The sequence below is a fragment of the Rhodoglobus galactosidasius genome, assembly GCF_054957775.1.
Map to the genome: position 1 here is coordinate 55,340 of NZ_JBQIAV010000006.1, position 111,163 is coordinate 166,502.

Sequence of the window (111,163 nt, forward strand, 5' to 3'; positions counted from 1 at the left end):
GCTGGAGCTTGATCGTTTCTCCGTTAATTGCTGTGACGAAATCGAGCGTGGTGTTTGCCGCCAGATCGCGACCCTTCGCAGGGCCACCACGGAATCCAGCAGGTCCGCCGGCAGGGCCACCGAACATGCCACCGAGGAGGTCCTCGAAGCTTGCACTCGACTGGCCGCCACCGTATCGCTGGCCGCCACCGCCACCGCCACCACCGGCGCCGAACATGCCGCCGAAGACATCCTCGAAGCCGCCGGATTGGCCGCCCGCTTGAAAGCGAGCGCCCGAACCCATGGCGCGAACCTGATCGTATTCCCTGCGCTGTTCAGGATCAGAAAGCACAGAATGTGCTTCGCTGATTTCTTTGAAGCGGGACTCTGCTTTCGGATCTCCCGGATTGGAGTCCGGATGAAACTGTCGCGCGAGTTTGCGATAGGTCTTCTTCAGGTCGGCCTCTGAGACATCTTTCGACACCCCGAGCACCTTATAGAAGTTCTTATCGAACCAATCTTGGCTAGCCACTACACGCCACCCCCGACTTACTCAGTAGGGCCGGAGACAGCAACCTTCGCGGCACGAACTACGCGCTCACCAAGAATGTAGCCAGGCTCGATCACATCAGCGATCGTGTTTTCGGTTGCCTCCGAGTCGCTCAAGTGAACAACAGCTTCGTGAAAGGCGGGATCGAACAGTTCGCCCTTCTCACCAATTCTGCGCAAACCGAAGCGCTCGAAGCTGGAGTTGATCTTCTGTGCGACCAACGCCAAGGGACTGCCGTCGATGATGTCGCCATGCTTGTCTGCACGATCGAGGTCGTCAAGTGCAGGCAGCATTGACCGAATAACGTCGGCGATAACAGCCTCACGGTTGGCAACCCGATCACGCTCAACGCGAGTGCGGAAGTTCACCAGCTCGGCCTGAGCACGCAACATTTGGTCACGCATGTCCGACACGAGGTCACGGCTTGCGTCGTCGAGCAGTCGCTGATCTTCTGCACTCAGCTCGTTTTCACCCGTCTCGCCATCACGTGCTTCGGCGTCGGCATCCGCTACGGGCTCGTCGGACTGTTCGTCGGGCTGCTCGTCATCAATGGACGCCTCGACAGTCTCGTCAGCAGCATCCGCACTCTCTGCGGGCTGCCCCTCTTTGGGCTCGTCGTGGTCTTTGTTCTTTTTCTTGTTTTTGTCAGACATCTACTTCTTGTCCGTGTCAGTTTCGTCGTCGTCGTCGTCAACCACTTCAGCGTCTACGATGTCCTCGTCAGAGTTCTCGTCGGCGGGAGCTTCGGCACCTTCTGCAGGCTCCGGGTTTTCTTCCTGGTGCTTGTAGATTGCTTCACCGAGCTTCTGCTGGCTCTCGGTCAGCGTGTCGAAGGCGGTCTTTACGGCCTCTTCGTCATCGCTAGCCAGTGCCGTGTTGAGTGCGTCAACGTCGGCCTGAACCTCAGTCTTGACGTCTTCTGGCAGCTTCTCAGCGTTGTCGGTGATGAGCTTTCCTGTGGAGTAGGCAAGCTGCTCGGCGTTGTTGCGAACCTCTGCAGCTTCGCGACGTGCCTTGTCTTCTGAAGCGTGCTCTTCACCTTCGCGAACCATGCGCTCGATGTCTTCCTTCGACAGGCTTGAACCACCCGTGATGGTCATCGACTGCTCCTTGCCAGTGCCCTTGTCCTTGGCAGACACGTGCACGATGCCGTTGGCGTCGATGTCGAAGGTGACTTCAACCTGCGGGATTCCGCGAGGTGCCGGCGCGATGCCGGTGAGCTCGAAGATTCCGAGGTTCTTGTTGTCGCGCGTGAACTCACGCTCACCCTGGAAGACCTGGATCGATACGGAGGGCTGGTTGTCATCCGCGGTGGTGAAGGTTTCGCTTCGCTTGGTGGGGATGGCGGTGTTGCGGTCGATGAGCTTGGTCATCATTCCGCCCTTGGTCTCGATTCCGAGGCTCAAAGGGGTGACGTCAATGAGCAGAACGTCCTTGCGCTCGCCCTTGAGTACACCAGCCTGAAGCGCGGCACCGACGGCAACAACCTCATCCGGGTTCACACCCTTGTTTGGCTCCTTGCCACCGGTGAGCTTCTTGACGAGTTCAACAACAGCAGGCATACGAGTGGATCCACCAACGAGCACTACGTGCGCTACGTCGGCAAGCTTGACGCCTGCCTCTTTGATGACGTCGTTGAATGGCTTTGATACCCGTGCGAGCAGGTCGGCGGTGAGTTCTTCGAACTTGGCGCGTGAGAGCGTCTCGTCGAGGTTGGCTGGGCCATTCTCGGTGAGCGAAAGGTATGGAAGCTGGATGCTCGCGGATGTCTGCGAGGAGAGTTCTTTCTTGGCCTGCTCGGCAGCTTCCTTGAGGCGCTGCTTTGCGATCTTGTCGCCAGAAACGTCAACACCGGTGGAGTCTTTGAAGCGCTGGATCAGGTAGTCGACGACGCGGGCATCCCAGTCGTCACCACCGAGGCGGTTGTCACCCGAGGTGGACTTGACCTGGATGGTGGAGAAGTCGTCGTCTTTGCCCACTTCGAGCAGCGAGACGTCGAAGGTTCCGCCACCGAGGTCGAACACGAGAATGAGTTCGTCTTCTTTACCCTTGTCGAGGCCGTAGGCGAGTGCGGCAGCGGTGGGCTCGTTGATGATGCGCAGAACGTTGAGGCCCGCGATCTCACCGGCTTCCTTCGTTGCCTGACGCTCAGCGTCGTTGAAGTATGCGGGAACGGTGATTACTGCGTCGGTGACGTCTTCACCCAGGTACTGTTCGGCGTCGCGCTTGAGCTTGGCAAGCGTGCGGGCCGAGATTTCCTGCGGGGTGTACTTCTTGTCGTCGATCTCCACCTTCCAGTCGGTGCCGATGTGGCGCTTGACGGATGCGATGGTGCGGTCAACGTTGGTGACGGCTTGGCGCTTTGCGGTTTCACCAACGAGGACTTCGCCATCCTTGGTGAATGCGACGACGGATGGCGTAGTGCGCATTCCTTCGGCGTTTGCGATGACGGTGGGTTCTCCACCTTCGAGTACGGCCACTACTGAGTTGGTGGTTCCGAGGTCAATTCCTACTGCTCGAGCCATGTGCTCTTACTCCTTTAAGCGTTTGGGTATGCGAACTTGAGTCGCTTGGTATCAAGTTTCTACTTCCGTGGGGCAAGAGTCAAGCTGCGTAGCTGAAAGTTGAGTGTGTATGGCTCAAGTGTCAATGTTCAGGGTGGCATCTGTGGCCGAACTGGAGCGTTCAATTATTACGAAAACGTGCAACCCGCGCCGCTTTACGATTTCGTAATACAATGATAGCTTTACGAAAACGTAGTAATTTGTGTCAACCTCGAAATGCAGCAAGGGGAAGTCGATGCGTTACACCACACGGGTCACCGGGCCGGAATCGCTTGGTCAACTAATCCAGCAAGCCCGTGTGGCTTCTGGGCAGACTCAGGCTGAGCTCGCGAGTGAATTGGGCGTATCGCAACGAGCGATTACTGAAATCGAAACCGGGAAATCTACTAAACAAATGCGACGGGTGTTTCAGCTGCTCAAGACGGTAGGGGTAACTCTCAATGGCGAGTGGGGGGTGAACGATGGTTGAGCTCGCTGTAGAGCTTTACGGCCAGCGGGTCGGCGTCATCTCGGGAGATAACTACCGCTCGTTCGACATCACTTTCGACCCTTCAGCTATCGCGACGTTCGGCGCAAATAGTCGCACGCTCTCAATGGCAGTCCCTCGGCGTTCCCACCATTGAGAAGTACGAAAAATATGGTGTTGTGACCCTGGACCGCATCAGCCGTTTATTGGCAGAGACCGACGAACGAAATCCCCGGCTCACGCTCGCGAAGATGCTCACGCTGAGTGTTGCTGTAGGCAACCTGGATATGCACGCCAAGAACATATCGCTACTGCACCCAGCGGACGGCACGGTAACTGTTGCGCCCATGTACGACGTGGTGCCGCAGACACAGTACGACACTGACGGCGAATTCGCGTTCCGCGTCAACGGCAAACTCGACCACGCATCCATCACCAGGGCCGACATCATCGATGAGGTGACGAAGTGGGGGACCGGGCGCGCCGAAACGGTCGTCAATGAAACTTTAGAGGTCGTGCGGGAGTTGGCGGCGACAGAGACCCCACACCCCTCAGCAGAGCCCTTTCTGCACGAGCGTATTCAGCGATTCAGCCAGAACCTGCTCGACAATCGCATGGTGGGCGCATAGGGGCCTCTCTACGCACCCCACATATCCCCGCTAAAGCGGACACGCCCCAATGTGGCCGGTATGCCTATTGTTGTACCAATTGTTTGCCGCGCACCACTAACCTGTTCGCATGACGGACAAGACTCCCGACAACGACGTCCCTGACTCTCCCGCTATCCCCAAGAGCCAGGTTCGCGCCTGGGCGTTATGGGATTGGGGTTCGGCCGCGTTCAACGCCGTCGTCACCACATTCGTCTTCAGCACCTACCTCGCGAGCGGGCTGTTCATTGATCCCGAGATTCTCGCTGCTGCCGGAGACGACGAAAGAAATCCGGCGCTCGTTCTCGCGAAAGCGAACAATACGACCGTGATTTCTGGCGCGCTCACCATCGCCGGTGTGCTTGTGGCACTCTTGGCGCCGATCCTCGGCCAACGGTCGGATGGGTCTGGTCGTCGCAAGCTGTGGCTTGCGATTAACACGGGTCTCGTTGTGCTTGCGATGGCTGCGATGTTCTTCGTGGCTCCTGTGCCTTCTTACATCTACCTTGGCGCCGCACTTTTGGCTGCCGGCAACATCTTCTTCGAGTTCGCGAGCGTCAACTACAACGCGATGCTTGTGCAGGTTTCAACACCAAAAACTGTGGGTCGCGTGTCGGGCTTCGGGTGGGGCATGGGCTATATCGGCGGCATTGTGCTGCTGATCATCCTGCTCGTCCTGTTCATTCAGAACTTTGGCAGCGAAACCGGCAACGGACTTCTGAATGTGCCGTTCGGCAGTGACGGCGGCGCACTCGACGTTCGTTTCGCGGTTCTTGCTTCAGCAGCGTGGTTCGCGATCTTCGCAATTCCCGTGCTGATTGCCGTTCCGGAGATTCCTGCCGGCGCCCGCGAAAACCAGGTCAGCTTTTTCGCTAGCTACGCAAAATTGTTTGGCACGATCAAAGCTTTGGCGCAGAAGAGCCCTCAGGTGCTCATGTTCCTTCTGGCCAGTGCCGTCTTTCGTGACGGCCTCGCCGCGGTATTCACCTTTGGCGCCATCATCGCGGCGCAGGTGTTTGGCTTTAGCCCAAGCGAAGTCATCTACTTCGCTGTGGCCGCGAACCTCGTCGCTGGAATCGGCACCTTTGTCGGCGGCTGGCTCGATGACAAGCTCGGCGCCAAGAATGTGATCATCGGATCGCTCGCTGGACTCGTTCTTGCCGGACTCGCAGTGCTCTTCGTCGGCGACCTCAAGACAGGGTTCTGGATCGCGGGCCTCTTCCTTACTCTCTTCGTCGGACCAGTGCAGGCGGCAAGCCGCAGCTTCCTCGCCCGCATCACTCCCGTCGGTCGCGAAGGCGAGATTTTCGGACTCTACGCGACCACTGGTCGAGCGGTCAGCTTCTTGGCACCCGGCCTCTTCACTCTCTTCGTGACTCTCACCGGAGATACCCGTTTTGGCATCATCGGCATCGTAATCGTGCTGCTTACCGGCCTCGGCCTGATGATCCCCGTCAAGGCAAAGCAGTCGATGATCGACTAGTCAGTCGGGCGAGCCCGAAAAGTGCTCGTGGAAGAGGAGTAATGTCGGTTTATGGACACGCAACAGCCCATCGGATATTGGGTGAAACTCGTTGACCGACTGATTGATGAGCTCTTCGCCACCACCCTCGAAGAACACGGAATCACTAGAAGGCAGTGGCAACTGTTGAACGTGTTGTCGAACAGTGCTGCAGGTGTCGAGCAGCTCGACATCGAAGTCGCGCCGTTTTTGACTCCCGCGAGCGCCACTGTGCCGCCCACTCAAGGTGCACACACGAGTTCGCTTGAGTCGTTGACCGAACTCGTCGAGAGCGACTGGCTCACGACGGACGGCACTCTCTACGAACTCGCCGATCGCGGACGCACGGTTGTTGAACGGCTCACTGCTGTGATCGCCAACGAACGCAAACGAGTCACCGCAGGTGTAACTTCTGAGCAGTACGACACCACCGTCACCGTGCTTGAGACTATGGCGCGCAACCTCACCGCAGAAGGCGAAGCTGGGGTTTCCCGCTAGGGCAGCTGCTCCCTTTAGTAGTGTCGCGAAGCAGTATTTCGCGTTGCGTTGCGGCGATCGTGCTCGACTAGGCCATCCCGGTGCGCAACAAGGAGGCGGATCAGCAGAGCGCCGATAGCTCCGAGCAGGAATCCTGTCGAGTTCGAGATCAGGTCTCGCACTTCGGGAAAGCGCCCGGGAAGGAAGAGCATTTGGCTGAGCTCGATTGCTCCAGACATGAGCGTTCCGGTGAACAGCAGAACCCACCAGTGTCGCTGCGAGATGAGCATCGCAGTGAAGATGCCCAGTGGAACAAACATGAGTATGTTACCGATGAACTCAATCGTGAGAAAGTCGACGCTGAGAAAAAGCCCCCGATAGTGGAGCGATGTGAGTAGACGATCGACTACGCGTGACACGAAGCCAGAGCCCGGCATCTGCGGCGTCAAGGTAATCACCGCGACGAACAGCGAGTAGCCGACAAACAGCACCATCGTTAAGCGCCGACGGAACCGCGACGCCTTGGGACCTTCGTCCATCGTGCCCCTCCGCTTCGGCCTATGACTTTGCCGCATAGATAAGTATCTCTCGCCATCAGCGGCCTAACCGCTCAATGCCAAAGACCACACTTACACCTGCAGCAACAAGGAGCGCCAATTTGACCCGACTATCCGGATCGGGCTGAACCGCCCCGAGCTAGCCGTCATCTGCGATCTAGGCTTGGCGATTGAATTCGGTTCTTCCTGCCAATTTTGACATCGCGGGCTCGCCCGTTTGGCCAACTCACGTAATCAACTATAGTCATGATGTTGGCGCCATTCACGACTACCAAATCCCCGAATCTTGCAGCCATACTCGCACGACACCAAGCGACGGAGGCCTAGTTGAGCAAAACTCGCTCGCTACTCGGGTCGGGGTCGGCGGTCGTGGCCGCCCGACTCTTCTCACTCGGCGCCGCAGCTATCCAGCTACCTTTGTTGACACGATTCTTAACTCCGACAGAATATTCCGCGCTCGCAGTTGCAATCGCCGTCGCCGCTTACTTCAGCCTACTAAGCGCCGAACCAGTGATCCTCGGCTTTGAGAGGTTCCCTGGATCATCGCTCGACCGATTCAATTACAGATACGGGCTAGTTCGCACACTCGGCTACGTCGCCATTGCAAGCGCCATTGTTGCAGCCGTAGCATACCCGCTCGGCCATATCGAAAGCGCCATTGCCTTTGTTGGATGGGGAATCGGGGTTGCGGTCAATCGACTAATCTCCCTCGCATGGTTAATGTGGGAGAAACCTTGGCAGTACGCATGGAACCTAATCGCAGGAACCGGTGTAAGAACAGCCACACTCGTCTCCCTGATAATGCTCGGTTGGAATCCGCTCATCAGTCTTGGGGCCGCGGGGGTCTTCTCCTCGATAGCCGCGCTGATTTTAAGTCCGAAATTTCGGCTTAGATCATTGCCGCGGCCTGAACGCGTACGACCTTGGCCGTTCAAGTTCGGAATGCATCTTGCGTTTGCGTCTCTCGCTGTCATGATCCTCAATAATTCAAACCTGCTCATACTCGCAGCTTTAGCGCCCGGCCCAACCGTCGGAACTTATGCCGCGATGCTGCAGGTAGCGACGTTAACTTCTGGTGCCCTGCTTGGTCTTATTCTCACGGTTGCCTATCCGCCGCTCCGACAAGCTTGGGATAACGGCAACCAAAAGCTCGTTCACGCTAGTCTCGCGACTCTGCAATCGGCATGCCTAGCTGTCGCCTTTGCAGTAATAGTCGTGTTCTATCTGGGAAACGGTTTTCTACTCAAAATCATCATCCCCACAGAGTTCGTTGACCTTGCATTACTTGCACCACTGATAATGGCAACATCTCTCGCGACGATGGGCGGAATCGCCAGTTGGCATCATCAACTCCAACTGAGAGCAGGACTAGTAGCCACAAGAACTGTGGTGGCCGCTGTGTTCGGAGTGCTTTCAACACTCGGCCTAGCAGTGTTTTTCGGCGAGCGCGGTGCCGCTCTTGGCTCAGTTGTCGGATTTGTCCTGTACCTCGTCGTCATGCAGATTGGTACGAAACTTCCATCGAGCACACTGGTAGTCGCTGTGATCTCGGCGCTTACTAGCTCTGGCACGCTCCTTTTGCCATACGCCGAAAGCCCTATCGTAGTAGTTCTAGCATTCGTAGCATTGGCGGGCACCACCTATCTAGCCGCACGAAGTCACCGCGCGTCACCCCACTAAACGACACTGTGGGAGAGCCCAAGAAAGTAGCTCTGATTCTTTCCAGCAAGATGATCCTTGATCCGACTCTGACGATATTAGGTCAGAAGCAATTGTCAGCACACGTCCATGGCTAGTGACTTTAGCGATCCATGAGATCGATGTGAAGTAGCATTGTGATGCGCCACGCGATGTACCTCCCATTTGAATCGGAGCCTTAGATTGTCGATAGCCCAACGCACTGTTCCAATGAACGATCTCTCGCGAGGAATAGAGCGCGATCGACAGGAGATTGAAAAGGCTGTTTCGGATGTTCTTGACTCCGGGTATGTAGTGATGGGGCCCCAAGTCAAGGCCTTTGAACAGGAGTTGGCTGCATATGTAGGGGTTCCTTGGGCGCTGGGGGTCGCGTCAGGCACTGATGCACTTGAGCTGGCAATCAAAGCAACGATGCCACTAGGTAAACAGACAGTTCTCACAGCGGCGAACGCAGGCGGGTACGCCTCGACGGCAGCGTTGCGCGCAGGTTTCAGGGTTCGCTATGCCGATATAGAATCGGATTCCCTTTGCGTAAGCGACCGGACGATTTTAGAGGCGTTGAGCGACGACGTCGGGGTCGTCGTTGTTACTCATCTCTATGGGAATCTAACGGACATTCGAGGACTAGTTGAGTCATGTAACGCCCGCGGGATCCGCGTAGTCGAGGATTGTGCTCAATCGCTTGGTGCCCGTGTGGGCGACCGCGCAGCTGGCACCTTCGGAGATGTCGGTGCTATCAGTTTTTACCCGACCAAGAACCTTGGCGCGCTCGGTGATGGTGGCGCGATCGTTACTGGAAATGCTGAATATGCGGCTAGTATCACTCGCCTTCGGCAATATGCCTGGGACCCAAAATATCGGGCGACGACGTCCGGAGGAATGAACTCCAGACTCGATGAGCTGCAGGCTGCAATATTGCGTATCCGCTTACCCAAGCTTGATTCATTCAATGAGCGTCGCCGTGAGATCATCCAGAGGTACGTTGAAGCCGCCTCGGACAGCCCGCTAAGAGTGCTCCCGGCAAGTGACCCTCACCACGTCGCACATTTGGCGGTTGGCTTATCCCGCGAGCGCGACGACATTAGGGACCACTTTTCCCAGCACGGCATTCAAACTGACATCCATTTTCCGTACCCGGACTACAGCCAACCTGGCTTTGAATCCGAACTCCGAAGCTTGCCACGGACGGAGGCCGCAACACGGCAAATCTTCACGCTTCCATGCTTCCCTGAGTTAACTGACGAAGAGGTCGATCAGGTATGTGAGGCTATCCGAGGAATAGCTTTGGCCCAACCATCGACTGCTATTTAGACAACCTGTATGAGTGCAGTCCACTATGGCTTAGCCACTGCACCTCTAAACCTTGAATTGGAGTGACTAGCATGGCGAGACCCTTTATTCACCCTCAGGGAATCTGCGAATCTTCGACCGTCGGCGACGGTACGACAATATGGGCGTTCGCACATGTGCTTCCCAAAGCAAGAATCGGCGAAAATGTCAATATCAACGACCATGTGTTTGTCGAAAATGACGTCACCATTGGCAACAGCGTAACCATAAAGTCCGGCGTCCAACTTTGGGATGGAATCGAACTTCACGATCGCGTTTTTGTTGGCCCAAACGTCACCTTCACTAACGACCCTTTCCCGCGCAGCAAGCAGTACCCACAGCAGTTTCCGCGAACAATTATCGAAGAGGACGCCTCTATCGGCGGCGGTGCTGTGATCCTTCCAGGCGTGACCATAGGGCGAAATGCTATGGTCGGCGCTGGTGCCGTCGTCACCCGGAATGTGCCACCATTCGCAATCGTGGTAGGGAACCCCGCTAGAGTGACCGGCTACACAGATAGTAACGGACGAAAGCTTGCCATCCCTGGCCCGGGTGACGACGGGACCACAGAATCCACTCAAGACACACCAAGCCTGACTCGCCTTTCCAAAGCAACTGATATGCGAGGAAGTCTCGTCGCTTTCGATTTCCGTGCAGATCTACCGTTCGTTCCAAAACGATTCTTCACCGTCTTCGACGTTCCAACTCGAGACGTGCGCGGCGAGCATGCACATTTCCGCTGTGAGCAGTTCTTGGTCTGCCTCAGCGGGAGCGTTCGTGCAATAACGGACGACGGCACTACCCGTATCGAACATCTGCTTGATTCCCCAGAAATGGGGCTATACATGCCAGCAATGACATGGGGGACACAATACTCATATGGCGCAGACACGGTGCTTGGCGTCTTTGCATCTCATTCTTACGATCCAACAGACTACATTCGCACTTACGAGGCGTTCCGAGAGGCGCTAAATACGGGGGTTGAGGAACGTGCGTAAGTTGACGGTTCGAAAACTCTAGATGGCATCTCGATTCTGATGTTCGTCTAGGCGGTCGAATTACACGTAGCGCTTTAGGAGCTTCTTCAACTGCCGAAATACCACTTGGGCCCCTGGAATCCGAATCACGCTAGTTAGGGCGACGACAATCGGGATCGGCGCAAAGAGCCTCAGCTTTTCGGCATAGTCACGTGCGAGATCGAACTTCCCATTCTCCATCGATCGATACACCGCGCCAAGAAGAAACCTCATCCCTCCTCTGCGGATTGCAACGCGAACACCAGGCAGATCGCCGTAGCGCAGTTTCGTGAGTTCAAGAGTCTTCAAGAAGTCATCGCTATAGGTGTCAAATCGTTTGCCAATATTGCCGGCATGCTGCCGATAGATTGCGAGTGGCTCGTTGATGCGTCCGACCTCACCCTTTGCGCTGACGTCGATAAAGTACATCCAGTCACTGGCCGTTCCGATCACTGTGTTGAAGCCCCCAATAGGTATGGAATCCGCACGAACCATAGTTGCCGGACCAGGCAACGCCGCGCCGAATTTCGCGATCATGTCGATCTGATTCCTGACAATGTCCTTTGCCCGATCCCCAACTATCCCCGTAACCAAACCATCTTCCATTACCTGACAGGGATGATAGCTCAGGACGAGTTGAGGGTTCGCGTCAAATGCTTCGACTTGCCTCCTAATTTTTTCAGGGAACAGTACGTCATCACCGCCCATGAGGGCGATATACGTTCCGCTGCACATCGCGAGGCCAGCATTGCAGTTTGCGGTGACGCCCTGATTCGTCGGGTTGAGAACAAGCCGGACGACTTCGGGATGCTCGCGTTGAATCCCCTCGAGGATCAGTGGAGTTTGGTCACTCGACCCATCATCCGAAACCACAATCTCTAAGCTGTCGAAGTTCTGTTTAAGGCAAGACTCGAGCGTTTCCCTTATCAAGTGTTCTTGGTTATAAGTAATTATCAGAATGCTTACTAGCGGTCTTGGCATCAATATCGGCTCCGTCATTAGCGACTAAGTTCAGGGGAGATCGCGTCAAGAGACTGATTTGTCGGCACTCCAAAACGATCCCTTTCTGGCACCAGTAGGTGCCCAAAAACTGCTAGAAACATTGCAAGGTAGTAGATCGATGCAGAAGCGGGCTGATATAACGTACCGTTGGCGAACACAGAATTCACCAAGAAAATCCCGTAAGCCAGCAGAATCAATTTGACTTCAGATTGTCGGGTGCTTCGGTAAAGCCGAATATTGCGAACCAGAATTATTACCAAAGAGGCAATCAGAATCCCACCTCCGAGAAAACCGAAGACGGTGACAGCCTCTACGAATTGATTGTGCGCCATTGGAGCGAGCGAATCTGAGTCAGGCACAAGTGCCGTATTGGCCATGCCAAATCCACCACCAAACACGTAAACTAGGGGGTTCCCGATATCAGCAAGCGCCGCAAAGTTAAGTGCAGGAAGTTTGGTTATCCGATCGAGTGCTCCCGTTATTATTGTTTGGTCATAGTTCAAGATCGAACCGTCGCTAATACCGAAGCTAACAAGGGTTGCATCGAGTCGGTCCCTCAACGGAGGGATAAGTCCATAGGCCGCGGCTCCAACCGCTGCAAGGCCCAAACCTGCATACAGCAGCTTGACGTACGCGTGCCTGTTCAGCACCACTAGAACGAGTACGCCAATGAGAATGTTTACAATCGCAGACTTTTGGAGCGAAATTATCGCGGAGCTGACGATCACTAAGACCAGGATCAAGCGCAGTGGTGGGCGAATTGCTTGCGAAAGGACGAGGTAGCTTCCAACGATGATCCCAAGCGCTGTAAGACTACCCAACACGGATGTGTACCGTTCCAAATCCGCGCGCTCCGACGATGCAGCAAACCAAGGAATAGGCCCGGTCAAAAGCTGGAGTGGCAGGGTGAGGCTCGCCGCAACAAAGAAGACGGCGTAGGTCGCTAGATGCTTCCGCAAAGTCAAGTAGGAGTCTGTGTAAAGGTAAAGAGCGAAGAACACCGGAACTGCGAATATGAGTCGCGACAAACCGAACAAGGCTCCCGCAGGAGAAATAATCGCTAGGGACGTGATTGTCCCGAGTAGCGCAACGCTAACCAAGGCGAGAAATGGTGTCCACCGACCTTCCTTAAAGTTACGGAAAATCTTACGGGCGAACTGAACTGTTACGTAGATTGCGGTGGGCGCATACAGCACGAGGAACAAGACCAGAGACAAGTGCCTTAGTGTGTGCAAATTGATGATCGTAAAAACAATTGCGAACTTGACCTGATTGTTCTGAGTCAAGTACTTGTTCCAGCGTGATCTCATGAAATTCATCTGCGAATTCCCGTGCGCACATGATGTGTCGCGGCAGTTGAACGAATAAAACTAACGACACGCCTAGAAGTGTCTGTAACCAGATATTCTTCCGGCACTCCTGCGGGGCCATCAGTCTCGAATTGTGCCAACGAAAGTGAAACGGAATTCAAGACGGAATCCGTATCCACGCCACACGTGATGGTCACGCCTGTATCAATTGCTTCCGGGCGCTCAATCGCATCCCGTAGCGAAACCGCAGGAAAGCCAAGGATCGCCGACTCTTCGCTGATAGTGCCACTATCTGAAAGGACGAGCTTGGCCGACTGCTGAAGCCTCACATAGTCGTTGAAGCCAAACGGCGGGTGGAATATTAGCTTGTTCTTCAACTCGTCAGGCTGCCCCTCGAGCCGCAGTCTGGTTCGTGGATGCGTCGAAACGAGCACGGGGACTCCATACTCGTCCGCGAGCAGCCCAAGCGCCATGAGCACTGACGTCAGCCGGTGCGGGTTGTCAACGTTCTCTTCACGATGCAGGCTGACGAGAAAGTAGCCCCTTACCGTGAGGTTCTGGCGGGTCAGGATGTCGCTGGAAGCGATCGCGTCGGCATTACCGTCAAGCACTTCGCGCATAGGTGAACCTGTCAAAAGGATTCGCGATGGGCGAATTCCCTCTCCCAGCAGATTTCGACGTGCGTGCTCTGTGTAGACCAAGTTGTAGTCGGAGACGTGATCTACCAGACGACGGTTCGTCTCCTCCGGAACATTTTCATCGAACGACCGGTTGCCCGCTTCCATGTGATAAACCGGGATCTTCATGCGCTTTGCCATCACAGCAGAGATGCAACTGTTGGTATCGCCCAACACCACTACAGCGTCAGGACGCTCGGCTGAGAGTACTTCCTCAACTTTGACGAGGATGGAACCGAGTACGGCGCCCAACGAGGAAGTCTCCGCGTTGAGGAAGTAGTCGGGCTTGCGCAGACCTAGGTCTTCAAAAAATACTTCGTTGAGTTCGTAGTCGTAGTTCTGGCCTGTGTGCACGAGTACGTGTTCGGTGTATTTGTCGAGTCGTTTAATTGTCGCTGCGAGACGAATAATCTCGGGACGCGTTCCAACAACAGTCAGAACTTTCAGGCGATTACTCATGGTTGGACTGCCTCTGCGATGGTGTCGGGAGCTTCAGGATCATAAATATCATTCGACCAGAACGATGTGTAGAGCTCGCTTGATCCGGTATTGGTGATTTTATGCGACCACATGGTGGGCATATCGATCGCGACCGGAGATTCGCCCGTTACAGGAAACTCGATTACTTCATCCGTGAAGAGCTTACGGAGGGAAATGGTTGCGGTTCCCGAGAGCACCGTAAACCGTTCGATCTTGCGGCGATGAAAGTGGTCACCGCGGCTAATTCCTGGCGCCGTGGTTGAGAATGACGACTGCCCGGGCCCGCCGTGTGACCTAATAATCTCGAAGAACGAGCCTCGTGCGTCTGCATGGCGGGTAAGGCGCACGGGTGCCTGCTGCGGGAAAGTGTAGGAACGGTAAGTGTTGAAGAGGTCGCGGTCAAACTTTTTTGCAACGTCAGGGATCTCGCCGGCGCCGTACGTTTCAGCGAAAGCGCTGAGGCGCGCAAGAACTCCACCGACATGTTCGTGCACTTCCAGCTCAGCTTGAGCGTCAGGAGTGACATTGCCCAGCATCAGGTCGACCGCATTCTGCGCATGAAGCAGAGTCAACTCCTTGTCATGCTCAACAGTAGGCGTCTCCCCCTTCGCCAGCAGGTGACTAAAGGTAGATGTGACCGCGTTGTAAAACGGGCGGCCGTGCTCGCCAAAAAGGTTAGGCAGGAGTACGTTTTGGAACTCAGCACCAACCTTGCGGGAGGCTTCCCTGAGGATGTCGGCGGCAGCCGCTTTTGCGTCTCCGTAGACGTTCTTATTCGTGGCCTGGGTGGAATTAGCATAGACCACAACACGGGGCGGCTGGGTGGCACGGATCAGAGAGTCGGCGATTTGACGCGCAAAACGCTCGTTGCCGCTGCGCACTTCTTCATCGGTCCCGCGATTGACGCCTGCGATGTGCACAAGTCGCGAAGCCCCTTCGAGGATGTCAGCTGCACGCCCTGACGAGAAGGCATCTCCCAGCGGGATACCCCGCGATTCGACTCCAGCTTCCAACAACGCAGCTCTAGTATGCCAACCCAGAAACCCGTTAGCTCCGGTCAGCGCAACATGTGACATAGATCAGATCGCCCTTTCGAACGACAGGCCCGCCGCGACCATCTCCTCGCGAACCTCAGGCAGCGTGAGTAGGAGCTGCTCAACTTCAGACACGTCCATCCGTTCGACCGTATGAGAGTCGTAGTCCGCGAAGTCAGACTGCGCAGGGTTGCCTTCATCTACGTAGACACTGTAGTTCAGGTCGCGATTATCAGCCTTGATACGGAAGTAATCACCCATATCTTGGGCTCGTGCGAGTTCTTCGCGACTCGCCAACGCCTCTGACAACTTTTCAGCGTGCCGCGTGCCGATGACCTCAACCTTCGCCGATGACTTGAAGAGGTTGATGGCCGCCTGAGCGAGATCACCGATCGTGCACGACTTCGCCTTGCGGATGAAGAGGTCTCCCTGCTGCGCATTGTGAAAAGCGAACTCCACGAGATCAACCGAGCTTTCTAAGGACATCATGAAGCGGGTCATGTCGGGGTTAGTGACAGTCAGGTTCTTACCCAACTTAAGCTGGCGAATGAACAGTGGGATGACCGAGCCACGGGAGTACATAACATTGCCGTAGCGCACGCACGAAACCGTTGTTTCAGCGTTCGGGTTATTGAGCCCGTAGGACTGAGCCACCTTCTCCATCATGGCCTTACTCATCCCCATTGCGTTGACCGGGTAGACAGCCTTGTCAGTGCTGAGACACACGACAGAAGTCACACCTGCGTGATCTGCCGCGCGAACAACATTTTCACTACCCAGAACATTTGTCTTAACAGCTTCCATGGGAAAGAACTCACATGAAGGAACCTGCTTCAGCGCGGCCGCATGGAATACATAGTCGACGTCGCGAACGGCTCGCTCAACACTGAGATAGTCACGAATATCGCCAACGTAGAAACGCAGCCGAAGATCCGCTAGTTCATGGCGCATGAGGTCCTGTTTCGCCTCATCCCTGCTCAGCACTCGCACTTCAGCAACGTCTCTATCGAGAAGCTGTCGTGTCACCGTGTGGCCGAATGATCCTGTCCCGCCTGTGACCAGAACCGTCTTACCCGCATAACTCGAACTCATAATTTTACCAACTGTCCTTCACGCTTTTCTGGCGAGACTCCGAATACAGAATCGCCTCAATTTGGGATACGCCGCTATCCAATGACATGGAAGCGTCGTAGAAAATTTTGGCGGCTCTCGCCATACCTGCACGCACCTCTGGATCAAGTTCTGCAGCCTCGCGAAACACCGCTGCGAGCTGACCAGGGTCGTCCGGATCACAGGCGAAACCAAGCTCATTTTCTTGCACAAGACGCTTCACATCACCGCGCACGGCCGTAATGACAGGGATTCCCTGGGAGATGCTGGCCTGCAGCTTCGACGGGATTGTTCCTTCAAAGATATCGAGGTTACTCAACGAAACAATCTGAAAATCGGACCCGCTATGGATCCGTCCCATCTCTTCGGGAGGCACTCGCCCGGCAAACGTGACGTTGGTTACGTCCAGTGACGCAGCCAGGTCGCGGAGTCGCTGATCTGCCACACCGGAACCGACAAGTGTGATGTGGAGGTTCTCAATGTCTTTCACTGCGTTCGCTGCATGAATTACATTGTCAAGGCTTTGATGATCCCCAAAGTTGCCAGCGTAAACAACCGAAACCGTTTCGGGGCGGCTTCCCACCGTTTCTTCTACGCTCGACGGCTCAACCCCGGACCAGTTGAATACTGTGTGAACACGATCCGCTGGTACACCGCGCTCAACAAGCATCTTTGCCATCGTCGGGGCGATTGCGATCGTCGCAGAAGCTGTGCGGTACAAGAATCGAAGCCACGGGTTCAGGATTCCTGCTATTACTCTCTTGGCAGCGCCGCCACCCACCATGGAAGAACCAGTCACGGATTCTGGCCACAAATCCTGCACATGCATGACATAGGGAAGGCGAAAGAATGCTCTCCACAACGATGGCCCGATGGCTGGAGTCATCTGGGTCGCGTACACGTAGACGATGTCTGCCGACCGAATCCAGGAGTGAGCAAACGCCGCGCTCCAGGCGTAGGTCAAGTAATTCGTGAATCGCGCGATGGGATTGTATGAGTGGCTGACAAACAGCGGAACTCGCCGAACCTCCACCCCGTCAATGGTCTCAACGTGATTAAGTCGCTGTCGGTAGCCTGGGAACAATTGACCATCAGGGTAGTTGGGGTAGCCAGTAATCACCCGAACCTGATGACCGCGTGAGACCAAGCGCCGAGCAAGCGTATCGGGGATACGAATAGCCTCGGGCGAGTAGTACTGAGTAACGATGGCAATCTTCACGAGTCGGTTCCTTGGGCGCTTTCTTCACTTGCGTACCAGTGAGCCGTACGGCGCATGGAATCTTGAAAAGACACGACCGGACGCCACACCCACGCCGTTGAGCAGGAGCCGGTTTCCATCTCCAGTGACCCCACCAGACGATTGATGACTGCTGACCTTCCAGTAATCGCGCCTGCGAACTTCAGCATTCCAACAGGGAATGGGAAAAGTTGGCTCTTCTTGCCAAGAGCTGAACTGATTTCTCGAAACATTTCCGGGGTTGATGGGCTAAACCCGTCACCGGCCAACACCAGAGCATTCGCCGCTTCCGGTTCAGACGCCGCTCGCTCGAGCAAGTCAACAAGGTTCCAAATAGATGTCATAGTTCGACGGTTCCGCACTCTCGCGAGGGGCAACGGCAGTTCCCGAGCGGCGAGGCCGAGCATTTTGATGAAGTTCCCCCCCACACCGGGCCCATAAACGAGAGGAGTCCGCGCAATGACTACGTCGAGGCCAGTTTCACGATGAAGGCCCGCGAGCGCTACTTCTGCTTCGAGCTTTGACAGGCCATAGGGATCGGCAGGGTCCGGCTCATCATGAGCGGTGTAAGGCGTTCCTGACGTGCCTTCGCCGTTGACCTTGATGCTGCTCAAGAAGACGAACCTCGAAACGGCTTGCTCTGCTGCAGCACGTGCCAGCGTCTCGGCACCCTGTGCGTTGACACGGCGGAATTCCTCGAGCGGATCCTCTGATGTGTCATTCATCACATGCACGCGCGCGGCGAGGTGGATGACAACATCATGCCCTACCAGCAGCCCCGACCAATCTGAGTCTGGGCCAATCGACCCAATCACTAACTCATCAGAGCCTGTAGGCGCCGAACCCGACGACCGAACGGCCGAAGTGACATTGTGTCCCTGATCCAGCAAATGAGGAACTAGGTGTCGACCGACGAACCCGGTAGCCCCAGTAACAAAAATCCTCATACCTCGTGGCCCCCTGAGACTCGATCGATGTGGCGCCCTCGCTGGGCATTCACGATTCTACCGAGCATGAGGTAGACAGCGACAACGACGAGCAGGAGGAGTGCGCTAACTGGCCACCGCTCCGGCGTCGCGGCAGCTAGGAGGCCAGCGGCGCTGCAGGCAATGCCGAACACCGTGACAATCACGGAAACCTGAAGATGAGTTAAACCAGCATCAGTAAGTCGCTGATAGACATGACTGCGGTGAGCCTCATACCAGCGCTCCCCACGAAACACTCGGCGCGCTAACGTCACTCCCGAGTCAGCGAGGTAAATAGTCAGGGGGCCAACGACGCTCAAGAGGGGTACTCCTCGCGCAATAGCCGCGGCAGCGACTATTGCAAGGCTCCCACCAAGAAGATAGCTACCGACGTCACCGAGGAACATGCCGCCGCGAATCAGGTTCCAGGGCAAAAAGCCCAGAAAAGCCACCGCGATAACAAGACCAACTGGAATCATCCAGAGCTCGCCGGTGATGGTTCCTAGGACCGCGTAAGCGGCCCCGGAAGCAGTGCCATGAAGACCTGAGATGCCGTTGATGCCGTCCATGAAATTGGCGACGTTGATGTAGCCCGCAACGGCCACGGCGAGCAATGGCACAATCCACCATGACATTCCCGTAATGCCCGCGAGGGCGCCGGCGCCCGCAGCCCCCAAGGCGAGCTGTATGCCCGCACGAATGAGAACTGGAATACCCCGCGAATCTTCCACCCAACCGAGCAGGCCAGCGCCGGCCGCGACCAAGGCGACGATCAGAATGAGCGGTGAGTCCTCCTGCGCGACGGGATCAATAAGAACAACCATCAGTCCGAGAAGAATGGCAAGAAGAGGCGCCAACCCAACACCGCGGATGACTGCGACTGTGTGGGATGATCGTGCGTTCGGGACATCGATAACACCTAAACGACTAAGCAATGGCTTGAGCAGCACCGGGACGGTAAGGCTCGCGAGCAGCGCCACTCCCGCTGCAACAACAATCACCACGTCTAGCTGCCACCATCGGTCACGGCCACAACGCTCCTGCCATCTTCAGCCTGACACCGAGCCTCCCACCCCTGCTGGTTCAGGCGTTCCGGCGTGATGATCTTCACCGAGGTATGAGAGATTTTCGGGTGAATGGGACGATTATCTGACTCGTTGTCGCCTACTAGAATCTCGTGCAACTTCTCACCGCGACGCAAGCCCGTGTAGACAATCGCGATATCTTTGCCCGACATCTCGATCATCCGCTCGGCAATATCGAGAATGCGAATCGGATCCCCCATGTCAAGGACGAGAACTTCGGCGGGTCGGCCGATTCCGCCAGCTTGAATAACCAACTGGCATGCCTCGGGAATCGTCATGAAGTACCGCGTCGCGTCGGGGTGCGTCACCGTGAGCGGGCCGCCGGCCTCAATCAGCGAAGTGAACGTGGGAAGCATCGAGCCACGGCTGCCGAGGACATTGCCAAAACGAACAGACACATAAGTCTTACCTGTTGTCTCAGCGGCCCAAGCGGTGAGCTTTTCGGCAACACGCTTGGAGTGACCCAGTACGCTCGTCGGGTTCGCTGCCTTGTCAGTCGAGACGTTCACGAAAGTATCGACACCAATGTTCATCGCCGCCTGCAAAACATTGAGCGAACCGATGACGTTGGTCTTCCACGCTTCCACAGGATACTGCTCCAGCATCGGGAGGTGCTTGAGGGCTGCCGCGTGAAAGACGACGTCGGGTCGGCGCTCGTTGAAGATCTTGGTCAGGGCATCGGTGTCACGGATGTCAGCCAACACGACATCCGTTGTATCGAGCAGGCCGTGACCGGAAATCGAGATCTGGGTACTCTGCAGGCCGGTCTCATCACGGTCGAGCATGATCAGTTCGGCCGGATGGAACTTGGTAATCTGGCGACACAGCTCAGAGCCGATCGAGCCACCGGCACCTGTCACCAAAACCTTCTTACCCTGAAGGTAACCGGCAATCGACTCGATATGGGTATCAACCGGATGACGACCGATGAGGTCTTCAATGGAGATATCGCGCAGGTCGCGCAGGCGGGAGCGCCCCTCACGCACCTCGGTGAGCGGCGGCAAGACCTTCACTCGCAAGCCGGCAGCGTCTGCAACGTCTGCAACGGACCGGAACACGGCCGCGTCGGCGTTCCCAATAGCGATAACCAGCACTGTGGCGCCTGTGCTGTTAGCGATGTCGATGAGATCTCTACGCGTGCCCAAGACCTTGACCCCATGGAGCCAGACATTGCGTTTCAACGGATCGTCGTCGATCAATCCAACGGGAACGAAAGGCGAGTTTCGGTCGGTGCGCATACGTTTCACAATGATTCCACCGAGATACCCGACGCCAAAGACCAAAGCCTTTTCGCCAGTATCAGGCGGGCTCATCGCCTGCTCAGTAAGCAGTCGCTTCACATAGCGGATGCCGCCCATCAGTACGAGGGCGACCGGAAGGGCGAGGAGTACCGTGCTGCGCGGAATATGCCAGTAGGTTCCGAAGAGGGCCACAGGTAGTCCGAGAATCACAAATGCAGCAATCATGACCCACACGAGAGCCAAAACTTCACTGAAGCTGCCATATGGATGTCGGCCACGATAGAGAGAAACCAGCCAGCCGACAACGAGCTGCACAATAGCGGCAGCGAGGACGAGCACGGCAATCGGTGCCCACTCGACTCGAGCCACGTCTAGGTCGTACCGCAAAACGACTGCGGATACTATGGCCACGGCCCACGCAAAAGCATCAAGAAGGTACTTGGCCCACACACGAGACATCGGGCCCCCCGCATACTGCACAACAGGACCCTGTGCTGACGACTCTGGTTCAGATTGTGGCACGAGAATGTACTTGCCTTTCCCTATTTTTAGCGCACATCGAGCGTGAATCGAACGAAAACGAACGCACCGTTCGCAGGTGCACAAAACCATTTCGAGCACGCAAGAACTTCAGATCGACCTCTATTGCTATGCAAGTCTGTAGAACTTCAAAAATGTGCACTTTTCAGTTTGCCACATTCAATGTGCTTAACGTCGCCGAAGACGCCGGACGAGGCAACCAGTATGTTGACGGCTAAGCGCGTAGAGGCGGCAAGGACAACTTACACACGCAGACGCAGCTCTCCATCAGTGCGAGAAACCTCAGTCTCGGACACGTTTCTTTCAGTTCGTGCGAACTCATCGCTATAGGCAACTGCCAGTAAAGGATTGACGAGTGTGACAGCGTTGCCGATTAACCTGGAAGATCTAATTGCAACATTCGCAAGCACCTACCAGCGTTGCTGGCGAACTTGCGAAATAACGCATAGTGGCGCCGCTGCCAGCCGCGCTGATCCGGAACGACCTAGGTGTTCTTCCCACTGACGTTGTGTACGCGGTCGATGGGTGACTTGCCGCCGATGCCGGTATGGGGTCTGTGGTGATTGTAGTCATGAATCCAGTCTTGATAGGTTGCCGCTCGCGCTTGCTCTGAGTCGTAGTGGTGGGCGTAGGCCCATTCGAAGGCGAGGGTGCGGTGGAAGCGTTCGATTTTTCCGTTCGTTTTGGGGCGGTAGGGGCGCGTGTACTTGTGTTTGATGTCGCCGAGGGCGGCGTTGAAGTGGCCGGATCGGTAGCAGGAACCGTTGTCGGTCAGTACCCGGGTCACGGTGAATCCGAGGGATTCGTAGTAGGCGTGGGCGCGGTGCCAGAACCCGGCGGCGGTTTCCTTTTTCTCATCGTTCAGGATCTCGGAATACACCACCCGTGAGTGGTCGTCGATGGCCGAGTGCAAACACGAGTACCCGGTCGGCACTGACTTCTTCTTGTTCTTTCTCCCGGCGTTTCCCAGGGTGCGCCAGCCGCCGCCATCGGGGATGCGGCCGAGTTTCTTCACGTCCAGATGCACCAGATCGCCCGGATTGGCGTGCTCGTAACGAAGTGCTTTGGGTTTGCGCACGGGCAGTCCGGTGTTCAGGTCCACGTGCCCGAGCAGCGGCATCCGGTACCGATTGAGGACCTTCGACACCGTCGACTGGGGCAGACGCAGGTGGTAGCCGATCCGGTGCGGACCCCACCTCCGGCTGAAGCGCAGCGCGATGATGCGTCGCTCCGTGCGCTTTGCCGTTTGCGCCGGCGAGCGGTGCGGTTTGGACGAGCGGTCGGCCAGACCCGCCATCCCATCCGCTCGGTACCGGCGGACCCATTTGGATACGGTGGCGCGGGAGACCTGCAGGCGTTCAGCGACGCGGGCCTGCACCCAGCCGTCCTCGATGACAAGTTCAACGAGTTTGAGGCGCCCTGCTGGGGTCAGTGGCGCGTTGATGTGGGTAACGTGAGAGATGAGGGCCTCCGTGGCATCGCTTGAGTGTGGTAACCCAATCGATACAGGAGGCCCTCACCTTTTTATCTCACGCCACGCACACAACCTCCGTGGGAAGAACACCTAGGGGAGGGTCGGAGGCATATAACTACCGAGCGTGTCGTCATCGAATGCCTTCTGAATCTTCGGCACTTCATCCCAGTTGACCTTCACAATCGACTGGCTACCTACCATCCCGGTTCCGAGACTGGGCATCGTGAAGAATTTCACATCGTCGACGCGAATGTTCCGCAATTCAAGACCGAGCGAAACGGCATAACTAGAATTGAGCCCATCGTCGACCACCATATACGGAGCAATCGCACTAACCAGATTGCTGATCGTCGCCGGATTGGTAAGCGTCTCCTTGCTCAGCACTTTGGCCATCACAGCCTTAATGAACAACTGTTGGTTGGCCACTCGAGTGAAGTCACCGTCAGAAAACGCGTACCGCTCGCGCACGAACGGAAGCGCCTGCTCGCCGCTCAGCGTGATCGCCCCCTTCGCATACGTGTAGCTCGGGATGCCATATGTATTGAACGCACGGGGATTGTCCACTGTTACTCCACCGAGAGCATCGGTGATGTCTTTGAAACCTTCGAAATCGACCATCGCGATGTGATCGATGCGGGAATCAATGATCCCTTCGATCGTCTGCACGGTGAGGGGAACGCCACCATAAGCCATCGCGGCATTGAGCTTCGCCTGCCCACGACCGGGGATATCGACCCAGAAATCCCTCATGAGCGACATAACCTGAATGCTCTCTCGATCAGCCGAGATATGCACGATCATCATCGTGTCAGATCGGGCGCCCTTTGCGCCGTCCAGCGTGCCCCCGGCTGAGCCTCGAGTATCCGATCCCAGCAGAAGGATGTTCTGTGGTGCGGGGCCCTCGGTCACGACAACAGGCGGGCGCAGAGACTCCTCCGGAAACGCCTCGACAATCTTCTCGACGCCATCAATCTTTTGGGACAGAATGAACGCGTACACTCCCACGCTGCCAAGCAGGAGCACCAACACCGAGCCAATAGCAATCAAGGCGATGCGCAAGCGCCGCTTTTTGGCGGGAGTCCCGCGCCGGTGGCGCACCGTAGTTTCAGTCATGGGGGATATTCAATCAGATAAAAGGTGAGTGCTCGACACGTCCGTGCGCTAGCGGATCAACGCCCACCAGATCAGCAGCATCGTCACGAAGAAACCGGTGACAAAATTGAGGGCCAAGAATTTTCTCCAGCCACGGTTAGCTGACTCTGCTGTGGCATCCGTGATGTTCCAGAATGGCGCGCACATCGCAACGTACGGCAGCACCAGAATTGCCGCCAGCGGGCCAGGCCACGCGGAGAAGAGCAAGAGCACTCCGCCGGCAAGGTAGGCGAACACCGCGAACCTGGTCGTTGCTCGAGCCCCAATGACTGTTCCGATTGATGAAATGTCGGCGGCGCGATCGGCCAGCACATCCTGCACCGCACCGAAGGCGTGCGAGGCGATTCCCCACAGGAAGAACGCGGCAAGGATCGCCCACAGTTGCGGCGTGAACGCGGCCCCAGCTAACACCAGCGCATAGATTGCTGGAGAGACGAAGTGGGTGCTGGAGGTCAGCGAATCAAGGAAGGGGCGCTCCTTAAAGCGCGGTCCCTTCACCGAATACGCAACGACAGCAAACAGGCTGACGAGCAGAACGAGCCACGACAGCGGGTTACCCACGGCCACGAGATACACGATGAACGGGAGCGTCGTTACGGTAGCGGCAATGAGCGTCGGCCGGTGCATCCGCGGGGCAAGCAACGCGCCCTCAACGCCACCCTTGCGCGGGTTGCGCAGATCAGACTCATAGTCAAAGACATCGTTGATCCCATACATCGCCAAGTTATAGGGCACGAGGAAGAAGATCGTGCCCAACACCAGTGTGAGATCGATAGCGCCAGTCGTCAGGTAGTAAGCAGCGGCAAAGGGAAAGGCGGTGTTTACCCAGCTGAGTGGACGCGACGAGAGAAACAGATCCCTAAGCATTGGTACCCTCCTGAGGTTTGCGCGAGCCCAGCAGCGTCCACAAACACGGAAGGGCAACGACAGCCGCGAGCGCGTAGGCGAAATCTTCGAGCGGGGCGACACCGACGAATGCACCGCTGATGGCATCCGCGTTGTAGCCAACAAGGCCGACCGAGATCATCACGTTGTCGAAGACAGCAGTCATGATCAGCAGGATGCCAGCCGTGATCGCGATGGCTCGCCAGCGAGGTGTGCGGCGCGTGACGATTGCTGCGACCGCGAGCGCAACCACGAGGGCAAGAAAGACGGCATTGAGCAGCCAGTACGTCATGCGGCCCCCACCTTTGTGCGGGCGAGAGCGCCGTAAACGTTCATCGTGAGATAGCAGAGCAGCGTGAGAAAGAAGACCTCTTCAAGCGGCACCTCAGGGGCGATAAGCAGGCCCGTCATGAAGTCAGTTTCTCCGCGGAAGAAGATGCCGAGACCCACCCCGAAGAAGTCCCACACGAGAAAGAACAGCACTCCGGCGATCAGCACGATTGTTGCGCGACGAGCATCCTGCCAGAAGAACAGCGTGAAGCGCCGATCGAGCACCACCATGCCGGTGAGCGAGATCAGCAGCGCAACAAGGTAGAGAACGATCACGGCTGCGCCCGCGGTTGAGACTGAGCCTGCGGGGCGAGTGGCTCGGGAAGGGGGCCGGGAGAGGTGTCGCCACGCAATCGCTTGACGAGCACTTCGGCGCTGATAAGACACATCGGCAGACCGATACCCGGGATCGTCGAGCCGCCAACGTAGTAGAGACCTTCGACCTTCTTGCTCACATTGCCGGCACGAAAGAACGCACTCTGCTTGAGGGTGTGAGCAGGGCCGAGTGCGGTGCCGCGCCAGGCATTCAGGTCGTCGGCAAAGTCGCCTGGGCCGACCGTGCGACGCACCGTCACGCGGTCTGCAAAGTCGGGGATGCCCGTCCAGTCACCGATTTGAGCGATGACCTTATCGGCGAGCACCTCGATTCGGGTATCACCGTCGCCGTCAACCTCACCGCGACCGATACTCGGGTCAGCAGGAATCGGAACCAACACGAAGACATTCTCGAAACCATCCGGGGCAACATTCGGGTCAACACCACTGGGCTTGCAAATGTAGAGCGAGGCAGGCTCCGGCACCCTCGGGCTATCGCCGAAGATTGCCTCGAAACCCTCTTGCCAATCCCTCATGAACAGGAGGGTGTGGTGCTCGAGCTCGGGAAGTTCTCCCTTGACGCCCAAATACAAGAGCAGTGCGCTGGGGCCTGGGATCTTCTTATCCCAGTACGAGGCCGGGTACGTCTGCTCCTCAGGGGCGAGCAACTGAGTTTCGGTGTGGTGCAGGTCAGCGGCCGAAACCACAATGTCGGCATCGGCGAACTGAATTGCGCCGTGGGCGTCGACGTATTCGACGCCGGTCGCAACACCATTGGCAGTCACGATGCGGGTGACCTTCGCGTTCGTACGGATCTCGACCCCGGCATCCGAGGCAATGTCGGCAATGCTCTCGATCACGCGCGTGAACCCGCCCATTGGGTAGAGCACCCCGTCGGCCAGATCGAGGTGACTCATGAGGTGATACATGCTGGGCGTGAGGTACGGCGACGAGCCGAGGAACACGGCCGGGTAGCCCAAAACCTTGCGCAGCCGATCATCCTTTACTGTGCGCGCAACCAGCCCCGAGAGCGGTTCAACGAGCAACCGGATGAAGCGGGCCGCCTTAGCGAGCACCGCCTTCGTCGCGCTCGTGCGAAGATCAGCGAACGTTGTGTACAGAAAATACTGCTTAGCCAGTTCGTACGTTTCTTCTGCCGACTTCAGGTACTTCTGCAGGCGCACACGCGAACCCGGTTCGATGCTCTCGAATAAGGCGAGGTTCTCGTCGAGGTCTGTCGAAATGTCGATTGGCGCGGTTTCGTCCTCAAAATAGACCCGGTAACCAGGATCGAGGGTTACCAGTGACAGTTGCTCTTCGGCACTCGTTCCCATGAGCTTGTAGAAGTGGTCGAACACTTCTGGCATCAAATACCACGAGGGGCCGGTGTCGAACCGGAAACCATCGTGCTCCCACGATCCGGCACGACCACCCACCGCAGGCAAACCCTCAAGGAGCGTGACCCTGTGGCCCTCCTTAGCAAGCAAAGCGGCGCTCGCCAGCCCTGCGATACCTCCACCAATTACAACAACGTCACTCATACGCGAGGACCCACCCCCATCGCGGCAGCCGCAGCCAACCGCAGTTTCACAACATCAGGAACGCGCACACGCGTACGCACCAATTCACTAGCCGGAGTCGCCCGGATGCGCTTCGACAGCTGAGCAAACAGGGCGTGCGCGAGCGCAACAGCCCTCTTGCTGCTCGCGGGAAGCTCTGAGCTGATCGCAGCATCCCGCAGATCACTGTCAAGGTCGTCGAGCAGTCGGATCTTCTCCCCTTCAGTGAAGGTCGCCACATCGATGCCCGGGAAATAGCTTCTGCCGAGCGTCTCGAAATCGTCGGCGAGATCGCGCAAAAAGTTCACCTTTTGGAACGCTGCACCGAGCGCGCGCGCGCCGTGTTCGAGCTTGGCGCGCTGCTCATCGCTGACATCATGCCCGTGGAGGAATGCGCACAGGCACATGAGCCCGACGACCTCGGCTGAGCCATAAACGTAGCGCTCGAAGCTTGACTCGTCGTGCACCTTCTGGCTGAGATCCATGCGCATCGACTCAAAGAATGGCGCCGTCAGCTCGGCACCGAACGACACCTCGCGTGCGGTGAGAGCGAAGGCGTGCACGATGAGGTTCGAGCTGAAACCGCGCTCTATGGCGTGCTCGGTTTCGCGCTCAAGTTCATTGAGCTGACGAGTAGTGGCGACCACATCGAGGCCCGCCTCCTCTGCGCCGCCATCAACAATCTCGTCAGCAATGCGCACGAGCGCGTAAATGTTCTCAACATGCTGACGAACATCCGCCCCCAACAGTCGAGAGGCTGCAGAAAATGAGGTGGAGTAACTACGGATGACAATGCTCGCCGCATCCTCAGCGACACGATCATAAAGCTTAATTCTGGTGCTCACGCGCGCCGACCTTCAGGCTGCCAGCACACATTGGTTAGGCTGTAATCACGGCGACACAGCGCGTGCGACGTTCCGGATCTATCCACCTAGGCAGACTATCGCGATCATGAGTGAAATCCCTGAGCAGGTCGTCCTCCTCTCTGACATGGGTGAGCACATTGGTGTCGCCGATAAGGCCCTCGTGCACACGACAGACACCGCACTTCATCTCGCGTTCTCCTGCCACATCTACAACGCCGATGGCCAGGTTTTGGTCACGCGGCGGGCGCTCTCGAAACTCACCTGGCCTGGTGTCTGGACCAACTCGTTTTGCGGGCATCCGGCCCCCGGCGAAGACATGGCCGACGCGATTGCTCGCCGCGCCAAGCACGAACTCGGAATCACCATCAGCGATGTGCAGCTCGTGCTGCCCGATTTTCGCTACCGCGCCGTCGACTCCTCGGGCATTGTCGAAAACGAGATCTGTCCCGTCTACCGTGCAGTGACGACGGATGCCGCAACCCCCAACCCCGACGAGGTCGCCGAATTCGAGTGGGTCGACCCACAATCGCTGCACACGGCCGTGGCGGCATCACCGTTCGCGTTCAGCCCCTGGCTGGGCTGGCAGTTGGAGCAGCTCGACGCGCACTAGCCGCCGATTGACCCTGCATCGTTTGCGCGCACGTCGGTGCGGTGAAAGTTCTGGAAGCTGCGGCTCGCCGTGGGGCCACGCTGGCCTTGGTAGCGCGAACCGTACTGGCCTGAACCATACGGCGATTCGACGGGCGAGCTGGTTTGGATGAAGCACAGCTGCCCAATCTTCATTCCGGGCCAGAGCTTGATCGGCAAAGTCGCAACATTACTGAGCTCAAGCGTGACATGACCCGAGAACCCTGGGTCAACGAAACCTGCGGTGGAGTGGGTGAGCAAACCGAGTCGCCCGAGCGAGCTTTTGCCCTCAAGGCGGGCGGCGACATCATCGGGCAAAGTCACGAGCTCGAAGGTGGAACCGAGCACGAACTCGCCGGGGTGAAGAATGAACGGCTGGTCAACATCCACCTCTAAGAGGTGAGTGAGATCAGGCTGATCTTCAGACGGGTCAATGTAGGGGTACTTATGGTTGTCGAAGAGGCGGAAGAAGCGGTCGAGCCGCACGTCAACACTCGACGGCTGCACCATGTCGAGATCGAGAGGCTCGAGGCCAATGCGGCCAGAGTTGAGTTCGGCGCGGATGTCGCGATCACTAAGAAGCATGGCCTAAGACTAGCGAGGAACCGGGGCTGGCGAGAGGCTCCACCTGCCATTGTGGGCAGTGATGCTACTCAACTGCGTGCTCTCGATCACAGGACAGCTGCTCAATGTCCTGTCCCGCTCTGACTGCGTCCGACACTGCCAATAGCCTGGAAAAGCAGAGAAGGGCGGCCACCGATGCTGTTGATGAAGATTGTGGTGACGGACAGTGCCATCGCGACCATTGCCCAGACCGGGTAGACGAGACCAGTGGTCGCTAAGGGGATGCCTACTCCGTTGAACAGGAATGCCAGACCGACGTTCTGACGTGTGCGTCGGTAGCTGGACCGGCTGATCTGCCGGGCGGTGATGACGGCGCGCAGATCGTCGCGCACGACGATCACATCAGCAGACTCCACTGCAATGTCAGTGCCGCCACCCATCGCGACGCCCACGTCCGCTTGCATCAGCGCGGGAGCATCATTGATGCCGTCTCCGACCATGACCACACGAGTGCCGTCGGCTTGGAGCTCGCGGATGATGTCCGCTTTACCTTCCGGAAGCACCCCGGCGCGAACATCTGTGATCCCGAGCCGTCCGGCGACGTGACGGGCCGCACGCTCATTGTCACCGGTGACCATCACAGGGGTGAGGCCAGCGGTGCGCATCTGGGCCAGTGCCTCAATCGCGTCGGGGCGAATCTCGTCGCCGAGTGCGATGACACCCAGTGCTTCGGTGTCGGCGCTGACAATCACGACCGTGCGACCTGCGGCCTCAAGCCGGTCAATTGCGGCGGTAAGCCTGCTCAGATCTACACCCTCGTCGGTGAGGAACCCCGGTCGGCCGATGAGTACTCGGCGACCGGTGACACGGGCGCTGACTCCAAATCCCGCTATCGACTCGAAGCCCGTCACAGGCGGCAAGGACAGGCCCCGATCCATGGCGAAATCGACGATGGCCCGAGCCAGCGGGTGTTCTGAGGAAGCTTCGGCGGCCGCAGCGATGGCAATAAATTCATCCTGGGCAATCAGTGCCTCCACTTCACGGACGGCAGGGCGGCCTTCGGTCAGGGTGCCGGTTTTATCGAGCACAATGCGGCGGGCCTGTCCGAAAGTTTGGAACGCTTCGCCGGTGCGCATGATGATGCCCAGATCTGCGGCTTCTCCGCCGGCGCGGACGATAGCCAGGGGCGCAGCGATCCCGACCGCACAGGGATAACCCATGACGAGCACGCCAAGCCCCGCGAACACGGCACGGCGCACATCCGGCTCTCCAGCGAAGATCCACGTACCGACGAGCCATCCGAGTAACGCGACGGCCGCGATGACGAGAACGGTGGGGGTGTAGACGCGGAGGATGCGATCGACCAGGTGCAGGATGCCCGGTTTGAGGGCGCGGGCGTCCTCAACGTGACGCACCACCTGTGCCAGGAAACTGTCAGCCCCGACGCGGGTTGCTTGCACGAGCAGCGTGCCGGACGTGTTGATCGATCCGCCGATGACGTCGTCGCCGACGCTGCGTTCAACAGGGACCGGTTCCCCGGTGACCAGTGACTGGTCGACGGCGGAGTACCCGTCGACAACTCGACCATCTATCGGGATCCGTTCCCCCGGTCGGACCCGCACAAGATCGCCGGAGGCGACCTGGGCGAGCGGCACATCCTGCTCGATTCCATCGCTGACGATTCGGGCGGTGTCGGGTTGCAGATCGAGGAGCTTTTTTACAGCCTGGCTGGAACGGGTTTTCACCAGCAGCGACAGCCACTCCGAGAAGATGTGGTAATTGGCCACCAGCACGGTCACGGCGAAAAACGGTGCCGTGGGGTAATCCGGGAGCAGGCCAGTGAGACCGATGGCACCGCCGATGATGCCGGCGAATGCGCCGACTTCTAGCAGCACGTGCTGATTGAGAATGCCGCGTCGTGCGGCTTGGTATGCCATACGCAGAATGTGCGGCGCGATTCCAAACACCACGACCAGCGCTAGGGCTCCGGTGACCCATCCGGTGGCGGCGTCGCCGAGCAATCCGGACTCCCGGGCTGAGTACGCGAGGGCAGACGGGGCAATTATGGCCACGGCGCCCAACGCTGCTCGGGTGCGTCCGGTCGGACGCAAGATCGCGTAGGACACCGGCATCATGAGGGCGATCACCGAGAGCGGAACCAGTATCGACCAGACCCCGGTAATGTCAAGGATCAGCGAGATTGCGGTCAGGCTCGCTGCACTGGCGAACAATAGCCGCTTGCCCTCGCGGACCAGATCGGCCTCTTCCTCCTCGAACGGGCGAAGTTTGCGCGGGTCATACAGGTCGTACCCGATATCGCGCAGCGTGCCGAGGATGTCTTCCGGAGAAATCGCGGCAGGGTCATAGTCCACCAACGCCTGTTCATGGGTAAGGCTGACCGCGACCTGATCCACACCCTCCATCCGGCCGAGCGCCTTCTCGATCGTTCCGGTACACAACGAGCAATGCAAGCCGGCGATGCGCGCGCGAATACGGGCGTGGCCCGCCAGGTTGCTCGGCTCCTCAGCCCATAACTCTTCGGTTCCCGACGTCGTTACGGTCGCCATCACGGCGTTTCTTTCGTCTCGGCGACCTCGTAGCCGGCCACGACGACACGTTCCTTTACCGCAGCTTCATCGGTGGTGGACTCGTCGAAGCGCACGCGAACTTCACCGGTGACGTAATTGGCCTTCGCCTCCCGCACCCCATCGAGGCGGCGCAGGGCGATGCCCAACCGTTGCTCGCAGCCCGTGCACGTCATGCCTTCCACCTGGAGTGCCATCTCACTCATGCGGATCACCTCACATTTCTCTCAACCAGACCGCCTCGCGACAATCCACCAATAAGCTGCACGCTATACCTTCCACTCGACTGGAAGGTCAAGGGCCCATAGTGCCGGCCTGACCGGGTACCAGCCGCGTAACTACGAGGTATGCAGGGGAAGCTTCTCGCGAACATAAGAGCAGGGCGCCTCCCCTTGCTCCTGGAATCGCAGTATTTCTTTGACCTCATCCAGCGTGATGCCCAGACGCTGCGCCGTGCGGATGAAGGTCAATCGATCGACGTAAGAGTCGCCATAGTCCCGATAACCCGAGGAAGTACGCTCCGGAGCAGGCAGCACGCCAATTGATTCGTAATACCGGACGGTCTTCGGATTGAGGTTCAGCTGCGAGGCCAGTTCTCCGATTTTCATGCCTGCATGTTACATCTGGCTGGAAGAGAAACTTCGAAAACTCAGGTACCTGCCTGACCGTGACCCCGCCGGTTGACCTACGATTAGGGCATGTCGGCGACAACTCGGTTGGTCGTGCTCGGTGCTGTGCATCGGTTTCAGCCCGTGCACGGATACTTTCTGCGCCGCGAACTCATGACGTGGCACATCGACGACTGGGCCAACATTCAGCCCGGCTCCATCTACAACGCGCTCCGTTCGCTCACGAACCACGGATACCTCGTCGAGAACGGCACTGAAGCCGCCGGCAACCGCCCAGAACGCACCACCTACCGGATGACCGACGACGGTGAGATCGAGTTGCTACGAATGCTGCGCGACACCCTCTGGAATGTCGAAGTCTTCGACACCAAACCCGTCATGGTGCTCACCACGTTCATGTACGCCCTACAGCGCGAAGAAGTGCTTGCTGGCTTGCTACACCGAGTGACCGAAATCGACGCGCGGATCGCGAGCAATAAGTACCGCATCGGTGATGTCGCAACCTCATCATCGACGACACGCTATGTGCGCGAAATCTTCGAGCTCGCCACCGCACGCCTTCGCGGCGAGCAACAGTGGGCCCGAGACGTGAGCGAGCGCATCCGTGCTGGCGACTACGTTTTTGCTGGTGAGGCTGAGCAAGCCGGTCACGAGGAGCAGTGAACGCACGGTCGCGCCCGTCAACGTCCCCAGGCAGCGGCGGCGAAGCGGGCCAGGTCTGCAACCCCGAGGGTGCCCTCCCCGAGCCCGACCGAAAGTAGTTTCTGGAATACCCTGTCATCGCGACCCGAAGCTCGGACGAACGCCTCAACCGCCGACGGTCGGTCGATCAACCGATACAGGGCGCGTAGCTGGCGGTGCTGACGGCCAAACCGTGGCCGCAGCGCGCGAGTATAGGCGTCGCCAGCACCAGTACCAGCGCGGGCAGTAACCGCGGCGCGTCCGGCCAGCGCCCCTGAGGCCAGTGCATAGAAGATGCCCTCGCCGGTCAGCGGGTTGACCAGGCTGGCCGCGTCGCCAACCAAGAGCACACGCCCGATCGCAGGCCGGGGCCTGCTCGTCGACAGAGGCAACAGGTGACCAGTCATCGCGGTCGACTCGATCGCGAAGCCCGGCAGGAGTTCGATGGCCCGATTGCGGAGCTGCACCTTGCTGGAACCCGCAGCAGCAGTCCCGTACCCCACATTGACCGTCGCATGGGCGGTCGGGAAAGCCCAGGCGTAGCCCAATCCGCCACCAGGAACCGGGTCCCAACGGATGTACAGTTCGTCGAATCCGTCTGGGACTGGGGCGTAGCCCCGCACGGCGAGGGCTAAATGTCGTCCGCGGTTGGACGGCTGGGCGGTTGCCCTGCGCACCGTCGAGTTGGCACCATCGGCGCCGATCAGTACCGGTGCCGCATATCTACCGTCGACGACAACCTGGTCGGCGTGCTGTTGAATATCGCGCACCGTATGGCGAACAACCACTGCGCCGACTGCGATGGCGGCCGTCACGAGCCGGAAGTCGAGTTCCACCCGAGGAACAACATAACCGGGTGCCGGGGCGAGGCCGACGATGTCTGCCCCGGAAGCGGCTACCAGTCGGAAGCAAGACACCCGCTCCTCCGGACGCAGAATAACGCTGAGTCCCAAGTGGGCAAGTTCAGTGACAGCGTCAGGCCCGACTCCATCGCCGCATACCTTGTCGCGTCCGAGTGGCGCCCGGTCAAGGATCAGTACCCGCGCCGTCGACCGAGCACGCAAGGCGCCCAGTGCCGCAGCGGAGCCACCGGGGCCAGCACCGACGATAATCAGGTCGAAGACTTCCGGAGCCGCCATCATCATTTCACGACTCGCCGTAGCATTGGCCGCCCCAGCCAGTCACTGCCGTTCGCCTTCTCGTCATTGTTGTGCCGTCACCCAATCCCAGTCTGAAGTTCGCGTACAGATCCATACGTCTCGGGCGAGTCACTCCCCCGCCATTGCAAGGTAGCCCGACTATTGATTGCGTGGTCGATCGCTTCCGTGATGCCCATGATCGGCGGCGTAGGCCGCAAACAAAGCGGACGTAGTCGGAGCCGTGTGTGGGAATCGCCCCTTCAAAACCCCGGCGAAATCTTCCAACGTACAGGTCAGCAAGTTTGCCGCGAGACGAATGTCGGGCCGCACTGAGGTAGCTCCGGCCCGGGCCAACTCTGCAGCATAGGGCAGCATTGCCGCGAGCGAAAAGTTCGGGTCATGGTCTCGGAAATAGTAGGTTTCCGAATATTCGCTCAGGTCGACCCGAGCCTGAATTATGTCGGTCGACACGCTTTCCAGAACCCCCGCAAGCAGAACGGAATCGGCATCCTGTTGTAGCCCGGCGAACACCTTCGCGCGACGCAACGATGACAATCGGATCGCTAGCACTCTTCGTCTCGTCAAGGCAGGATAAACCTGCAAAACCCACGAGACTGCCACTGTCAGGAGCGCAAACCCGAATAGTGCCTCGAGGGGAACGGAGGGCAAGTAGACCAGCGCCCACCCGACTATCACCAGCGTGGCCCACACGATGATGACGGTCAATAATGCTAAAGGCCCCGTCTGCCGACTTAGCCACCCCCGGCCGCCTCGAAGCCGTGACAGTCGCCACATCGAGCTCAGCACGAAACGACTCAGGCTGCTTTGCCCTTCCGGATGCACCACCGTGTGGAAGACGTGAGCGAGCGCATCCGTGCTGGCGACTACGTTTTTGCTGGTGAGGCAGGCTAGTAGTTGCGGATGGGGTTTGCTATGCGAATTTCGTCGAGAGCGCGATTGGCTACGTCGGTTGTGAGGCTGATGCTGGTGCCGTCGACGTAGATCCACAGGTCTCCGACGATGTAGTGGGTGCGCGCAATAGTGCCCGTGCCACCTTCGGTTGTGAACTCGAGCGTGGTTACTCCGCCGCTCGTGATGCCGTGGTAGCCGGCTGAGAGGAGTGCCGCTTTGAGGTTGGCGGCATCCGTGTCGTTGATGTCGCCAACAGTGAGCATGAATGCTCCGCCGGAGTTGGGCACACCCCAAGCACAGTTCTTGGCGATTGTGGCATTTGCGGCAACAGTGTCGAGCTCTGCCAGATCGAAGTGCTCGGCGGCCGCAGTGTCTCGTTCGTCGAGAATCTCGGTCGATGGCGAGAACAGGTCTTTCGCTGTTGTGAGCGGCAGCAGGTCTTCACAGCCCGGCACAATCAGCGGCTCGATGGTCGGCAGCGGGGTCGGGTCACCCTCGGTGCTGGTAGGTGTGGGGCTCGGGCTCGTGGTACCGCCGTCGGTGTTGGGCTGAGCGCAGCCCGCGAGCGCAAACATCAGCAGTGCAGCGGATGCCACGGCAGCGGTCACTCGTGCGGGCCGCCGCGCCACCATCACCGTGTTTCTTGCGCCGCTTCCGTCCATGCCAGAATCGTAGCCCCGCCCCTTGCCGCGGGGAAGACTGCTCAGTAAATTGTGAAAAATCGCCGGCGCCGAGGGGCGCGTGAAGCTCGCTTGCTCGCCGCCATCACTCAGATAGCGGGACTATTGATGGCGTTGTCAATCGCTGGGACGGTGCCCGTGGTCGGCTGCGTAGGCCGCGAACAAGCTGGACATCGTGGGAGCCGTGTGTGGGAAGCGATCCTTCAGGACTCCGGCGAAATCTTCCAGCGCACAGGTCAACAAATTTGCCGCGAGGCGGATGTCAGTCCGCGATGAGGTAACCCCGATCCGGGCTAGTTCTGCGGTATAGGGCAGCATTGCCGCGAGTGATGAATTGGGGTCAGGGTCTCGAAAATAGTAGGTTTCCGAGTATTCGCTCAGGTCGACCCCAGCCTGGATGATGTCGGTCGATACACTTTCCAGAACCCGTGAGAGCAGAACGGAATCGGTATCCTCTAGCCCGGTGAGCACGTTCGAGCGACGCAGCGATGACAGGCGGATTGCCAACACTCTGCGCCTGGTCAAAGCAGGATAGATCTGCAAGATCCAAGAGACTGCCACCGTCAGGAGCGCGAACCCGAACAGTGCCTCGAGCGGCGTGACGACGCGCAGCCAACCAGGAGCCGGGACGATGTCCCCGAAGCCGAGGGTCGATATCGCGGTCATCGAGATGTAGAGGGCATCCAGAACAGCGTTAGCGCTGCCTGCGGTGGGCCCAGAGGAATAGACAAACCCGGCGGGAATGGAGGGTAAGTAGAGCAGTGCCCAACCAACTATCCCCAACGTGCCCCACACGATGATGACGGTCAACAATGCCGCTGGTCCAGTCAGCCGACCTAACCATCCCCGCCCGCCTCGGAGCCGCGACAGCCGCCACATCGTGTTCAGGACGAAACGACTTAGGTTGCCCTGCCCTTCGGGGTGGACCAACGTGTGAAAGAGGTCGTGGAGCACAAGCAGAACAATGGCAGCTCCTGCCGCGAGTGCTAACCAGTCCATCAGTCCTCCGATCGGGCAGTACTAGCGCTGAGTCTACAATTCCCGATTCTACGACCCGCATCGCACTGCCGACGGTAAGGCTAGCGACGGCCAGGGAGCAGTCGCAGGTTGCTCTTAGCGAGCTTCACCGCCTCGCCCGCTCCTCCGTTCATGACCACCTTTGACACGCCCAGCGCGAAACCACGAACCATCTCCCCAGTGATTGCGGGCGGCAGCGAGAGCGCCAACGAATCGGTGACCAGGTCGACGAGCGCTGGTCCGTCATGCGCGAGCGCGGCTTCGAGGGCAGAACGGATGTCGGTAGGCTTCTCTACGCGTTGGCCGAAGATCCCGAGAGCGTTGGCCACCGCTGCGTAATCGACGGACGGCACATCGACCCCGAAGTCGGGGAAGCCATCAACAAGCATCTCGACCTTGACCATGCCGAGACTGGAATTGTTGAATACGATGATCTTCACCGGCAGACTGTTGGTAGCAACGGTGATCAATTCGCCCATCAGCATCGACAGCCCTCCGTCACCGCACATCGAGATCACCTGTCGATCAGGATGACTGAATTGGGCACCGATGGCCTGTGGGAGGGCATTGGCCATCGACCCGTGCAGGAAGGAGCCGATCAGCCGGCGCCGACCATTCGGGTTAATGTAGCGAGCCTGCCAGACGTTGCACATGCCGGTGTCTGCAGTGAAGATGGCGTCGTCTGCTGCGAGGTCGTCGAGCAGGGATGCGGCGAATTCCGGATGGATCGGAATCTTTGTGTCCACGTTCGTCGTATACGCGCCGACCACGCTGTTCAGTAGCCGATCGTGGCGCTTCAGGGTCTTGTCGAGGAATCGACGGTCGCTGCGTGCCGCGATCAAGGGTGTCACGGCCGCAATAGTGGATGCCACGTCACCGTGCACTGGAATGTGCACGTTAGCGCGACGGCCCAGATGTTCGGCCTTGGCGTCCACCTGGGCAATCCGTTCATCTGTGCCATCCGGCAGGAACTGCTCGTAGGGAAAGTCAGTGCCGAGGAGGATGAGGAGATCAGCGTCATGGATACCGTCGTGCGCGGCACCGTAGCCCAGCATGCCCGTCATTCCTACGTCGAAAGGATTGTCGTACTGGATCCATTCCTTGCCGCGCAGGGTATGCCCGACAGGAGCGGCCAGCAGGTCGGCAAACGCCACGACCTCATCGTGGGCGCCAGCCACCCCAGCTCCGGCGAAGATTGCTATCCGCTGTGACTCGTTGATGGCATCAGCAAGAGCTGCCACGTCAGTGTCGGCAGGTACCAGCGCGGGCTGGCCGGGGCGAGCTAGTTCTGGCGCGACCCCGGCGGCGTCGAGTTCAGCGATGTCGCCCGGAAGAGTGATCACTGCGACGCCACCGAGGCTGATCGCATGACGAAGCGCGGAATTCACTACCCGTGGAGCTTGCGCTGCGGTAGAGATCAGTTCGCGATAGTTCGAGCAACCCACAAAGAGGCGGTCGGGGTGAGTCTCCTGAAAGTATTCGCTGCCGATCTCGAAACTGGGGATATGGCTGGCTATCGCGAGCACCGGCGCACCACTGCGGTGGGCATCGTAGAGACCATTGATCAGGTGCAGGTTGCCCGGCCCACAGCTGCCGGCGCAGACCGCGATCTCGCCGGTGAGTTGCGCATCCGCACCGGCCGCAAAGGCGGCTGCCTCCTCGTTGCGCACGTGTATCCAGTCGATCCCCCCTTTGGCTGACCCGCCGGTTCGTCGCACCGCATCCACTATGGGATTCAGGCTGTCGCCGACGATGCCATAGATACGGCGCACTCCGGCCTGCATGAGTTGGCCGACGAGTTGGTCTGCAACGGTAGATGCCATGGGTTTATTCAACGCGCCTTCACAGCAAAAAGATAGCCGAGAGGCTCCGTGATGGGGGCAGTAGCAAGGCGGCGATTGCTCGCCGGCTTGGGGTGCACCGGTCGATGATCTCCCGGGAGTTGGCCCGCGGGTCATGGCAGCCGGAACGCGACCAATCGCCCGTTGGTTCTACGACCTCCGCGACACCGGCCTCCACGAGATGACCCGGACGCCTGACCCTGCTTTGCCCGTTCTGGCTTTTCGGGGCTGCTCACAGCGCAACTGAGCTAGTCCATCCACTCCGCTTGGCTATGGAACGGATTCGATCCGCGCTGGCGCGATAGGACGAGCTACCCGAGTCCCTCCGGCCGCGTCACCGACCGCGGCGTAAGCCCCAACGATCGCGTGTGCTCGGCGATCTCGCCGAGCGATGCAACCCACACCCCCGGCGAGCTCGACACCTCGCGCATCAGTTCGCCGAGCTCAAACGCCCGTCCGGGCCTGCCCGAGAGGAACGGGTGGTTGGTGAGCACCCAGCATCCATTCGCCGACTGAAGGCCGCGGAACTCCGAGTGCCACAGCTCGCGGGCCTTCGCCGGAGTCTCGATGAGGCCGCTGCCGCTGATGTCGGGCAGGAAACAGTACTGCTCCCAATCGTCGAGCGCCCACTGGATGGGGATCTCGATAATCGACTCTGGCGAGCCGGGGGCAACCTGCAGCGAATACGGTACGTCGGCATCCATCAGGCTCGAATCGTAAAGAAACCCGCGCTCAGCAAGCAGCGCAGGCGTGCGCCACGACAGGTCCCACATGGGAGCGCGATAGCCCAACGGTCTCACGCCGGCGATATCCTGCAGCGCCTCAAGCCCACGGTCGAGCGCAACAATTTCCTCTTCGAGCGTCAGGGCGGTTGGCTGCTCGTGATGGTAGCCATGGTGCGCGACCTCATGCCCTGCGGCGACAATGTCGCGAACCGTTTGCGGATACCGCTCGGCCGTGTAGCCGGGCACGAAGAAGGTCGACTTGATTTGGTGCTGATCGAGCAGGTCGAGGATGCGCGGAACCCCGACGAGCGGACCGTACGCCTGGTGGCTCATGACACTCATACGCTCCGCGTTCTGCGGCGCCCCCCACAGCACGGCCGACTCGGCATCCACATCAAAGGTGAACGCGGCAGCACAAGTGAAGCTGGCGGGCCACTCGATAGGGTCGGCCGGTGTCATCTCTTCGACTGCGCAGACATGATGGTCACCAACTCGTAGGCCGCGTTCGCCGCAGCGACCGCAGTGATACCGGCGTGATCGTAGGCCGGACTGACCTCAACGATATCGGCCGAAACGATCTTCAGCTCGGCAAGCCCGCGCAGCACCTCGAGCAACTCGCGGCTCGTCATGCCGCCTGCCTCAGGTGTGCCCGTCGCCGGCGCGAACCCCGGGTCGAGCACATCAATATCGATCGAGACATAGAGAGGAGCGTCACCGACCCGATCATGGATGCGCTCAAGGATGCCGTCGGCGCCAATGCGGTCGAAGTCACGGCAGTGGATGATCGTAAAGCCGAGTTTCTCATCGTCGACCAAGTCTTTAGGGTTGTACAGCGAGCCGCGGATGCCCACGTGCGCCGAGCGATCCTTGCGAAGCAAACCCTCTTCAGATGCCCGTCGAAAGGGCGTGCCGTGGGTATAAGGGGCATTGAAGTAGGTGTCCCAGGTGTCGAGATGCGCGTCGAAATGCACCAAGGCCACCGGCCCGTGGTGGGCATTCACCGCCCGCAAGGCGGGAAGCGCGAGGGTGTGGTCGCCGCCGAGGGTGACGACCGGCCGCCCGTTGGACATGAGTTCGCTGAGGCCCGCCTCAATTTCGACGAGTGCCGTCTCGATATCGAACGGATTGCAACTGACGTCGCCAGCATCCACCACTTGCGCCAGTTCGAACGGAAGCACGTCGAGTGCTGGGTTGTAGGGGCGAAGCAGCCGTGATGCTTCGCGTATCGCGGCAGGCCCGAATCGCGCGCCCGGCCGATACGTGACGCCGGAGTCAAAGGGAACACCGACGACCGCGACATCCCAATCGCTGACATCTTCTCTCCGGGGCAAGCGGGCGAAGGTAGCGATGCCGGCATACCGGGGGGAGATCTGGCCGTCGATGGGGCCGACAGGAGCGGGGCGTTCGGGGGAGTTCTCAGAATTCATTGTTGACCTTAGCTGTAACGGATAGTGCGTCAGGCTCGACCGCGAGTGGAGCCGCCGTTCGCCTGGAGCACCTGGCCCACCATTGCCGAAATTCGAAAGTCGCACAAGAATGCGACGGCCTCGGCGATGTCATCTACGGTGCCGATGCGGCCGAGTGGAATCTGCTGTGCGTATGCCGCTCTCATGGCATCGAGAGACACGCCCTCCGCTGTCGCGTCGACGGCGAGCTGCGGGGTATCAGTGACACCGGGGGCGATCGCGTTGATGATGATTTTTTCAGGTCCAAGCTCGCGACCGAGGGTTTTCACCAGCGAAATCGCTCCGGCTTTCGATGCGCAGTAGGCGCTCGCCTCCGGCCAGCCGGTGATGCCCCATTCGCTGGATACGACCACGATGCGCCCCTCGCCCTTGCGCCGCATACCAGGCAGTACCGACTGGATGAGGTGAAGAGTGCCGCCGAGGTTTGTGTCCACAATTTTCCACCAGTCGGCGATCTCGGTCTCGAGAAACGGTGCCATCGTCATATAGGCATGGTTGGCGACGAGGATGTCAATGTCTCCTGCAGCCTCGGCTGTGCGGCCGACAATCGCTTCGACAGCGGAGCGGTCAGACACGTCGCCCGGTACGGCGATTCCGTCGATCTCCTGAGCGAGCTCGGTCAACTGATCAGAGGGTTTCCGGTCATTGACTGCGACGAATGCCCCGAGGCGGGCGAGTTCGCGCGCGTGCGCGGCCCCCATGCCCTGGGCTGCGCCGGAGACAAGTGCAACCCGCCCGGTGAGAAAAGGCGTATTCATCAGATCACCGCTCCTGCATTGGGGTTGAGTGTCTCGCCCACGCAGAACGAACCCTGCTCAACAAGGAAGGCGGCGCACAGCGCCACCTCCTGCGCGCTGGCCAGTCGCTGGATGGGAAGCGTGTTGAGGTAATCCGGGTGGCGCCACGGCGAATCCGGGGCGAGCAGGGGCGTGTCGGTGGGACCAGGTGCAACGGCATTCACGCGAACGCCCTTCGGGGCCATCTCCACCGCGAGCGTGCGCATGAGTCCGAGCAGCGCCCCCTTCGCTGCGGAGTAGTGTGCGTCGCCGGTGCCGCCCCCGCCAACCGCGAGTTCGCTGCCGATTGCGACAAGCGAACCTGCGCCGCGCTCCACCATGCCGGGCAGCACCGCCCGCGAGAGATGCATAAAGCCGCCCAGGTGCACCGCGAGCATCCGCCGCCACTGTTCGGCAGTCACTTCAGAGATAGCGGTCATTTCGTAGTAGCCGGCAGCGGAGATGGCAGCGCCAATGGGACCCAGCTGCGCCTCTGCTGTTGCTACTGCCCGCTCCACCTGTTCAAGGTCTGTCACGTCTATCTCGAAGCTGAGCGTGCAGCCGGATGAAGGTCGAAGGTCGAAACCGGCGACCCCCCAGCCTCTTTCCTGAAGCTCCGCCGCAATCGCCGCGCCGATGCCGCTCGCGGTTCCCGTCACGATTGCGACGGGAACGGCCGAGCTGGGCTGGCTAGGGTCCGTCATCGAATCACAGGCTCGTCGAGCTCGTCGCCCGCGCGGGCTGTAGCCGGGGGTAATTCGTCGTGCATGAGGTACTCGTGGCCCCTTACATCGGGAATCGACTTGCGCACCGACCAATAGACGGCTAGCCCGGCGAGGCCAATTATGGTCGTGCCGATGATGATCGACCAGTCGAGGTATACCTCGTCGAAGACGGCACGCGGCCAAGCGATGTTGATCAGCTGCAACGTTGCCCAGACCACCGCTACCACCGCGACCACCGCTGTCCAGCGGCCCAAGCTGAAGGGGCCGGGCTTCCACTGTCTGCGCGCAAGCACCACCACGAAAGCGAGGAGCGGGAACAGGAAGGAGAGGTAGAACCCGCCCGCCGTGAAGTTCACCATGAGCATGTAAATGTTCTCGGCGAAGTTGCTGAGCAGGAACAGCAGGGTTCCGATGACAGTCGTCACCAGCAGCGGACCAACCGGCTGGCGGCGCTTCGGGCTGAGCCGACTCAGCATTTTTGCGGCGGGAAGGGCCCCGTCGCGTGCCTTCGCCCAAATCAGGCGTGAAGCGGATGTCTGAAGTGCGAGGAAGCTCGCCAAGAAGCCGATCACGAAGAGAATCTCAATCGGGATGGCGATACCTGCGCCGAGTTGGGTGGTCAGCGTGTCGTAGACGGGGTCACCGATTGAGCCGTCGGCGACCGCCGAGAGGTCCGGAATTGCGAGGATGATCGAAAGACTCGTGAACATGACGATCAACGCGATGAAGGAGATCGAAAACAGGATCGCTTTTGGCAGATTCTTTCGCGGCTCCTTTACCTCTTCTGCGATGGATCCGGCGCTTTCGAAGCCCACGAAGGAGAAGCCAATGAAGACGAGGGCGATGAGGAACGGGCCCGTGATGGCGAGGTAGTCGCCGCTGAACTCAGTTCCCGTGCCACCCTGGAACAGTACGTCGATGTCATTGACGCGGTGGAACAGGATGAGCCACAGCCCGAGACCGAGCGAACCGACAATCTCCGCGACGATGCTGGCAATCATGAACGCCTTGAGCACGGCCTGCCCCGCCAAGTTGACAGCGGTGCCCAATATCAGCACGACGAACGCGATCCAGGCGATGTCGACGCCCGAGGGGTTCTGTATTCCGAAGATGTTGGCCAGGAATCCCGCGGCGCCGAGCGCCACGGTTGCCATGGCGATAACGAGGGTCCAGATGTAGGCCCACCCGGCAAACCAGCCCAATGTTTTGCCGCCGAGGCGCGACGTCCACTGGTAGATCGAACCCTCGAGCGGCCAGCGGGAGACGAGCATCGCGAAGACCAGCGCGACCAGAAATTGCCCGGCGAAGACGATAAGGAAGCCCCACCAGAAGGAAGGGCCGGCCGTCGACAGCGCGAGCCCGAAGATGGCATAGAGGGCAACGATCGGCGAGATGAATGCGAATGCGAATGCGAATGAGGAGAAGAGTTTGAACTCGCGCCGAAGAGTGGTTGATTCTCCCACGGCTACGGCATGATCAACGGAACGACTCATTGGGGCCTCCTTTGGCTCAGTCCATTATCGAGGTGCGTTTTCGCCTCGACAACCTGTTGGCGCACATGTTGGAGGAACAGCACTTCAGGCGCCTTCGTATTGTCGGAAGCTACAATAAATCTGCTGCTTTCGGTAGTTTTCAAGGATCGTGCAAAATTTTGAGAGTGGGGTACCTCTATTACTGATCAGATTTCCGGTGACATTCCCGGTCTCGAATTGCGCCAACTCATCGCGATTTCATCGTTGGGCCTGCGTGAAGTGGTCGGAACAGCGGGGATGCTCGAACGCCGTGTGTCATGGGCGCATTCAACCGAGATGGTTGACCCTCGTCCTCATGGGCGTAGCGGTGAGTTGGTCTGTACCGTCGGTTCTTCCCTGGTCGATCCGCTGAATTGTGCACGCTTCGTGGAAGCGGTGCACGCGTCTGGATCAGCCGGTATATGCCTCGGGCTCGGAGAGGTGCACACGCATGCCCCCGCTGACCTCGCCAGCGCCTGCCGCCAGATCGGAGTGCCTCTCGTAACAATCGCGCACGGCGTGCCGTTTCTCGCAATCAACGACGTGCTCCTTGAGGAGAGAATCGGCGCGAGAACGAGCACGAACACCAGGGACGGCGCCGTAATAGCCCGGCTTCTCGAATGCCTGCGCGCCGACATGGACATTGCCGGAATGCTCGCAATTGCGTCAGAAGAGCTTGGAGGCGAGTTCAGCTATTCCTCGGCCGGTGGCAGTGCGGTGCATGCTGCTGAACCCGAAACTACTCGGGATGGTGTGGTGGAGGTACAGCTGAGTGATAACGAGTCGCTGCTCTGGATGGGAGCCGACCCGGTCGGCAACTCCGACCTTCTTGCCCAGATCGGTCGCATTGTGCAGATCGCCAAACGCGAGCGCGCGGTAAGCGCCGGAGAGCGCCGCCAGCGAGTCGGCCAGCTTTTTGCACTCGTAGCTGACGGCTTCGCCCACCGCGCCGCGCTGGCTCCTGAAATTGAGGAAGCCGGACTCATGGGATCTGACTTCACCGTCTCGGCCTGGCCTGCATCCACTGCCGATCTCCTTGCCGCGCACTTGCCACAAGCTCTGGTGGCAGCGACGCCCGACGCGGTTTTCGTGCTCGCCGCCGATGCGAGCGTCGTGCATGACACAGCCGCCAACCTGCGACTGGTCTGCGGGTACAGCAGCCCGGTCACGGCGCCCGAGATTACACGCGGCATCGCCGAGGCGCGCGCCACGCTTATGCTCGCGCAAAGCCGTGGCCGGGTGACGGGACCCGAAAGCCTCACGACGCTCACGGCACTGCTCGAACAGCAGTCGCGCGGGCGGCTAGTTCCCTTCGTCGACCAACTAATACAGCCACTGTTGAGCCCAGAGGTTCGCGGCGGATCAGACCTGCTTGACACCCTGCGGTCGTTCCTCGCCAACAACTGCTCGCTTCAGGCGACAGCGGATGCCGCGTTCCTCCACGTCAACACCGTTCGGCACAGGCTCGGCCGTGTTCGTCAAGTAGTTGGACGAGACCCGCTCGACCAATCCGACCAGATTGACTTCACCATCGCCCTGTGGGCGTACGACCGCTCGCCCGATCGTCTCGAGCGTTCCGAACCAATGCCCATCCAGCGCTCCCGAGGACAACTGCACTCGCGGCAACACTAATCGACGTCGAGCGCGACCATTGCGAGGTTCACGATTTCACCGGCATCCGTGAACACGTAGAGCAGGCTACGGCCGTAGCGGTCGAGCGGATCGCGGTCTTCGAGAGCCCAGACATCCGCTCCCCTAGGGGACGAAGTCGCGCAGCAACTCGCGCGCCTCGTCGGCGTAGCACTCGTCTGGAAATAGCAACCTGCTAAAGCCACAACGGCGACGGCAACCGTTGCAGCGAGCACGCTATTGGACACCAGGATGCTGCAGCAAGGGATACCCGAATGCTCAGCCAGACTGGCGGGCCAGCATGGCCAGGGCATCTACGTCTTGAATGATGATGCGGGCGCGGCCCTGCCGGATGATGCCGCGGCTTGCCAGATCTGACATGGCTTTGCTTGTGGATTCACGCGTCGCGCCCAGGAGTCCGGCGAGTTGGTCGTGGCTGAGTCGAATGGTCGGGTTCGCGAAACGAGGCATGCGTGCCGCCTCTGCCAGACGCAGCAGCGTGCTGCACACGCGCGACTGCAATGGTCGCAGTGCGAGGTCGGTGAGCCGCTCCTCTAGTCGAACAACCTGCTCACCGAGGTGGCGCGAGATTCGGATCGCGATGCGGGGGTCAGACAACAGATACCGCTCAACATCAGCGGTGTTCATCAGACACAGCTCAACGTTGTCGATGGCTTCCGCATAGTTGTCGTACATGCGCTGCCCGACCATCATCATTTCGCCGAACACTGCCCCAGGCTCAAGGATGGCCATCGTCAATGCTTTGCCATCCTCGGTGACCCGAAAAATGCGGATGCGACCCTTTTTGAGAATGAAAAGGGCCGTGACCGGTTGGCTTTGGCTGAACACCATCTCGCCCACAGAGTAGGAGCGCGACGGAGCCATCTGATCCATGGCAAGAATTTCATCACGCGAGAGATCAGCGAAAAGGTCAACCTCGCTCAGGCAGCTAAACGAGCCGTCATCTGTAGCCATCAGCGGTTCCGGATCCCTTCGCTGCGGCGACCACGGGCGATCACTACCCAAGGGGGAGAACGTCACCTGCTCACCGCACGAATCCATCATGACACGATCACTTGAGTGTTCCCGTAACAGCTTGGATGTGGCCGCCGCGACGACTCGTCTGCTTCACGTTATTCGCGCGCTGCGTCAACCACTCCCATGGGTGGGCCTCAATATCGGCGCCCCCCATCCTGCAAGCCAACCGGGCAAGCGGAGCAAAGAACTTCGCCGTGCCAACGGGTCGCTGCATGTCAACAATGCCCACACGGCCACCGGGAACCAGCAGCCGTTCAACCCGCTCAAGAACAACAGGGTGGTTGCCCATCACGCTGAGTGCGTACGCCGAGAACACCGCATCAATCTGCGGGGCCGTGCCGTCGACCGCGAGGTCTTCCGCCGAGAGCTGTGTGGCATCCACCTGCACAACCCGAACGTTTAACCAGCCATTGCGCACCGCCCGTTTCGCCGCGACCTGCAGCATCTGAGCACTCGCATCCACACCAATCACTTGCCCGGTTGGGCCGACCGCATTCACGAGCAGTTCGAAACTCAGGCCGGTGCCGCAGCCGAGATCAAGAACGGTGTCCCCTGCGCGCAAGCCCATGAGCTCGATGCCGGCCACTCGGCCCGCGCGGTACACAGCCCGCTCACCCGAGAGTGCATCATAAAATCGCGTACCGAAGCGGTACTTCTTCCACGCCATCCCGTGCCGCTCTCTAGCGGTATTCGGGGTTGGCGTCGAAACCGAAACGCTCGCCGGCGTTCCAGTCTTTGCGAGAGTTTCCATAGGACGGAGCAGCAGCGGACGGGGCAGCGGAGGGGGCAGGGTTCGCAGAAGTATCGGCAGCCATGCCCAAAGGCTACGCGCCAGCCACCGTTGACAACTGTGATCTGCCGTACGGTTCGCAGAGCCGAGCGCTGATAGACAGTACTTGGGCGCTTGCCCACGCCCGAAAGGAACCAGACAGCATGACCGCAGAGTGGGACCTCATCGTCATCGGATCCGGCAGTGCCGGCCTTGTGTGTAGCCGAACTGCCGCACGATTCGGCGCCCGCGTGCTGCTGGTCGAACGACACCGTCTCGGTGGGGACTGCCTCTGGACCGGATGCGTGCCATCCAAATCATTGATTGCTGCAGCACACGCGGCACACGTTGCGCGCACCGCCGAACGGTTTGGGGTTGCAACCGAGAACCTCACTGTCGACTTCACCCGTGCCATGGACCATGTACGCGAGGCCGTGGAGACCATCGCCCCGCACGATTCTGCCGAAGCGCTCGCTGAACTCGGCGTTGAGGTTCTGCACGGGGATGCCCGCTTCACCGGGCGCAACTCGCTCGAGATCGACGGAACCCCGCACACTTTCACGCAGGCCGTAATCGCGACCGGCACCGAGCCCCGGCTGCCTCAATTTGCTGGCACGGACACTGTCGACATGCTCACTAGCGACAACATTTGGGAACTCGACAAACTGCCGAAACGCCTTGTCGTGCTCGGTGGTGGTGCGATCGGCAGCGAACTCGGCCGGGCTCGACAGCGGAAGCCATCGCGTTGAGTGGCCTGCTGACCACTCGACGTAGGTGGGCATCCATCATGGTTAGGCCTTCTCCGGCACCGGCTGCCCCTTGCGGATTCGGGCTGCGACGATGGTTCCGCCGATGGTGAGCAGGCCGAGCGCACCGAGCGCGATGAAGAAGCCACCGTTGAGATCTGCTTCGTAGGCACCGACGGCGACGAAGGCCATCGTTCCCGGTGTATTGCTCGACGGCATCCCGACCAAGAAAGCGTCCGAGCCAGAACGCGAGGATGGCGTAGGCCGCCACAAAGATCACGGCCCCCAGGGTGCCCGCACTCTCGGTCAACGCATGGATCTCATCCACTGAAGGAATCTCGACCGTCAGCGCGACGATAACGATCGCAACCAGGAAGATGACGAGCGCGCCGGCTTTCCCCAGGGTTGAGGTGCGGTTCTTTTTCATTAGGCCAATGCTATGTCGGGGGTATCGGCCCCGTATGTGATGTGCCTTACTGAGCGGCAAACCCGGAAACGGTGCGGATGCTGGAGCATGGGCAAGTTCCCATGCCGATCTCATAAAATGAGGCCATGAAGTACCGCAACGAGCCGATCTACACGGCAGCGATCGGCGCCGGTCGCGCCATGTTCGGCGCCCTACGAGTGCGCCGAACCGTCATCGGGGCGCAGCACCTACCCGACGAGGGTGGGGCCGTTATAGCTATGACCCACTTTGGGTACCTAGAGTTCGCCCTTATCGAGTGGGCGACGTGGCTGCACAACCGCCGCCGAATCCGTTTCATGGCGAAGAAGAGCGTGTTCGAGAAGCGAGTGGTCGGTTCGTTCATGCACAACATGAAGCACATCCCTGTCGATATGAAGGCTGGAGCTAGCGCTTACGCTTCCGCCGTCACCGCCCTGCAGGCGGGCGAGCTGATCGGGGTATTTCCCGAAGCCGGCGTGAGCGCATCATTCACGATTCGCGACTTCAAGACCGGAGCCGTGCGCTTGGCGGCAGAAGCCGGCGTGCCACTCATTCCGCTCGCAGTGTGGGGCGGACAACGCCTCATGACCAAGAACCGCAAGATCGCGTTGCGCGAGCGCTTTGGTGTACCCATCATGATGGTCGTCGGCGAGCCGCTCACGGTAACGCCAGCGGATGACGCGGTGACAGCCACGGCACGGCTCAAGGCGACCATGAAGGACCTCCTTAAGACAGCACAACAGGCTTACCCGGTCGATGGGATTGGCCAGTGGTGGCAGCCGCGTGACCTCGGCGGCACAGCCCCCACCCCGGAGGAAGCAGCAGCAGCGGACGCCGAGCGTGAGCTGCAGCGGGCACTGGTACCGCGCAAGCGTCGCTAGAAGCGCAACACCCACGGTTCACGACACCCACGGAGTCATGGCACCATAGGCGTATGGTCTATGTCGCTGATGATGCCCGCTACGAACCGATGCCCTACCGCAGAGTAGGTCGCAGTGGTCTAAAACTGCCCGCGGTTTCGCTCGGACTGTGGCAGAACTTTGGGGACGACAAACCGCTCGAAACCCAGCGTGCCATTATTCGGCGGGCCTTCGATCTCGGAGTGACGCACTTCGACCTCGCCAACAACTACGGGCCGCCCGCCGGTTCTGCGGAGTCAAATTTCGGCCAAATCCTTCGCGAAGATTTCCTGCCATACCGTGACGAGATGATCATCTCGAGCAAGGCGGGCTACGACATGTGGCCGGGCCCTTACGGCGATCTCGGCTCCCGCAAGTATCTGCTCGCGAGCCTCGACCAGTCTCTCGACCGCCTTGGCCTCGACTACGTTGACATTTTCTACTCCCACCGCGCAGACCCCGACACCCCGCTTGAAGAGACAATGGGCGCTCTGCACACGGCGGTGACTTCGGGCCGTGCGCTCTATGCGGGAATCTCAAGCTATTCGCCCGAGCGCACACGGGATGCGGTGCGGATCATGCGCGAGCTCGGCACGCCGCTGGTCATCCACCAGCCCTCCTACTCGATGTTCAACCGCTGGGTCGAAGGCGGACTGCTCGACACCGTCGACGAGCTCGGCCTGGGCGTTATCGCCTTCTCGCCGCTCGCCCAGGGCCTACTGACCGACCGCTACCTCGGCGAGATCCCCGGGGACTCACGCGCAGCCAAAGGCGGCTCACTTCAGTCGGGAATGATCAATGATGAGACCCTCACACGAGTGAGGGCGCTCAACGATATTGCCTCGGGTCGCGGACAGTCACTCGCGCAGCTCGCGATCTCGTGGGCGCTTCGCGACACCCGTGTCACCTCCGCGCTCATCGGCGCTTCGAGTGTCGCGCAGCTTGAGCAGAATCTCGCCGCAGTGCAGAACCTCGACTTTGAGCCTGCCGAGCTGGCCGCGATTGACGAACACGCCAAGGACGCAGGTATCAACCTCTGGGCGGGTTCGAGCGCTATTTCCTAGCCTGCAGGGTGGATCTGCGGCGGATGCTCGGCACACTGTTTTAGGGGCGGCGGCGCTTCCGCTTGTTCTTAGAGCTCGACTTCTTGCGGCGCTTCACCGTTTCATCGAAACGCATCGGGTCGCCGTTGCCGCCGCCGGATGTTTGTAGAAACAGCTGGGCGAGATTCGCAACCTCTCCACCGACTCGATACAAAAACAGCGTGATCTTCGACATGAGTTCAACTCTAGTTCACGGCTGTGCCGTAATCATGACCACCTCCGCCACCGCAACCTGCAGCCTGCGTTGTGGCAAGGTATGGGTATGAAGATGAACAAAAACCAAATCACAGCAGTTATTATCGGCGCACTCGTTGCAGTGATTGCCGGCGGTGGAGTTGCCATAGCAGTGGCTACCGGCACGATTTAGGTATGTGCGCGGTCCTGGCGCAGGGACTGCCACACTCTGCGGAACTGTGCCCTACGTCACAGACAGATGGACTCACGTCGGCCTAGTCTTGGCGCACCAAGCGCGACCTGCACCATGACAGGGAGGCAGACCATGAAGAAGCGAACTACCGTAATTGTGATCGCTGCGGTCGTCGTTGCCGCCGTGGTCGCGGCGATCTCCCTGAGTGCGCTGACCTCCTCTGCGCCGGCACCTGGAACCTCCCCAGCAGCATCCGGTCCCGCGTCGGGTGCGGTGGAGATTCCCAACTTCCTGCAGCAGAGCTTCCCCAGCACCGACTGGTCGCAGGCCGACCCGGCAATCAGCCAGGCCCTCAGCGGCGGACCACCCAAAGACGGCATCCCCGCGATCGATGAACCCCAGTTCGAACCAGTATCTAGCTTCGAGCACCCAGATGAGGTGCAGGCGATTCTGGTTCAGGGAGAAACCGAAACCAAGGCATACCCGTACAACATTCTCGTTTGGCATGAGATCGTCAACGACACCATTGATGGTTTACCCATTTCGGTGACCTTCTGCCCGCTGTGTGGCAGCGCCGCCGTTTTTGACAGCGTGCTACCTGGCGGAGCAACCACCACATTCGGGGTCAGCGGTGGACTGCTAGAGAGCAACATGATCATGTTCGATCGCAACACCGAAACCCTGTGGCAGCAGAGCACCGGAAAGGCGCTCGCTGGCGAGCACTACCCGCAGCAGCTTGAGCTGCACAGCTTCCAACTTCTCAGCGTCGGCGAGATCAAAGACCGGTATCCGGATGCCGCAATCCTGAGCGAAGACACCGGATACTCCCGCGGCTACGACAACAACCCCTACGCCGGCTACGACGACAGCGACGGCTTCTACTTCACGCCAAGCCGAATTGACGACCGGTATCCGTCGAAAATGATCTTCGTCGCGTTCAGCGTCGGCGATACCCATGTGGCGGCCCCCTGGCTTCAACTGGAAGACGGCCGCAGCTACGAAGCAACCGTCAACGGCCAGGGCGTCACCCTAGAAAAGACTGACGGCGAGCTGCAGATAACCGGGACCGATGCCGTCGAGATCCCGTTCTACTTTGAAATGTGGTTCAGCTGGGCTGTGCAGAACGAAGACGGCCAGGTCTTCGACCCGACCCGGTAGTCACGCGTCGGCACACTCTGGAGTGGCGCGGTTTAGGCCCCGCCCAACTCTGTGGAGATGTCCCGCGCAACACTCTGCAGTAGCGACAGGTGCGACTTCAGAGCATTCAGGTCGGCGACCATCCGGATAGCGGTAATCGATACCGCCCCGACAACACCCGCCGCACTGCGAATGGGCACAGCAATACAGTTCACGAAATCTTCGAACTCGCCATCATCGACGGCCCAGCCTCGGGCACTGACGTTCGCTAGCTCAGCATCGAGGCTCTCTCTCGAGGTCAACGTTTTGTCGGTGAATTTCTCCCACACGATACCGGTGAGCACCGCATCCCGATCGCTGGCCGGCAGTTCAGCGAGGATCGCTTTGCCCACCCCACTGCAATAGGGGCGAACGGCGCTGCCGATGCGAGAGTACATGCGCAGCCCACTCGTGTCTTCCACTTTGTCGACGTAGACGATGCTGTGATCGACCAGCGCCGCAAGATGGATGGTGTTACCCACGGTGCGATGAAGCTTCACGAGGCGGTCATGCGCGATCTCTTTCAGATCGAAACTCTCGGCAGCAAGGTGCGACAGTGCCATCAGGTGCAAGCCGAGAACGTAATGCCCGTTCTTGCGCTTGCGCAGATACCCGACCTCTTCAAGGGACTGCACCTCGCGAAACATCGTGGAACGGTGAACGGCAAACTCTTCGGCAAGCTCACTCACACTCGCAGGGCGACGAGCGATCGAATCGACGATGCGCGCTGCGCGACGAACACTCTGTGACATCTGGGCTCCTCTGTGCTGCTGGGCTCCTCTGTGCTGCTGTGCAACCGCGCTCGCTGCTCGCTCGCGGGATATGTGCACTATGTGGAACAGTGTTGCACAGAATGGTCATTTGGTCGATAGTGGAGGAGTGCGAAACAACAAACAGCCCGAGATTATCGCGATTGGGGAGACGATGGTGCTCATCACGCCCACCGTCGCCGAGCCCCTCGAAACGACCGAACTGTTCCGCCTCGAAACGGGCGGCGCCGAATCGAACGTCGCAGTCCATCTGTCCTCCCTTGGCCATCACGCAGCCTGGGCGAGCTACCTCGGCGCGGACGCTTTCGGGCGTCGCGTCGAACGCCAGCTGCGTGAGCGCGGAGTCGACACAAGCCTCGTGCAATTCAGCACGGATGCCCCCACGGGCTTCTATTTCAAAGACCCCGGAACCGGAGTGATCTACCATCGCGCGGGTTCTGCCGCCTCGACCATGACCCGGAATGACCTCATCGACGTGCCGATCGAACAGGCCGCAGTTACCCACATCTCTGGGATCACTCCCGCTCTTTCCGCAACCTGTAGCGATCTCATCGAGGCGGTCTTCGAGCGCGCACAACATAGCTACACCACGCTGAGCTTTGACGTAAACTACCGCGCCAGCCTCTGGCCGATCGATAAAGCCGCGTCGACGCTGCTCGCTCTAGCGCAGCGCGCGAATATCGTTCTCGTTGGCCTTGATGAAGCCGAAACTCTCTGGGGCACGCAGACGCCTGACGACGTGAGGGCACTCCTCAACGAGCCGCAGTTCTTGGTCATCAAAGACGGCGATGTCGGCGCCACCGAGTTCAGTATCGAAGGGCAGGTCTTCGTGCCGGCCCACTCCGTTGATGTTGTTGAAGCCGTCGGCGCCGGAGATGCTTTCGCCGCCGGCTACCTCAGCGGCCACCTCACCGGCCTCACGCCAAAGCAACGCCTCAGCCTCGGCCACGATCGCGCCGCTCTCGTCTTGCAGTCCACAACGGACCTCCCCACCCCACTCACTGAACACCGCCCCCTGCGAAAGGTGCACACCCCCATGACTCACATCTCTAACGAATCGCTCGACCAACTGTTCGACGGGCAGCCGCTCATGGCTATCCTCCGCGGCTTCGGTGTGGAACGCAGTGTGGCGCTTGCTCGCACCGCGTGGGAGCTCGGAATCGACTGCGTCGAAGTGCCGATCCAGTCTGAGCGAGACATCGAAGCGCTTCGTGCTGTCGTCGCCGCGGGTAAAGAACTCGGCAAGTCCGTCGGAGCCGGAACAGTCGTCTCGCTCGAAACCGTGCGCCAAGCCGCCGACGCGGGCGCCGCCTTCACCGTGAGCCCTGGATTCGACCTTGAGGTTGTGCGCGCCTCCTACGAAGCCGGCATGCCGCCGCTCCCCGGCGTCGCAACGGCATCCGAAGTGCAGGCCGCCGCAAGCGCCGGGCTGACCTGGGTGAAGGCATTCCCCGCATCGATTTTGGGTACCGGCTGGTTCGGCGCAATGGCTGGACCGTTCCCGGGCATCCGTTTCGTTGCAACCGGAGGAATGGATGCCTCGAACGCCGCCGAGTACCTTAAGGCCGGCGCCAAGGTTGTTGCGGTCGGTTCGGCACTAGCCGATGAGACCCAGTTGCCGCGCCTCGCTGAGGTCATTGCGGCGCGAGGCTAGCGCCCCTCAACCGCCACAGGCTGCAGGGTCGCACTCTTGGGTTCGCGGTTGTCGCCCGAGGAACGACCGGTGAGTCGACGGCCGATCCAAGGGAGCACGTATTCACGCCAGTAGGCCGCGGTGCGGGGGCGGGCGTCATCCGCTGGCCCCTGATCGGCAGCGAAATCGGGAACCGGGATCTCGAGCGCCGACAAGACATTGCTCGCAACCCGGGCGTGGCCGCGCGTGTTGAGGTGCAGCTTGTCGACCGACCAGTAGCGCAGGGTTGCGAGTTCCTCATCAGCCCAGTTGTTGACGAACGTCACGTTATCTTTGGGTAGCCGCGACAGCACTTCTTGCGCCAACCGCTCCCCCCGGGTCGCCATTACCGCACCGAACGGCAAATGCTTGCTCGGGTTGCCACCACTCAACAAGAGAACGTGGATGCCGTTGGCGGTAGCCGTGTCCACTGCGGCCAGCAATTGGTCAGCAATCGATTCCAGCGACACTGTGGGGCGCATGATGTCGTTTCCGCCACCATTGATGCTCATCAGCTGGGGCCGGAGGGCAACAGTTGCCTGCAACTGCTCTCCCACAATGGGCGCGAGCAGCCGTCCGCGGATCGCAAGGTTCGCGTAGGAGACGGGCGTGGGCGAAGCGAGCGCAAGGCCCAACGCGACCTGGTCTGCCCAGCCGCGCACGCGGCCATCCGGCAGTTCATCTCCGACACCCTCAGTGAAACTGTCACCGATAGCGACATAACTGGCGAACTGGTGAGTCATGCAGTTTCTACTTTCCGAACGGCGAATCGGGGCGGCGCCAAATGACGACAAGGGCGGTGGCGATCGGACCAAAAATGAGGCCCAAAATAAACCACGTCAAGCGGCCGCGACGCTTCATCTCTGCCAGCCCTGCGGTCACAATCGCGAGCGAAAACCATCCCCAGACGGCCACGAGAAAAACTTGGGTGTCAATCATTGCCCCAGCCTACGCCCGAGAGGCGACCCCGCAGCGAAGCGTGCGGAACCATTCCGACCGCGAGCTAGAGCCCCTTCACAACCTCAACAACGTCAGCGGGTTCGGCGCGCAACTTATAGTCCGCATTGACGAATGCGAAAGCAATCGTGCCGTCTTGCTTGACCACATACGTTGCGGGCAGCGGCAGTTGCCATCCGACGGTTCCGTTCGACTTCACGAGATCGTAGCCCGACTTCTCGTAGAACTTCCTGGTGCGGTCATCCACCGGATGAAGAAGACCAAAACCGTTGATCGCGGCCAGCTCGCCATCAGAAAGCACGGGGAATTCGAGGTTGTGCTTCTCCTCGGTCGATAGTGACTCGTCGGGGGTTTGCGGCGAGATCGCAATCAGCGTCGCTCCGGCGGCACGGAAATCGGGCAGCTTCTCTTGAAGCGCCTTAAGTTCGAGGTTGCAGTACGGGCACCACGCTCCGCGGTAGAAGGCGATCACGACGGGGCCAGCCTTCAGCAGCTCAGACAGACGCACCTGGTTGCCCGCAGCATCGGCCAACTCAAAATCGGGGGCGGTGTCGCCCACCTTCAAGGCATTGTTGATGATGCCGGCCGCTTCTACTACGCGCACCGAGTTGTTGAGAGTATCGCTATCTTCGGCAGACTTGGTCGCTGCTGACGAATCGGCGCGGTCCTTGAGTTGCTGGGTGAGAGTCATATCGCTCCTTGTGTTGAGGTGGCACAAGCGTTGTCCCTGAGCTCAACCCGGGAGTGAATCACCCTATTCCTCAGCGCTGTCCATTACTGAGCCGCCCCCACCCAGTAGCTGCCCTCAGGGAAGGAAAACTCGGTGAGCGATGACTCGTGCATCTGAGCCGAGTATCCGGGCGCCATCGGAACCCGGTAAGCACCATTTTCAACAATGCACGGGTCAACGAAGTGTTCGTGCAAGTGGTCTACAAACTCGGCGACGCGGTTCTCGAGGGTGCCCGAAACAGCAACATAGTCGAAGATCGATAGGTGCTGCACGAGCTCGCACAGTCCAACACCACCAGCGTGGAACATCTGCTTGAACAGCACACGGTTCATGCTGTGCTCGTCGGCACCAATCACTTCGCGGGCGATACCGCAGCGGCGGATACCATCCTCGAGGTTTGCGCCGACCTTCAGTTTGATGTGGCGGTAGCCGGCATCCACACTGTCAAAGAACGGCGCGAGACCGTGCCAAACCCGCGTGTATCCACCCGCAAGCACAGAGATGGGCCAGTCACCGCCATGCATCAGGCGCGACGGTCCAAACACGTCGAGGGCCCGCTCGAGCACCGTCAGCCCCTCATCACTGTTCGGGCGCAACAGCCGCTCCAGGTCAGGCTGAGTGTGGATGATGCGAGCGCGGGCGCCATAACGGCGCAGCTACGAAGGCGGCGAGGTGGATTCGCGAATGATGAGTTCGGGTGCTCGGTCGCGAATCAGTCGGTCTTCAGCACTGCCCGAGTTGATGTTCTCCCACAGGTTTGCCATTGCGGCACGGCCAAGTTCATAGAGCGGCATCCGTAAGTGCGGCGCGGAAGCCGGCGAGACGTGCCTTTCCCGACTCCGAGGAGGGCACCCCACCGAGGTACCCGATCCGAGTGTGACCGAGACCGATGATGTGTTCGGTTGCTATCCGCATAGCTTTCTCATCTTCCAGCCGCACTGATCCACCAGAACCTGGGTTGATTGCGTTGATCGACACCACCGGGAGTCCGCTTTCGGTGACGGTGCGCAGGTCATCGCCGCTCAAGTGATCGCCGAACTGCACAATCACGCCGTCGACGCGACCCTCGCCCATAAGACGGGGAATCGATTCTTCACCATCAGGGAGCCGTTCGGTGCTGGCGATCAGCACCATGTATCCACGGCTCGCAGCCTCTTCTTCGACTCCTCGCATCAGCTCAGCGAAGATCGCGCTGGTAACGCCTGGAACCACGAGACCGACGGCGTGCGTACGCGACGACTTAAGCGCACGCGCGGTGAAGTTGGGTCGATAGTTAAGCTCGCGTGCTGCATCGTGAATGCGCTGCCTGGTCGCATCACTCACCCGCACCCCGGGCTTGTCGCCAAGAACTCGGGAAACTGCCGAAATGGAGACGCCAGCGCGCGTTGGCAGTGGTAAGTCGATTGATCAGATTGAGCTAAGTCAGCACCTTCACTCGCTGACTCTGTAGCTCGGCTCGCCTACTTGCGAATAACCGCCTCGGGCCGCAGGTCGAGTCGACGCAGCAACTGCGCGTTCGCCGCAACGACGACGGTTGAGGCTGACATGAGCAGCGCACCGACCGAGATGGGCAACACGAAACCGATGGGGGCGAGAACACCCGCGGCTAGCGGCACCGAGATGAGGTTGTAGCCGGCAGCCCACCACAGGTTTTGGCGCATCTTGCCGTAGCTGCGGCGCGAGAGTTCGAAGACCGCGAGCACTGAGCGGGGGTCGTCGCTCGCGAGTACGACACCGGCGGAAGCAATCGCAACGTCAGTTCCGGCGCCGATCGCGATTCCAACATCCGCCTGGGCAAGGGCCGGTGCGTCATTCACGCCGTCACCGACCATCGCAACGGTGCCGCCCGCCTTCTGCAGTTCGGCGACCTTGCTTGCTTTGTCTTCGGGATGCACGCCCGAGAACACCCGGTCGATGCCAAGCTCCGCGGCCACCGACTGAGCGACAGCGTCGGCGTCACCCGTGATCATCACGACGGTGACACCCTGATCGTGCAGTGCATCGACAGCCTGGCGGGAGTCTTCGCGCACTTCATCCGCCAGCCCGATCGCACCAATCACGTACCCGTCAGAGAGCACATGCAGAATGATCGCGCCCTCATCCGCCCACGTCGTGGTCACCTCGACCGCGCTCTGGTCGTGCTGGCGAAGCATGCTCGGCCCGCCAACGCTGATCGTGGCGCCGTCGACAGAAGCTTCGACACCCACTCCGCTCGACGAGCTGAAATCTGTGGCGGCCGCCCGGTCGAGCTCGCGATCCTTCGCCGCTATCACGATGGCCTTGGCCAGCGGATGTTCGCTGTCGTACTCTGCGGCGGCTGCGAGCCGAATCACCTCGTCTTCGCTCGCATCCCCGACGGCCACAACATGCGTGACGGCTGGCTCGCCCTTGGTGAGGGTGCCGGTCTTGTCGAACAGCACGGTGTCGACCTTGCGCATGGTTTCGAGGGCGAGACGATCCTTCACGAGCACACCGGCGCGGGCCGCACGCTCTGTGGAGATCGAGACGACAAGCGGAATCGCAAGACCCAAAGCGTGAGGGCAGGCGATCACGAGCACGGTGATGGTGCGCACGATCGCGTCATCAGGGTTGCCAGCGAGCGTCCACACGATTGCGGTGATCGCTGCCGCGCCGAGAGCGAACCAGAACAGCCACCCGGCGGCGGTATCCGCGATTCGCTGGGCGGGTGACGAAGAGTTTTGGGCAGCTTCGACGAGCCTGGTGATGCCCGCGAGCGCCGTGTCATCACCAATCGCGGTCACCTTCATGCGGATCGCGCTGTCAGTGGCGACGGTTCCCGCAACCACACGGTCACCCTCGGTGCGGGCAACCGGCTGGGACTCGCCCGTGATCATCGACTCGTCAAGCTCGGCCCTGCCATCAGTGATCTCGCCATCGGCGGGCACTCGACCGCCGGGGCGCACAATCACGACATCGCCAACAACGAGGTCGGAGGGGTGCACGGTGACAAAACTGTCACCCTCAACTTTTTCGGCCTCATCCGGAAGCAGCGCCGCAAGCGAGTCGAGGGCGCTAGAGGTTTGAGCCAGCGAGCGCATCTCGACCCAGTGGCCGAGCAGCATAACGACGAGGAGCAGAGCGAGTTCCCACCAAAAGTCGAGCTCATGAGCAATGAGACCGAGAGTGGATGCCCACGATGCGAAGAACGCGACCGTGATGGCCAGGGAGATCAGCAGCATCATTCCTGGTTTGCGAGCTTTCAATTCCGCGAGGCCACCCGTGAGGAAAGGCTTGCCACCCCAGAAGAACATGACGGTGCCGAGTACTGGCGAGATCCACTGCACGAAGGCGACGTCGGGCAGTGTGTAGCCGATGATCTGGGAGAACATCATGCTGAAACCGGCGACCGGCAGTGCGACTACGAGCATGATCCAGAACAGGCGACGGAACTGGGCCACGTGATCGCCGTGGCCAGCATGCTTCGTGTGACCTTGGTGTTCATTCGAGTTGTGCGGCTTGACCATGGGTGTGTGGGAGTCGTGTGCCCGTACGTCGTGCTCAGTCATCTCGTCCATAGCTGCCACGATATACGCTCGGCAAGTCTCTCAAGCACAATTTTCTAACTCCCAGATAGCGTAGAGTCGTGACCACTTTCAGCGCAGGAATCGTGTCCGCAGTACTCGCCCACATGAATAGCGACCACAACGATGACAATCTGCTTATCGTGCGTGCGTTCGCGGAGTCCGCCGCGATCTCGGCGGCCATGGTAACTCTCGATGACGAGGAGGGCACGTGGCAGTATTCCGACGTCAACGGCATTGAGCATCATGTGAGCGTGCCGTGGAGCACCACAATTTGCGAGCGAGCCGATATCCGTCATGAAATCGTGCGGCTCTACGACCAGGCATGCGAGAAGTTGGGCGTCGACGCCCGACCGCACAGCTAGCATCGCAGGCGGGAATCCACATTCGCACCAATCGAAATCGTCGAGGGGTACGAATATAGAGTCAACCGCGCGAACACAAGGTTTGCGCAGAGGAGGCACTGTAATGACTAAATCACCTAACCGCCTGCTGGGAACAGTTTTCGGCGCGGTCTACATTCTCGTCGGACTGCTCGGCTTCACCGTCACCAATGGCGTCGGTTTCTTCGCCACCGAGGGTGGCCTGCTGCTCGGCTTGTTCGAAGTGAACATCTTCCACAACGTGGCTCACATCCTGATCGGTGCCGCACTGCTATTGGCCGGCCTCTCCAATGTGAAGGCAGCTCGAACTGTCAACTCCACAATCGGGTTCGCCTACCTTGCGCTGGGTTTCGCAGGGCTTCTGCTCGTAGGTTCAGCCCTCAACATCCTGGCCTTGAACGCTGCTGACAACGTGCTGCACTTTGCGAGTGCCGTCGTATTGCTTGCTGTTGGCCTCGGTGCCGACAAGCGTGCCTCTAACGCCACCGCCTAGCTCGCACACGTAGCCCCAAGTTCGCACACCGAGAGGAGAACCGTCATGTCCGCAACTACACGAACCTGGATCGCTTTTGCTGCAGTAGGCACCGGCCTGATCCACGTTGCACTCGTGATCGGTTCCCCTCTCGCGCTGGGCATCCCGCTAGCTATCCTTGGCGTCGTCGAGTTCGGATGGGGCCTTCTGGCCTTTACCCGCGACGAACTGCCATTTGCCCGCGCCGCGATGGTAGTTGCGCTAGCGCCGCTTGTTGCTTGGGGGCTGCTGGTTGCCGCGGCATCCGCTCTTCAGTTCTCTGCACTTGCCGCTGCATTGGATGTCGTGCCCTGGGGCATTGCCGCCATCTTCCAACTTTTTGTGGCTGGCACGCTAGCGCGGCACTCCCGTCGCGTCCGTAACGGTAAGGGCACCGCTGCATCCGCACCCGGTGCTGGACGCTACCTCACCGCCCTCATGCTGGGTGCTCTCGCGGTTTCTGCCCTCACCACCCCTGCTCTCGCCGCCACCGAGGCAGGCATTTACGCCCAGCCGCATGGCGAGCACGACAGCTCGATTACTCCGCAGCGGGACTCTCCCGCCGGCGAGGGTGCCGAAGACCTGGTCAACATCCCGAACCATAACGGCCACTAGGAGCGTGGGTCAGTAGCCGCATGGTCGGACTTGGGGCCCGTTGTGTAGTAGCTAGCGCGGCAGAGTTCCAACGCTTGCAGGAACACGTTCCCCAACGCCGACAGGTGCCGTTTCCGAAACCGTGCGATGGAACGAAAATCGGGTGCTTGCTACGCGGCCGACTGCCGAAAAACAACCAGATCCACGCACACCCGCTCCAACTCGCGCGACGAGCGCACCCCCACACAATATCCATAGAGAAGAACGCGGATCATCAGACGCGGGTCATACAGCGGATGACTTTTCGTCTTTGCATACGACGAATAGAACTTCATCAAGTCGAGTTGAGTTTCGACGATGTCCGCGATGAAACGCGACAGGTGATTCTGCAGAAGCCAGTCATTCAACGACGGCGGCACCAGCGTCACTACGGCCGGTTCAAACGCGCGGTACCATCGGGCGCCAGCACGTCTACTGGGCCAGACGTCGTCAAAGGCCACCCATCAGAAGTAATGCACCTGTTACAAAAGAAATGCATTCTTTCTAGGTGATGCACACTTTTATTGGTAGCGTCAGAGCTGTTAGTCCCACCAAGGGACCAATCACAGTGTGACCTTGATCAATGACGATGAGGACCAGAAATAATGCAACGAAATTCTCGTAAATCACGCCTTCTGGGCGCCACTGCACTCGCCCTCGGGGCGGTGCTCGTTCTGGGTGCCTGCTCTGCGGCCCGTGAACCCACAGCCGGGGGTGCGGACGACACGGTCTACACGATCGGCTTCTCGCACGTGACCACGGCCAATACCCCTAAGGGCTTGGCTGCCGAAAAGTTCAAGGAACTTATCGAGGACTCGTCCGACGGCCGAATCGAGGTGGAAATCTACGCCAACTCATCACTGTACGGTGACAAGGACGAGCTTCAGGCTCTGCAGTCGAACAGCATCCAAATGATCGCACCATCGAGCTCGAAATTTACCACCATCGCGCCACAGCTGCAGGTCCTTGATCTTCCTTTCCTGTTCGCGAATAGTGACGACATCGCCAAAGTCGTAACGCGTGATTCACCAGTCGGCAAAGCCATCTTCGAAAACGAAGACCTCCGCGCTGCCAAGATTATGCCGCTCGGTCTCTGGGACAATGGTTTCAAGCAGCTCAGTGCCAATGTTCCCCTCCGCTCCGCCGCTGATATGACCGGGCTCAGCTTTCGCATTCAGCCTGCCGATGTTCTCGCAAGCCAGTTCGAAGCGTGGAACGCGGTCCCATCGATTCTTGCCTTCTCGGAGGTCTATAGCGCACTTGAGCAAGGCGTCATCGACGGGCAGGAGAACACCTGGTCGAACATTGAGACGCAGAGCATGAACACGGTGCAGAAATACATCACCGAGTCCAACCACGGCTACATCGGCTACGTCCCAGCCATCAACAGTGACTTCTTCGCATCGTTGCCTGCTGACCTGCAGCAGCTTGTTCTCGACGCGGTCGACGAGGCCAGCCTGTACAACCGCGACATTGCCACCAAGGTCAACGAAGAAGCGAAGCAGCGCGTCATCGCGGAGGGTTCAACGGAGATTATCCAGCTCACCGATGCAGAGCGCGGAGCCCTCAGGTCCGCTGTCGTACCCAGCGTGTGGGAAAAATACTCCGACGTTATCGGTGCTGATCTCGTCGCCGAGCTGATCGCCAACAGCAACTAGCGTTCCCTATTTCACCCCAGCGGGTTTGGTGTGACTAGCGCCGCCCCTTCGACGTAAGGACTCCACCATTTCTCGGTTCAGCCACGCTTTGACGCGGGTGGAAAACTTTCTAGTTTGCACCAGCCTGGCGGTGGCAACACTCGTTGCCATCGCCCAGGTGCTCCTGCGGAGCATCTTCAACATCCACATCTGGTGGGGTGAGGAGACCATCGTCTACCTCGTCATCTTCTCCACATTCCTCGGTGCGGTCATCACGCTTCGCCACAACGAACACATCGCGGTCAAGGTCTTCGAGCCGTTCCTCGGTCGGGTCGGTCGGCGCCGGATGGATATCCTGGGCATCCTGGTGACGATCGTCTACCTAGCAGTTGTCGGTTATTTTGCCTGGCTTCTACTGTTCGAGCCGTTCTCCACGGCCACAGTCACCCCGACGCTCAAGCTTCCGCTCTGGGTGGTTGAGCTCGCCGTTCCACTGGGATTCACTCTGATGCTGTTGCGTGCGATCGAAATATTGATACGACTGATCCGAGGTCTGCCGGCATCCGTGGACGGCGACAAGACTGAATTTCAACGCGCTGAGGAAGAACTCGGCATCGACGACAGCGAGGCCACATCATGATCGAGGGACTCTTGGCTCTGTTGATCGTTCTGTTCGCCCTGCTCCTCACCTCAGCCCCCATCGCGGTCGCCATGGGATTCACGTCATTCATTTACTTCTACTTCTTCACCGCCATCCCTCTCACTCAGGTTCCGGAACGACTGTTCAACTCCCTGAATTCGTTCCCGCTAATGGCCATCCCCTTCTTTGTCCTCGCGGCGAACCTCATGAGCAGAGGTGGCATCAGCAAGCGGCTCATCTCCGCCTCGAATGCTCTCGTCGGTCATTTCCGCGGGGGCTTGGCCATGACGGCCGTCCTGGCCTGCATGTTCTTTGCGGCCATCTCGGGCTCGAGCCCGGCAACGGTGGTCGCTGTCGGAACACTGATCATCCCGGCCATGATCAAGAACGGCTACGGCAAGAACTTCTCCACCGGCCTCGTCACCACCTCCGGGTCGCTCGGAATCCTGATTCCTCCATCGATTCCGCTCATCATCTACGGCATCACCACTGAGCAGTCGATCGGCGACCTGTTCGTCGCAGGCATCGGGCCCGGAATCATGGCAGGCCTGATGCTTCTCATCCTGGCCGTCGTGATCTCACGCCGAAAGAACTACGGCGCGGGCGACAACGCCATACGCATGAGCAAAGGGGAACGGTTCCGAGCTCTGCGGGACGCGTCCCTCAGCCTGGCCCTACCCATCTTCGTGCTCGGCGGAATCTACACCGGCTTGTTCACGCCCACGGAGGCTGCCGCGATGGCCGTCTTCTATGCCCTCATCGTGTCGATCTTCATCTACAAGGAGATTAAGTTCAAGGACCTCACGTCCATCTTGATGGCTTCGGCTCGAACATCATCCATGGTGCTGTTCATCGTCGCTGCCGGAATCCTCTTCTCCTTCGTGCTCACAGCCGAACGCATTCCCGGTCAGGTGAGTGAAGCGCTCCTCGCGTCGGACCTTACGCCGGTCATGTTCCTCATCCTCGTGAACGTGCTGCTGCTCGTGGTCGGCATGTTCATGGAGACCTCAAGTGCCATCCTCATCCTCGCACCGGTGCTGTTGCCCGTGGCCATGGAGTTGGGTGTGGACCCGATCCACTTCGGCATCATCATGGTGCTCAACCTGGAGATCGGAATGATGACACCGCCTCTGGGCCTCAACCTATTTGTGGCCAGCGGCCTCACTGGGATGAGCATTTTGAGGGTGGCCAAGGCGGCACTTCCCAGTGTTGGCGTTCTGCTCGTAGCCCTGATCATTGTCACCTTCGTGCCGCAGATCTCCACGTTCATGCTGTAGCCACAACCTGACAGGAACCATTCATGCCCGCACCCCAACAAATCTTCTACGTCGCCGTCATTGCTGGCGACGGTATCGGGCTCGAGGTCACCCCCGCAGCCCAGCGGGTCGTCGACGCTCTCGGACACAAACATGGATTCACCATGAACTGGAAGGAGCTGCCATGGGGCAGCGACTACTTTCACGAACACCAACGCATGATGCCGGTCGACGGACTCGATATCTTGTCGAAAACGGATGCGATTCTGCTCGGCGCCGTGGGTAGCCCTGAACTCTCCGACGTGGAGACCCTGTGGGGCCTGCTCATCCCGATCCGGCGCGAGTTCCAGCAGTACATCAACCTGCGGCCAATGAAAACCATCCCCGGTATCCAGTCGCCGCTGCGCAGCGAGAAGCCCATCGACATGGTCGTCGTTCGAGAGAACGCCGAGGGCGAGTACTCGGCGATCGGCGGTCGCATGTATACGGGCCAGCCAGAGGAGGCCGCATTCCAGCAGGCGGTTTTCACCCGTAAGGGCGTCAACCGGGCCGCGCGCTTCGCCGCCGACCTCGCCATGCGCCGCAGCAAGCGCGTCGTCTCCGCAACAAAATCCAACGGCATCGTGCACACGATGCCGTTCTGGGACGAGGTGGTGAGCGAGACCTTCGACGCCTATCCGGAGGTGGAGGTGGAAAGCGTACTTATCGATGCCCTCGCCGCCCGCCTCGTTCTGAGGCCCGAGTCCTGTGACGTGATCGTGGCATCGAACCTGTTCGGCGACATTCTCTCCGATCTTGCTGCCGCCACGGTCGGCTCGATCGGCGTCGCAGCCAGCGCCAACCTCAACCCGGAACGTGAGTTCCCGTCCATGTTTGAACCCGTGCACGGCTCCGCGCCCGATATTGCCGGCCAGGATCTGGCTAACCCGGTCGGCGCCATGTGGGCCGCAGCGTTGATGCTCGACCATCTTCACTGCGCCGCCGCCGCTACCGAACTCACGGATGCTTTCACCGCCGTTATCGCCCGCGGAACAGCCACCCGAGATTTGGGTGGTACCGAATCAACGGAGAGCTTCACCCAGGCGGTACTCGCTGAGCTGGCCGGTACCGCGAGCTAACGATCCATCGCGCCCGCGGCATCCGTTTCACGAAAACTCGTCTCAGCGGATGCCGACGGTGGGTCAGAAACACGATCATCGAAGTGCGCCGCCAGAAGCTCGCCAGCATGTTCGACATGGGCCTGCATGGATGCGCGGGTAGCAGCCGGGTCCCGTGCCCGCATCCCGCGCAATAACTGCGCGTGGTCTTCAACGGTTGCTTCGGGCCAGCCTTGGATACTGGAATAGAAACGTCGGGGGACGTACCGGGTGATGAGCCCCAGTGCCCAGATGATTTTCGGCGCGCCGGCACTGTGGCTGATCGCACGGTGGAAGGCGTGGTTCTTCTCCTCCAACAGCTCGAGATTACCCCGCGCCGCGGCCGCGATCAGCTCGTGATGCAGGGCTTCGAGTTCGGCAAGTTCCTCGTCGCTCGCTCGAACAGCAGCGCGAGCCGCAAGCTCGCCCGCGATGAGCGCCTGAACCGTGAAGAGATCACGAATGTCCTGCCCCGTCAGGGCTGCGACGAGAAAACCACGGCGGGGAACCAACTCAAGGAATCCTTCGACGCGCAGCGTCTGGAGCGCCTCACGGGCCGGCGTCGTGGAGATGCCCAGAGCAGCGCCAATGGTTTCCGCACGCACGGGGGCACCAGGGCGAAGCGCCCCGGACATGATGAGGCCGCGCACGTAGCTTGATGCTTCATCGCTCAGCTGCGGTCGCACTCGAGCGGGTGGACGCGGTGACGTCATGTTTACGGGGCCTTTCGTGAGTCGGGTGCCTTTCGGGGCGACGACCTCCCCTAATTTACGGCATCACTGTGCGGTCGCAAACGGTTCGCCGGGCGCTGTTAGAGCTGCATGCCCAACTCTGCAAGAATCTGCTCGGTCTGCTGCCCGACCCCGGGAACCGGGTCCATGCGAAAACCTGTCTCGCGGCTGGTAACCGGCGGGATGAGACTGCGCACAGGGCCAACCGGTGAATGCACGTCGCGCCAGCGATTGCGGGCGGCGAGCTGCGGGTGCGCCGAGAAATCATGCATGGTGCGCAACTGGGCATTGGCGATATTCGCGGCGTCCAGGCGCGCGAGTACGTCGACGGATGCGAGGTTCCCCAGCACCGCGCCAATCTCGCCGTGCAGGACCGCCCGGTTCTTCACCCGAAGGGCGTTGCTGCGAAAGTCGGCCCGATCCCCCAAACTCGGCTGCTGCAGTACGTCGGCGCAGAACGCGGCCCATTCTCGTTCGTTCTGAATGCCGAAGAACACAGTCCCATCGTTCGTGTCGAACGGTCCGTAGGGGGCGATGGACGCATGCTGCGCCCCACTGCGCAGTGGGGCAGCTCCGCCGTACTCCGCAAAGAAGTAGGGCTGTTGCATCCATTCGCCGAGCGCTTCGAGCATCGACACCTCAAGCACGTCACCGCGCCCCGTCGTCGCCCGCTGTAGCAACGAGGTGAGTATGCCCGAGAACGTATACATTCCGGCACAGACATCGGCGATGGAAATCCCGACTTTGGACGGCGTGGCGTTAGTCCCCGTGACGCTCAGCAGCCCCGCCTCGCATTGTACGAGGAGATCGTAGGCCTTCTTCTGCTCGTAGCTTCCCCCACGTCCGTATCCAGAGATGGATGCGTGAATGAGTCTCGGGTTCACCGCCAAAGCATCATCCGGGCCGACCCCGAGGCGTTCCACGGCTCCAGGCGCGAGATTCTGCACCAAGACATCGGCGCGGGACACGAGTTCATGCAGCACCGCGAGACCCACGTCGCTCTTGAGATCAAGCACGATGCTCTCTTTGCTGCGATTGAGCCATACGAAGTAGCTCGACAGCCCCCGAACCTTTTCGTCGTAGCCGCGGGCAAAATCTCCGGTGTCGCGTTCGATCTTGATCACCCGAGCCCCAAGGTCCGCGAGCTGGCGGGTTGCAAAGGGCGCCGCGACCGCCTGTTCGAGGGAAACAACAGTGAGCCCGAGAAGTGGAAGCGCGCCCATGGCGTTATTTCGCGACAGACGCGGTCGACGAGGGAATCGACGGCAGGGTGGACTCGCTTGGGCGAGCGGACTCGACACTCGGCAGGTAGCCCTCACGGTAGACCAAGAAGGTGCGGCGATAGCTGATCACAATGGTGCTGTCTTGGTTGAATCCCTCGGTGGCGACAGTCACGAGGCCGAGGGTCGGACGGGACTTCGACAGTCTCGTCGACAAGACCTTGGAGCGCGAGTAAATGGTTTCCCCTTCAAAAACGGGATGGGGCATTCGCACCTCGTCCCAACCAAGGTTGGCGTACACATTCATCGACAGGTCAATGCTGGATTGCCCAGTCACCAGTGCAAGTATGAACGTGGAGTTCACGAGCGGCAGACCATATTCCGTTTTGAGGGCGTAATTGCGGTCGATGTGCGTCTTCGATGTGTTCTGCGTCATGAGGGTGAAGAACTGATTGTCCCCCTCGGTGACGGTCTTCCCAAGGGGGTGATAGTAGAGGTCTCCGACCTGAAAGTCCTCCCACAGCCGACCCGTCCAACCGGGAACCACGCGCGTGTGTGAATCAGCGGACAGCGTCGTTTCGACCATGAGTCAAATCTCCTCGGATTGCTTTTTGAAGGAATATATTCTATTTTCAAGCCAATAGTTTCGTGTTAACACTGCAATCTCAAGCATCTGCCTGACTCCACATGGTAAATAATACCCCTCCCTGAATTTGAATATATTATGTAGTCTGAACTCGATCGATGCACTCGCCAGTGCCTCAGGAAGCCAGCAAAGGAGCCAGATGCCTGTACTTCACATTGATCTCGATGCGATTCGACAGCAAACGCGTGAACTCTGTGCGCAGTTTCCCGACGAATACTGGAGGGAGACTGACCGCGAACGCCGCTACCCGCTCGAATTTGTCGAGACCCTCACTCGGGCGGGGCTCCTGTCGGCCCTCATCCCCACCCAATATGGCGGACTCGGACTCGGACTCGTCGAGGCGAGCGTCATCATGGAAGAAATAAATCGTTCCGGTGGGCACTCAGCCGCTTGCCACGCCCAGATGTACGTCATGGGAGCACTGCTTCGCCACGGCAGTAGCGAGCAGAAGCACACGTACCTGCCAGAGATCGCCGCCGGTCGGCTTCGCCTGCAGGCGTTCTCGATCACGGAGGACTCCGCCGGGTCGGACACCACGAGTATCGAGACCGAAGCTGTCGCCGACGGCGACAGCTTCGTCATCTCAGGGCACAAGAACTGGACGAGCCGCATCAACGACTCCGATCTTGCCCTTGTCTTGGCGCGCACCAGCCCGAAGGGTGCCGACAAAACGGTGGGACTGACCCTCTTTCTCGTCGACCTTCGCCAGGTGCGTCGCGAGCAACCCGAGACCTTAGAAACGATCCCGGTGCGCACGATGTTCAACTACGCGACCAATCAGGTACATTATCGAGGCATGCGCGTGCCTGCGAGCGCCGTCATCGGCGACGTCGACCGGGGCTTTCGCTATGTTCTGGACGGCTGGAATGCAGAGCGCATTCTGCTCTCGGCCGAAGCCATCGGCGACGGCTACTGGTTCACCGAGCGCGCCGGTGCCTACGCGAACACCCGAGAGGTCTTCGGCCGCCCCATCGGGAGCAACCAGGGCGTGCAGTTTCCCATCGCTGACGCCTACATGAAGGTGCGGGCCGCAGATCTTATGCGATACGAGGCTGCGAGGCTCTTCGATGCCGGCCTGCCCTGTGGCGCCGAAGCGAACATAGCCAAGCACCTGTCATCGGAGGCCAGCTGGGCCGCCGCCAACGCGTGCCTCGACACCCACGGAGGCTACGGTTTCGTCGATGAATACGACGTCGAACGCAAGTTTCGCGAAACGCGGATGTTCCAGACGGCGCCGGTGAGCAACAACATGATCAAGAGTTTTGTGGCCACCAAGGTGCTCGGTTTGCCCCGCTCCTATTAGAAGCACTCGTCACGCTGAACAGTCCACCGATTCGAAGGAGAATCCCGTGACCACACACATCACCCCGGTCGGCACCGCCGTCACCGCATTATTCGTACCCGGGGACCGCCCCGACCGCTTCGACAAGGCCTCCTCCTCAGGCTCAGACCTCGTGGTCATCGACTTGGAAGACGCGGTGGCACCGGAGCGCAAAGCGGATGCCCTCGTCAACGCCGTGAGGCACCTCGCGCCCGGTCCCGATAGCGTTCACGCGATCGTTAGAGTGAATGCCGAAGGATCAGGGACCCTCACGGCCGAATTCGCCAGCCTCCTCGACCTCGCACACCATCCAGGGCACGGTCTGCTCGGCATCATGCTCCCCAAAACCGAGAGTCCCTCGGCGTTGCTCAAACGTGCGCTCGCCCTTGCTGCCGTTCCCGGTGCACCGCTCGCTCTCGTGCCGCTCATCGAATCAGCCGTGGGCGTGCAGAATGCAGCAGACCTGGCCCGGGTTCCGGGAGTGACACGACTCGCCTTCGGCGCAATCGACTTTGCGCTCGACATTCAGGCCGACTCCGATGACAGGGCCCTCGATTACGCACGGTCGGTGATCGTCGTGGCTTCTCGAGCAGCTGGACTCGCCGGCCCGCTCGACTCTCCCAGCATCGAGATCGCCAAAACTGATCGAGTGGCTGAGTCCGCCGTGCGCGCCCGTAACTTTGGATTCACCGGCAAGCTCTGCATCCATCCGGCACAGCTGGTTGCTGTTGGTGCGGCGTTTTATCCGAGTGCTGCAGACGTCGCCTGGGCTCACTCGGTAGTGGGCGCGACGGGCGGCATCGCTCAGGTCAACGGACAGATGATCGATCTTCCCGTCATTCTGCGGGCGAGGGGCATACTGCTGCGTCACGCTACCACTCAGAGAACGACGACGGCCGAAGGCCCACGGTGATCATGATACTGCTCAGGAGTCGACCGCAGCCGAAATCTTCACTGTCGCGGCCAACTTCGGAATCGACCCCGAGGTGATGGTCAACGTGGTGAACGCGCCAACAAGGCGCAGCCAGGCCACTGAGGTGAAGTGGCCCGGTACTACGAAATCACTAACCGGGTTGTACTGCGCAGGCAAAAACCCGGTCAACCAGCCCGACCGAACCGAAGGAGAACAACTCATGACCAAGAACCCACAAGAATACATCGACGAGATGGCTCGCACCCGCGGCTACGTACTCGATTACCACAAAATCATGGCGAAGCAGGATTTTACGGTACTGCAGGCGACCAACAACCTGGTCTCAGCCGCCTATCTCGATCAGCGCACGCTCGCCCGCACCACGAAAGAACTCATCTTCATTGTGAGCCTCACCGTGATGCGCGCGTCAAAGGGCCACATTCAAAGTCACATTCGTGTCGCCCTTGACCTTGGCGTCACGCCCACCGAGATTCTCGAGGCCATCGAGATCTCCCTGCCCGAGGCCGGAATTGTGGCATTCCAGGCTGGATTCGAAGCCTGGCGCGAGGTGGTGGATGCAGACGGAATCGAACCGACCGCACAAGTGCACGAAGGCGGTTCCGGGCAGTGACCCGGGCATCCACCTAATTGGTAGTGATGTCGAAGGGATCGGCGGCCAGCGCACCGGAATATTGGGCGTTGAGCGCGATGAAGCTGCGCGAGAGGTGCTGCTCCATGGCAGCGCCGGCCGCATCGGCGTCACCCGCGCGCACGGCATCGAGGATTGCGCGGTGTTCGACATCCGAGGCCTCGGCGGGCTCGGGTGAGTCGAGCAACAGATCCCAAGGAAAGACGCGCCAGAGAGCATCAATCTCGTCAACGAGGGCCGGGAGTCCACAGCGCTCGTAGAAGAAGAAGTGGAATTTTCTATTGAGTGCGCGCGCCGTCTCTGAGTCATGCCGCGCGACAGCCTCATTGACCTCGGCGAGCACCTGCTCTGCTTGAGCGAGTTCCAACGGGGACAGGCGAATGGCGGCGCGGCGCATCGCGTAGCTCTCGGTCAGGCGCCGGATGATGTAGGTGGCCTTGGCCCGATCAAAGTTGACGCCGGCAACACGTACCCCCCGGCGCGGCTCGGAAACCACGAGGCTCTCGGCCTCCAGAGCGCGCAGCGCCTCACGCACCGGCGTGATGCTGCTCTGGAACTGCCGGGCGAGTTCATCTTGGGGCAGTTTTGAGCCGCGCGGCAAATCGCCCGAAAGAATCAGCCGACGAAGTTCGTCGACAATCTGGTCCCGTTTTGTAGGGGGTGCAATGGGCATGCCACTTCACTTTCTCGATTATCACGTCACGCGACGGACCCTTTCATACTGTAGCCGAATACCTTCGAGGCACATTAGGTTGATACCGCTTGATTGAAATGATACATTATTTGAAGAAGAATGCATTTTTTCTCAGTGTCGAAGGTTGAATATGTTGCAGAGTCTTCCCCTCAAGGGAATCACCGTCATTTCATGCGAGCACGCAGTTGCCGCCCCTCTCGCCACCCGCCACCTCGCTGACCAGGGGGCGCGGGTGATCAAGATCGAGCGCCCCGGCTCCGGGGATTTCGCCCGCGGCTACGACGAAACCGTGCACGGACTGTCGAGTCACTTCGTGTGGCTCAACCGGTCCAAGGAGAGTCTCGCTCTGGACCTGAAGCGACCAGAGGCTCTAGAGGTGATGCACGAATTACTCGCGACGGCTGACGTCTTCGTGCAGAATCTGGCCCCGGATGCGGCCGAACGACTCGGCCTCGGTGCCGCCTCGCTACGCGAACGGTATCCCCGCCTGATCACGTGTTCCATCAGCGGGTACGGAAGCAGCGGACCCTACCGCGAGGCGAAGGCGTACGACCTGCTCATCCAGTCTGAAGCGGGACTGGTTGCCATAACGGGAACGACAGACGCCCCGGCCAAGAGCGGAATCCCGGCAGCGGACATTGGCGCGGGGATGTACGCCCTTTCGGGCATTCTCGCTGCCCTCTTTCAGCGTGAACGTTCCGGTGAGGGGAGCGCAATCGAGGTGAGCCTGTTTGATTCACTCATCGAGTGGATGGGCTATCCTCTCTATTACACGGAGTACGGCGGCACCGCCCCCGCCCGGGCAGGTACCAGCCATGCCGCCATTGCGCCGTACGGAACGTTTCGCGCGGGCGATGGGGTCGATATTGTGCTCGCCGTGCAGAACGACCGGGATTGGGCCCGTTTCTGCGATGGAGTTATCGAGGATCCCTCACTTGCCGATAATCCCTGCTTCGCCACCGGCAGCAAACGGGTAGAGAACGTCGCGCAACTACACTCCATCATTAATGCCGTTTTTATGGATCACGACGGCCAGGAGATGGAACGCCGTCTTGTTGCGTCGAATGTGGCCTACGCGCGTCAACGAGAGGTAGCCGATGTCCTCACGCACCCACAGCTCACGGCCAGAGACCGCTGGCGAACGGTCGAAACCCCGGTCGGCACCGTGCGTGCCCTGCTCCCGGCGGTGACCGTGATCGGTCAAACACCCCGCATGGATCCTGTGCCGAGCGTCGGCCAGCACAACGAATCGATTCTTGAGTCGCTAGGCTACAGCGCGCAAGCCATAAATGCGCTCAGCGGAGCAGGGGTGCTTCAATGACCGATTCCAAGGAATTCTCCTACACCGAGCAGTTGCCACTGGGGCCACGAACGATCACGATGCGACGCCTCAGCATTGACGGATACCGAATGCGCGGGGCCGGCGATGACGCCGAGCTCGACATCGATCCCGCAACGATTCAATCGCTGGCGGACGAGGCCTTCCGCGACCTCGCGCATTTTCTGCGGCCCGATCATCTTGCGCAACTGCGACGCATCATTGACGACCCCGAGTCCTCGGCGAACGACCGGTACGTGGCCCTCGATCTTCTGCAGAACGCGAACGTGGCCTCGGGGGGCGTCTTGCCGATGTGTCAGGACACGGGGACCGCCATCATCTCTGCCAAGCGCGGGCATCGCATCCGCACCGACGGAACCGATGCCCGCAGTCTCTCCCGCGGCGTGTACCAGGCCTACCGCGATCTCAATCTGCGGTACTCGCAGATGTCGCCCGTGAACATGTGGACCGAAGCAAATACGGGCAATAACCTGCCCGCCCAGATCGACATCTCGCTCGGGCAGGGGCTCGAATACGAATTCCTCTTCATGGCCAAGGGAGGCGGCAGCGCCAACAAGTCCTTCCTCTACCAGGAGACGAAGTCCATCCTCGATGAGGAGAGGATGCTCAAATTCCTCCGCGAGAAAATTGAGAGCATCGGAACGGCCGCCTGCCCTCCGTACCACCTCGCGGTCGTCATCGGCGGAACGTCGGCCGAGTTCGCTCTGAAGACGGCGAAGCTCGCCTCCGCCCACTACCTCGACACCCTTCCCACCGAAGGTGGGAATGCGGGAAACGGTTACCGCGACCAGGACTTCGAACAGAAGGTGTTTGACCTCACGACGAAGATCGGGTTTGGAGCCCAGTTCGGCGGCAAGTACTTCTGCCACGACGTGCGGGTCGTGCGGCTGCCCCGGCACGGCGGTTCCCTACCCGTCGCCATCGCGGTGTCGTGTTCAGCCGACCGCCAGGTGCTCGGCAAGATCACCCCGGAGGGAGTGTTCCTTGAGGAGCTTGAACGCGACCCCGCACGCTTTATTCCGAGCGTCGGGCTGGAAGAGATAACGGATGCCTCGGCATCCGTCACCATCGACCTCACCCGTCCCATGAATGAGATTCGCGATCAACTGAGCGCGTGCACCGTGAGTACGCGTCTCTCCCTCAACGGCCCCCTGATCGTGGCCCGAGACATTGCCCACGCGGAGATTCGCGCGCGGATTGCGCGCGGCGAGGGGATTCCGGCCTACTTCGCGGAGCATCCAGTCTATTACGCCGGTCCAGCGAAGACACCGGAGGGATTGCCGTCCGGGTCCTTCGGACCCACCACCGCGGGCCGCATGGACGGGTATGTTGAGGAGTTTCAGGCACTCGGCGCCTCTCTCGTCATGCTCGCCAAGGGCAACAGATCGGCGGCCGTCACTGCCTCGTGTGCCCGACACGGCGGCTTCTACCTCGGCTCGGTGGGCGGGCCGGCGGCACGGCTGGCGCAGGACTGCATCCGTTCCGTCGAGGTGATCGACTATCCCGAGCTGGGCATGGAAGCGGTCTTCCGCATCGACGTCGAGAACTTTCCCGCGTTCCTCATCGTTGACGACAAGGGAAACGATTTCTTCAAGAAAGATGACCGACCCGTCATCGGACTCGGGCCCACCAGGCTCGCCGACTAATCCCGCACATCCTGAAAGGCGCATCATGACGAACTCAACTCTTTCGCACCTCCTCGCGGCCCACGCTGTCGGCACCCAACCGGTGTCCGCCGAGCTCGCTGGCTGGATGCGGCTGCTCCTTCTGGACTACCTCGCGGTGACGGGCGGCGGGTACAACCGTGAATCCGCGGTTGCGGCGCGAGAGTTCGCTCAGATCTCCCCTGAAAAAACCGCGTTCTTCCCGGCAGCCCTCTATGGCGGGAACGGGCTCGCCGCCGAGGGCTTCATGAGCATTGAGGATGCGGCTCTTGTCAACGGCATCACGGCGCACGGGCTTGAATTGGATGACACCTTTGAGGAATCGTCCCTGCACCCGGGAGTGGTCATCTTTCCGACCGTACTGGCGATGGCTGGTGGGGAGGGCACCACGGTAGCTCAGGCGCTGCGGGCGGCCATTGTGGGTTACGACGTCATGTGTTCGGTCGGTGTTCTGCTCGGTGCCGGTGAAAGCTATGGTCGGGGTTTTCACCCGACGGGAGTCGTCGGAGCCCTCGGGTCCGCCGCCGCCGCCGCATCCGTTCTCGGCCTGACTGTGAGCGAAGCGACTCACGCGCTTGGTCTGGCAGCCAACATGGCGTCGGGGTCACTGGAATTCCTCTCCGATGGTTCGTGGACGAAACGACTGAACGCCGGCAACGCGGCCGCGACGGGAATTCGCGCAGCCAAACTTGCGGCCGCCGGTTTCACGGCCCCCGGCACATCGATCGAGGGGCGCGACGGATTCCTGCGACAGTATGGGGCCGGCGTGGTGGAAGGTCGCGAGCTGATTCTGGAATTCGGACGCAGCGCCCTCGACACATCGATCAAGTTCTATCCGTGCTGCCGGTACATGCATGGAAGCATCGATCTGTTGCGGGACATTCATGTCGAGTACCCGCAGCTTGCCGTCGCCGACGTCGCACGCATCAATGTGGGCGTCATCCAGGCCGGCGCCGCTCTGGTGTCAGAACCTGCGGCTCGCAAACTGGTGGTCACGAGCCCCGTCGACGCCCAGTTCAACATGCCGTTCGGCGCGGCGGTTGCCTTGGCGACCGGAGAGGCAGTTGTCGACCAGTTTGATGATGCACCCGCCGTCGCGTCCCACCTGCACGAGTGGATGGAGAAAGTGCAGTGCTACTCCAGCGACCGACTTGAGTCAGCATTCCCTGCGCAGTGGCAGGCGGAGGTCAGCGTGCTCCTGGTAGATGGCACGATCATCGAACGGCAGGAAGACTCCTTCCGCGGTGCTCCTGGTGACCGCGCCGAGTGGGCCGACATCGTGTCGAAGGCCGAAGGGCTGGTGGGAGCCCCAATTGCGCGAGCCCTTGCCGACATGGTCCAGGGGCTGGAAGACGACGACGTGATTGCGGAACGTACCTCATTCCCTGTCGCCCTCCCCCAGCACTAACATGACGGTGGCAGCAGGGCACAGAGGGAAACCCGCCGTTCTGCTCGCGGTAGGAACGACAATCGTCGGGGGGCTCCCGGTCTTCCTGCTCGGGGCCCTCTTCGTACAGATTCAACGCGACACTCCGGCGCCCGGGTGGGTTCTGGGCTCGGCTGTGGCGAGTTACTGGGGTGCAGCCGCGTTCACCTCGCTGGGCGCGGGCCGGCTCGTGTCCCTGGTCGGGATTCGGTCCGCAACGCTTCTGGGCGTGGGTTTCGGTGTCCTGAGCCTGATCGGAAGCGCAATCTTCGTTCCCCTCTGGCCATGGTTACTCGTCTGGGCAGCCGTCGGCGGCATGTCAAACGGAGTGAGCCACCCGGCCGCGAACCAATTGATCAACCTGCGCGTTTCCGAGGGCCGACTGGCGACCGCCTTTGGTCTCAAACAGTCGGCGATTCCCTTCGCGGCGTTTCTCGCCGGGCTCGCGGTGCCGACCCTGGCACTGACCCTCGGGTGGCACTGGGGCTTCGGTCTGGCCAGCACCTTCGCCGTGCTGGTCGGGATTGCGTTCTGGTTCTACGGACCGGGCCCCGAGCGGATGCGCACATCGCTCAGCAGGATTCACGTGCCGTTAAGTGCGCCGCTTCTGCGCTACCTGCTGCTCATGACCAGCATCACGACCCTGTCTGCGGCAGCGACCGGTGCCGTAACGGCCTATGCCGTCGTTACCGGGATCGAGCGTGGGCTCGATCTGGGCTCGGCCGGGATTCTGCTGAGCGTCGGCGGGCTGTTGAGCGTACTCACCCGAGTCATCTTTGGCCGCCTGGCTGATCGGGGCGGCACCGGATTCGCCCTCGTGACCACGGCCGGCATGATGGCGATCGGTGGCTGCGGGATACTTCTCCTGGCCCTCGACACTCCTTGGAGTTTTGTCGTCGGAATGCTTCTCGCCCTCGGTATCGGTTGGGGCTGGCCCGGCCTCACCCACTTCGTGATTTCCCGAGTCTCCGGACCAGCAACACCCAGCGCGACAGGCATCGTGCAGATTGGCACCTATATTGGCAGCGGCGCGGGGCCACTCCTGTTCGGCCTGCTGTTCACTGTCGTTGATGAAACGCCCCTCTGGATCACCGTGGGCGTGACGCAGCTGGTCGCAGCCGGCATCGCCTGCGTGCTTGTGAGAAAGGCGCCCCCACCCAAACACTTGTGACGGTCCGTGAAGAATGTAAATCCTAGACACCGCAGCCGGATGCTCCCGACAAGCGAAACGACAGCCCATCCCACTAGAGTGAGGGTTACCTAACTAACCTCGCTAGGAGACCTCAGTGGCTGTTATTCCGTTCTCGCAGGCCCTTCGTGAGCGCACCTGGTCAAGCCACGGCGACAGCGAGGGTGCCGACTTCATGAAAGATCTGATGACGGGCAAGGGCCGCCGCGACGACTACATCGCACTGGTCGCTCAGCATTACTTCATCTACGAAGCCATTGAGGCTGCAGCCGACCACTTTGCGGCCGACCCCGTTACTGCTCCGTTCATTACGTCGCAGCTGACTCGCCTGCCCGCGATTGAGGCAGACCTCGAATTTCTGATTGGTGCCGACTGGCGCGACCAAATCACTCCCCTGCCGACCGCTGCCGCTTACGCGGCTCGCGTACGCGAGATTGCCGCCCAAGACTGGGCTGGCGGGTTCATCGCCCACCACTACACCCGCTACCTCGGCGACCTCTCGGGCGGGCAGGTCATCCGCACCCTCATGCAGCGCCAGTTCGGTTTCGAAACCAACGGTGTTGGCTTCTACCTGTTCGACCAGATTGCGAGGCCCAAAGAGTTCAAGAACACCTACCGCGAACAACTCGATGCTGTGCAGTGGGATGACGCCGAACGCGAGCGCGTCATCGACGAAGTTTTGGCCGCCTACAGGTTCAACACTGACCTGTTCGTCGACCTTTCGCGCGCTAAGGCTGCCGCCTAACCAGCCGAGCCGCCGCAAAGCTAGCCGGCTTCAACCTGGGCGCGTAACGAATCGAGGGTCTCCAGGATCGCAACCGACACATCGAGAGGATGCTCGGGCGCCTCGGTTCGGCCATCCGCAATGTGTTGGGCAATCGCCGTCGTCTGAAATGCGAGCCCCTCGCGGCCGCGCAGCCCAGTGCCATCCGTGAACTCGGTGCGCTCCTCGTCGCTCACAAACGCAAACCCATTCGGCGCGTAGAAGGGAGTGCGCACCTCGACGCGACCACGGGTGCCGTGGAGGTGTCGGCACGCATCGTCGTGTGCAACACAGCTTGGGCTCCGCCGGCGTGCCCGAGGATCATCGCCGCCTGGCCATCAACGCCGCTGTCGAGCATCCGCCCCGTCGCCACAGCTGAGGTGGGTGCGCCGAGCGCAAAGCGGGAGAACCACACCGGATAGATGCCGATGTCTCGCAGCGCGCCCCCGCCCATTGCCGGGTCGAACACGGGTTGTCCGCTCGGCGTGCCAAAGTTTGCGCCAAAGTCAGCGGTGACAATCGAGAGGTCGCCGAGCTCACCCTCAGCGATGAGCTGGGCAATCACTGTGGTCTGCGGCATCCACTCCCAGCGGTTTTTCGATCAGCACATGCTTGCCTGCCGCGATTGCGAGCAATGCCAGCGGTCGGTGAAACACATTCGGCGCCGCCACATAAACAATGTCGACTTCGGGGTCTGCGACCAGTTGTTCATAACTGCTGTAGCTGCGCTCGATGCCGTTCTTCTGCGCAAACTCGGCAGCGCGCTCGGCCGAACGGGACGCCACGGCGACCACCCGCTGATCGGTGTTCGCGTGCATCGTTGCCACCCAGTCGGTGGCGATCGCTCCGGGTGCGAGCACGCCCCAACGCAGCGTCGGGCCGCCGCGAAGCGGTACAGCGGTCGGTTCAGGCAGAATCACGACAGTTCCCCTCCCGTGTAGATCGAGTCAGCACCGCGGGCGGATATGACTCATGGTTTCACCATATATCGCACGTCAAGTGGTCTACAACGAGCATCACGCTACGATATCGGAGTGGTCTAGGGCGACTCGAGCTCAGTCCCGTCTTCTGGCTAAAATTGTGGATATTGGGGCACTCCGTGGGGCATACATGTCAGTGGGCAGTGCCATGATTGGTCTAACCGGATCTTTGCGGCATGCTCGTAACTGGGCTCTAATGTGAAGGTGACAGTCGTCGTGGAGTCAATCAGAAACACACTGAGAGCGCGCCTTCGAGAGTTGGTCGCGTCGACAGAGGTAGGAAAGAGCCTGCCCAGTGAGCGTGACTTGAGCGCGCAGTGGGGTGTCGCCCGAATGACGATCCGCCGCGCCGTCGATGCTCTCGTCGCCGAAGGCGTCGTTGAACGCCGTCATGGCTCCGGAACCTATGTAACCCCTCAGCCTTTCGTTCGCCTGCTCGGAATCACCTCCTTCTCTCAAGACATGCGAGACCGCGGACTCGAACCAAGCGCCCGACTACTCGCCTACCGCGTCGCGGCCTCGGACTCCGCGATCGCATCACAATTGCAGATCACGCCTGGCGACCCTGTGGTCAGCTTTACCCGCTTGCGCTTAGGTAGCGGCGAAGCGATGGCTGTCGAAACTGTCTGGATTCCGCAGGCGCTTGTTCCCGGTCTCAACGGAGGTGACCTCGGAGGCTCGCTCTGCGAACTTCTCAGCACGCGCTACCGCATCGTCCCCGGCGCTGCCAATGTTTCCATCGAGCCGGTTCTCGCCGACCAGCGGGTGCGTGAGCTCTTGACTATCACCGAAGATCAAGCCTGCCTGCGCCTTCGCAGGATCGACTCCGATTCGCGGGGCAACATCATCATGGTTGCCAATTGTTTCTACCGCGGCGACAAGTACCAACTCACCGCCCAGGTTTCAAGTGGGGCGTTCACTCCCGAACAGGCAAGGAACAGCTGACGCCTACCGTTATCGGTGTCGATGGTGGCCAATCGGGCATCCGGCTCACGGGATGATAGAAGGGTTCTACAGCCCTCTTTGGAATCCAAGAGGTCTGAATATATGCACTATCCGCCACCCGGAGGCAGTCCGGTGCCAGCGCGCTAAACCGCCGGTCAACGAGGTCACCAGGCTGCTCACTGCGTGAATCTGGACCGCGGGGTGGTGGCTCGTTAGACTGCAGCCCATGGCGGGCAACACTGCAGAACCAGGAGCTTCGGTCATCGCGCGCACCGCGACACTACTGAGTGTCTTCGATGGCGAGCATTCTCGCCTGACATTGAGCGAAGTATCCGCTCGCTCGGGTCTGTCAATGACCACGACACACCGGATGCTAGGGGAGCTGACCGCAGCGAACTTACTGTCACGGGGAGCGGACGATCGATACTCAATCGGACGGGCACTGTGGGAACTGGGCGAGGTTTCACCACTGAGTCTTTACCTGCGGGAGACGGCCCTTCCCTACCTGCTCACACTGTATGAGGCGACCGCGGAGAACGTGCATTTAGCCATCCTGGATGGGATCGAAGCACTCTATGTCGCCCGAGTGGTGGGACCACATTCGGTACCAACGATCAGCCGGATGGGGGGACGCCTGCCGTTGCACACCACGGGCGTCGGCAAGGTGCTTCTCGCCTGGCAAGATGAAGCTTTTCTCTCCGCATTCTTTTCGCGAGAACTCGAAAGCCCGACCAAATTCTCGATTACCTCAGAGCCAATGCTGCGCGCTCAACTCGCAGAGGTCAGGCGCTCTGGTGTTAGCCGGACGCGCCAAGAGATGACCCTCGGCAATACTTCCATTGCGGTGCCTGTACTGGGCCACTCTGGTCTACTGGCCGCCGTGGGCCTCGTCACTCACACCGTAAAAGCGGAAACACCGTGGCTGGTTCCGGTACTGCAAAATGCCGCGTCAGCAATGTCAGCGAGCCTGCTCGAGCTGATGGACCGCGAGGGAACCGAGTCGCTGGGTTAGTTTCTGCTGAGTGGAACTGTGTCGTTGTTTACCAACCTCACGGATGCCACGCTCTATCGGGCACACGGACGATGAGCGCCCGTGACGAAGGGCAACATGACACTCAGTGACCAGCAGCAGATCTCAAGCGAGATCAGCGCGAGGCGAGAACAATACGAGATGGATCGTGCGTGCGGCACCGCAGCCAACAACCGCACGACGCTTGACTATTCGCCGTACCGCAGCAGCATCCTGCGGCACCCCACGAAAGACCTACACCATGCAGACCCTGAGACCATCGAACTCGTATCGCCAGCCTTTGGACACAACGACGTTGCGCAGATCGAATCCGACCTCACCCTGCAGCACACCGGGGAGCCACTCGGTGAGCGCATCCTCGTCTCCGGGCGCGTACTTGACGGCGAGGGGCGCCCGGTGCGCAACCAGCTCGTCGAAGTGTGGCAAGCGAACGCGGCGGGACGGTACATCCACAAGCGGGACCAGCATCCGGCACCCATCGATCCAAACTTCACCGGAACCGGTCGCACCATCACTGACAACGACGGCAACTACCGCTTCGTCACCATCAAACCGGGCGCATACCCGTGGAAGAACCACACCAATGCCTGGCGGCCGGCACACATCCATTTCTCACTATTCGGCAATGCGTTTACGCAGAGGATTATCACCCAGATGTACTTTCCGGGCGACCCGCTGTTCCCTCTCGACCCGATCTACAATTCAATCATCGACCAGGACGCACGCGACCGCCTCGTCGCCGATTACAACCACGACCTCACCTCACCGGAGTGGTCGCTCGGGTACCGCTGGGATATCGTGCTGACTGGTCCGCAACAAACCTGGTTCGAGACAGAAGGAGGCGACGCATGAGCCTCCTCCCAACCCCGGGCCAGACCGTTGGGCCGTTCTTCGGTTACGCGCTTCCCTACGAGGGAGGCGAGACCCTCGTTCCACCGCACCAGCCTCACTCCGTGCGGCTGGAAGGTGTCGTGTATGACGGAGCCGGCGTTCCCGTGCCGGATGCTCTCATCGAAATCTGGCAGGCCGACCATACCGGTAGCATTCCGACCGCACGCGGGTCACTCTCCCGTGACGGCTACGCCTTCACCGGTTTCGGACGATCGGCGACCACGCGCGACGGTGTTTATTCCTTCACCACGGTTGAGCCGGGCCCAGTCAACGGCACGGCACCGTTCTTCGCTGTCGTCGTCTTCGCGCGCGGGCTACTCGACAAGCTGCACAGCAGAATCTACCTACCCCAAAACGACGACGCGCTCGAACGCGACGCACTACTCTCTGCGCTGCCTTCCGAGCGTCGGGCTACCCTAATAGCGACACGTCAAAGCGACGGGTCGCTACACCACGACATTCACCTGCAGGGTGACAAGGAGACAGTCTTCATTGACTTCGGATAACTCCAACGCGGCAGATCACGGTCTGCTCGCGCCGTACTGGGCCGGCACACCAGTGGCGACAGCGACAGGAGACGACGCGGTGCTGCGTGCGATCCTCGACGTGGAGGTCGCATTGGCCACCGCCCAGACCCGTCTGGGCTTGATTCCGGATGCCGCTGCCGTAGCCATCCGGAACACGGCAGCCGGGCTTGAACTCGACCCCGCCCAACTGGCCGTAGCCTCCCGCTCGAGCGGCGGCAACCCGATCATCCCGCTGCTGGCTGAACTACGGTCGGCGGTCGGTCCCGACGCTTCCGACTATGTGCACCTCGGGGCCACCAGCCAGGACATTTTGGACACCGCACTGATGCTGGTGGCCAAGCGCAGCATCCACTCACTGGTCAGCGACCTCGACTCCGCGATCGCCGCCCTCGCCGCGTTGGCCGACGCTCATCGCACCACGGCAATCGCGGGTCGCACGCTGACCCAGCACAGCGTGCCGACGACCTTCGGACTCAAAGCGGCCGGCTGGCTGGTCGGGGTGGCCGACGCCCGCAGTTTCCTCGCGGCGGTTGCAGAGGCCTTGCCTGCTCAGCTCGGTGGAGCGGCAGGAACGCTCTCCTCGTTCACACAGCTTCTTCCTGGCCACGAACTTGAGCTGGTTGACGCATTCGCTGACGAGCTCGGCCTAAAGCCAGCGCCGCTGCCCTGGCACACCATGCGGACGCCGGTCACCAGGTTGGCGGATGCACTCGCCGGCGCAGGCACTGTGCTTGGCAAGATTGGCGCCGACGTGGCCCTGCTTTCGCGCACGGAAATAGCCGAGCTGAGCGAGGTATCCGGTGGCGGGTCGTCAGCCATGCCCCAGAAGAAGAACCCGGTACTCAGCGTGCTGATCCAGGCGGCTTCCCGCCAGACTCCCGGGCTCGCCGCCGAACTTCACCGCAGCGCCATCGCCGTCGACGAGCGCCCCGACGGCGCCTGGCACACTGAATGGCAAGTGCTGCGCAGTCTGCTGCGGGCGGCCGGTGGTGCGGCATCGCTCACCGCTGAGCTGTTGACCGGGCTCCGCGTCGACACCGAACGGATGCGCCAGAATTTGCGGCTGACCGGGCCACTCATCGTGAGCGAGCGGGTCATGCTCGTCGTGGGTCCGGTGCTCGGCAAGGACAAAGTGCGACAGCTTATCGCCGCCGCCGCGTCCGACCCGTCAAGCCTGCGAGAAACGTTGGCACGAGAACTCCCTGGCTGGTCAGACGCACAGCTTAACGACCTCCTCAGACCGGAGTGCTACCTCGGGCTGAGTGACGACCTCATCGACCGGGCCCTGGCTCACGTAAAGGCAAACGGATGACCGCCCCCGTGATCCGCGCGACTAGGGGCGGCACCGCCGGCGCTCCGCTGATCGTGCTCGGACCGTCGCTAGGCACGTCGTCGCTGGTCTGGGAAGACGCCGCCGAACTGCTCGGCTCACGGTTCAGCCTGCTGTCCTGGGACCTTCCCGGGCATGGCATCTCGGCGCCAGCATGCTCGAGCTTCAGCGTGGCGGAGCTGGCGGATGCCGTGCTCAATCTCGTTGACGAACCCACGTTCCACTACGCTGGTGTCTCACTCGGCGGTGCCGTCGGACTGGAACTGGCACTACGCCATCCGGATCGTCTCGACCACGTCGCGATGATCTGCTCACTCGCCAGATTTGGAGAGGCCTCCTTGTGGGAGGAACGCGCCGCCCTCGTGAGGGCGCAGTCGACCTCGGCGCTGGTGGGAGCATCCGCCGGCCGCTGGTTCTCGCCCGGGTCGATTGCGCGGTTACCAAAGATTACCGGCCAGCTATTGCATACCCTCGCCGACGCCGACGACGAAAGCTACGCACTGTGCTGTGAGGCGCTGGCAGCGTACGACCTACGAGGCGAGCTCGGCGACTTGACTCGGCCTCTACTGGCGATTTCCGGGCACGACGACCCGGTTGCGCCACCCAACGCGATGGCTGAACTTGCTGCGGCTACCCCTCACGGGCGGGCAGCCGACGTCTCGGATGCGGGGCACCTCGCCAGCGCGGAACAACCCGCAGTAATAGCGGAACTGCTCAAGAACTTCTTTGGAAAGGACGGCTGATGACCAGCGACGACCAGCGACGCGACCAGGGGATGGGGGTGCGACGCGAGGTGCTCGGAGACGAGCATGTCGACCGTGCGAACGCGAGCGTTACCGAGGTAACGCGCGACTTCCAAGACTTCATTACGCGCTACGCCTGGGGCGATATCTGGTCGCGCCCCGGGCTGGACCGGCGACTGCGCAGCACCGTCACCATCACCGCGCTCATCGCGCACGGCCACTGGGAAGAACTCGCCATGCACCTGCGGGCCGCACTGCGCAACGGGCTCACGCAGGAGGAGGTGTCCGAGATTATTCTTCAGTCCGCGGTGTATTGCGGGGTGCCGGCAGCAAACTCGGCGTTCCACGTAGCGCAGCAAGTTTTTGGGGGAGATACCGAAGGCTGATAGCGCTTGTCGACTCTGATGAGGCGCTACGCTCGCTGAAATTGTCGAAGCGCCTTGCACGAAGAGTCGTGAAGCCGCTCCCCCAAGCTCAGGGAGCGCCGGGGTCAGTGCGGGTGCGTTAGGAACGGCAGCCCAGTGTACATTTCAGCCAGGTACGCCATGCCACGTGGCGACTCGCACAGCTGGCTCAGCTGCCCCAACTGCACGCGGTAGTCGTAGTCCACGTTCTCGGGATGCCCGGAATCCGTCGACTCAGTGAAACGGTGCAGCATACGAGTCATCCAGGCGGAGAAATACTGGATCTGCCAGACGCGCTGCAATGAGCGAGGCGAATACTCGTCGAGACCGGATGCGTCGCCGTTCCGGTACCAGGCAACCAATCCATCGTGCAGGTAACTCGCATCTGCGATCGCCAAGTTTAGCCCCTTGGCCCCGGTCGGCGGAACGATGTGCGCAGAGTCGCCAACCAGGAAAAGCTTGCCGAAGCGCATCGGATCACTTACAAAACTGCGCATCGGGGTGATGCTCTTGTCAAAGATCTCCCCGCGTTCCAGCGTCCATCCCGGGGTGCCGAGGCGCAGGTCCAGTTCATCCCAAATGCGATCATCCGACCAGTTAGTGATGTCGTCGTGAGGGTCAACCTGCAAGTAGAGACGGCTGACCGTCTCCGACCTCATGCTGTGCATGGCGAAGCCGCGCTCGTGCAGCGAATAGATGAGCTCATCTGTTGACGGCTGCACGTGGGCGAGGATGCCCAGCCAGCCGAATGGGTACTCGCGCTGATAGGTCTTCTTCTGCGCAGGCGGAACACTGGGCCGGCACACCCCGTGCGCTCCATCCGCCCCCGCCACGAAGTCGGCGGTCAACTCAAACTCCTCGCCGTCTTGGGTGAAGCGCACCGTCGCTGGGCCGTGGGCCACATTGTCGATTTCGATGTCGGACACGCTGTATCGGGCCGGGGTGCCCGCTTCGTCGTGTGCGTCAATGAGGTCCTTCACGACCTCTTGTTGGCCGTAGACCCAGACCGAACGCCCGACCAGCTCGCGGAACGAGATGTGGTGGCGGTCTCCGTTGTACTGCAGGTAGACGCCGTCGTGGCGCTGGCCCTCTTGATGCAGCCGTTCACCCAGACCGACCTCAGTAAGCAGGTTGACGGCATCCTGTTCCAGCACGCCTGCGCGCACACGCTGGATGGTGTAGTCGCGGTCTCTCAGCTCGAGCACGACACTCTCGATGCCAGATCGTCGCAGCAGGTGGGAGAGCAGCAGCCCGGCGGGGCCTCCGCCGATGATTGCTATCTGGGTACTGATACTGGTGCACGTGGCCACGTTGCCATCCTTCCCGTTCACGGGCTTTGCTGGGTTGATATTTCCCCATGGTACGTCCATCATTAGAACACAAGTTCGTTGTGCGCACAGAATTGCTTTGGTGATGGGAGTTTTATGTCCACCAGTTTCATCTACGACGCCGTACGGACGCCCTTCGGACGATACGGAAAGTCCCTCGCGGGCACCCGGCCTGACGACCTAGCTGCCGGGGTACTCAGCGAACTGGTGGCGCGGCATCCGAATTTCGATCCGTCGACCATCGACGATGTGCTCCTCGGCGACGCCAACGCTGCTGGTGAGGACAATCGCAACGTCGCCAGGATGGCCGCCATCCTGGCCGGATTCCCCACCTCCGTCCCGGGCGCCACGCTGAACCGGCTTTGCGGTTCCAGCTTGGAAGCCGTGATCCAGGCAAGTCGCGCCATAGAAACAGGTGACGCCGACGTCATGATCGCCGGCGGTGTCGAGTCAATGAGTCGCGCGCCCTGGGTGATGCTCAAGTCGTCGCGCCCCTACCCAAGCGCGCACGAAACTATGCACTCCACTACCCTCGGTTGGCGCATGGTGAACCCGAAGATGCCCGAACAATGGAGCGTGTCTCTCGGTGAAACCGCCGAGATCCTCGCGGAACGCTATGGAATTGGCCGAGAGCAACAAGACGAGTTCGCCCTCCTCAGCCACCGCAACGCCTCAGCCGCCTGGGACGACGGCATCTACGACCGAGAAGTCGTGCCAGTCGCGGGAGTCGACTTGGCCAGGGATGAGGGGATCAGGGCAGACGCTTCGCTAGAATCGCTCGGTGCCCTGAAACCCGCGTTCAGGCCCGACGGATCGGTCACCGCCGGTAACTCCTCACCGCTCAACGACGGTGCCGGCGCGATCCTGATCGGTTCTGAGAACGCACCCATCGACGCGGAGCCTCTGGCACGCATCGTCTCTCGAGGCGTGCACGCGGTCGACCCCAACATCTTCGGCATTGCGCCGGTCGAAGCAGCCAACAAAGCACTCGCCCGGGCAGGTAAGACCTGGGCGGATGTTGACGTGGTTGAGCTGAATGAGGCGTTCGCCTCGCAGAGCCTCGCCTGCCTGCAGCTGTGGCCAGAGCTCGACCCGGCGAAGGTGAATATCCATGGTGGCGCGATCGCTATCGGCCACCCGCTCGGGGCCTCCGGCTCTCGAATTGTCGGCCACGTCGCGCACGAACTCGCCCGGCGCGGCGGCGGCGTGGGCGTTGCGGCGATCTGCATCGGTGTCGGCCTCGGTCTCGCGATTGTGCTTGAACGGTGAGCGCGAGCCTAGACGCGGCGGAGACACCAGAAGGGGATGATAGAGGGATGGGGAACGCTGCGGAATCGACGGAACAAGCAGACTCGGCGCGCGACCCGAGCGGGCAGTATGTGCAGTCGCTGGCACGCGGGCTCAGCGTCATCCGCGCCTTCGACGGCGACCACCCGGTGATGACGCTCAGTGACATCGCTAGACGCACCGGGCTTACTCGCGCGACCAGTCGTCGGTTTCTACTCACCCTGGTCGAACTCGGCTACGTAAAGACGGATGGCAGGATGTTCAGCCTCACCGCCCGCGTACTGGAACTGGGTTTCAGCTACCTCTCAGCACTTTCGCTACCGGAGATTGCCCAGCCGCACCTCGAGCACCTGGCCGCGAGCATCCACGAATCCACCTCGGCGTCAGTGCTCGACGGCACGGACATCGTCTATGTCGCACGCGTACCCACGCGGCGCATCATGACGGTGCGAATCAACATCGGTACCCGCTTCCCTGCATTCGCTACCTCGATGGGCCGGGTGCTGCTGGCGTCATTCAACGCGGACGAGCTCGACTCGCACTTGAGTGGCATTGACTTCACCGGCCTCACTTCTCACACGATCAAGTCCCGGGAAGCGCTGGTAGCAGAGCTCGCGCGGGTTCGCGAGCAGGGCTGGGCGATGGTTGACCAGGAGCTTGAGGACGGTTTGCGCTCGATCGCCGCCCCGATCTGGCACGGCTCAACCGTGATGGCCGCAATCAACGTGTCAACCACCGCAAACAGCCACTCGGTGGAATCGATTCACGAGAACCTGCTACCTCCACTGAAGCTTGCGGCGGAACGCATCAGCCACGACCTGACCGCCTCCCGTCCGTTCTCGCGTCCCGGAGACAGCGGTTTCAGCCCGACCAGCCACCCGTTGTAGCATCTGGCCTCGTTCCCGTCAGCCCAAGTGCGGATGAGAATCTGCGACTTTAACAAGGTTTCCGGTTTCGTGTTGGACCGACCATTGAACATCAGCTGCGCGCATTCTGGTGCGAATCGGTGGTCGAGCGTCGCGGCGCTCACCCGCACCCTGGCTAGTCCCGAGAACGACACCCAAGCGGAGGCTTCCATATGAGGCAACGTATCGGGCTCCACAGACGTTTCTTCTGAGTCAACGCACATCCTTGACGGAACGGTCGAACCGTTTGTACTGTATAGAGAACACTAGTTCGCATCCCGTACAAATTACGCATGACAAATTCTTGCCACAAAGGAGTGCCAAATGAAGAAATCGCTAATGGCTGGATTCGCAGCCGCGTCCGTCCTCGCACTAGCTGCTTGCAGCAGCGGAAACGTCGATGACGGTGCCGCTGCACCGAGCGCCGGCGAACCAATCGCCATCACCGTCGGAGTTATCCCGATCGTCGACACCGCGCCGCTCTGGCTCGGTGTCGAAAAGGGCTTCTTCTCCGACGAAGGCCTCGATGTGACAGTCCAACCCACGACCGGTGGTGCAGCATCCGTGCCCGGCGTGGTGGGAGGAAGCTACGACTTCGCTTTCGGCAACTACGTCTCGGGCATGGTCGCCAACGACCAAGGGCTCGCGCTGAAGTACGTCGCCAACGGCAACACGACCGCTGGCGACCCCGACTTTGGTGCCGTCATTGTTCCGGCAGATTCCGACATCCAGACCCCGGCCGACCTGTCCGGCAAGATCGTCGCGGTCAACAACTTGCAGAACATCGGTGACACCACGATCCGCACGGTCGTCGACGACGACGGTGGAGATTCCTCGACCATCAAGTTCGTCGAGGTCGCCTTCCCTGACGCGGAAGCCGCCGTGGCCAACGAACAGGTGGATGCGGCGTGGATCCTCGCGCCGTTCCTCAATTCCGCAGTTGCTAACGGTGCACGGGTGATCTCGTACAACTTCTCGGAATTCAACCCGAACCTCGACATCGCCGGCTACTTCACGACGCTGGACACCTTCGAGAACAAGCCAGAACTGGTCGAAGCATTCGCCACAGCGATGAACAAATCGCTCGAGTACTCTGACAGCAACCCGGACGAGGTCAAGCAAATCGTGACCACGTACACCAAGATGACGATGGAGCAGCTGGACGCCATGGTGCTTCCGAAGTTCAACGTCGACTTCAACCGCGAAGCGATGGAGAAGCTTGGGGCAGCCGCGTTCGGCTACGGCACGCTGAGTGCTGAGCCGAACCTCGACGAGCTGCTTCCGTAGCCCGACCGTTTCAGCCGAGTAGAAGTCGAGTACCCAATGACGAGTATGAGCAGCAGGATACGCAATAAACGGGTGGCCAACTCGGCGCTCGGACTGGCGGGTATCCTGCTGTTCCTGCTCATCTGGGAGGCAGTATCTCGTCTGGGCGTGGTGGAGGAGAGATTCCTCCCACCCGCCAGCACAGTGCTGGTCGCGTTCTTCGGCAGCCTCGGCGACCCGGACTTCTACCAGGCTGTTAGCGAAACCATGCTCGCTTGGACGATCGGCCTCGTCCTCTCGATTGTCGCCGCCGTCACACTCGGGCTCATCATCGGTTCGAGCTCTTTCCTCAGTAAGGCTACCTACTCGACCATCGAGTTCCTGCGCCCAATCCCGTCGGTTGCGCTGATCCCCCTCGCCGTATTACTTTTCGGATTCAAGATCGAGTCTTCCCTGCTCCTGATTGTCTACGCATCCTTTTGGCAGGTGCTACTCCAGGTGCTGTACGGGGTGGCGGATGTCGACCCGGTTGCCAATGACACGGCGAAGAGCTATGGGCTCGGCCCCCTCGCGCGGGCACGCTATGTTGTCTGGCCCACTGTGCTCCCGTACCTGATGACCGGCATCCGCCTCGCCTCCGCCGTCGCGCTCATCCTCGCCATCACCGCCGAGTTGATCATCGTCAGCCGCGGGCTCGGCTACCAAATCCGGCTCAGCCAGAGCGGTGGTTCAATTCCCGAAATGTACGCGCTCATACTCGCCACCGGGATGATTGGCGTCATCATCAACCTCGTCATGCGCGTCATCGAGAAGAAGCTGCTGAGTTGGCACTCATCGATCCGGCGGGAGGTCGTCGCATGATCCTCCTCAAACGTGCTGGTTATTTCCTCGGCCTGCCAGTTCTGCTCGTCACCATGTGGTGGGCGCTCACCCTTGGAGAGCCGAACTTCTTCGTTCCCACCCCGCAAGTGCTGGCTCAGACCTTCTGGGAAGTGTGGTCGGGCGAGAGATTCGTCACCGACTTCCTCCCCAGCGTCATCCGACTGTTCATCGGCCTGATCGCCACCATCGTTCTAGGGATTGTCGCCGGGATCCTGATCGGCTCCTTCCGCTGGCTACGTAGCCTCACCGAGCCGATGCTCGAGTTCTTCCGCGCCATCCCGCCACCCGTTCTCGTACCGCTGTTCATGCTGCTCATCGGCATCAACGATCAGATGAAGATCCTCGTCATCATCTCTGGTGCCATCTGGCCGGTGCTGCTGAACACGGTCGAAGGTGTGCGAGCCGTCGACGAGGTGCTCACCGACACGAGCAAGACCTACGGCATCAGGGGCATCTCCCGGCTGCGCTATTTGGTGTTGCCTGCAGCTAGCCCGCAGATCATGGCCGGCATCCGCCAGAGTCTGTCGATCGGCTTGATCCTCATGGTCATCTCGGAGATGTTCGGCTCATCGTCGGGTCTCGGCTTCACCATCGTGCTGTTCCAGCGCACATTCGCCATCCCAGAGATGTGGAGCGGCATTGCCGTGCTCGGCCTGATCGGTATCGCACTCTCCCTGATCTCTAAAGCTATCGAGGGCCGGGTGCTGCGTTGGTACCACGGCCTAAAAGAGGTACAACGTGACAGTTGACGACCTGACCAACGACCCCGCACCAGCAAGCAGACCAGGAAACACCATGACCACTCCAATGCTGTCGATCAAGAACCTTAAGAAGACCTATCAGGTGGGCGACGGCGAGATCGAGGCGGTACGCAACATCACCCTCGACATCGCGGAGGGCGAGCTCATCTGCATTGTCGGTCCGTCCGGGGCAGGCAAGACGACGCTGCTCAAGTGCATCGCGGGATTGCTGACTCCGACCGCTGGCAGCATCGAGTTGGCCGGCACGCCGGTCACTGGGCCACCGAAGGCCATGGCCGTCGTCTTCCAGGAGTACAGCCGCAGCCTTTTCCCGTGGATGACAGTTCGGGCAAACGTCGAGCTTCCGTTGAAGAACGCTGGAGTGTCGAAGGTTGAGCGCGACAAGCTGGTCGGCGACGCCCTCGAGGCGGTCGAGCTCGAGCACATGCCAGACAGCTATCCGTGGCAACTCTCCGGCGGTATGCAGCAACGCGTTGCGATTGCTCGCGCCGTCGCGTACCGGCCCAAGGTATTGCTAATGGATGAGCCATTCGCCGCCGTCGATGCACAAACCCGCGCCGATTTGGAAGACCTGGTCCGTGACATCTGGCACAAGCTAGGCGTCACCATCCTGTTTATCACGCACGACATCGATGAGTCGGTCTACCTGGCGCAGCGCGTGATCATGCTCTCGAACTCGCCCACTGTGGTGCAGGACGACCTGACGATCGATCTCCCCGACCAGCGAGACCAGCTCGAGACTCGTTCGAGCAAGCGCTTCGCGGAGCTTCGCACGCACGTCTACGAGCAGATCCAGATTGCGAAAGCTTCTAAGCCGACCGGGGTCACTGCGATTCAGAAGGTCTCAAAACGATGAAGGTCGGCGAAGCGGTCGGCCGGGCGCTGGCGCAGTGGGGAGTCGACCGCGTGTTCGGCGTTGCCGGCAGTGGCAACTTCGAGGTCACAGTCGCCATGATCGACGCCGGTGCGCAGTATGTTGCAGCGCGCCACGAGGGTGGTGCGACCACGATGGCGGACGGCTATGCCCGTCTATCCAAGAAGGTCACGGTCGCGAGCGTGCACCAGGGCCCCGGTCTGACTAATGCCATGACAGGTCTCGGCGAAGCCGTGAAAGCGCACACCCCGCTGATCATCGTCGCGGGCGAGACTCCGGCGACCATGAAGACTTCCAATTTCTGGTTCGACCAGGCCGCCGCTGCGGAGGCGTTGGGCGCGAAAGCATTCCGCCTCGAATCCCGGGAGACTGCGTTGGCGGATGCCGCACGCGCATTTTCGGTGGCTAGGCAAGGCCAAGCCGTGTTGCTGGGCCTCCCTCTCGATGTGCAGGCCGCCGAATTCGACTGGTCTGGTTCGGCGCCAGCACTCCCGCCTGTGCCCTCGCCGCCCGCACCATCCCGTGACACCGTGGCAGATCTGAGGTCGCGGCTCACCGCGGCGGAGCGTCCGCTGATCGTCGGTGGTCGTGGATCCTTCGCTGCGCACGACGAGCTCGTTCGTCTGGCAACGGCATCCGGGGCCCTTCTGGCAACCACGGCGATGGCTCGCGGCCTGTTCACCGACGATCCCTGGAACGTGGATGTCATCGGCGGGTTCGCGAACGCATCGATGGCTGAGATCATTCAGGGTGCGGACCTAATCGTTGCATTCGGCGCATCGCTGAACCGCTGGACTACTCGCAACGGCGAGTTGGTCGGTGACACACCCGTCGTGCAGGTGGATGTCGATCGCACGGCGTTCGGCCGCCATAGGGGCGTGGAGTCATCCGTCATCGGCGACGCCGCTCTTGTCGCAGGTGCCGTTGCCGACGCGCTCGGCCCGGCACTGCGCATCGGCTACCGCACACCCGAGACGGCCAAAAAACTGGCATCGGGACGACTGTGGCGCGACCAGCCGTTTGAGCCGCGCTCCGCCGAAGGCCGCATCGATCCGCGCATGCTCGCCATCGCGCTCGATGACCTACTGCCTGCCGAACGCATCGTCACCGCGGATGCAGGAAGCCACACCGAGTACACAGCCATGTACCTACAGATTCCGGATGATCGCGGCTATTGCCTGCCGCTGGGGTTTCAGTGCATCGGGCTCGCGCTACCCGCATCTATCGGAGCTGCCGTCGCCCAGCCGGACCGCCTACCGGTCGTCGGAGTCGGTGACGGCGGATTCATGATGAGCTTGGTGGAGCTCGATACGGCCGTGCGCCTCGGCCTGCCGCTCGTCGTGGTCGTCTACAACGACAGCGCATACGGGGCGGAAGTGCACCACTTCGGGCACAGCGGTCAGCCGCTCGACATTGTCGAGTTTCCCGACACCGACATCGCTGCTATCGCCCGCGGTTTCGGCTGCACCGGCATCACTGTACGATCACTCGATGACCTCAGCGGGTTTCGCGAGTGGCTAGACGGTGACCGTTCCACACCGATCGTGATTGACGCGAAGACCATCTCGTTCCCGTCCTGGGTCGACGCGCACGCGTTCGTCGGCGAGCCGAAGTAGCACCAATGATTTCCAAAATCGTTAGCAGCACGGCGGATGCTGTGCAGGACATCGCAGACGGCGCCACCGTAATGATCGGTGGCTTCGGCACGGCCGGGCAGCCAATCGAGCTGATCGAAGCACTACTCGAGCAGGGGGCATCTGACTTGACCATCGTCAACAACAATGCCGGGAACGGCACCACCGGGCTGGCGGCGCTTCTCGCTGCCGGGCGGGTACGCAAGATCATCTGCTCGTTCCCCCGTCAGGTCGACTCACAGGTATTCGACGGACTGTACCGGGCCGGTCAGCTGGAGCTGGAACTGGTGGCACAGGGCACACTGGCCGAGCGCATCCGAGCAGGCGGTGCCGGTATCGCCGCGTTCTTCACGCCGACCGCATTCGGAACCGCGCTGGCCGAGGGGAAGGAGACTCGTCACATTAACGGGCGCGACTATGTTCTCGAAGATGCATTGGTCGCCGACTTTGCGCTCATTAAAGCGCACCAAGGCGATCGCCTCGGCAACCTCGTATACCGCAAGACGGCACGCAACTTCGGGCCAATAATGGCGAGCGCCGCGGCCACCACTATCGCGCAGGTGAGCCAACTCGTCGAGCTCGGTTCCCTCGACCCAGAGGCTGTGGTGACGTCAGGTATCTTCATCAAACGGCTTGTCGGGGTCGGCGGCGCTCTGCCCGCAGTGACGGAAGGACAGTGATGAAGGGGCCATTAGACCGCGACGGGATGGCGAACCGGGTGGCGCAGGATATCCCCGAGGGCGCCTACGTTAACCTCGGAATCGGGCTACCTACTAAGGTGTCAAATTTTTTGCCAGTTGACCGCGAGATCGTTCTGCACACCGAGAACGGGATGCTCGGGATGGGCCCGGTCGCTAGGGCCGACGAGATCGACTACGACTTGATCAACGCGGGCAAGATCCCGGTGACCGAGCTGCCTGGAGCCTCCTATTTTCACCAAGCGGACTCATTCGGGATGATGCGCGGCGGCCACCTCGACATCTGCGTACTCGGGGCATTTCAGGTGTCGACCTCCGGCGATCTGGCCAACTGGCACACTGGCGGAGCGGATGCGATTCCTGCGGTCGGCGGCGCCATGGACCTGGCGATCGGCGCTAAACAGGTATTCGTCATCATGGAGCTGTTTACCCGAGACGGCCAATGCAAGCTGGTGACGGAGTGCACCTATCCGCTAACCGGGATCGGCTGCGTGAACACCGTTTACACCGACTACGCTGTCTTTGACCTCGGGCCGGACGGCATCTACGTACGGGAGCTTTTCGGAGACACCTCGGTCACAGGGCTTGCCGAAATGACCGGACTGCCCCTGCAGCAGCGACCCGGCTAAGCCTCGATCGCCGGGATGGGCTGAGTGCGCGACATGAAACGCACAACGTTGTCGTCAACTATTATGTCGCTCGGTCGCAGCGGACGGCTCAGGTAGAGCCCTTCAAGACTGCTGATACGGCTGAGGGCAACATAGGTCTGGCCCGGGGCGAACGAGCGCGATCCGAGGTCAACGATCGCGCTGTCATAGGTTTTGCCTTGCGATTTGTGAATGGTGACAGCCCAGGCCAACCGCAGCGGAAACTGCGTGAACTCGGCAACCACGTCTTTGCGAAGGGCTTTGGTGCGAGCTGAGTATGAGTACTTGAACTTCTCCCAGATCGCCGGCTTCACTTCGTAGTCGCGACCGTCGACTTCTACCCACACCGTGGAGGCGATCTTGGTTACGGTGCCAACGCTGCCGTTGACCCACCGCTGGGTTCCGCCCTCGTTGGTGTCATTGCGCAGGAACATCACTTGCGCGCCGACCTTCAGGTCGAGCGCATCGTCAGCAGGGTAGGCACGCCCACCAAACTCACCAGAAATTTCTGCTTTGGCCGTGAGCACTTTGCCGGGTAGCCGTGCGAGCTCTGTGGCGTTGATGCGGGTGACTGCGCTGTTTGTTGTTGCGAGGGTAATCGTTCCGTCCGTCGGGGCCTGCCGCGCCCCCACCGCATTGAGCCGCTCAGCGATCTCAGCCGTCACGCCGTTGTGGCGCACGGCGTTCAGCATGAACTTGAATTCGCCTTCATGTTGGCGGTGGATACTCGTCAGCTCATAAATCGTCAGGTCTGTCTGCTCCCACACCAGAGCGTCAAAGAACCACATCGAACGGTAGCGGTCGTCAAAGTAGGCGCGCTCATCCGGATCGCCAGGCACTGGAGCAAGCTGGTATGGATCACCAAAGAGCACCACTTGCACGCCGCCGAACGGTTCGTTCTTGCGCTGGCGAGCCTGGCGAAGACTGCGGTCGATGGCATCGAGGAGGTCGGCGTTGACCATCGAGACCTCGTCGATCACGAGCGTTTCGATGGTGTTGAGCAGTTTGCGCAGTTGCGGGTTTTGCTCGAGCTCGTGGTCAGCGATGACGCCAATGGGCAACCGGAACAGCGAGTGAATCGTCTGGCCGCCAACGTTGAGGGCCGCAACTCCCGTCGGTGCACAAATCACGATCTGCTTTGACGTGTTGTGTGAGAGGTGGTTGAGCAGTGTCGATTTTCCGGTGCCAGCGCGCCCCGTAACAAAGAGGTTGTCGCTCGTCGTCTCGATCGCAGCGAAGACTGCTGCTTGCTCGGGCGACAGGGTGATTTTTGACACGCAATCACCCTAATGCTGCTGATGACGGCTCCCCACCTCCTGCGCCACTTTCGTGGCGTGGCATATCTCTCACCTCAGCGGTTTAGGATGTGTGAATGCGTCGCGAGCTTGTTACCTGGTCTATCGTGCTCGGGCTGATTATCGCCGCCTTCGTGACCACCGTGGTTGTGCTCAATTCCACGATCTACGGTTCTAGTGGCTTCGTCCGCAGTTATCTCGGGGCGCTCGCTCGCCATGACATGGCATCGGCGTTGGATATTGCCGACATCCGCCTTGCAGAAGAACACGGTGCGGCCTCCGATGATGGGTCCGGCGCAACACCCATTGACACCACTGGCGCAGGCTCGATGCTGTTGGCTGGCTCGCACGATCTGTTGCGACCCTCCTCTCTCAGCTCGCTCGAAGACATCGAGATGGTCGAGAAAGAGACCAACGCCAACGGGACCGAGACGGTCACCTTTACTTTTGAGTTGGATGGCCGTTCAGCGCAGTCGACCTTCACTGTTACCCGCGCCGGAACCAACTTTGGCGTCTTCGCCGATTGGGATTTTGTCACCGCGCCGCTCACCATCGTGCGACTCACCGTCCTGAATTCTCAAGAATTTAACGCCAATGGGACCGATTTTGTGTCGTCGCAAGACGCCCCCTCGTCGTACGTCGTACTCACGCCCAGCAGTTTCGATATTACCCACACGTCAACGTTCCTTACGGCAGAACCCATCGTCGTCTCGGCAACAGAGCCGGGCGGCACGGTGCGTGCCAGGCTCGATGTCGTCGCAAATGCGGCGACGATTGCGCAGGTCCAGCGCGAAGTTGATGGTTACCTCGACGAGTGCGCCACCCAGGTGGTCTTGCTTCCAACCGGGTGTCCGTTCGGCCAGCCCATGTCCAACCGCATCGTTACGACCCCCGAGTGGAGCATCGCCGCGTATCCCCCGGTGTCGCTCAGGCCAGGCTCGGAGTCGTCGAGCTGGCTCATGCCCGCCACGGATGCCGTAGCCCATTTGCGCGTCAATGTGCGCTCGATCTTCGATGGCTCGGTTTCGACCTTCGATGAAGATGTCAGTTTTAGCGCAAGCTACCTCGTGAAGATCTTGCCCAATGACGAGTTGCTCATCACTGCGCAGTACCCGAACTAGCTAGCTGCGCTTCGCCAGCATGTCGTTGTAGGCGTCAAGTTCGGCATCCCCGTCGCGTTCGGCTTTGCGATCGTAGCGAACGGAGGCACGGCCGTCGCTGCGCCTCCACATGATGGCGACCGCGATGGCCAGTGAGATCGTAGGAATCTCACCGACGCTCCACGCGATACCACCACCAATGCGCTGATCCTGAAGCGCTGTAACGCCGGTGTCCCAACCCATTGCGCCGTACCAGTCGGCCAGCAGTAACCCGGTGCCTGTCATGAGACCGAGCCCGAAGAAGGCGTGGAACGCCATCGTGGCGAGCAGGATGAGCAACCGGATGGGGAATGCGGGGCGATGCGGCGAGGGGTCGATACCGATCAGCGCCTGCACGAAAAGGTAACCGGAGCCCAAGAAGTGGATGATCATCCACTCGTGGCCAACATGGTCGGTCGTTGCCCAGCGGAACAGCGGCGTGTAGTAGAAGACCCACAGCGAGACGACAAAGATGCCGGCAGCAACAACGGGATGCCCAATTATCGCCATGTAGCGGGAGTGCACGATGAGTAGAATCCATTCGCGCGCGCCACGGCTGCCATCGGTGCGTTTGGCGATGGCTCGCATCGCCAGGGTGACGGGCGCACCGGGTACGAGCAGCACGGGGATCATCATTCCGAGGGTCATGTGCCCGAGCATGTGCATCGAGAACAGATAACCCTCATACACGTTCACTCCACCGTTGGTGATGTAAAACAGCAGCAGCATGCCTAAGACCCAGAACACGGTGCGGTGGATCGGCCAACTGTCGCCGCGCTTATGGAGACGCCAGACGCCTGCGAGGTAGAAGAAGATCGCGAAGGCACAGATCAACACCCAGATGAGATCGAAGCTCCACAGGGTGAACAAATTGCTCACGGACACTGGCGGTGGAAGAGGTGAACCGGTGAGGTAGGCGGCTGGCGAGGAGTCCGGGGTATCCGCCGCCACGACTTCGGGAATGGGTGTGGGGGTTGCTGCCAGTGCGGCTGCTGCGCCTGAAGCGAGCCCCATGAATGCCAGCTCGGCCGAGACGATCCACCAGAACCATCCGCGGCTCTTGGTTTGGCTCGATTCGAGCCGGCGGATCGCGTAGTTGCGATACACGGCACCGAACAGTCCCAACATGATGAGCGCGAAGACTTTGACGAGAACGAGGAGCCCGTAGGGCGTCAGCAGGTTGCTCAGGTTCTCGACGCGAATTTCTGCGCTCACATAGCCGGAGACTGCTACGACAATGAAGCTGATCAGGGCGATTGTCGAATATCGACGCAGCACGAGGGTCAGCCGGTTCTTCGTAAGCTTCGGCTGCGCAATAGCGATCGCGAGGATGCCGCCGAGCCAGACGGCCGCAAACATGAGGTGCAGGAAGATCGCACTCGTAGCGGCATCGTGGTCTGCTGTGCCACCGCTGTGGCCCTGAAGCGCCATAGGAACGAGACCGGCAACAGCCAACACCAGCACGAAGGCGAGCCCAGTCCGGTTGCGCACCGCAAAGCACAGCACCGTCACCGCAGCCCCTATGAGCACCGTGGCAAGCCAGGCTTGGCCCAACTCGGTAACGGTCAGAAAGTTCGCCAGAACGTCGCCGAAGGCGCTTGTGAGGTCAATGGGTTGGTTGCGCACCGCAAGAAACGTGAAAAACCCGGTGAAAGCGGATGCCACAGCCCAGACCGCTGCCCCTGCAGCAGCAAAGTCGAGGGTGAGGGAGAACTCGTCCCGCTTTGGCGACATCGCAAAAATTGCGATCAGGAGTGCGCCAATTGCTGCGGCAAGCCCCAAGTTCACGAACAGCTTAGAGATTGGGAGACCCCAGCGAACGACTGCGCCAGGGTCGAGCAAGATGGGTGCTTCAACTCCGCCACCGAACTGAAGGCCCGCAACAACGGCAACTAATGCAACAACGAGCAGCAGGGCGGGTCCCGCTATCCGGCTGATTCGAAGCACTCCTCAAGAGTACTCGTCGCCAAAGGGAAGGCAGTCCACGAAAAGAAGGCTGACCACCCAGCAGGAGAGCTTGCCGTTAAACAAAACAGGGCGCCATCCCAAAGGATGCCGCCCTGTTTATGAAGCCTAAAAAGGCTGTGGTGCTTAGCCCTTAGCTGCTGCCTTGAGCTTGCTGCCTGCACTGAGCTTTACGCCGTTGCTGGCCTTGATCTGGATTGCTTCGCCGGTTTGCGGGTTGCGTCCGGTACGAGCCTCGCGGAATGTCTGCTCTGCAGCCATCCAACCTGGGATCGAAACCTTAACTCCGTTACCGACCGATTCGGACAGTACAGCGAAGAAAGCGTCTACGACGCCGGATACAGCAGCCTGGCTCTGGCCAGACTGTGCGGCAACCGCCGCTACGAATTCAGTACGGTTTAGCGACTTATCAGCCATGGGTGGTCCTCCTCGGACGTTGAGCAGTTAGTTGTTCCAGAACGTTAGGAAACGTCGGAACCGCTTGGAATCTACCAGCTTGACTTGGTAATTCCGGGCAACTCGCCCCGGTGAGCCATTTCACGGAACCGAACACGGGATACTCCGAACTGCTTGAGGTATCCACGGGGACGTCCATCAATGGCATCGCGACCGCGTACGCGGATCGGCGAAGCATCACGGGGAAGCTTCTGAAGTCCGAGGCGTGCAGCCTCGCGTGACTCGTCAGTTCCTGCTGGATCGACGAGAGCCTTCTTCAGCTCGAGACGACGCTCGGCGTAACGCGCAACGATGACCTTGCGCTGTTCGTTCTTTGCAATCTTGCTCTTCTTAGCCATATTTAGCGCTCCTCGCGGAATTCAACGTGCTTGCGAACCACTGGGTCGTACTTCTTGAGTACGAGGCGGTCGGGGTTGTTGCGACGGTTCTTGCGTGTCACATAGGTGTAGCCCGTTCCAGCAGTTGAACGGAGCTTGATGATTGGACGTACGTCCTGTGCCTTAGCCATTAGATTTTCTCCCCACGTGCAAGGAGGTCCTTGACAACGGATTCGATGCCACGAGCGTCAATTACCTTGATGCCCTTTGCGGACAACTGAAGGGTTACCTTGCGGCGAAGCGACGGTACGTAGTACGTCTTCTTCTGGATGTTCGGATCGAAACGACGCTTCGTGCGACGGTGCGAGTGCGAGATAGCGTGTCCGAAGCCGGGAATGGCGCCGGTCACTTGGCAGGTTGCTGCCATGGTCATACTCCTGTTCTAGTTACCGTAGGAACAAAGCCCTACCCAAGATCACTTGTCGGCACACGCCAACCACTCAATACAAAATTGAATTCAACACAGTGTTAACTTCAACACAGAGTTGACTTCAACACAGGGCGGATGGTGAGTGCGAGAGTGGAAGAAACCACTCGATCAACGGTATATGTTACGTGCTAGAGCACGCCGGGCACAAGCCGAAGACGTCAACGATGTGGTGCGGCTGAGTGAAACCATGCTCAGCCGCAACGTTTTTGGCCCACTGTTCTACGGCATCCGCCTTGATTTCTACAGTTGTTCCACATTCGCGGCAGATCAAGTGGTGGTGGTGCGAGTCGGGCGTGCAGGCACGAAACAGGCTTTCGCCATCTTGTTGCAGTGAGTCGGCGTCACCGGCGCCGGCAAGGTCTGCCAAGGCCCGGTACACGGTGGCAAGACCGATGGAGCTACCCGCGTCGCGCAGCGCACCGTGCAGCGACTGGGCGCTCACGAAGCCCTCTGAATCGGTGAGAGCATCCCGCACGGCTTCTCGCTGCCACGTATTGCGCTTCATAGTTGCCATTCTAACTTTTGCCCAGCGTGCTGGCGGTCGCCAATGCGGCTCCGGATGCTCGGCTCCCGGTGCGGCTGCCGGTGCGGCTGAGACCGCGTCGCGCACCGACCACACGGCACACGAGGTAGATCGCGAACGAGATCGTCGTGATGTACGGACTAATCGGCAACGACCCGCCAATAGCGAGCAGCACGCCTCCCGTTGCCGAGACAAATCCGAAGATCATGCTGAGCACCGGCACCAGACGAGGCGATGAAGAGACGCGCATTGCCGCAGCCGCCGGCGTCACGAGGAGTGCCATGACGAGGAGTGCTCCGATGATCTGCACCGCCACGGCAACCATGAGGCCAAGCAGCACCATGAACCCGAGCGAGAGCATCCGCGACGGAACGCCACGTGCCGCCGCAACTTCAGGATCAATGCTGTCGAAGGTCAGTGGGCGCCATACGACGAACAGTGCCGCCAACACGACGATGCTGATCCCGATGAGCAAGCCAAGCTGAGGGCCATCGACCGAAATGATTTGGCCGGTGAGGAGGCCAAACTTGTTTCCACTGCGTCCGGGGTAGAGCGCCAAGAACATAATGCCCAAACCCATACCAAACGGCATGAGCACGCCAATAATCGAGTTTCGATCGCGAGCCTTCGCCCCGAGCATCCCGATCACAATCGCAGCAATCAGCGAGCCAGCAATCGAGCCAGCAACAACGTTTACACCAAAGAGGAGGGCTGCAGCGGCTCCCGCAAAGGAGAGCTCGCTGATGCCGTGCACGGCAAACGCCATGTCGCGCTGCATCACAAACACGCCAATGAGGCCGCCGGCGATGCCCAACACCGCAGCGGCGATCAGCGAGAAGCGCACCAGGGTGAGCAGCTCGCCATAGTCAGTGAACCCGGCAATCTGGCTCCAGAAATCGTCGAAGGTCATGCGAGCTCCTCCTCGTGGTGATGATCGCCGTGGGGAATGCCCGCAACGATCACTCGACCACCAATACGAACAACCTCGACCGGCGTGCCATACAGCTCGGTGAGCACGTCACTGCGCAGCACCTCATCTGGCGTGCCGATCATGAAGTTTCCGTCAGCCAGGTACAGGATGCGGTCAACCATTCCCAGGACCGGATTCACATCGTGCGTCACAAAAACCACCGCGGTGTTGTGCTCGCGACGGCGCGCATCAATGAGTTCAGAGACCCCACGCTGGTGTTGCAGGTCGAGGCTCAGCAGCGGTTCGTCGCACAACAAGAGCACCGGGTCATCGGCCAGCGACTGCGCGACCCGCAAACGCTGCTGCTCTCCACCCGAGAGCGAACCGATCGGCTGGCTTGCATACTCGGTGGCGCCAACTGAGGCGATCAACTCGTCGACCCGAACCTTGACGCTGCGGGGGAGTGTTGGAACACCGAAACGGTGGCCGTTCACTCCGAGCGTCACCAAGTCGCGGCCACGCAACGGCGTACCAGGCGCGGCAAGTTTCTGCTGCGGAATGTAACCGATGCAGCGATCGCCGCGGCGAGCCGGATGCCCGGCAACCGTGACCGTGCCGGAATCAAGCTTCTGCTGCCCAAGAATTGCCTTCAGCAGGCTCGACTTGCCCGAACCGTTAGACCCGAGCACCGCCACAAACTCGCCAGGAGCAACATCAAGGTTCAGGCCAGACCACAGGGTGCGTGAGCCAAAGCCGAGCGCACCATCGTGGATGCTGAGCACAGGGGTAGCGGTCATGCCGTCACCCCGCTCATTTGGCAAGTGCTGCCGCAAGTGAATCCAGGTTTGACGACATCCATTCGACATAGTTTGAGCCCTCAGGCAACGTCTCCGTGAAAGACACCACGGGAAGCCCTGCCTCGACGGCGGTCAAGCGCACACGCTCGGTCTCTGGACTTGCCGTTTGCTCGTTGTACGCCAGCAGTGCTGCTTGGCCCGACTCGATGAGTTCGAGCACATCCCTGAGTGCGGTCGGCGACACATCGGTGCCCTCTTCGATAGCCTCGGTGAACTCGGCCGGGGTGTCGTTCGTCAGACCGACAGCCTCGAGGAGGTACACGGCGACAACCTCGCTAACGGCAGCAGCACGGTCGTCAGCCGACTCGGCGATCTGATCTGCCTGAGCCCCAAGGTCGTCGAGTTCAGCGAGAAAGGCAGCAAGGTTCGTATCGAATTCGTCGCTCGAGGCCGGGTCGAGCGTGCTCAGCTCGTCGGTGATCTGCTCGGCGATGCGCTCTACCGCTGGGAAGCTGTACCAGACATGTTCGTTGAAGCCCTCCACGTCGTCGGGTAGGCCTGACGCATCAACCGCGTTCACGAGAACAGCCGAGGCGCCGGCAGCTTCGTAGAGTGCCTCTGCGAAGGGGTCGTATCCGCCGCCGTTAAGCACCATCAGGTCGGCGCGGGAGACCGCGAGCTGTTCGCGGGCAGTTGCCTCGTAGCTGTGGGGGTCTTGAGCGATGTTACCGATGATGTTGGTGACGGATACGGCGTCACCGCCGAGGGTCGAGACAAGATTGCCGTACACACTCGTCGAGGCGACGACGTCGATCTTTCCGTCGTCCTCGGGTGGGGTGGTTGCTGAGCAGCCAGCGAGAGTGAGGGCGGAGACCGCGAGCACGGCACCGGTGGTGAGTGTGAGCGATCGGGAGCGGGTGATGCGAGACATCTAGATGTCCTTCTCAGGCCGAAGCCGGTAGTGGTAATGAGATTCGTTATCAGTAGCGTACACGCTAGAGTTTCTCACTGCGAATCGGGCAGGCAACCTGACCTACAGTGCCAAGGCGATCCTGCAACCAGCGACTGTCGACGAACTGCAGAGCCTCGTCGCTGGGTATCCACGCGTGCAGGCACTCGGTACCCGACATTCGTTCACCGATATCGCGGATACCCCGGGCACGTTGATCTCGCTGGCCGGCATTGATCCCGATCTCAGGATCGACCCCACAACGATGACCGTGAGCGTCACCGGCGGAACCCGCTTCGGGGTGCTCATCAACGGGCTGCAATCTCACCGGTTTCGCCCTGCACAACACCGGCTCGCTAGTCACGATAGACCGGTCCAGCGAATATTTATCCGCAATCGCCGTCGGTCTTGGTGCTTTCGGAATCATCACGCGCGTCACCCTCGATATCGAACCGAGCTACCGTGTGCGCCAGGATGTCTACCGCTTCGCACCCTGGGAGACTGTACTCGAACAACTAGACGAGGTCATGGCCAGCGCGTACAGCGTCAGCCTCCTCGCCAACTTCGCCAACCCCACCGTCATGCAAATCTGGCTCAAGACTCGGCTCGACGATGGCGAAGATCCCGAGATAGCTCCCACCCTGTTCGGTGGCGCCTGGTACGACGACTCAGACGAACTCGCACCAGAAAGTGTGAACCAACGCGCCAGCGTGCCCGGCCCCTGGTCCGAACGGATGCCGCACTTCCGTCTTGATCGCGAGCCCTCCAACGGCAGCGATGAACTACAGAGCGAGTACTACGTCAGCCGGAAGCACAGCGTGCAAGCGCTAGAGGTGCTGCGAACTCTGGGCGAGCAGATCTCCCCGCACCTTCTGATCTCGGAAATCCGCACGGCAGCAGCCGATTCACTCTGGCTCAGCCCCGCCTATCAGCAGGACGTCTTGTGCATCGGCTTCACCTGGGCCAAGCGTCCCGCAGACGTAACGGCGCTTATGCACGTGATTGAGGACGCCCTCGCGCCGTTTGCTCCCCGGCAGCACTGGGGAAAACTCTTCCACTACGGCGCGGACGTCATCGCCGAACGCTTCCCCCGGGTCACCGATTTTAAGGAATTGCAAAAACAGTACGACCCGGAGGGGAAGTTCTGGAACCCGTTCCTCGAACGCACTCTCGGCACGCCGTAGGCGCGCTCCGGTGTGCTGAGTCGCCTCAGTCTCGATCCGGCGCGTCGACCTCTTCGTGGTCCTCGTCGGCCTCGTCCGGCGCATCATCCGACACGTTCCACGTTTTGATAATCGCCCAGCCGACCGCCGCAATCGGAACCGACAACACCGCACCAATAATTCCGCCGAGAACCGTTCCTGCGGTCAGAGCCACCAGAATCACCAACGGATGAATGCTGAGCGATTGCGCCATCACGATGGGCTGAAGCAGGTTGCCCTCCAGCTGGTTAACGAGCACCACGATACCCAGAACGATGAGGGCGACAACCCAACCGTTTGTCACTAGGGCAACCAGAGCAGCCAAAATTCCGGCGACAGTTGCGCCAACAAGGGGAATGAACGCTCCAAGGAAGACAATCACGGCCAGAGGGAGGGCTAGCGGCACCTGCAGAATCAGCAGCCCCGTTCCAATTCCGATGGCGTCAACGGCGGCAATGATGGCGGTTCCGCGCACGTACCCGCCAAGGGTCTGCACCGCGGTACTGCCAATGCGGTGACCGCGCTCCCGACGCACGCCGTGCATCGGGCGCAGGAAGAACTCCCAAATCTTGTCACCGTCTTTGAGGAAGAAGAACAGAATCACGACGCCGAGCAGCACACCGGTGACGACCTGTGCTGCGGCAGAAACACCTTGAATGGCACCGAGCCCGAAGGATGCACTGGTGAAGAAATCCAGGGTCGCGTTCCACGCCTCGTCGAGTGCATTTTGGTCAATCGGGAATGGCCCGTCTAGAGCAAACCCCTTGAGCTGCTCAAAGCCGTCCGTCGCCGACGTCGCCAGCTCCGACCACTGGTCGCGCACAGCGAACACAATTGCGGTGACGAGACCGCCGAACACGAGGATGCCGCCAAGGAGCGTCACCCACGTCGAGAGCAGTGGGCCCATGCCGCGTCGGCGCATCCACATCACTAACGGACTTGCTGCGGCAGCGAGGATCAATGCAATCAGGACAGGAATCACGACGAGTTTGAGTTGGGTCAGCCCAAACACGGTCACGGAGACGAGAGTGAGCAGCAGGAGCACCTGCAGTGCTCGAGTTGACCAGGCACCGAGCCGGTCCGTCCACATTGCGCGCAGGCCGACGAGCTCGGGATCAGAGGAGGAACCGGAAGCGGGCGAATCCTTCGACGTAGTCATCTGGCCACATTAGCGCCAGAAAAGAGGAATCGACGGAGAAGGTTGTCCGGCCTTGAGAAACGCGACACCAGCTGAGCGGGAACGACGAGCTCATGGGCGAATACGACCACCGTCGCGCGGCTAGACACTGGCACCGGCGAACATCTTCCTGATGTTAACCTTGCAAACCAACTTGCGTCACGCCAACCGTTGAAGACGTCGCGCGACAGTGGTGATGGTAGTGTCTTGGGTCACGCTGGGGTACGAGATTACACCCCACCCAGAGCCACGAAGTAGTGGATGAAGGGCGAAGGTAGCTGAGATAATGACACACAAAATCGTGGATAGTCGATATAGACAGTACTCTGATGCGCTGCATTCTGCGGTGACGACCGACGAGGTTATCACTGCTTACCTCAAGACGGTGGGCGACGTGATCCCGGCGGCGGCACACGGCGTCTACGAACTAGACACAGCCAGCCTTTCGGTGATCAGTTCCCGGTCCAACCTACGCGGCGACTGGCTCGATAGATACGAAGAGTACGGGCGACAAGATGATCCAGTTCTGCAGTTTGTGCTCAAACAGGGCCGACCTGTTGACTCATCTCGCCTCCACAAAGAGGACGAATGGGAGTCGTCCGGTGCTCGGAAGGCCCTCCGCTTCCGAGGCCTCGCCCACTCTCTAGAAGCGCCAGTAGTCGTTTCCGGGGTCTTCTTCGGAACGATCAACCTTGCCCGCCCCGAAGAATTTCCTGCGTTCTCTTCCGCTGAGCTGCAGACCGCGAGCCTAGTAAGCGAACAGTTGGCAATTGCACTGGAAAGAGCACTGCACTACGAAACAACGGGCCGTCGAGTTTCAACCTTGGAGCGAACACTTGACCGGTTAGGGCAAGCGGTGATCGTCACAAACCTCGAAGGTCAGGTGCTCTACCAAAACCGCACAGCACGCCACGATTGGGGCGTCGAAGTCGATGTCGAAGGCGCACCCCTCCCCGGGGCGACCGCCAACGCAATCTTGACGGCGATGAGTGAGTTCCGCGGTTTGGGCAAAAGAGTCTCTGTCCGTAATTTAGAAGACGAGACGCTGAACCGGCGTGCAGTGATGAAGTCATACCGGCTCTCCGACAGCGAAGATACCGCAGTGTCGCTCATCTTTCCGTATGCTGACGGCCCAGCCGCCAGGCAGCTCCCGGTTTGGGACGTGTTAACTCGCCGCGAACAAGAGATAGCCCAACTCGTCAGCGAGGGACTCACCACCAAGCAGATTTCGGTGCGCGCCTTCATCAGCGAGAACACGACCAAGCAACACTTGAAGCGCATCTTTGTGAAGACTGGCGTGAGCTCGCGCGCAGAACTCATCCAACTGATCTGGACTTCAGGCCACACTGAGATTAAGGACTGACCCACCGAAACACGTTCTCTGTGCTGGCCCACTGAGGTGATCAGCAGAGAGAACGTGCCGGATTCAGAACATCCAGGATTGAGCTGTTCGTTGAAACCCAACCGAGCCTCGTGCGGTTGGTGAGCCCGGGCTACTGTGAGTCCGGGCTCCCGTCACGCGGCGAACAGAATGAGATCAGGCCACACGATAAACGCGGTGATCGCCAACGCGTAAGTTACGAAGTACGGTGTGACCCCCCGGAACGTGTCGATGATCGTGATGTCCGGATCAATACCCGTCACAATGAACGCATTCACCCCGATGGGCGGGGTAACCGCCCCCAGCGTGGTCACGAGCGTCACGATGATGGTCGACCAGACCAGATCGTAACCGAGTGCCGACAGCAGCGGGAAGAACAAGGGGATGCTAATAACCAGGAACCCCAAGCCATCCATGAGCGCCCCACCTAGCAGGTAGATCACGATAACAATCAGGAGAACCACCACGGGTGCTACGGGCAGTGCCTGCACCGAATCCGCGAGCTCAAATGGCATGCGTGTCAGCGTCAAGAATCTGCCAAACACGACCGCACCGACCACAAGCAACACAACGAATGAGCTGATGCGGAGGGTTTCAGTAATTGAACGCCGGAAAGCAGCCCACGTGAGAGAACGCGTCAACACGGCTATGAGCACCGCGCCTGCGGCTCCAACGCCAGCGGCCTCAGTCGGCGTGAACCAACCTACGAACATTCCCACCACTGCGAACAGGAATATCACTACGATTTCCACTGCCCCGCCGAGCGACCGGAACCTTTCGCCCCACGTTGCCTTTGGCCCTGCAGGACCAAGCTCTGGCTTTCGCCAAGCAATAAAGAGAGCTGTCAGCACCAGCAACACACCGATAAGAACACCGGGGAACAGTGCCGCCCGGAACAGTGTGGTGATCGACTGCTCCGACTGCACAGCGATGATGATCAGCGCCGTAGACGGTGGAATCAAAATGCCGAGCGTTCCACCGATCGCGACGGTACCACCAGCGAATTTCTTGTCGTACCCGTAGCGCTTCATTTCCGGGATGGCGATCGCGCCCATGGTCGCAGTCGCCGCGGAGTTCGAACCAGAAACCGCAGAAAAAGCCGCACTGGCTGCAACCGTCGTCGCTGCAACCCCACCTGGCAGGTGGCCGAGCCACTTGTAAGCGGAGTTGAAGAGCTTCGTACTCATCCCCGAGTTGAAGATCACTTGACCCATGAAAATAAACAGTGGGATTACCAACATGCTGTATGACGCAGTCTGCCGGTAAACGTCAGAAGCAATTAGCTGCATGGCCGCGCCTGGCCCAGCGAACAGCACCATTCCGCCCAAACCGACCGATAACAGAGCAAACGAGATCGGCATCCGCAGAAAAATTAGGACAAGCAGGACAACAATGCTGAGCACTGCCAAGGCGATCGGGGTCATCGTTCCTCTTCCTCAGACGTTTTGGTGATCCAGGCCTGAATGATCCGCACGAAATCACGGACGAGAGCAAGCACAACAACGCCGAACCCAAACATGAGGACAAACACCCAGGGCCACGTAGGGGCTTTAAGGAGCTCCGTAGTCGAACCGGTATTGGTCTGCGCCAAACCGTAACCCCACAGTGCATACATGACGACGACAAAGACCACTATCGACAACAGCGTTATTACGGCCTCAACTACGAGTTGAGTCGGTTTGTTGAGGCGTGCGGTGAGAAGGTCGATTGAGACGTGCGCCTTCGCAACCTGTCCATCACCGAAACTCAGCCCCAGAACGACAACGCTGAGTAGCCCCATCAACTCGTACGTTGCGGCGATGGGTGTTCCCATGAGCCGCAAGACGATGCCACTGACCAGCAACACGACAGCTAAGAGGAGCGCAACCCCGGCGACCGCGGCGGAAGTCCGCGCGATCGCCGGGATTACACGAGGGAGGATATCCCTCATCGCGCGGCGTTTTCAGCCGCAAGTTCTCGCATGCGAGCGAGTACGCCTTCAGAATCGAAGTACGAGTCAGCGTTCCTCTTTACCCACTGATCTGCCTGGCCGTCCAAGATCTGATCCCACTCGGCTCGTGCAGCGTCGCCAACCTCAACGACCTCAACACCGTGCTCGTCCTTGGCAAAGTCGATCGCGGCCTGGATGGACTCATCGTGGCCCTGCGAAGCGAAGAGCATCATTTCTTCGCGCAACTCGGCAATGACTGTCTTAACTTTTTCTGGCAGGGCATCAAAGCGGTCTTTATCCATGACGGCAACAAAACTGTTCGACGTTCCAAATGGATAGTCGGTCACAGAGCCGATTGACTCAGCAAGACCGAAGTCCTTCATGACCTCACGTGACGACATGTAGCCCTGGATTACACCGGTGTTCAGTGCTTCCGAAACCTCTGCCATCGACATTCCAATCGGTGCCGCTCCGAGCTCTTCAAGCACCGGCACGTTTGCCCCGGCAGCTCGCAAAGACATACCGGAGATGTCGGCCTCCGACACGATGGGTGTCTTGGTCTGCAGGTACGACGCCTCTGTCGTGAATGCGGTGATTACCTCATACCCGTCGAACTCCTCTGGTTCATACTCGTCCAGGAGCTGCAAGAAAGTACGCGACGAAGTTTCTGCGCTGTCCATACCGATCGGCACGTTAATCACAGAGGAGAACGGGAATCGCCCGGTGTCATACGCCGGTGAGTCCAACCCAATGTCGACAACGCCTTCGGTTACTCCGTCGAAAATGTCGCCGGAGCTGAGCAATGTGCCGCCAACGAACAGTTCGACCTCAACCTGTCCATCAGTGCGCTCGCTGATCTGGTTCGCCCATTCTTCCATCTGGACTGCGGGGAACGACGCCGCCGGCGCGAAGAACGCGTAGCTCAGGGTGATTGGTCCGTCACCCGTGGACTCTCCAGTTTCTGCTGTACAACCCGTGAGTA

General features: G+C 60.2%; 121 protein-coding genes and 4 pseudogenes (2 of these 125 cut by a window edge). 53 read left to right on the plus strand and 72 right to left on the minus strand.

Annotated elements, in window-relative coordinates:
• The 3 genes in view from ACTJJW_RS09115 to dnaK are tightly spaced (at most 17 nt apart) and all read right to left on the minus strand, a layout consistent with a single transcriptional unit that may run on beyond the window.
• Positions 1-511 carry the 5' portion of a DnaJ C-terminal domain-containing protein gene (locus ACTJJW_RS09115; RefSeq protein WP_462643977.1) on the minus strand. 473 nt of this gene lie to the left of the window's left edge, so the window shows 511 of its 984 coding nt (coding positions 1-511); its start codon is at positions 509-511; its stop codon lies off the left edge, out of view.
• Between the two features lie 17 nt (positions 512-528).
• Positions 529-1,182, minus strand: a complete 654-nt coding sequence (locus ACTJJW_RS09120; RefSeq protein ID WP_462643979.1) for a nucleotide exchange factor GrpE — start codon at positions 1,180-1,182, stop codon at positions 529-531.
• Positions 1,183-3,054 carry a molecular chaperone DnaK gene (gene dnaK / locus ACTJJW_RS09125; RefSeq protein WP_462643981.1) on the minus strand — a complete coding sequence of 624 codons (1,872 nt, stop codon included), beginning with the start codon at positions 3,052-3,054 and terminating at the stop codon, positions 1,183-1,185. It abuts the gene before it with no gap.
• 274 nt (positions 3,055-3,328) lie between these two features.
• Here dnaK and ACTJJW_RS09130 point away from each other — a divergent pair, with 274 nt between their 5' ends.
• The 5 genes from ACTJJW_RS09130 to ACTJJW_RS09150 all read left to right on the plus strand — a co-directional run bounded on the left by ACTJJW_RS09130 (position 3,329) and on the right by ACTJJW_RS09150 (position 6,205).
• Positions 3,329-3,562: a helix-turn-helix domain-containing protein gene (locus ACTJJW_RS09130; RefSeq protein ID WP_462643982.1), complete on the plus strand. Its 234-nt coding sequence runs from the start codon at positions 3,329-3,331 to the stop codon at positions 3,560-3,562.
• A complete protein-coding gene (locus ACTJJW_RS09135; protein WP_462643984.1) occupies positions 3,555-3,716 on the plus strand; it encodes a hypothetical protein in 162 nt (53 codons plus the stop codon). Before ACTJJW_RS09130 ends, ACTJJW_RS09135 begins: the two co-directional genes overlap by 8 nt.
• On the plus strand, positions 3,712-4,188 hold the full coding sequence (locus ACTJJW_RS09140) for a HipA domain-containing protein (protein ID WP_462644273.1): 477 nt from the start codon (positions 3,712-3,714) through the stop codon (positions 4,186-4,188). The genes ACTJJW_RS09135 and ACTJJW_RS09140 overlap by 5 nt, the downstream gene beginning before the upstream one ends.
• A gap of 109 nt (positions 4,189-4,297) precedes the next feature.
• The gene (locus ACTJJW_RS09145) at positions 4,298-5,689 is read left to right on the plus strand and encodes an MFS transporter (RefSeq protein WP_462643986.1); all 1,392 of its coding nucleotides are present in this window, start codon (positions 4,298-4,300) and stop codon (positions 5,687-5,689) included.
• Positions 5,690-5,740: 51 nt separating this feature from the next.
• Positions 5,741-6,205, plus strand: coding sequence for a hypothetical protein (locus tag ACTJJW_RS09150; RefSeq protein ID WP_462643988.1), 465 nt, complete (start codon positions 5,741-5,743; stop codon positions 6,203-6,205).
• Between the two features lie 14 nt (positions 6,206-6,219).
• On the opposite strand, the gene ACTJJW_RS09155 is transcribed toward ACTJJW_RS09150, so the two are convergent.
• Positions 6,220-6,723: a VanZ family protein gene (locus ACTJJW_RS09155; protein WP_462643990.1), complete on the minus strand. Its 504-nt coding sequence runs from the start codon at positions 6,721-6,723 to the stop codon at positions 6,220-6,222.
• Between the two features lie 345 nt (positions 6,724-7,068).
• Here ACTJJW_RS09155 and ACTJJW_RS09160 point away from each other — a divergent pair, with 345 nt between their 5' ends.
• The 3 genes from ACTJJW_RS09160 (at position 7,069) to ACTJJW_RS09170 (ending at position 10,766) form a co-directional block, all read left to right on the plus strand.
• On the plus strand, positions 7,069-8,421 hold the full coding sequence (locus tag ACTJJW_RS09160) for a lipopolysaccharide biosynthesis protein (protein WP_462643992.1): 1,353 nt from the start codon (positions 7,069-7,071) through the stop codon (positions 8,419-8,421).
• A gap of 228 nt (positions 8,422-8,649) precedes the next feature.
• A complete protein-coding gene (locus ACTJJW_RS09165) occupies positions 8,650-9,750 on the plus strand; it encodes a DegT/DnrJ/EryC1/StrS family aminotransferase (protein ID WP_462643994.1) in 1,101 nt (366 codons plus the stop codon).
• A gap of 71 nt (positions 9,751-9,821) precedes the next feature.
• Entirely contained in the window at positions 9,822-10,766 is a 945-nt protein-coding gene (locus tag ACTJJW_RS09170; protein ID WP_462643995.1) for a WxcM-like domain-containing protein, read from the plus strand.
• A gap of 60 nt (positions 10,767-10,826) precedes the next feature.
• On the opposite strand, the gene ACTJJW_RS09175 is transcribed toward ACTJJW_RS09170, so the two are convergent.
• The 16 genes from ACTJJW_RS09175 to ACTJJW_RS09250 form a co-directional block, all read right to left on the minus strand.
• Positions 10,827-11,783, minus strand: coding sequence for a glycosyltransferase family 2 protein (locus tag ACTJJW_RS09175; protein WP_462643997.1), 957 nt, complete (start codon positions 11,781-11,783; stop codon positions 10,827-10,829).
• Positions 11,783-13,072 (minus strand): hypothetical protein, encoded by a 1,290-nt coding sequence (locus ACTJJW_RS09180; protein ID WP_462643999.1) that lies wholly within the window; start codon positions 13,070-13,072, stop codon positions 11,783-11,785. Before ACTJJW_RS09180 ends, ACTJJW_RS09175 begins: the two co-directional genes overlap by 1 nt.
• A 29-nt stretch (positions 13,073-13,101) precedes the next feature.
• Complete coding sequence (gene wecB, locus ACTJJW_RS09185) at positions 13,102-14,232, minus strand: non-hydrolyzing UDP-N-acetylglucosamine 2-epimerase (RefSeq protein WP_462644001.1); 1,131 nt, start codon at positions 14,230-14,232, stop codon at positions 13,102-13,104.
• A complete protein-coding gene (locus ACTJJW_RS09190; RefSeq protein WP_462644002.1) occupies positions 14,229-15,329 on the minus strand; it encodes a polysaccharide biosynthesis C-terminal domain-containing protein in 1,101 nt (366 codons plus the stop codon). Before ACTJJW_RS09190 ends, wecB begins: the two co-directional genes overlap by 4 nt.
• Before the next feature lie 3 nt (positions 15,330-15,332).
• A complete protein-coding gene (locus ACTJJW_RS09195; RefSeq protein WP_462644004.1) occupies positions 15,333-16,379 on the minus strand; it encodes a polysaccharide biosynthesis protein in 1,047 nt (348 codons plus the stop codon).
• 4 nt (positions 16,380-16,383) lie between these two features.
• Entirely contained in the window at positions 16,384-17,616 is a 1,233-nt protein-coding gene (locus ACTJJW_RS09200; protein ID WP_462644006.1) for a glycosyltransferase family 4 protein, read from the minus strand.
• Complete coding sequence (locus ACTJJW_RS09205; protein WP_462644008.1) at positions 17,613-18,581, minus strand: UDP-glucose 4-epimerase family protein; 969 nt, start codon at positions 18,579-18,581, stop codon at positions 17,613-17,615. Before ACTJJW_RS09205 ends, ACTJJW_RS09200 begins: the two co-directional genes overlap by 4 nt.
• Complete coding sequence (locus tag ACTJJW_RS09210; RefSeq protein WP_462644009.1) at positions 18,578-19,603, minus strand: MraY family glycosyltransferase; 1,026 nt, start codon at positions 19,601-19,603, stop codon at positions 18,578-18,580. Before ACTJJW_RS09210 ends, ACTJJW_RS09205 begins: the two co-directional genes overlap by 4 nt.
• A gap of 2 nt (positions 19,604-19,605) precedes the next feature.
• Positions 19,606-21,447, minus strand: coding sequence for a polysaccharide biosynthesis protein (locus ACTJJW_RS09215; protein ID WP_462644011.1), 1,842 nt, complete (start codon positions 21,445-21,447; stop codon positions 19,606-19,608).
• A gap of 502 nt (positions 21,448-21,949) precedes the next feature.
• A complete protein-coding gene (locus ACTJJW_RS09220) occupies positions 21,950-22,927 on the minus strand; it encodes an IS481 family transposase (RefSeq protein ID WP_462644275.1) in 978 nt (325 codons plus the stop codon).
• Positions 22,928-23,029: 102 nt separating this feature from the next.
• Positions 23,030-24,052: an LCP family protein gene (locus ACTJJW_RS09225; RefSeq protein ID WP_462644012.1), complete on the minus strand. Its 1,023-nt coding sequence runs from the start codon at positions 24,050-24,052 to the stop codon at positions 23,030-23,032.
• A gap of 48 nt (positions 24,053-24,100) precedes the next feature.
• Positions 24,101-24,958 carry a prenyltransferase gene (locus ACTJJW_RS09230; RefSeq protein WP_462644013.1) on the minus strand — a complete coding sequence of 286 codons (858 nt, stop codon included), beginning with the start codon at positions 24,956-24,958 and terminating at the stop codon, positions 24,101-24,103.
• Positions 24,951-25,268 carry a lycopene cyclase domain-containing protein gene (locus ACTJJW_RS09235; protein ID WP_462644015.1) on the minus strand — a complete coding sequence of 106 codons (318 nt, stop codon included), beginning with the start codon at positions 25,266-25,268 and terminating at the stop codon, positions 24,951-24,953. Before ACTJJW_RS09235 ends, ACTJJW_RS09230 begins: the two co-directional genes overlap by 8 nt.
• Positions 25,265-25,582 (minus strand): lycopene cyclase domain-containing protein, encoded by a 318-nt coding sequence (locus ACTJJW_RS09240; protein ID WP_462644017.1) that lies wholly within the window; start codon positions 25,580-25,582, stop codon positions 25,265-25,267. Before ACTJJW_RS09240 ends, ACTJJW_RS09235 begins: the two co-directional genes overlap by 4 nt.
• The gene (gene crtI, locus ACTJJW_RS09245; RefSeq protein WP_462644019.1) at positions 25,579-27,162 is read right to left on the minus strand and encodes a phytoene desaturase family protein; all 1,584 of its coding nucleotides are present in this window, start codon (positions 27,160-27,162) and stop codon (positions 25,579-25,581) included. The genes ACTJJW_RS09240 and crtI overlap by 4 nt, the downstream gene beginning before the upstream one ends.
• Complete coding sequence (locus tag ACTJJW_RS09250; RefSeq protein ID WP_462644021.1) at positions 27,159-28,025, minus strand: phytoene/squalene synthase family protein; 867 nt, start codon at positions 28,023-28,025, stop codon at positions 27,159-27,161. The genes crtI and ACTJJW_RS09250 overlap by 4 nt, the downstream gene beginning before the upstream one ends.
• Before the next feature lie 106 nt (positions 28,026-28,131).
• Between ACTJJW_RS09250 and idi the strand changes: the two genes are divergently transcribed.
• The gene (idi, locus tag ACTJJW_RS09255; RefSeq protein WP_462644023.1) at positions 28,132-28,656 is read left to right on the plus strand and encodes an isopentenyl-diphosphate Delta-isomerase; all 525 of its coding nucleotides are present in this window, start codon (positions 28,132-28,134) and stop codon (positions 28,654-28,656) included.
• On the opposite strand, the gene dcd is transcribed toward idi, so the two are convergent.
• From dcd to ACTJJW_RS09275, 4 genes are all read right to left on the minus strand, one after another.
• Positions 28,653-29,258, minus strand: a complete 606-nt coding sequence (gene dcd, locus ACTJJW_RS09260) for a dCTP deaminase (protein ID WP_462644025.1) — start codon at positions 29,256-29,258, stop codon at positions 28,653-28,655. The two genes, idi and dcd, sit on opposite strands and share 4 nt — an antisense overlap.
• Before the next feature lie 101 nt (positions 29,259-29,359).
• Positions 29,360-31,804, minus strand: a complete 2,445-nt coding sequence (locus tag ACTJJW_RS09265) for a heavy metal translocating P-type ATPase (protein WP_462644026.1) — start codon at positions 31,802-31,804, stop codon at positions 29,360-29,362.
• The gene (locus ACTJJW_RS09270; protein WP_462644028.1) at positions 31,804-32,028 is read right to left on the minus strand and encodes a heavy-metal-associated domain-containing protein; all 225 of its coding nucleotides are present in this window, start codon (positions 32,026-32,028) and stop codon (positions 31,804-31,806) included. Before ACTJJW_RS09270 ends, ACTJJW_RS09265 begins: the two co-directional genes overlap by 1 nt.
• Before the next feature lie 132 nt (positions 32,029-32,160).
• Complete coding sequence (locus ACTJJW_RS09275) at positions 32,161-32,430, minus strand: MerR family transcriptional regulator (protein WP_462644030.1); 270 nt, start codon at positions 32,428-32,430, stop codon at positions 32,161-32,163.
• Between the two features lie 90 nt (positions 32,431-32,520).
• Between ACTJJW_RS09275 and ACTJJW_RS09280 the strand changes: the two genes are divergently transcribed.
• Positions 32,521-33,114 carry a PadR family transcriptional regulator gene (locus ACTJJW_RS09280; protein WP_462644032.1) on the plus strand — a complete coding sequence of 198 codons (594 nt, stop codon included), beginning with the start codon at positions 32,521-32,523 and terminating at the stop codon, positions 33,112-33,114.
• Between the two features lie 17 nt (positions 33,115-33,131).
• Here ACTJJW_RS09280 and ACTJJW_RS09285 read toward each other — a convergent pair whose 3' ends face one another.
• The 5 genes from ACTJJW_RS09285 to ACTJJW_RS09305 form a co-directional block, all read right to left on the minus strand.
• On the minus strand, positions 33,132-34,277 hold the full coding sequence (locus ACTJJW_RS09285) for an NAD(P)/FAD-dependent oxidoreductase (protein WP_462644033.1): 1,146 nt from the start codon (positions 34,275-34,277) through the stop codon (positions 33,132-33,134).
• A gap of 153 nt (positions 34,278-34,430) precedes the next feature.
• Entirely contained in the window at positions 34,431-34,997 is a 567-nt protein-coding gene (locus tag ACTJJW_RS09290) for a hypothetical protein (protein ID WP_462644035.1), read from the minus strand.
• A gap of 182 nt (positions 34,998-35,179) precedes the next feature.
• Entirely contained in the window at positions 35,180-35,845 is a 666-nt protein-coding gene (locus ACTJJW_RS09295; RefSeq protein ID WP_462644037.1) for a hypothetical protein, read from the minus strand.
• A gap of 135 nt (positions 35,846-35,980) precedes the next feature.
• Positions 35,981-36,862 carry a potassium channel family protein gene (locus ACTJJW_RS09300; RefSeq protein ID WP_462644038.1) on the minus strand — a complete coding sequence of 294 codons (882 nt, stop codon included), beginning with the start codon at positions 36,860-36,862 and terminating at the stop codon, positions 35,981-35,983.
• An 80-nt stretch (positions 36,863-36,942) separates the two neighbouring features.
• Positions 36,943-38,703 carry a pyruvate dehydrogenase gene (locus ACTJJW_RS09305; RefSeq protein ID WP_462644040.1) on the minus strand — a complete coding sequence of 587 codons (1,761 nt, stop codon included), beginning with the start codon at positions 38,701-38,703 and terminating at the stop codon, positions 36,943-36,945.
• Between ACTJJW_RS09305 and ACTJJW_RS09310 the strand changes: the two are divergent.
• Positions 38,697-38,861 (plus strand): annotated as a pseudogene (locus ACTJJW_RS09310) (helix-turn-helix domain-containing protein); the annotation flags it as partial. The gene ACTJJW_RS09305 and the pseudogene ACTJJW_RS09310 sit on opposite strands and share 7 nt — an antisense overlap.
• A gap of 171 nt (positions 38,862-39,032) precedes the next feature.
• On the opposite strand, the gene ACTJJW_RS09315 reads toward ACTJJW_RS09310, so the two are convergent.
• The 5 genes from ACTJJW_RS09315 to ACTJJW_RS09335 are packed head-to-tail and all read right to left on the minus strand — an operon-like array spanning position 39,033 to position 43,906.
• Entirely contained in the window at positions 39,033-39,905 is an 873-nt protein-coding gene (locus tag ACTJJW_RS09315; RefSeq protein WP_462644042.1) for a polysaccharide deacetylase family protein, read from the minus strand.
• Complete coding sequence (gene speB, locus ACTJJW_RS09320; protein ID WP_462644044.1) at positions 39,902-40,873, minus strand: agmatinase; 972 nt, start codon at positions 40,871-40,873, stop codon at positions 39,902-39,904. The genes ACTJJW_RS09315 and speB overlap by 4 nt, the downstream gene beginning before the upstream one ends.
• A gap of 29 nt (positions 40,874-40,902) precedes the next feature.
• Positions 40,903-41,670 carry an SDR family NAD(P)-dependent oxidoreductase gene (locus tag ACTJJW_RS09325; RefSeq protein WP_462644045.1) on the minus strand — a complete coding sequence of 256 codons (768 nt, stop codon included), beginning with the start codon at positions 41,668-41,670 and terminating at the stop codon, positions 40,903-40,905.
• Positions 41,670-42,392 (minus strand): SDR family NAD(P)-dependent oxidoreductase, encoded by a 723-nt coding sequence (locus tag ACTJJW_RS09330; protein ID WP_462644047.1) that lies wholly within the window; start codon positions 42,390-42,392, stop codon positions 41,670-41,672. The genes ACTJJW_RS09325 and ACTJJW_RS09330 overlap by 1 nt, the downstream gene beginning before the upstream one ends.
• On the minus strand, positions 42,389-43,906 hold the full coding sequence (locus ACTJJW_RS09335) for an APC family permease (protein WP_462644049.1): 1,518 nt from the start codon (positions 43,904-43,906) through the stop codon (positions 42,389-42,391). Before ACTJJW_RS09335 ends, ACTJJW_RS09330 begins: the two co-directional genes overlap by 4 nt.
• Before the next feature lie 216 nt (positions 43,907-44,122).
• Here ACTJJW_RS09335 and ACTJJW_RS09340 point away from each other — a divergent pair, with 216 nt between their 5' ends.
• On the plus strand, positions 44,123-45,556 hold the full coding sequence (locus ACTJJW_RS09340) for a PucR family transcriptional regulator (RefSeq protein ID WP_462644051.1): 1,434 nt from the start codon (positions 44,123-44,125) through the stop codon (positions 45,554-45,556).
• Here ACTJJW_RS09340 and ACTJJW_RS09345 read toward each other — a convergent pair.
• From ACTJJW_RS09345 to ACTJJW_RS09360, 4 genes are all read right to left on the minus strand, one after another.
• On the minus strand, positions 45,553-45,801 hold the full coding sequence (locus ACTJJW_RS09345) for a hypothetical protein (protein ID WP_462644053.1): 249 nt from the start codon (positions 45,799-45,801) through the stop codon (positions 45,553-45,555). The genes ACTJJW_RS09340 and ACTJJW_RS09345 overlap by 4 nt on opposite strands.
• Before the next feature lie 31 nt (positions 45,802-45,832).
• Complete coding sequence (locus ACTJJW_RS09350; protein WP_462644055.1) at positions 45,833-46,528, minus strand: Crp/Fnr family transcriptional regulator; 696 nt, start codon at positions 46,526-46,528, stop codon at positions 45,833-45,835.
• 97 nt (positions 46,529-46,625) lie between these two features.
• Positions 46,626-47,258: a class I SAM-dependent methyltransferase gene (locus ACTJJW_RS09355; protein ID WP_462644056.1), complete on the minus strand. Its 633-nt coding sequence runs from the start codon at positions 47,256-47,258 to the stop codon at positions 46,626-46,628.
• Between the two features lie 13 nt (positions 47,259-47,271).
• Positions 47,272-47,406: a hypothetical protein gene (locus ACTJJW_RS09360; protein WP_462644058.1), complete on the minus strand. Its 135-nt coding sequence runs from the start codon at positions 47,404-47,406 to the stop codon at positions 47,272-47,274.
• Between the two features lie 118 nt (positions 47,407-47,524).
• Between ACTJJW_RS09360 and ACTJJW_RS09365 the strand changes: the two genes are divergently transcribed.
• Entirely contained in the window at positions 47,525-48,109 is a 585-nt protein-coding gene (locus ACTJJW_RS09365; RefSeq protein WP_462644059.1) for an FAD-dependent oxidoreductase, read from the plus strand.
• A gap of 42 nt (positions 48,110-48,151) precedes the next feature.
• Here ACTJJW_RS09365 and ACTJJW_RS09370 read toward each other — a convergent pair whose 3' ends face one another.
• Entirely contained in the window at positions 48,152-48,298 is a 147-nt protein-coding gene (locus tag ACTJJW_RS09370; RefSeq protein ID WP_462644061.1) for a hypothetical protein, read from the minus strand.
• A 13-nt stretch (positions 48,299-48,311) separates the two neighbouring features.
• Between ACTJJW_RS09370 and ACTJJW_RS09375 the strand changes: the two genes are divergently transcribed.
• The 3 genes from ACTJJW_RS09375 to mgrA all read left to right on the plus strand — a co-directional run bounded on the left by ACTJJW_RS09375 (position 48,312) and on the right by mgrA (position 50,514).
• Positions 48,312-48,437: a hypothetical protein gene (locus ACTJJW_RS09375; RefSeq protein WP_462644063.1), complete on the plus strand. Its 126-nt coding sequence runs from the start codon at positions 48,312-48,314 to the stop codon at positions 48,435-48,437.
• Positions 48,438-48,658: 221 nt separating this feature from the next.
• A complete protein-coding gene (locus ACTJJW_RS09380; RefSeq protein WP_462644064.1) occupies positions 48,659-49,432 on the plus strand; it encodes a lysophospholipid acyltransferase family protein in 774 nt (257 codons plus the stop codon).
• A 53-nt stretch (positions 49,433-49,485) separates the two neighbouring features.
• The gene (mgrA, locus tag ACTJJW_RS09385) at positions 49,486-50,514 is read left to right on the plus strand and encodes an L-glyceraldehyde 3-phosphate reductase (RefSeq protein WP_462644066.1); all 1,029 of its coding nucleotides are present in this window, start codon (positions 49,486-49,488) and stop codon (positions 50,512-50,514) included.
• A gap of 40 nt (positions 50,515-50,554) precedes the next feature.
• Here the strand turns inward: mgrA and ACTJJW_RS09390 are convergent, their stop codons facing one another.
• Positions 50,555-50,728, minus strand: coding sequence for a hypothetical protein (locus ACTJJW_RS09390; protein ID WP_462644068.1), 174 nt, complete (start codon positions 50,726-50,728; stop codon positions 50,555-50,557).
• A 324-nt stretch (positions 50,729-51,052) separates the two neighbouring features.
• Here ACTJJW_RS09390 and ACTJJW_RS09395 point away from each other — a divergent pair, with 324 nt between their 5' ends.
• On the plus strand, positions 51,053-52,078 hold the full coding sequence (locus ACTJJW_RS09395; RefSeq protein WP_462644070.1) for a DUF3179 domain-containing protein: 1,026 nt from the start codon (positions 51,053-51,055) through the stop codon (positions 52,076-52,078).
• A gap of 32 nt (positions 52,079-52,110) precedes the next feature.
• On the opposite strand, the gene ACTJJW_RS09400 is transcribed toward ACTJJW_RS09395, so the two are convergent.
• Complete coding sequence (locus ACTJJW_RS09400) at positions 52,111-52,848, minus strand: IclR family transcriptional regulator (RefSeq protein ID WP_462644072.1); 738 nt, start codon at positions 52,846-52,848, stop codon at positions 52,111-52,113.
• A 127-nt stretch (positions 52,849-52,975) separates the two neighbouring features.
• Between ACTJJW_RS09400 and ACTJJW_RS09405 the strand changes: the two genes are divergently transcribed.
• A complete protein-coding gene (locus ACTJJW_RS09405) occupies positions 52,976-54,520 on the plus strand; it encodes a PfkB family carbohydrate kinase (RefSeq protein ID WP_462644073.1) in 1,545 nt (514 codons plus the stop codon).
• Here ACTJJW_RS09405 and ACTJJW_RS09410 read toward each other — a convergent pair.
• The 7 genes and pseudogenes from ACTJJW_RS09410 to ACTJJW_RS09440 all read right to left on the minus strand — a co-directional run bounded on the left by ACTJJW_RS09410 (position 54,517) and on the right by ACTJJW_RS09440 (position 59,710).
• Positions 54,517-55,281, minus strand: coding sequence for an SGNH/GDSL hydrolase family protein (locus ACTJJW_RS09410; protein ID WP_462644075.1), 765 nt, complete (start codon positions 55,279-55,281; stop codon positions 54,517-54,519). The two genes, ACTJJW_RS09405 and ACTJJW_RS09410, sit on opposite strands and share 4 nt — an antisense overlap.
• Positions 55,282-55,288: 7 nt before the next feature.
• Positions 55,289-55,477, minus strand: coding sequence for a hypothetical protein (locus ACTJJW_RS09415; RefSeq protein WP_462644077.1), 189 nt, complete (start codon positions 55,475-55,477; stop codon positions 55,289-55,291).
• Positions 55,478-55,541: 64 nt separating this feature from the next.
• The gene (locus ACTJJW_RS09420; protein ID WP_462644078.1) at positions 55,542-56,186 is read right to left on the minus strand and encodes a peroxiredoxin-like family protein; all 645 of its coding nucleotides are present in this window, start codon (positions 56,184-56,186) and stop codon (positions 55,542-55,544) included.
• An 83-nt stretch (positions 56,187-56,269) separates the two neighbouring features.
• Positions 56,270-56,671: pseudogene (locus ACTJJW_RS09425) on the minus strand (hypothetical protein); the annotation flags it as partial.
• Positions 56,672-56,881: 210 nt separating this feature from the next.
• On the minus strand, positions 56,882-57,019 hold the full coding sequence (locus tag ACTJJW_RS09430) for a hypothetical protein (protein WP_462644080.1): 138 nt from the start codon (positions 57,017-57,019) through the stop codon (positions 56,882-56,884).
• Positions 57,006-57,554, minus strand: coding sequence for a LacI family DNA-binding transcriptional regulator (locus tag ACTJJW_RS09435; protein ID WP_462644082.1), 549 nt, complete (start codon positions 57,552-57,554; stop codon positions 57,006-57,008). The genes ACTJJW_RS09430 and ACTJJW_RS09435 overlap by 14 nt, the downstream gene beginning before the upstream one ends.
• 131 nt (positions 57,555-57,685) lie before the next feature.
• Positions 57,686-59,710: a heavy metal translocating P-type ATPase gene (locus ACTJJW_RS09440; protein WP_462644277.1), complete on the minus strand. Its 2,025-nt coding sequence runs from the start codon at positions 59,708-59,710 to the stop codon at positions 57,686-57,688.
• 119 nt (positions 59,711-59,829) lie between these two features.
• On the opposite strand from ACTJJW_RS09440, the gene ACTJJW_RS09445 reads away from it, so the two are divergent.
• From ACTJJW_RS09445 to ACTJJW_RS09455, 3 genes are all read left to right on the plus strand, one after another.
• On the plus strand, positions 59,830-60,132 hold the full coding sequence (locus ACTJJW_RS09445) for a DUF2470 domain-containing protein (protein WP_462644084.1): 303 nt from the start codon (positions 59,830-59,832) through the stop codon (positions 60,130-60,132).
• Between the two features lie 103 nt (positions 60,133-60,235).
• Positions 60,236-60,643, plus strand: a complete 408-nt coding sequence (locus tag ACTJJW_RS09450) for a DUF4383 domain-containing protein (RefSeq protein WP_462644085.1) — start codon at positions 60,236-60,238, stop codon at positions 60,641-60,643.
• Between the two features lie 45 nt (positions 60,644-60,688).
• The gene (locus tag ACTJJW_RS09455) at positions 60,689-61,276 is read left to right on the plus strand and encodes a hypothetical protein (protein ID WP_462644086.1); all 588 of its coding nucleotides are present in this window, start codon (positions 60,689-60,691) and stop codon (positions 61,274-61,276) included.
• Between the two features lie 56 nt (positions 61,277-61,332).
• Here ACTJJW_RS09455 and ACTJJW_RS09460 read toward each other — a convergent pair.
• Positions 61,333-61,683, minus strand: a pseudogene (locus ACTJJW_RS09460) (transposase); the annotation flags it as partial.
• Between the two features lie 216 nt (positions 61,684-61,899).
• Here ACTJJW_RS09460 and ACTJJW_RS09465 point away from each other — a divergent pair.
• The 4 genes from ACTJJW_RS09465 to ACTJJW_RS09480 all read left to right on the plus strand — a co-directional run bounded on the left by ACTJJW_RS09465 (position 61,900) and on the right by ACTJJW_RS09480 (position 65,945).
• Positions 61,900-62,952, plus strand: a complete 1,053-nt coding sequence (locus ACTJJW_RS09465) for a DctP family TRAP transporter solute-binding subunit (RefSeq protein WP_462644088.1) — start codon at positions 61,900-61,902, stop codon at positions 62,950-62,952.
• Between the two features lie 130 nt (positions 62,953-63,082).
• Positions 63,083-63,571 (plus strand): TRAP transporter small permease, encoded by a 489-nt coding sequence (locus ACTJJW_RS09470; RefSeq protein ID WP_462644090.1) that lies wholly within the window; start codon positions 63,083-63,085, stop codon positions 63,569-63,571.
• On the plus strand, positions 63,568-64,848 hold the full coding sequence (locus ACTJJW_RS09475; protein ID WP_462644092.1) for a TRAP transporter large permease: 1,281 nt from the start codon (positions 63,568-63,570) through the stop codon (positions 64,846-64,848). The genes ACTJJW_RS09470 and ACTJJW_RS09475 overlap by 4 nt, the downstream gene beginning before the upstream one ends.
• Before the next feature lie 23 nt (positions 64,849-64,871).
• A complete protein-coding gene (locus tag ACTJJW_RS09480; RefSeq protein WP_462644094.1) occupies positions 64,872-65,945 on the plus strand; it encodes a tartrate dehydrogenase in 1,074 nt (357 codons plus the stop codon).
• On the opposite strand, the gene ACTJJW_RS09485 is transcribed toward ACTJJW_RS09480, so the two are convergent.
• The 3 genes from ACTJJW_RS09485 to ACTJJW_RS09495 all read right to left on the minus strand — a co-directional run bounded on the left by ACTJJW_RS09485 (position 65,942) and on the right by ACTJJW_RS09495 (position 68,500).
• Complete coding sequence (locus ACTJJW_RS09485; RefSeq protein WP_462644096.1) at positions 65,942-66,676, minus strand: GntR family transcriptional regulator; 735 nt, start codon at positions 66,674-66,676, stop codon at positions 65,942-65,944. The genes ACTJJW_RS09480 and ACTJJW_RS09485 overlap by 4 nt on opposite strands.
• Positions 66,677-66,774: 98 nt before the next feature.
• Positions 66,775-67,917, minus strand: coding sequence for a CaiB/BaiF CoA transferase family protein (locus tag ACTJJW_RS09490; protein ID WP_462644098.1), 1,143 nt, complete (start codon positions 67,915-67,917; stop codon positions 66,775-66,777).
• A gap of 4 nt (positions 67,918-67,921) precedes the next feature.
• Positions 67,922-68,500 (minus strand): MaoC family dehydratase, encoded by a 579-nt coding sequence (locus ACTJJW_RS09495; protein WP_462644100.1) that lies wholly within the window; start codon positions 68,498-68,500, stop codon positions 67,922-67,924.
• 199 nt (positions 68,501-68,699) lie between these two features.
• Here ACTJJW_RS09495 and ACTJJW_RS09500 point away from each other — a divergent pair, with 199 nt between their 5' ends.
• Entirely contained in the window at positions 68,700-69,863 is a 1,164-nt protein-coding gene (locus ACTJJW_RS09500; protein ID WP_462644102.1) for an acyl-CoA dehydrogenase family protein, read from the plus strand.
• Between the two features lie 46 nt (positions 69,864-69,909).
• On the plus strand, positions 69,910-70,794 hold the full coding sequence (locus ACTJJW_RS09505) for an HpcH/HpaI aldolase/citrate lyase family protein (protein ID WP_462644104.1): 885 nt from the start codon (positions 69,910-69,912) through the stop codon (positions 70,792-70,794).
• A 12-nt stretch (positions 70,795-70,806) separates the two neighbouring features.
• Here ACTJJW_RS09505 and ACTJJW_RS09510 read toward each other — a convergent pair whose 3' ends face one another.
• Positions 70,807-71,016, minus strand: a complete 210-nt coding sequence (locus ACTJJW_RS09510; protein WP_462644105.1) for a hypothetical protein — start codon at positions 71,014-71,016, stop codon at positions 70,807-70,809.
• On the opposite strand from ACTJJW_RS09510, the gene ACTJJW_RS09515 reads away from it, so the two are divergent.
• On the plus strand, positions 71,015-71,425 hold the full coding sequence (locus tag ACTJJW_RS09515) for a carboxymuconolactone decarboxylase family protein (protein WP_462644107.1): 411 nt from the start codon (positions 71,015-71,017) through the stop codon (positions 71,423-71,425). The two genes, ACTJJW_RS09510 and ACTJJW_RS09515, sit on opposite strands and share 2 nt — an antisense overlap.
• Positions 71,426-71,438: 13 nt before the next feature.
• Here the strand turns inward: ACTJJW_RS09515 and ACTJJW_RS09520 are convergent, their stop codons facing one another.
• On the minus strand, positions 71,439-72,116 hold the full coding sequence (locus ACTJJW_RS09520) for a GntR family transcriptional regulator (RefSeq protein ID WP_462644109.1): 678 nt from the start codon (positions 72,114-72,116) through the stop codon (positions 71,439-71,441).
• 151 nt (positions 72,117-72,267) lie between these two features.
• On the opposite strand from ACTJJW_RS09520, the gene ACTJJW_RS09525 reads away from it, so the two are divergent.
• From ACTJJW_RS09525 to ACTJJW_RS09545, 5 genes are all read left to right on the plus strand, one after another.
• On the plus strand, positions 72,268-73,458 hold the full coding sequence (locus ACTJJW_RS09525) for a CaiB/BaiF CoA transferase family protein (RefSeq protein WP_462644111.1): 1,191 nt from the start codon (positions 72,268-72,270) through the stop codon (positions 73,456-73,458).
• On the plus strand, positions 73,455-75,122 hold the full coding sequence (locus tag ACTJJW_RS09530) for a FumA C-terminus/TtdB family hydratase beta subunit (RefSeq protein ID WP_462644113.1): 1,668 nt from the start codon (positions 73,455-73,457) through the stop codon (positions 75,120-75,122). Before ACTJJW_RS09525 ends, ACTJJW_RS09530 begins: the two co-directional genes overlap by 4 nt.
• 25 nt (positions 75,123-75,147) lie before the next feature.
• A complete protein-coding gene (locus ACTJJW_RS09535; protein ID WP_462644115.1) occupies positions 75,148-76,548 on the plus strand; it encodes an MmgE/PrpD family protein in 1,401 nt (466 codons plus the stop codon).
• Between the two features lies 1 nt (position 76,549).
• Complete coding sequence (locus ACTJJW_RS09540; RefSeq protein ID WP_462644117.1) at positions 76,550-77,737, plus strand: MFS transporter; 1,188 nt, start codon at positions 76,550-76,552, stop codon at positions 77,735-77,737.
• A gap of 115 nt (positions 77,738-77,852) precedes the next feature.
• Positions 77,853-78,500, plus strand: coding sequence for a biliverdin-producing heme oxygenase (locus tag ACTJJW_RS09545; protein WP_462644118.1), 648 nt, complete (start codon positions 77,853-77,855; stop codon positions 78,498-78,500).
• Positions 78,501-78,520: 20 nt separating this feature from the next.
• On the opposite strand, the gene ACTJJW_RS09550 is transcribed toward ACTJJW_RS09545, so the two are convergent.
• The 3 genes from ACTJJW_RS09550 to ACTJJW_RS09560 are packed head-to-tail and all read right to left on the minus strand — an operon-like array spanning position 78,521 to position 79,438.
• Complete coding sequence (locus ACTJJW_RS09550) at positions 78,521-78,715, minus strand: hypothetical protein (protein WP_462644120.1); 195 nt, start codon at positions 78,713-78,715, stop codon at positions 78,521-78,523.
• Positions 78,712-79,098 carry a Gfo/Idh/MocA family protein gene (locus ACTJJW_RS09555; protein WP_462644122.1) on the minus strand — a complete coding sequence of 129 codons (387 nt, stop codon included), beginning with the start codon at positions 79,096-79,098 and terminating at the stop codon, positions 78,712-78,714. Before ACTJJW_RS09555 ends, ACTJJW_RS09550 begins: the two co-directional genes overlap by 4 nt.
• The gene (locus ACTJJW_RS09560) at positions 79,061-79,438 is read right to left on the minus strand and encodes a Gfo/Idh/MocA family protein (protein WP_462644123.1); all 378 of its coding nucleotides are present in this window, start codon (positions 79,436-79,438) and stop codon (positions 79,061-79,063) included. Before ACTJJW_RS09560 ends, ACTJJW_RS09555 begins: the two co-directional genes overlap by 38 nt.
• A 276-nt stretch (positions 79,439-79,714) precedes the next feature.
• Here ACTJJW_RS09560 and ACTJJW_RS09565 point away from each other — a divergent pair, with 276 nt between their 5' ends.
• The 7 genes from ACTJJW_RS09565 (at position 79,715) to pcaC (ending at position 85,350) form a co-directional block, all read left to right on the plus strand.
• On the plus strand, positions 79,715-80,443 hold the full coding sequence (locus ACTJJW_RS09565) for a GntR family transcriptional regulator (protein ID WP_462644125.1): 729 nt from the start codon (positions 79,715-79,717) through the stop codon (positions 80,441-80,443).
• A 226-nt stretch (positions 80,444-80,669) separates the two neighbouring features.
• Positions 80,670-81,455 carry an IclR family transcriptional regulator gene (locus tag ACTJJW_RS09570; RefSeq protein WP_462644126.1) on the plus strand — a complete coding sequence of 262 codons (786 nt, stop codon included), beginning with the start codon at positions 80,670-80,672 and terminating at the stop codon, positions 81,453-81,455.
• Between the two features lie 96 nt (positions 81,456-81,551).
• Positions 81,552-82,325, plus strand: a complete 774-nt coding sequence (pcaH, locus tag ACTJJW_RS09575) for a protocatechuate 3,4-dioxygenase subunit beta (RefSeq protein ID WP_462644128.1) — start codon at positions 81,552-81,554, stop codon at positions 82,323-82,325.
• Complete coding sequence (gene pcaG, locus ACTJJW_RS09580) at positions 82,322-82,870, plus strand: protocatechuate 3,4-dioxygenase subunit alpha (protein ID WP_462644130.1); 549 nt, start codon at positions 82,322-82,324, stop codon at positions 82,868-82,870. Before pcaH ends, pcaG begins: the two co-directional genes overlap by 4 nt.
• Positions 82,857-84,203: a class-II fumarase/aspartase family protein gene (locus ACTJJW_RS09585; protein WP_462644131.1), complete on the plus strand. Its 1,347-nt coding sequence runs from the start codon at positions 82,857-82,859 to the stop codon at positions 84,201-84,203. The genes pcaG and ACTJJW_RS09585 overlap by 14 nt, the downstream gene beginning before the upstream one ends.
• Positions 84,200-84,964, plus strand: coding sequence for an alpha/beta fold hydrolase (locus tag ACTJJW_RS09590; protein WP_462644133.1), 765 nt, complete (start codon positions 84,200-84,202; stop codon positions 84,962-84,964). Before ACTJJW_RS09585 ends, ACTJJW_RS09590 begins: the two co-directional genes overlap by 4 nt.
• Entirely contained in the window at positions 84,964-85,350 is a 387-nt protein-coding gene (pcaC, locus tag ACTJJW_RS09595; RefSeq protein WP_462644135.1) for a 4-carboxymuconolactone decarboxylase, read from the plus strand. The genes ACTJJW_RS09590 and pcaC overlap by 1 nt, the downstream gene beginning before the upstream one ends.
• Before the next feature lie 104 nt (positions 85,351-85,454).
• On the opposite strand, the gene ACTJJW_RS09600 is transcribed toward pcaC, so the two are convergent.
• On the minus strand, positions 85,455-86,678 hold the full coding sequence (locus ACTJJW_RS09600; protein WP_462644137.1) for a 4-hydroxybenzoate 3-monooxygenase: 1,224 nt from the start codon (positions 86,676-86,678) through the stop codon (positions 85,455-85,457).
• 114 nt (positions 86,679-86,792) lie between these two features.
• Between ACTJJW_RS09600 and ACTJJW_RS09605 the strand changes: the two genes are divergently transcribed.
• The 9 genes from ACTJJW_RS09605 to ACTJJW_RS09645 all read left to right on the plus strand — a co-directional run bounded on the left by ACTJJW_RS09605 (position 86,793) and on the right by ACTJJW_RS09645 (position 95,632).
• On the plus strand, positions 86,793-87,965 hold the full coding sequence (locus ACTJJW_RS09605; protein WP_462644139.1) for a thiolase family protein: 1,173 nt from the start codon (positions 86,793-86,795) through the stop codon (positions 87,963-87,965).
• 47 nt (positions 87,966-88,012) lie between these two features.
• Entirely contained in the window at positions 88,013-88,870 is an 858-nt protein-coding gene (locus ACTJJW_RS09610) for an IclR family transcriptional regulator domain-containing protein (protein WP_462644141.1), read from the plus strand.
• Positions 88,871-89,212: 342 nt separating this feature from the next.
• Complete coding sequence (locus ACTJJW_RS09615; RefSeq protein WP_462644143.1) at positions 89,213-90,175, plus strand: ABC transporter substrate-binding protein; 963 nt, start codon at positions 89,213-89,215, stop codon at positions 90,173-90,175.
• A 45-nt stretch (positions 90,176-90,220) separates the two neighbouring features.
• Positions 90,221-91,015, plus strand: coding sequence for an ABC transporter permease (locus ACTJJW_RS09620; RefSeq protein ID WP_462644145.1), 795 nt, complete (start codon positions 90,221-90,223; stop codon positions 91,013-91,015).
• Complete coding sequence (locus ACTJJW_RS09625; RefSeq protein ID WP_462644147.1) at positions 91,012-91,785, plus strand: ABC transporter permease; 774 nt, start codon at positions 91,012-91,014, stop codon at positions 91,783-91,785. Before ACTJJW_RS09620 ends, ACTJJW_RS09625 begins: the two co-directional genes overlap by 4 nt.
• A 58-nt stretch (positions 91,786-91,843) precedes the next feature.
• A complete protein-coding gene (locus ACTJJW_RS09630; protein ID WP_462644278.1) occupies positions 91,844-92,653 on the plus strand; it encodes an ABC transporter ATP-binding protein in 810 nt (269 codons plus the stop codon).
• Positions 92,650-94,287 carry a thiamine pyrophosphate-binding protein gene (locus tag ACTJJW_RS09635; protein ID WP_462644149.1) on the plus strand — a complete coding sequence of 546 codons (1,638 nt, stop codon included), beginning with the start codon at positions 92,650-92,652 and terminating at the stop codon, positions 94,285-94,287. The genes ACTJJW_RS09630 and ACTJJW_RS09635 overlap by 4 nt, the downstream gene beginning before the upstream one ends.
• Positions 94,288-94,292: 5 nt before the next feature.
• Complete coding sequence (locus ACTJJW_RS09640; RefSeq protein WP_462644151.1) at positions 94,293-94,985, plus strand: 3-oxoacid CoA-transferase subunit A; 693 nt, start codon at positions 94,293-94,295, stop codon at positions 94,983-94,985.
• Positions 94,985-95,632, plus strand: coding sequence for a 3-oxoacid CoA-transferase subunit B (locus ACTJJW_RS09645; protein ID WP_462644152.1), 648 nt, complete (start codon positions 94,985-94,987; stop codon positions 95,630-95,632). Before ACTJJW_RS09640 ends, ACTJJW_RS09645 begins: the two co-directional genes overlap by 1 nt.
• On the opposite strand, the gene ACTJJW_RS09650 is transcribed toward ACTJJW_RS09645, so the two are convergent.
• Positions 95,629-96,927, minus strand: a complete 1,299-nt coding sequence (locus ACTJJW_RS09650; RefSeq protein WP_462644154.1) for an ATP-dependent DNA helicase — start codon at positions 96,925-96,927, stop codon at positions 95,629-95,631. The two genes, ACTJJW_RS09645 and ACTJJW_RS09650, sit on opposite strands and share 4 nt — an antisense overlap.
• A 95-nt stretch (positions 96,928-97,022) precedes the next feature.
• Here ACTJJW_RS09650 and ACTJJW_RS09655 point away from each other — a divergent pair, with 95 nt between their 5' ends.
• Positions 97,023-98,066, plus strand: coding sequence for a hypothetical protein (locus ACTJJW_RS09655; protein WP_462644156.1), 1,044 nt, complete (start codon positions 97,023-97,025; stop codon positions 98,064-98,066).
• Here the strand turns inward: ACTJJW_RS09655 and ACTJJW_RS09660 are convergent, their stop codons facing one another.
• The 9 genes from ACTJJW_RS09660 to ACTJJW_RS09700 all read right to left on the minus strand — a co-directional run bounded on the left by ACTJJW_RS09660 (position 98,067) and on the right by ACTJJW_RS09700 (position 104,473).
• On the minus strand, positions 98,067-100,031 hold the full coding sequence (locus ACTJJW_RS09660; RefSeq protein ID WP_462644157.1) for a cytochrome c oxidase assembly protein: 1,965 nt from the start codon (positions 100,029-100,031) through the stop codon (positions 98,067-98,069).
• Between the two features lie 144 nt (positions 100,032-100,175).
• Positions 100,176-100,466, minus strand: a complete 291-nt coding sequence (locus ACTJJW_RS09665) for an HU family DNA-binding protein (protein WP_009773534.1) — start codon at positions 100,464-100,466, stop codon at positions 100,176-100,178.
• 71 nt (positions 100,467-100,537) lie between these two features.
• Positions 100,538-100,843, minus strand: a complete 306-nt coding sequence (gene rpsN / locus ACTJJW_RS09670) for a 30S ribosomal protein S14 (protein ID WP_197106841.1) — start codon at positions 100,841-100,843, stop codon at positions 100,538-100,540.
• A 2-nt stretch (positions 100,844-100,845) separates the two neighbouring features.
• Complete coding sequence (gene rpmG / locus ACTJJW_RS09675; protein ID WP_009773536.1) at positions 100,846-101,013, minus strand: 50S ribosomal protein L33; 168 nt, start codon at positions 101,011-101,013, stop codon at positions 100,846-100,848.
• The gene (rpmB, locus tag ACTJJW_RS09680; protein WP_010204490.1) at positions 101,013-101,249 is read right to left on the minus strand and encodes a 50S ribosomal protein L28; all 237 of its coding nucleotides are present in this window, start codon (positions 101,247-101,249) and stop codon (positions 101,013-101,015) included. Before rpmB ends, rpmG begins: the two co-directional genes overlap by 1 nt.
• Positions 101,250-101,433: 184 nt before the next feature.
• Entirely contained in the window at positions 101,434-101,817 is a 384-nt protein-coding gene (locus ACTJJW_RS09685) for a Fur family transcriptional regulator (protein ID WP_462644158.1), read from the minus strand.
• A gap of 10 nt (positions 101,818-101,827) precedes the next feature.
• Entirely contained in the window at positions 101,828-102,745 is a 918-nt protein-coding gene (locus ACTJJW_RS09690; protein WP_462644160.1) for a metal ABC transporter permease, read from the minus strand.
• Positions 102,742-103,542, minus strand: a complete 801-nt coding sequence (locus ACTJJW_RS09695) for a metal ABC transporter ATP-binding protein (protein ID WP_462644162.1) — start codon at positions 103,540-103,542, stop codon at positions 102,742-102,744. Before ACTJJW_RS09695 ends, ACTJJW_RS09690 begins: the two co-directional genes overlap by 4 nt.
• A gap of 13 nt (positions 103,543-103,555) precedes the next feature.
• A complete protein-coding gene (locus ACTJJW_RS09700) occupies positions 103,556-104,473 on the minus strand; it encodes a metal ABC transporter solute-binding protein, Zn/Mn family (protein WP_462644163.1) in 918 nt (305 codons plus the stop codon).
• Between the two features lie 145 nt (positions 104,474-104,618).
• Here ACTJJW_RS09700 and ACTJJW_RS09705 point away from each other — a divergent pair.
• Together ACTJJW_RS09705 and ACTJJW_RS09710 are read left to right on the plus strand one after the other, a co-directional pair.
• Positions 104,619-104,762, plus strand: a pseudogene (locus ACTJJW_RS09705) (xylitol oxidase); the annotation flags it as partial.
• A gap of 193 nt (positions 104,763-104,955) precedes the next feature.
• Complete coding sequence (locus ACTJJW_RS09710) at positions 104,956-105,675, plus strand: D-arabinono-1,4-lactone oxidase (protein WP_462644165.1); 720 nt, start codon at positions 104,956-104,958, stop codon at positions 105,673-105,675.
• Positions 105,676-105,700: 25 nt separating this feature from the next.
• Here ACTJJW_RS09710 and ACTJJW_RS09715 read toward each other — a convergent pair whose 3' ends face one another.
• Entirely contained in the window at positions 105,701-106,852 is a 1,152-nt protein-coding gene (locus tag ACTJJW_RS09715; RefSeq protein WP_462644167.1) for an AI-2E family transporter, read from the minus strand.
• Positions 106,853-107,156: 304 nt separating this feature from the next.
• Between ACTJJW_RS09715 and ACTJJW_RS09720 the strand changes: the two genes are divergently transcribed.
• Complete coding sequence (locus ACTJJW_RS09720) at positions 107,157-108,233, plus strand: LuxR C-terminal-related transcriptional regulator (RefSeq protein WP_462644169.1); 1,077 nt, start codon at positions 107,157-107,159, stop codon at positions 108,231-108,233.
• 152 nt (positions 108,234-108,385) lie between these two features.
• On the opposite strand, the gene ACTJJW_RS09725 is transcribed toward ACTJJW_RS09720, so the two are convergent.
• The 3 genes in view from ACTJJW_RS09725 to ACTJJW_RS09735 are tightly spaced (each overlapping or abutting the next) and all read right to left on the minus strand, a layout consistent with a single transcriptional unit that may run on beyond the window.
• Positions 108,386-109,675 carry a TRAP transporter large permease gene (locus ACTJJW_RS09725; protein WP_462644170.1) on the minus strand — a complete coding sequence of 430 codons (1,290 nt, stop codon included), beginning with the start codon at positions 109,673-109,675 and terminating at the stop codon, positions 108,386-108,388.
• Positions 109,672-110,181 (minus strand): TRAP transporter small permease, encoded by a 510-nt coding sequence (locus tag ACTJJW_RS09730; RefSeq protein ID WP_462644172.1) that lies wholly within the window; start codon positions 110,179-110,181, stop codon positions 109,672-109,674. Before ACTJJW_RS09730 ends, ACTJJW_RS09725 begins: the two co-directional genes overlap by 4 nt.
• Positions 110,178-111,163 carry the 3' portion of a TRAP transporter substrate-binding protein gene (locus tag ACTJJW_RS09735; protein WP_462644174.1) on the minus strand. Its footprint extends 58 nt past the window's final position, so 986 of the gene's 1,044 nt are visible here — the last part of the coding sequence; the start codon falls outside the window, past its right edge — the gene reads right to left on this strand; it ends in the stop codon at positions 110,178-110,180. The genes ACTJJW_RS09730 and ACTJJW_RS09735 overlap by 4 nt, the downstream gene beginning before the upstream one ends.

Bases quoted from the DNA above. Each gene is read 5' to 3' on its own strand.
- ACTJJW_RS09120 (WP_462643979.1), bottom strand. From the start codon at position 1,182: ATGTCTGACAAAAACAAGAAAAAGAACAAAGACCACGACGAGCCCAAA.
- dnaK (WP_462643981.1), bottom strand. From the start codon at position 3,054: ATGGCTCGAGCAGTAGGAATTGACCTCGGAACCACCAACTCAGTAGTG.
- ACTJJW_RS09130 (WP_462643982.1), top strand. From the start codon at position 3,329: ATGCGTTACACCACACGGGTCACCGGGCCGGAATCGCTTGGTCAACTA.
- ACTJJW_RS09135 (WP_462643984.1), top strand. From the start codon at position 3,555: ATGGTTGAGCTCGCTGTAGAGCTTTACGGCCAGCGGGTCGGCGTCATC.
- ACTJJW_RS09145 (WP_462643986.1), top strand. From the start codon at position 4,298: ATGACGGACAAGACTCCCGACAACGACGTCCCTGACTCTCCCGCTATC.
- ACTJJW_RS09150 (WP_462643988.1), top strand. From the start codon at position 5,741: ATGGACACGCAACAGCCCATCGGATATTGGGTGAAACTCGTTGACCGA.
- ACTJJW_RS09155 (WP_462643990.1), bottom strand. From the start codon at position 6,723: ATGGACGAAGGTCCCAAGGCGTCGCGGTTCCGTCGGCGCTTAACGATG.
- ACTJJW_RS09165 (WP_462643994.1), top strand. From the start codon at position 8,650: ATGAACGATCTCTCGCGAGGAATAGAGCGCGATCGACAGGAGATTGAA.
- ACTJJW_RS09170 (WP_462643995.1), top strand. From the start codon at position 9,822: ATGGCGAGACCCTTTATTCACCCTCAGGGAATCTGCGAATCTTCGACC.
- ACTJJW_RS09175 (WP_462643997.1), bottom strand. From the start codon at position 11,783: ATGACGGAGCCGATATTGATGCCAAGACCGCTAGTAAGCATTCTGATA.
- wecB (WP_462644001.1), bottom strand. From the start codon at position 14,232: ATGAGTAATCGCCTGAAAGTTCTGACTGTTGTTGGAACGCGTCCCGAG.
- ACTJJW_RS09190 (WP_462644002.1), bottom strand. From the start codon at position 15,329: ATGTCACATGTTGCGCTGACCGGAGCTAACGGGTTTCTGGGTTGGCAT.
- ACTJJW_RS09195 (WP_462644004.1), bottom strand. From the start codon at position 16,379: ATGAGTTCGAGTTATGCGGGTAAGACGGTTCTGGTCACAGGCGGGACA.
- ACTJJW_RS09205 (WP_462644008.1), bottom strand. From the start codon at position 18,581: ATGAGGATTTTTGTTACTGGGGCTACCGGGTTCGTCGGTCGACACCTA.
- ACTJJW_RS09225 (WP_462644012.1), bottom strand. From the start codon at position 24,052: ATGACTGAAACTACGGTGCGCCACCGGCGCGGGACTCCCGCCAAAAAG.
- ACTJJW_RS09230 (WP_462644013.1), bottom strand. From the start codon at position 24,958: ATGCTTAGGGATCTGTTTCTCTCGTCGCGTCCACTCAGCTGGGTAAAC.
- ACTJJW_RS09235 (WP_462644015.1), bottom strand. From the start codon at position 25,268: ATGACGTACTGGCTGCTCAATGCCGTCTTTCTTGCCCTCGTGGTTGCG.
- crtI (WP_462644019.1), bottom strand. From the start codon at position 27,162: ATGAGTGACGTTGTTGTAATTGGTGGAGGTATCGCAGGGCTGGCGAGC.
- idi (WP_462644023.1), top strand. From the start codon at position 28,132: ATGAGTGAAATCCCTGAGCAGGTCGTCCTCCTCTCTGACATGGGTGAG.
- dcd (WP_462644025.1), bottom strand. From the start codon at position 29,258: ATGCTTCTTAGTGATCGCGACATCCGCGCCGAACTCAACTCTGGCCGC.
- ACTJJW_RS09265 (WP_462644026.1), bottom strand. From the start codon at position 31,804: ATGGCGACCGTAACGACGTCGGGAACCGAAGAGTTATGGGCTGAGGAG.
- ACTJJW_RS09270 (WP_462644028.1), bottom strand. From the start codon at position 32,028: ATGAGTGAGATGGCACTCCAGGTGGAAGGCATGACGTGCACGGGCTGC.
- ACTJJW_RS09275 (WP_462644030.1), bottom strand. From the start codon at position 32,430: ATGAAAATCGGAGAACTGGCCTCGCAGCTGAACCTCAATCCGAAGACC.
- ACTJJW_RS09280 (WP_462644032.1), top strand. From the start codon at position 32,521: ATGTCGGCGACAACTCGGTTGGTCGTGCTCGGTGCTGTGCATCGGTTT.
- ACTJJW_RS09285 (WP_462644033.1), bottom strand. From the start codon at position 34,277: ATGATGATGGCGGCTCCGGAAGTCTTCGACCTGATTATCGTCGGTGCT.
- ACTJJW_RS09295 (WP_462644037.1), bottom strand. From the start codon at position 35,845: ATGGACGGAAGCGGCGCAAGAAACACGGTGATGGTGGCGCGGCGGCCC.
- ACTJJW_RS09300 (WP_462644038.1), bottom strand. From the start codon at position 36,862: ATGGACTGGTTAGCACTCGCGGCAGGAGCTGCCATTGTTCTGCTTGTG.
- ACTJJW_RS09305 (WP_462644040.1), bottom strand. From the start codon at position 38,703: ATGGCATCTACCGTTGCAGACCAACTCGTCGGCCAACTCATGCAGGCC.
- ACTJJW_RS09315 (WP_462644042.1), bottom strand. From the start codon at position 39,905: ATGACACCGGCCGACCCTATCGAGTGGCCCGCCAGCTTCACTTGTGCT.
- speB (WP_462644044.1), bottom strand. From the start codon at position 40,873: ATGAATTCTGAGAACTCCCCCGAACGCCCCGCTCCTGTCGGCCCCATC.
- ACTJJW_RS09325 (WP_462644045.1), bottom strand. From the start codon at position 41,670: ATGAATACGCCTTTTCTCACCGGGCGGGTTGCACTTGTCTCCGGCGCA.
- ACTJJW_RS09330 (WP_462644047.1), bottom strand. From the start codon at position 42,392: ATGACGGACCCTAGCCAGCCCAGCTCGGCCGTTCCCGTCGCAATCGTG.
- ACTJJW_RS09335 (WP_462644049.1), bottom strand. From the start codon at position 43,906: ATGAGTCGTTCCGTTGATCATGCCGTAGCCGTGGGAGAATCAACCACT.
- ACTJJW_RS09350 (WP_462644055.1), bottom strand. From the start codon at position 46,528: ATGGCTACAGATGACGGCTCGTTTAGCTGCCTGAGCGAGGTTGACCTT.
- ACTJJW_RS09355 (WP_462644056.1), bottom strand. From the start codon at position 47,258: ATGGCGTGGAAGAAGTACCGCTTCGGTACGCGATTTTATGATGCACTC.
- ACTJJW_RS09360 (WP_462644058.1), bottom strand. From the start codon at position 47,406: ATGGCTGCCGATACTTCTGCGAACCCTGCCCCCTCCGCTGCCCCGTCC.
- ACTJJW_RS09365 (WP_462644059.1), top strand. From the start codon at position 47,525: ATGACCGCAGAGTGGGACCTCATCGTCATCGGATCCGGCAGTGCCGGC.
- ACTJJW_RS09370 (WP_462644061.1), bottom strand. From the start codon at position 48,298: ATGGCCTTCGTCGCCGTCGGTGCCTACGAAGCAGATCTCAACGGTGGC.
- ACTJJW_RS09380 (WP_462644064.1), top strand. From the start codon at position 48,659: ATGAAGTACCGCAACGAGCCGATCTACACGGCAGCGATCGGCGCCGGT.
- mgrA (WP_462644066.1), top strand. From the start codon at position 49,486: ATGGTCTATGTCGCTGATGATGCCCGCTACGAACCGATGCCCTACCGC.
- ACTJJW_RS09390 (WP_462644068.1), bottom strand. From the start codon at position 50,728: ATGTCGAAGATCACGCTGTTTTTGTATCGAGTCGGTGGAGAGGTTGCG.
- ACTJJW_RS09395 (WP_462644070.1), top strand. From the start codon at position 51,053: ATGAAGAAGCGAACTACCGTAATTGTGATCGCTGCGGTCGTCGTTGCC.
- ACTJJW_RS09400 (WP_462644072.1), bottom strand. From the start codon at position 52,848: ATGTCACAGAGTGTTCGTCGCGCAGCGCGCATCGTCGATTCGATCGCT.
- ACTJJW_RS09410 (WP_462644075.1), bottom strand. From the start codon at position 55,281: ATGACTCACCAGTTCGCCAGTTATGTCGCTATCGGTGACAGTTTCACT.
- ACTJJW_RS09415 (WP_462644077.1), bottom strand. From the start codon at position 55,477: ATGATTGACACCCAAGTTTTTCTCGTGGCCGTCTGGGGATGGTTTTCG.
- ACTJJW_RS09420 (WP_462644078.1), bottom strand. From the start codon at position 56,186: ATGACTCTCACCCAGCAACTCAAGGACCGCGCCGATTCGTCAGCAGCG.
- ACTJJW_RS09430 (WP_462644080.1), bottom strand. From the start codon at position 57,019: ATGCCGCTCTATGAACTTGGCCGTGCCGCAATGGCAAACCTGTGGGAG.
- ACTJJW_RS09440 (WP_462644277.1), bottom strand. From the start codon at position 59,710: ATGGTCAAGCCGCACAACTCGAATGAACACCAAGGTCACACGAAGCAT.
- ACTJJW_RS09450 (WP_462644085.1), top strand. From the start codon at position 60,236: ATGACTAAATCACCTAACCGCCTGCTGGGAACAGTTTTCGGCGCGGTC.
- ACTJJW_RS09455 (WP_462644086.1), top strand. From the start codon at position 60,689: ATGTCCGCAACTACACGAACCTGGATCGCTTTTGCTGCAGTAGGCACC.
- ACTJJW_RS09465 (WP_462644088.1), top strand. From the start codon at position 61,900: ATGCAACGAAATTCTCGTAAATCACGCCTTCTGGGCGCCACTGCACTC.
- ACTJJW_RS09475 (WP_462644092.1), top strand. From the start codon at position 63,568: ATGATCGAGGGACTCTTGGCTCTGTTGATCGTTCTGTTCGCCCTGCTC.
- ACTJJW_RS09480 (WP_462644094.1), top strand. From the start codon at position 64,872: ATGCCCGCACCCCAACAAATCTTCTACGTCGCCGTCATTGCTGGCGAC.
- ACTJJW_RS09485 (WP_462644096.1), bottom strand. From the start codon at position 66,676: ATGACGTCACCGCGTCCACCCGCTCGAGTGCGACCGCAGCTGAGCGAT.
- ACTJJW_RS09490 (WP_462644098.1), bottom strand. From the start codon at position 67,917: ATGGGCGCGCTTCCACTTCTCGGGCTCACTGTTGTTTCCCTCGAACAG.
- ACTJJW_RS09495 (WP_462644100.1), bottom strand. From the start codon at position 68,500: ATGGTCGAAACGACGCTGTCCGCTGATTCACACACGCGCGTGGTTCCC.
- ACTJJW_RS09500 (WP_462644102.1), top strand. From the start codon at position 68,700: ATGCCTGTACTTCACATTGATCTCGATGCGATTCGACAGCAAACGCGT.
- ACTJJW_RS09515 (WP_462644107.1), top strand. From the start codon at position 71,015: ATGACCAAGAACCCACAAGAATACATCGACGAGATGGCTCGCACCCGC.
- ACTJJW_RS09510 (WP_462644105.1), bottom strand. From the start codon at position 71,016: ATGAGTTGTTCTCCTTCGGTTCGGTCGGGCTGGTTGACCGGGTTTTTG.
- ACTJJW_RS09520 (WP_462644109.1), bottom strand. From the start codon at position 72,116: ATGCCCATTGCACCCCCTACAAAACGGGACCAGATTGTCGACGAACTT.
- ACTJJW_RS09525 (WP_462644111.1), top strand. From the start codon at position 72,268: ATGTTGCAGAGTCTTCCCCTCAAGGGAATCACCGTCATTTCATGCGAG.
- ACTJJW_RS09530 (WP_462644113.1), top strand. From the start codon at position 73,455: ATGACCGATTCCAAGGAATTCTCCTACACCGAGCAGTTGCCACTGGGG.
- ACTJJW_RS09535 (WP_462644115.1), top strand. From the start codon at position 75,148: ATGACGAACTCAACTCTTTCGCACCTCCTCGCGGCCCACGCTGTCGGC.
- ACTJJW_RS09540 (WP_462644117.1), top strand. From the start codon at position 76,550: ATGACGGTGGCAGCAGGGCACAGAGGGAAACCCGCCGTTCTGCTCGCG.
- ACTJJW_RS09555 (WP_462644122.1), bottom strand. From the start codon at position 79,098: ATGCCGCAGACCACAGTGATTGCCCAGCTCATCGCTGAGGGTGAGCTC.
- ACTJJW_RS09570 (WP_462644126.1), top strand. From the start codon at position 80,670: ATGGCGGGCAACACTGCAGAACCAGGAGCTTCGGTCATCGCGCGCACC.
- pcaH (WP_462644128.1), top strand. From the start codon at position 81,552: ATGACACTCAGTGACCAGCAGCAGATCTCAAGCGAGATCAGCGCGAGG.
- pcaG (WP_462644130.1), top strand. From the start codon at position 82,322: ATGAGCCTCCTCCCAACCCCGGGCCAGACCGTTGGGCCGTTCTTCGGT.
- ACTJJW_RS09590 (WP_462644133.1), top strand. From the start codon at position 84,200: ATGACCGCCCCCGTGATCCGCGCGACTAGGGGCGGCACCGCCGGCGCT.
- pcaC (WP_462644135.1), top strand. From the start codon at position 84,964: ATGACCAGCGACGACCAGCGACGCGACCAGGGGATGGGGGTGCGACGC.
- ACTJJW_RS09605 (WP_462644139.1), top strand. From the start codon at position 86,793: ATGTCCACCAGTTTCATCTACGACGCCGTACGGACGCCCTTCGGACGA.
- ACTJJW_RS09610 (WP_462644141.1), top strand. From the start codon at position 88,013: ATGGGGAACGCTGCGGAATCGACGGAACAAGCAGACTCGGCGCGCGAC.
- ACTJJW_RS09615 (WP_462644143.1), top strand. From the start codon at position 89,213: ATGAAGAAATCGCTAATGGCTGGATTCGCAGCCGCGTCCGTCCTCGCA.
- ACTJJW_RS09620 (WP_462644145.1), top strand. From the start codon at position 90,221: ATGAGCAGCAGGATACGCAATAAACGGGTGGCCAACTCGGCGCTCGGA.
- ACTJJW_RS09625 (WP_462644147.1), top strand. From the start codon at position 91,012: ATGATCCTCCTCAAACGTGCTGGTTATTTCCTCGGCCTGCCAGTTCTG.
- ACTJJW_RS09630 (WP_462644278.1), top strand. From the start codon at position 91,844: ATGCTGTCGATCAAGAACCTTAAGAAGACCTATCAGGTGGGCGACGGC.
- ACTJJW_RS09635 (WP_462644149.1), top strand. From the start codon at position 92,650: ATGAAGGTCGGCGAAGCGGTCGGCCGGGCGCTGGCGCAGTGGGGAGTC.
- ACTJJW_RS09640 (WP_462644151.1), top strand. From the start codon at position 94,293: ATGATTTCCAAAATCGTTAGCAGCACGGCGGATGCTGTGCAGGACATC.
- ACTJJW_RS09645 (WP_462644152.1), top strand. From the start codon at position 94,985: ATGAAGGGGCCATTAGACCGCGACGGGATGGCGAACCGGGTGGCGCAG.
- ACTJJW_RS09655 (WP_462644156.1), top strand. From the start codon at position 97,023: ATGCGTCGCGAGCTTGTTACCTGGTCTATCGTGCTCGGGCTGATTATC.
- ACTJJW_RS09665 (WP_009773534.1), bottom strand. From the start codon at position 100,466: ATGGCTGATAAGTCGCTAAACCGTACTGAATTCGTAGCGGCGGTTGCC.
- rpsN (WP_197106841.1), bottom strand. From the start codon at position 100,843: ATGGCTAAGAAGAGCAAGATTGCAAAGAACGAACAGCGCAAGGTCATC.
- rpmG (WP_009773536.1), bottom strand. From the start codon at position 101,013: ATGGCTAAGGCACAGGACGTACGTCCAATCATCAAGCTCCGTTCAACT.
- rpmB (WP_010204490.1), bottom strand. From the start codon at position 101,249: ATGGCAGCAACCTGCCAAGTGACCGGCGCCATTCCCGGCTTCGGACAC.
- ACTJJW_RS09685 (WP_462644158.1), bottom strand. From the start codon at position 101,817: ATGAAGCGCAATACGTGGCAGCGAGAAGCCGTGCGGGATGCTCTCACC.
- ACTJJW_RS09690 (WP_462644160.1), bottom strand. From the start codon at position 102,745: ATGACCTTCGACGATTTCTGGAGCCAGATTGCCGGGTTCACTGACTAT.
- ACTJJW_RS09695 (WP_462644162.1), bottom strand. From the start codon at position 103,542: ATGACCGCTACCCCTGTGCTCAGCATCCACGATGGTGCGCTCGGCTTT.
- ACTJJW_RS09700 (WP_462644163.1), bottom strand. From the start codon at position 104,473: ATGTCTCGCATCACCCGCTCCCGATCGCTCACACTCACCACCGGTGCC.
- ACTJJW_RS09715 (WP_462644167.1), bottom strand. From the start codon at position 106,852: ATGACTACGTCGAAGGATTCGCCCGCTTCCGGTTCCTCCTCTGATCCC.
- ACTJJW_RS09720 (WP_462644169.1), top strand. From the start codon at position 107,157: ATGACACACAAAATCGTGGATAGTCGATATAGACAGTACTCTGATGCG.
- ACTJJW_RS09725 (WP_462644170.1), bottom strand. From the start codon at position 109,675: ATGACCCCGATCGCCTTGGCAGTGCTCAGCATTGTTGTCCTGCTTGTC.
- ACTJJW_RS09730 (WP_462644172.1), bottom strand. From the start codon at position 110,181: ATGAGGGATATCCTCCCTCGTGTAATCCCGGCGATCGCGCGGACTTCC.